Annotated in this window: 100 protein-coding genes and 2 tRNA genes (1 of these 102 only partly in view); 58 read left to right on the forward strand and 44 right to left on the reverse strand. The window is 64.6% G+C overall.

Annotation, left to right across the window (positions count from 1 at the left end; all coding sequences use genetic code 11):
• Positions 1-91: 91 nt before the first annotated feature.
• The 4 genes from C4E04_RS01855 to C4E04_RS01870 all read left to right on the forward strand — a co-directional run bounded on the left by C4E04_RS01855 (position 92) and on the right by C4E04_RS01870 (position 3,937).
• Positions 92-1,003, forward strand: a complete 912-nt coding sequence (locus C4E04_RS01855; RefSeq protein WP_109594414.1) for an ABC transporter substrate-binding protein — start codon at positions 92-94, stop codon at positions 1,001-1,003.
• A 146-nt stretch (positions 1,004-1,149) separates the two neighbouring features.
• Positions 1,150-2,256, forward strand: a complete 1,107-nt coding sequence (locus C4E04_RS01860; protein WP_109600665.1) for an ABC transporter permease — start codon at positions 1,150-1,152, stop codon at positions 2,254-2,256.
• On the forward strand, positions 2,253-3,191 hold the full coding sequence (locus C4E04_RS01865) for an ABC transporter ATP-binding protein (protein WP_109594416.1): 939 nt from the start codon (positions 2,253-2,255) through the stop codon (positions 3,189-3,191). Before C4E04_RS01860 ends, C4E04_RS01865 begins: the two co-directional genes overlap by 4 nt.
• Positions 3,188-3,937 carry an ABC transporter permease gene (locus C4E04_RS01870; RefSeq protein WP_109594418.1) on the forward strand — a complete coding sequence of 250 codons (750 nt, stop codon included), beginning with the start codon at positions 3,188-3,190 and terminating at the stop codon, positions 3,935-3,937. Before C4E04_RS01865 ends, C4E04_RS01870 begins: the two co-directional genes overlap by 4 nt.
• 49 nt (positions 3,938-3,986) lie before the next feature.
• Here the strand turns inward: C4E04_RS01870 and C4E04_RS01875 are convergent, their stop codons facing one another.
• From C4E04_RS01875 to C4E04_RS01905, 7 genes are all read right to left on the reverse strand, one after another.
• Positions 3,987-4,955, reverse strand: coding sequence for an isoaspartyl peptidase/L-asparaginase family protein (locus tag C4E04_RS01875; RefSeq protein WP_109600667.1), 969 nt, complete (start codon positions 4,953-4,955; stop codon positions 3,987-3,989).
• 5 nt (positions 4,956-4,960) lie between these two features.
• Positions 4,961-6,028, reverse strand: a complete 1,068-nt coding sequence (locus tag C4E04_RS01880; protein WP_109594420.1) for a P1 family peptidase — start codon at positions 6,026-6,028, stop codon at positions 4,961-4,963.
• Entirely contained in the window at positions 6,028-6,924 is an 897-nt protein-coding gene (locus C4E04_RS01885) for a polysaccharide deacetylase (RefSeq protein ID WP_109594422.1), read from the reverse strand. The genes C4E04_RS01880 and C4E04_RS01885 overlap by 1 nt, the downstream gene beginning before the upstream one ends.
• 75 nt (positions 6,925-6,999) lie before the next feature.
• Positions 7,000-7,755 (reverse strand): SDR family NAD(P)-dependent oxidoreductase, encoded by a 756-nt coding sequence (locus C4E04_RS01890; protein ID WP_109594424.1) that lies wholly within the window; start codon positions 7,753-7,755, stop codon positions 7,000-7,002.
• Positions 7,752-8,768 carry a ketopantoate reductase family protein gene (locus C4E04_RS01895; RefSeq protein ID WP_109594426.1) on the reverse strand — a complete coding sequence of 339 codons (1,017 nt, stop codon included), beginning with the start codon at positions 8,766-8,768 and terminating at the stop codon, positions 7,752-7,754. The genes C4E04_RS01890 and C4E04_RS01895 overlap by 4 nt, the downstream gene beginning before the upstream one ends.
• The gene (locus tag C4E04_RS01900) at positions 8,768-9,463 is read right to left on the reverse strand and encodes a creatininase family protein (protein WP_109594428.1); all 696 of its coding nucleotides are present in this window, start codon (positions 9,461-9,463) and stop codon (positions 8,768-8,770) included. The genes C4E04_RS01895 and C4E04_RS01900 overlap by 1 nt, the downstream gene beginning before the upstream one ends.
• A complete protein-coding gene (locus C4E04_RS01905) occupies positions 9,460-10,527 on the reverse strand; it encodes a GntR family transcriptional regulator (protein WP_109594430.1) in 1,068 nt (355 codons plus the stop codon). Before C4E04_RS01905 ends, C4E04_RS01900 begins: the two co-directional genes overlap by 4 nt.
• A gap of 103 nt (positions 10,528-10,630) precedes the next feature.
• On the opposite strand from C4E04_RS01905, the gene C4E04_RS01910 reads away from it, so the two are divergent.
• From C4E04_RS01910 to C4E04_RS01935, 6 genes are all read left to right on the forward strand, one after another.
• Positions 10,631-12,211, forward strand: a complete 1,581-nt coding sequence (locus C4E04_RS01910) for an ABC transporter substrate-binding protein (RefSeq protein WP_109594432.1) — start codon at positions 10,631-10,633, stop codon at positions 12,209-12,211.
• A gap of 132 nt (positions 12,212-12,343) precedes the next feature.
• Positions 12,344-13,318 (forward strand): ABC transporter permease, encoded by a 975-nt coding sequence (locus C4E04_RS01915; protein WP_109594434.1) that lies wholly within the window; start codon positions 12,344-12,346, stop codon positions 13,316-13,318.
• Positions 13,315-14,208, forward strand: a complete 894-nt coding sequence (locus C4E04_RS01920; RefSeq protein ID WP_109594436.1) for an ABC transporter permease — start codon at positions 13,315-13,317, stop codon at positions 14,206-14,208. The genes C4E04_RS01915 and C4E04_RS01920 overlap by 4 nt, the downstream gene beginning before the upstream one ends.
• Positions 14,205-15,224 carry an ABC transporter ATP-binding protein gene (locus C4E04_RS01925; protein ID WP_109594438.1) on the forward strand — a complete coding sequence of 340 codons (1,020 nt, stop codon included), beginning with the start codon at positions 14,205-14,207 and terminating at the stop codon, positions 15,222-15,224. The genes C4E04_RS01920 and C4E04_RS01925 overlap by 4 nt, the downstream gene beginning before the upstream one ends.
• Positions 15,176-16,180, forward strand: coding sequence for an ABC transporter ATP-binding protein (locus C4E04_RS01930; protein WP_109594440.1), 1,005 nt, complete (start codon positions 15,176-15,178; stop codon positions 16,178-16,180). The genes C4E04_RS01925 and C4E04_RS01930 overlap by 49 nt, the downstream gene beginning before the upstream one ends.
• Before the next feature lie 19 nt (positions 16,181-16,199).
• A complete protein-coding gene (locus C4E04_RS01935; RefSeq protein WP_109594442.1) occupies positions 16,200-17,723 on the forward strand; it encodes a carboxypeptidase M32 in 1,524 nt (507 codons plus the stop codon).
• Positions 17,724-17,729: 6 nt separating this feature from the next.
• Here C4E04_RS01935 and C4E04_RS01940 read toward each other — a convergent pair whose 3' ends face one another.
• Both C4E04_RS01940 and C4E04_RS01945 read right to left on the reverse strand, forming a co-directional pair.
• Entirely contained in the window at positions 17,730-18,491 is a 762-nt protein-coding gene (locus C4E04_RS01940; RefSeq protein WP_109594444.1) for a HugZ family protein, read from the reverse strand.
• Between the two features lie 105 nt (positions 18,492-18,596).
• Positions 18,597-19,706 carry a PLP-dependent cysteine synthase family protein gene (locus tag C4E04_RS01945; protein ID WP_109594446.1) on the reverse strand — a complete coding sequence of 370 codons (1,110 nt, stop codon included), beginning with the start codon at positions 19,704-19,706 and terminating at the stop codon, positions 18,597-18,599.
• 226 nt (positions 19,707-19,932) lie between these two features.
• Here C4E04_RS01945 and C4E04_RS01950 point away from each other — a divergent pair, with 226 nt between their 5' ends.
• From C4E04_RS01950 to C4E04_RS01960, 3 genes are all read left to right on the forward strand, one after another.
• Entirely contained in the window at positions 19,933-21,705 is a 1,773-nt protein-coding gene (locus C4E04_RS01950) for an adenylate/guanylate cyclase domain-containing protein (protein WP_109594449.1), read from the forward strand.
• A gap of 334 nt (positions 21,706-22,039) precedes the next feature.
• A complete protein-coding gene (locus C4E04_RS01955) occupies positions 22,040-23,323 on the forward strand; it encodes a M20 family metallopeptidase (protein ID WP_109594451.1) in 1,284 nt (427 codons plus the stop codon).
• A gap of 52 nt (positions 23,324-23,375) precedes the next feature.
• A complete protein-coding gene (locus tag C4E04_RS01960; protein ID WP_109594453.1) occupies positions 23,376-24,044 on the forward strand; it encodes a trimeric intracellular cation channel family protein in 669 nt (222 codons plus the stop codon).
• 5 nt (positions 24,045-24,049) lie between these two features.
• Here the strand turns inward: C4E04_RS01960 and mmsB are convergent, their stop codons facing one another.
• The 8 genes from mmsB to ytfQ all read right to left on the reverse strand — a co-directional run bounded on the left by mmsB (position 24,050) and on the right by ytfQ (position 33,520).
• Positions 24,050-25,195 (reverse strand): multiple monosaccharide ABC transporter permease, encoded by a 1,146-nt coding sequence (gene mmsB, locus C4E04_RS01965; RefSeq protein ID WP_371682072.1) that lies wholly within the window; start codon positions 25,193-25,195, stop codon positions 24,050-24,052.
• Between the two features lie 55 nt (positions 25,196-25,250).
• Positions 25,251-26,780 carry a multiple monosaccharide ABC transporter ATP-binding protein gene (gene mmsA / locus C4E04_RS01970; RefSeq protein ID WP_109594457.1) on the reverse strand — a complete coding sequence of 510 codons (1,530 nt, stop codon included), beginning with the start codon at positions 26,778-26,780 and terminating at the stop codon, positions 25,251-25,253.
• 92 nt (positions 26,781-26,872) lie between these two features.
• Entirely contained in the window at positions 26,873-27,937 is a 1,065-nt protein-coding gene (gene chvE / locus C4E04_RS01975; RefSeq protein WP_109594459.1) for a multiple monosaccharide ABC transporter substrate-binding protein, read from the reverse strand.
• Between the two features lie 276 nt (positions 27,938-28,213).
• A complete protein-coding gene (locus C4E04_RS01980) occupies positions 28,214-28,915 on the reverse strand; it encodes a FadR/GntR family transcriptional regulator (RefSeq protein WP_245416204.1) in 702 nt (233 codons plus the stop codon).
• Positions 28,916-29,017: 102 nt separating this feature from the next.
• Positions 29,018-29,977, reverse strand: a complete 960-nt coding sequence (yjfF, locus tag C4E04_RS01985) for a galactofuranose ABC transporter, permease protein YjfF (protein WP_109594463.1) — start codon at positions 29,975-29,977, stop codon at positions 29,018-29,020.
• Positions 29,974-30,978 (reverse strand): galactofuranose ABC transporter, ATP-binding protein YtfT, encoded by a 1,005-nt coding sequence (gene ytfT, locus C4E04_RS01990; protein WP_109594465.1) that lies wholly within the window; start codon positions 30,976-30,978, stop codon positions 29,974-29,976. Before ytfT ends, yjfF begins: the two co-directional genes overlap by 4 nt.
• Positions 30,979-32,487, reverse strand: coding sequence for a galactofuranose ABC transporter, ATP-binding protein YtfR (ytfR, locus tag C4E04_RS01995; RefSeq protein ID WP_109594467.1), 1,509 nt, complete (start codon positions 32,485-32,487; stop codon positions 30,979-30,981).
• Between the two features lie 70 nt (positions 32,488-32,557).
• Positions 32,558-33,520, reverse strand: a complete 963-nt coding sequence (gene ytfQ / locus C4E04_RS02000) for a galactofuranose ABC transporter, galactofuranose-binding protein YtfQ (RefSeq protein WP_162559237.1) — start codon at positions 33,518-33,520, stop codon at positions 32,558-32,560.
• A 156-nt stretch (positions 33,521-33,676) separates the two neighbouring features.
• On the opposite strand from ytfQ, the gene C4E04_RS02005 reads away from it, so the two are divergent.
• Both C4E04_RS02005 and C4E04_RS02010 read left to right on the forward strand, forming a co-directional pair.
• Positions 33,677-35,410, forward strand: coding sequence for an IlvD/Edd family dehydratase (locus C4E04_RS02005; RefSeq protein WP_109594469.1), 1,734 nt, complete (start codon positions 33,677-33,679; stop codon positions 35,408-35,410).
• A 35-nt stretch (positions 35,411-35,445) separates the two neighbouring features.
• The gene (locus C4E04_RS02010) at positions 35,446-36,384 is read left to right on the forward strand and encodes a dihydrodipicolinate synthase family protein (protein ID WP_109594471.1); all 939 of its coding nucleotides are present in this window, start codon (positions 35,446-35,448) and stop codon (positions 36,382-36,384) included.
• A 31-nt stretch (positions 36,385-36,415) separates the two neighbouring features.
• Here the strand turns inward: C4E04_RS02010 and C4E04_RS02015 are convergent, their stop codons facing one another.
• On the reverse strand, positions 36,416-36,889 hold the full coding sequence (locus tag C4E04_RS02015) for a VOC family protein (protein ID WP_109600671.1): 474 nt from the start codon (positions 36,887-36,889) through the stop codon (positions 36,416-36,418).
• Positions 36,890-37,389: 500 nt separating this feature from the next.
• A tRNA-Ala gene (locus C4E04_RS02020) sits at positions 37,390-37,465 on the reverse strand.
• Positions 37,466-37,638: 173 nt separating this feature from the next.
• Between C4E04_RS02020 and C4E04_RS02025 the strand changes: the two genes are divergently transcribed.
• From C4E04_RS02025 to folD, 3 genes are read left to right on the forward strand one after another with little or no spacing between them, the layout of a single operon-like run.
• Positions 37,639-37,941 (forward strand): YggT family protein, encoded by a 303-nt coding sequence (locus tag C4E04_RS02025; RefSeq protein ID WP_109594473.1) that lies wholly within the window; start codon positions 37,639-37,641, stop codon positions 37,939-37,941.
• An 8-nt stretch (positions 37,942-37,949) separates the two neighbouring features.
• The gene (locus C4E04_RS02030) at positions 37,950-38,264 is read left to right on the forward strand and encodes a DUF167 family protein (protein WP_109594475.1); all 315 of its coding nucleotides are present in this window, start codon (positions 37,950-37,952) and stop codon (positions 38,262-38,264) included.
• On the forward strand, positions 38,261-39,154 hold the full coding sequence (gene folD / locus C4E04_RS02035) for a bifunctional methylenetetrahydrofolate dehydrogenase/methenyltetrahydrofolate cyclohydrolase FolD (protein ID WP_109594477.1): 894 nt from the start codon (positions 38,261-38,263) through the stop codon (positions 39,152-39,154). Before C4E04_RS02030 ends, folD begins: the two co-directional genes overlap by 4 nt.
• A gap of 22 nt (positions 39,155-39,176) precedes the next feature.
• Here folD and C4E04_RS02040 read toward each other — a convergent pair whose 3' ends face one another.
• Together C4E04_RS02040 and C4E04_RS02045 are read right to left on the reverse strand one after the other, a co-directional pair.
• Positions 39,177-39,821: a hypothetical protein gene (locus C4E04_RS02040; protein WP_245416380.1), complete on the reverse strand. Its 645-nt coding sequence runs from the start codon at positions 39,819-39,821 to the stop codon at positions 39,177-39,179.
• Between the two features lie 268 nt (positions 39,822-40,089).
• On the reverse strand, positions 40,090-40,977 hold the full coding sequence (locus C4E04_RS02045; RefSeq protein WP_109594481.1) for a LysR family transcriptional regulator: 888 nt from the start codon (positions 40,975-40,977) through the stop codon (positions 40,090-40,092).
• A 196-nt stretch (positions 40,978-41,173) separates the two neighbouring features.
• Between C4E04_RS02045 and sdhC the strand changes: the two genes are divergently transcribed.
• The 15 genes from sdhC to C4E04_RS02120 all read left to right on the forward strand — a co-directional run bounded on the left by sdhC (position 41,174) and on the right by C4E04_RS02120 (position 57,653).
• The gene (gene sdhC / locus C4E04_RS02050; RefSeq protein ID WP_109594483.1) at positions 41,174-41,569 is read left to right on the forward strand and encodes a succinate dehydrogenase, cytochrome b556 subunit; all 396 of its coding nucleotides are present in this window, start codon (positions 41,174-41,176) and stop codon (positions 41,567-41,569) included.
• Positions 41,570-41,583: 14 nt separating this feature from the next.
• Positions 41,584-42,000 (forward strand): succinate dehydrogenase, hydrophobic membrane anchor protein, encoded by a 417-nt coding sequence (gene sdhD / locus C4E04_RS02055; RefSeq protein WP_109594485.1) that lies wholly within the window; start codon positions 41,584-41,586, stop codon positions 41,998-42,000.
• A 13-nt stretch (positions 42,001-42,013) separates the two neighbouring features.
• Complete coding sequence (gene sdhA, locus C4E04_RS02060) at positions 42,014-43,828, forward strand: succinate dehydrogenase flavoprotein subunit (protein WP_109594487.1); 1,815 nt, start codon at positions 42,014-42,016, stop codon at positions 43,826-43,828.
• A gap of 95 nt (positions 43,829-43,923) precedes the next feature.
• The gene (locus C4E04_RS02065) at positions 43,924-44,706 is read left to right on the forward strand and encodes a succinate dehydrogenase iron-sulfur subunit (RefSeq protein ID WP_109594489.1); all 783 of its coding nucleotides are present in this window, start codon (positions 43,924-43,926) and stop codon (positions 44,704-44,706) included.
• A gap of 171 nt (positions 44,707-44,877) precedes the next feature.
• Entirely contained in the window at positions 44,878-45,459 is a 582-nt protein-coding gene (locus C4E04_RS02070; protein ID WP_245416205.1) for an AprI/Inh family metalloprotease inhibitor, read from the forward strand.
• An 88-nt stretch (positions 45,460-45,547) separates the two neighbouring features.
• Positions 45,548-46,708, forward strand: coding sequence for a cell division protein ZapE (zapE, locus tag C4E04_RS02075; protein WP_109594494.1), 1,161 nt, complete (start codon positions 45,548-45,550; stop codon positions 46,706-46,708).
• Positions 46,705-47,337, forward strand: a complete 633-nt coding sequence (locus C4E04_RS02080; protein WP_109594496.1) for a TetR/AcrR family transcriptional regulator — start codon at positions 46,705-46,707, stop codon at positions 47,335-47,337. The genes zapE and C4E04_RS02080 overlap by 4 nt, the downstream gene beginning before the upstream one ends.
• Before the next feature lie 227 nt (positions 47,338-47,564).
• A complete protein-coding gene (gene mdh, locus C4E04_RS02085) occupies positions 47,565-48,527 on the forward strand; it encodes a malate dehydrogenase (protein ID WP_109594498.1) in 963 nt (320 codons plus the stop codon).
• A 99-nt stretch (positions 48,528-48,626) separates the two neighbouring features.
• Positions 48,627-49,826, forward strand: coding sequence for an ADP-forming succinate--CoA ligase subunit beta (gene sucC, locus C4E04_RS02090; protein WP_109594500.1), 1,200 nt, complete (start codon positions 48,627-48,629; stop codon positions 49,824-49,826).
• 11 nt (positions 49,827-49,837) lie between these two features.
• A complete protein-coding gene (gene sucD, locus C4E04_RS02095; RefSeq protein WP_109594502.1) occupies positions 49,838-50,725 on the forward strand; it encodes a succinate--CoA ligase subunit alpha in 888 nt (295 codons plus the stop codon).
• Positions 50,726-50,741: 16 nt separating this feature from the next.
• Entirely contained in the window at positions 50,742-51,236 is a 495-nt protein-coding gene (locus C4E04_RS02100) for a DUF1579 family protein (RefSeq protein WP_109594504.1), read from the forward strand.
• A 5-nt stretch (positions 51,237-51,241) separates the two neighbouring features.
• Positions 51,242-54,202: a 2-oxoglutarate dehydrogenase E1 component gene (locus C4E04_RS02105; protein WP_109594506.1), complete on the forward strand. Its 2,961-nt coding sequence runs from the start codon at positions 51,242-51,244 to the stop codon at positions 54,200-54,202.
• A 63-nt stretch (positions 54,203-54,265) separates the two neighbouring features.
• Positions 54,266-55,504: a 2-oxoglutarate dehydrogenase complex dihydrolipoyllysine-residue succinyltransferase gene (odhB, locus tag C4E04_RS02110; protein ID WP_109594508.1), complete on the forward strand. Its 1,239-nt coding sequence runs from the start codon at positions 54,266-54,268 to the stop codon at positions 55,502-55,504.
• Between the two features lie 120 nt (positions 55,505-55,624).
• Complete coding sequence (gene lpdA, locus C4E04_RS02115) at positions 55,625-57,025, forward strand: dihydrolipoyl dehydrogenase (RefSeq protein WP_109600674.1); 1,401 nt, start codon at positions 55,625-55,627, stop codon at positions 57,023-57,025.
• 7 nt (positions 57,026-57,032) lie between these two features.
• Entirely contained in the window at positions 57,033-57,653 is a 621-nt protein-coding gene (locus C4E04_RS02120; protein WP_109594510.1) for a thymidine kinase, read from the forward strand.
• 1,011 nt (positions 57,654-58,664) lie between these two features.
• Here C4E04_RS02120 and C4E04_RS02125 read toward each other — a convergent pair.
• A complete protein-coding gene (locus C4E04_RS02125) occupies positions 58,665-59,642 on the reverse strand; it encodes a tyrosine recombinase XerC (protein WP_109594512.1) in 978 nt (325 codons plus the stop codon).
• Positions 59,643-59,697: 55 nt separating this feature from the next.
• On the opposite strand from C4E04_RS02125, the gene C4E04_RS02130 reads away from it, so the two are divergent.
• From C4E04_RS02130 to C4E04_RS02160, 7 genes are all read left to right on the forward strand, one after another.
• A complete protein-coding gene (locus C4E04_RS02130; RefSeq protein ID WP_109594514.1) occupies positions 59,698-61,860 on the forward strand; it encodes a primosomal protein N' in 2,163 nt (720 codons plus the stop codon).
• A gap of 29 nt (positions 61,861-61,889) precedes the next feature.
• The gene (locus tag C4E04_RS02135) at positions 61,890-62,450 is read left to right on the forward strand and encodes a histidine phosphatase family protein (RefSeq protein WP_109594516.1); all 561 of its coding nucleotides are present in this window, start codon (positions 61,890-61,892) and stop codon (positions 62,448-62,450) included.
• Positions 62,451-62,657: 207 nt separating this feature from the next.
• A complete protein-coding gene (locus C4E04_RS02140; RefSeq protein ID WP_109594518.1) occupies positions 62,658-63,230 on the forward strand; it encodes a F0F1 ATP synthase subunit delta in 573 nt (190 codons plus the stop codon).
• The gene (gene atpA / locus C4E04_RS02145) at positions 63,230-64,759 is read left to right on the forward strand and encodes a F0F1 ATP synthase subunit alpha (protein ID WP_109594520.1); all 1,530 of its coding nucleotides are present in this window, start codon (positions 63,230-63,232) and stop codon (positions 64,757-64,759) included. Before C4E04_RS02140 ends, atpA begins: the two co-directional genes overlap by 1 nt.
• Before the next feature lie 37 nt (positions 64,760-64,796).
• Complete coding sequence (locus C4E04_RS02150; protein ID WP_109594522.1) at positions 64,797-65,669, forward strand: F0F1 ATP synthase subunit gamma; 873 nt, start codon at positions 64,797-64,799, stop codon at positions 65,667-65,669.
• 22 nt (positions 65,670-65,691) lie between these two features.
• Entirely contained in the window at positions 65,692-67,146 is a 1,455-nt protein-coding gene (gene atpD, locus C4E04_RS02155) for a F0F1 ATP synthase subunit beta (RefSeq protein WP_109594525.1), read from the forward strand.
• Between the two features lie 111 nt (positions 67,147-67,257).
• Positions 67,258-67,659 (forward strand): F0F1 ATP synthase subunit epsilon, encoded by a 402-nt coding sequence (locus tag C4E04_RS02160; protein WP_109594527.1) that lies wholly within the window; start codon positions 67,258-67,260, stop codon positions 67,657-67,659.
• Between the two features lie 433 nt (positions 67,660-68,092).
• On the opposite strand, the gene putA is transcribed toward C4E04_RS02160, so the two are convergent.
• Complete coding sequence (gene putA / locus C4E04_RS02165) at positions 68,093-71,191, reverse strand: bifunctional proline dehydrogenase/L-glutamate gamma-semialdehyde dehydrogenase PutA (protein ID WP_109594529.1); 3,099 nt, start codon at positions 71,189-71,191, stop codon at positions 68,093-68,095.
• Between the two features lie 111 nt (positions 71,192-71,302).
• On the opposite strand from putA, the gene C4E04_RS02170 reads away from it, so the two are divergent.
• Positions 71,303-71,764, forward strand: a complete 462-nt coding sequence (locus C4E04_RS02170; RefSeq protein WP_109594531.1) for an Lrp/AsnC ligand binding domain-containing protein — start codon at positions 71,303-71,305, stop codon at positions 71,762-71,764.
• An 86-nt stretch (positions 71,765-71,850) separates the two neighbouring features.
• Here the strand turns inward: C4E04_RS02170 and C4E04_RS02175 are convergent, their stop codons facing one another.
• The gene (locus C4E04_RS02175) at positions 71,851-72,840 is read right to left on the reverse strand and encodes a TerC family protein (RefSeq protein WP_109600676.1); all 990 of its coding nucleotides are present in this window, start codon (positions 72,838-72,840) and stop codon (positions 71,851-71,853) included.
• A 277-nt stretch (positions 72,841-73,117) separates the two neighbouring features.
• On the opposite strand from C4E04_RS02175, the gene C4E04_RS02180 reads away from it, so the two are divergent.
• Complete coding sequence (locus C4E04_RS02180; RefSeq protein ID WP_109594533.1) at positions 73,118-74,161, forward strand: ABC transporter substrate-binding protein; 1,044 nt, start codon at positions 73,118-73,120, stop codon at positions 74,159-74,161.
• Positions 74,162-74,228: 67 nt separating this feature from the next.
• Here C4E04_RS02180 and C4E04_RS02185 read toward each other — a convergent pair whose 3' ends face one another.
• The 3 genes from C4E04_RS02185 to C4E04_RS02195 all read right to left on the reverse strand — a co-directional run bounded on the left by C4E04_RS02185 (position 74,229) and on the right by C4E04_RS02195 (position 77,830).
• Positions 74,229-75,398, reverse strand: coding sequence for a GTP-binding protein (locus C4E04_RS02185; RefSeq protein WP_109594535.1), 1,170 nt, complete (start codon positions 75,396-75,398; stop codon positions 74,229-74,231).
• 3 nt (positions 75,399-75,401) lie between these two features.
• Positions 75,402-76,298, reverse strand: a complete 897-nt coding sequence (locus C4E04_RS02190; protein ID WP_109594537.1) for a DMT family transporter — start codon at positions 76,296-76,298, stop codon at positions 75,402-75,404.
• 131 nt (positions 76,299-76,429) lie between these two features.
• Positions 76,430-77,830, reverse strand: coding sequence for a D-alanyl-D-alanine carboxypeptidase family protein (locus tag C4E04_RS02195; RefSeq protein WP_245416206.1), 1,401 nt, complete (start codon positions 77,828-77,830; stop codon positions 76,430-76,432).
• A gap of 185 nt (positions 77,831-78,015) precedes the next feature.
• On the opposite strand from C4E04_RS02195, the gene C4E04_RS02200 reads away from it, so the two are divergent.
• The 3 genes from C4E04_RS02200 (at position 78,016) to C4E04_RS02210 (ending at position 81,362) form a co-directional block, all read left to right on the forward strand.
• A complete protein-coding gene (locus C4E04_RS02200) occupies positions 78,016-78,918 on the forward strand; it encodes a DMT family transporter (RefSeq protein ID WP_109594539.1) in 903 nt (300 codons plus the stop codon).
• Between the two features lie 60 nt (positions 78,919-78,978).
• Positions 78,979-80,115 carry a 2OG-Fe(II) oxygenase gene (locus C4E04_RS02205; protein ID WP_109594541.1) on the forward strand — a complete coding sequence of 379 codons (1,137 nt, stop codon included), beginning with the start codon at positions 78,979-78,981 and terminating at the stop codon, positions 80,113-80,115.
• Positions 80,116-80,195: 80 nt separating this feature from the next.
• A complete protein-coding gene (locus C4E04_RS02210; protein ID WP_109594543.1) occupies positions 80,196-81,362 on the forward strand; it encodes an acetyl-CoA acetyltransferase in 1,167 nt (388 codons plus the stop codon).
• Between the two features lie 6 nt (positions 81,363-81,368).
• Here the strand turns inward: C4E04_RS02210 and C4E04_RS02215 are convergent, their stop codons facing one another.
• Positions 81,369-81,650 (reverse strand): BolA family transcriptional regulator, encoded by a 282-nt coding sequence (locus tag C4E04_RS02215; protein ID WP_109594545.1) that lies wholly within the window; start codon positions 81,648-81,650, stop codon positions 81,369-81,371.
• An 88-nt stretch (positions 81,651-81,738) separates the two neighbouring features.
• On the opposite strand from C4E04_RS02215, the gene C4E04_RS02220 reads away from it, so the two are divergent.
• The 4 genes from C4E04_RS02220 to C4E04_RS02235 all read left to right on the forward strand — a co-directional run bounded on the left by C4E04_RS02220 (position 81,739) and on the right by C4E04_RS02235 (position 86,583).
• Entirely contained in the window at positions 81,739-82,353 is a 615-nt protein-coding gene (locus tag C4E04_RS02220) for a J domain-containing protein (protein ID WP_109594547.1), read from the forward strand.
• Positions 82,354-82,485: 132 nt separating this feature from the next.
• Positions 82,486-83,472 (forward strand): cobaltochelatase subunit CobS, encoded by a 987-nt coding sequence (gene cobS / locus C4E04_RS02225; RefSeq protein ID WP_109594549.1) that lies wholly within the window; start codon positions 82,486-82,488, stop codon positions 83,470-83,472.
• Between the two features lie 100 nt (positions 83,473-83,572).
• Entirely contained in the window at positions 83,573-85,468 is a 1,896-nt protein-coding gene (gene cobT, locus C4E04_RS02230) for a cobaltochelatase subunit CobT (protein WP_109594551.1), read from the forward strand.
• 83 nt (positions 85,469-85,551) lie between these two features.
• Positions 85,552-86,583: an esterase-like activity of phytase family protein gene (locus tag C4E04_RS02235; protein ID WP_109594553.1), complete on the forward strand. Its 1,032-nt coding sequence runs from the start codon at positions 85,552-85,554 to the stop codon at positions 86,581-86,583.
• An 11-nt stretch (positions 86,584-86,594) separates the two neighbouring features.
• Here the strand turns inward: C4E04_RS02235 and C4E04_RS02240 are convergent, their stop codons facing one another.
• Together C4E04_RS02240 and rpmB are read right to left on the reverse strand one after the other, a co-directional pair.
• Positions 86,595-87,224 carry a queuosine precursor transporter gene (locus C4E04_RS02240; RefSeq protein ID WP_109594555.1) on the reverse strand — a complete coding sequence of 210 codons (630 nt, stop codon included), beginning with the start codon at positions 87,222-87,224 and terminating at the stop codon, positions 86,595-86,597.
• A gap of 80 nt (positions 87,225-87,304) precedes the next feature.
• Positions 87,305-87,595, reverse strand: coding sequence for a 50S ribosomal protein L28 (rpmB, locus tag C4E04_RS02245; protein ID WP_109594557.1), 291 nt, complete (start codon positions 87,593-87,595; stop codon positions 87,305-87,307).
• 255 nt (positions 87,596-87,850) lie between these two features.
• Between rpmB and C4E04_RS02250 the strand changes: the two genes are divergently transcribed.
• From C4E04_RS02250 to C4E04_RS02275, 6 genes are all read left to right on the forward strand, one after another.
• Positions 87,851-88,675 (forward strand): DUF3108 domain-containing protein, encoded by an 825-nt coding sequence (locus C4E04_RS02250; RefSeq protein WP_109594559.1) that lies wholly within the window; start codon positions 87,851-87,853, stop codon positions 88,673-88,675.
• A gap of 176 nt (positions 88,676-88,851) precedes the next feature.
• The gene (locus C4E04_RS02255; RefSeq protein ID WP_109600680.1) at positions 88,852-92,001 is read left to right on the forward strand and encodes a helicase-related protein; all 3,150 of its coding nucleotides are present in this window, start codon (positions 88,852-88,854) and stop codon (positions 91,999-92,001) included.
• Positions 92,002-92,031: 30 nt separating this feature from the next.
• On the forward strand, positions 92,032-92,334 hold the full coding sequence (locus C4E04_RS02260) for an RNA-binding S4 domain-containing protein (RefSeq protein WP_109594561.1): 303 nt from the start codon (positions 92,032-92,034) through the stop codon (positions 92,332-92,334).
• A gap of 53 nt (positions 92,335-92,387) precedes the next feature.
• The gene (fdxA, locus tag C4E04_RS02265; protein ID WP_109594563.1) at positions 92,388-92,726 is read left to right on the forward strand and encodes a ferredoxin FdxA; all 339 of its coding nucleotides are present in this window, start codon (positions 92,388-92,390) and stop codon (positions 92,724-92,726) included.
• A 354-nt stretch (positions 92,727-93,080) separates the two neighbouring features.
• On the forward strand, positions 93,081-93,674 hold the full coding sequence (locus tag C4E04_RS02270) for a CarD family transcriptional regulator (RefSeq protein WP_109594565.1): 594 nt from the start codon (positions 93,081-93,083) through the stop codon (positions 93,672-93,674).
• Between the two features lie 170 nt (positions 93,675-93,844).
• Complete coding sequence (locus C4E04_RS02275) at positions 93,845-94,717, forward strand: RNA polymerase factor sigma-32 (protein WP_109594567.1); 873 nt, start codon at positions 93,845-93,847, stop codon at positions 94,715-94,717.
• 46 nt (positions 94,718-94,763) lie between these two features.
• Here the strand turns inward: C4E04_RS02275 and C4E04_RS02280 are convergent, their stop codons facing one another.
• Both C4E04_RS02280 and C4E04_RS02285 read right to left on the reverse strand, forming a co-directional pair.
• On the reverse strand, positions 94,764-96,197 hold the full coding sequence (locus C4E04_RS02280; RefSeq protein WP_109594569.1) for a M48 family metalloprotease: 1,434 nt from the start codon (positions 96,195-96,197) through the stop codon (positions 94,764-94,766).
• A gap of 6 nt (positions 96,198-96,203) precedes the next feature.
• Positions 96,204-97,022 carry a thermonuclease family protein gene (locus C4E04_RS02285; RefSeq protein WP_109594571.1) on the reverse strand — a complete coding sequence of 273 codons (819 nt, stop codon included), beginning with the start codon at positions 97,020-97,022 and terminating at the stop codon, positions 96,204-96,206.
• Between the two features lie 126 nt (positions 97,023-97,148).
• Here C4E04_RS02285 and C4E04_RS02290 point away from each other — a divergent pair.
• Positions 97,149-97,225, forward strand: a tRNA-Arg gene (locus C4E04_RS02290).
• Between the two features lie 344 nt (positions 97,226-97,569).
• Here the strand turns inward: C4E04_RS02290 and C4E04_RS02295 are convergent.
• Genes C4E04_RS02295 through C4E04_RS02305 form a run of 3 tightly spaced genes read right to left on the reverse strand, consistent with a single transcriptional unit; the run spans position 97,570 to position 101,411 of the window.
• A complete protein-coding gene (locus C4E04_RS02295) occupies positions 97,570-99,504 on the reverse strand; it encodes a DUF3604 domain-containing protein (RefSeq protein WP_109594573.1) in 1,935 nt (644 codons plus the stop codon).
• A 60-nt stretch (positions 99,505-99,564) separates the two neighbouring features.
• On the reverse strand, positions 99,565-100,548 hold the full coding sequence (locus tag C4E04_RS02300) for a HupE/UreJ family protein (RefSeq protein WP_109594575.1): 984 nt from the start codon (positions 100,546-100,548) through the stop codon (positions 99,565-99,567).
• Positions 100,545-101,411, reverse strand: coding sequence for a peptidyl-prolyl cis-trans isomerase (locus tag C4E04_RS02305; RefSeq protein ID WP_162559238.1), 867 nt, complete (start codon positions 101,409-101,411; stop codon positions 100,545-100,547). Before C4E04_RS02305 ends, C4E04_RS02300 begins: the two co-directional genes overlap by 4 nt.
• Before the next feature lie 733 nt (positions 101,412-102,144).
• Here C4E04_RS02305 and C4E04_RS02310 point away from each other — a divergent pair.
• Both C4E04_RS02310 and C4E04_RS02315 read left to right on the forward strand, forming a co-directional pair.
• Complete coding sequence (locus tag C4E04_RS02310; protein ID WP_109594579.1) at positions 102,145-102,993, forward strand: hypothetical protein; 849 nt, start codon at positions 102,145-102,147, stop codon at positions 102,991-102,993.
• Complete coding sequence (locus C4E04_RS02315) at positions 102,968-103,450, forward strand: hypothetical protein (protein ID WP_162559239.1); 483 nt, start codon at positions 102,968-102,970, stop codon at positions 103,448-103,450. The genes C4E04_RS02310 and C4E04_RS02315 overlap by 26 nt, the downstream gene beginning before the upstream one ends.
• Before the next feature lie 15 nt (positions 103,451-103,465).
• Here C4E04_RS02315 and C4E04_RS02320 read toward each other — a convergent pair whose 3' ends face one another.
• From C4E04_RS02320 to C4E04_RS02360, 9 genes are all read right to left on the reverse strand, one after another.
• Entirely contained in the window at positions 103,466-103,885 is a 420-nt protein-coding gene (locus C4E04_RS02320) for a VanZ family protein (RefSeq protein ID WP_109594584.1), read from the reverse strand.
• Positions 103,882-105,180 (reverse strand): hypothetical protein, encoded by a 1,299-nt coding sequence (locus C4E04_RS20745; protein ID WP_162559240.1) that lies wholly within the window; start codon positions 105,178-105,180, stop codon positions 103,882-103,884. The genes C4E04_RS02320 and C4E04_RS20745 overlap by 4 nt, the downstream gene beginning before the upstream one ends.
• Complete coding sequence (wecC, locus tag C4E04_RS02330; RefSeq protein ID WP_109594588.1) at positions 105,174-106,469, reverse strand: UDP-N-acetyl-D-mannosamine dehydrogenase; 1,296 nt, start codon at positions 106,467-106,469, stop codon at positions 105,174-105,176. Before wecC ends, C4E04_RS20745 begins: the two co-directional genes overlap by 7 nt.
• Positions 106,466-107,593 (reverse strand): non-hydrolyzing UDP-N-acetylglucosamine 2-epimerase, encoded by a 1,128-nt coding sequence (wecB, locus tag C4E04_RS02335; RefSeq protein WP_109594591.1) that lies wholly within the window; start codon positions 107,591-107,593, stop codon positions 106,466-106,468. Before wecB ends, wecC begins: the two co-directional genes overlap by 4 nt.
• 283 nt (positions 107,594-107,876) lie before the next feature.
• Positions 107,877-108,920, reverse strand: a complete 1,044-nt coding sequence (locus C4E04_RS02340; RefSeq protein ID WP_109594592.1) for a DUF354 domain-containing protein — start codon at positions 108,918-108,920, stop codon at positions 107,877-107,879.
• 82 nt (positions 108,921-109,002) lie between these two features.
• Positions 109,003-109,863 carry a hypothetical protein gene (locus C4E04_RS02345; protein WP_109594594.1) on the reverse strand — a complete coding sequence of 287 codons (861 nt, stop codon included), beginning with the start codon at positions 109,861-109,863 and terminating at the stop codon, positions 109,003-109,005.
• Positions 109,864-109,871: 8 nt separating this feature from the next.
• Positions 109,872-111,032, reverse strand: coding sequence for a Gfo/Idh/MocA family protein (locus C4E04_RS02350; protein ID WP_109594597.1), 1,161 nt, complete (start codon positions 111,030-111,032; stop codon positions 109,872-109,874).
• A 338-nt stretch (positions 111,033-111,370) separates the two neighbouring features.
• Positions 111,371-111,895 (reverse strand): sugar transferase, encoded by a 525-nt coding sequence (locus C4E04_RS02355; RefSeq protein ID WP_245416381.1) that lies wholly within the window; start codon positions 111,893-111,895, stop codon positions 111,371-111,373.
• A gap of 671 nt (positions 111,896-112,566) precedes the next feature.
• Positions 112,567-113,588: the 3' portion of an acyltransferase gene (locus C4E04_RS02360; protein ID WP_109594602.1), read on the reverse strand. 85 nt of this gene lie beyond the right edge of the window; 1,022 of the gene's 1,107 nt are visible here — the last part of the coding sequence; the start codon falls outside the window, past its right edge; its stop codon occupies positions 112,567-112,569.

Below are 113,588 nucleotides of genomic sequence, written 5' to 3' on the forward strand. Positions count from 1 at the left end.
ATTCCAGAATCTTGGCAGAAGATCTGTCGGAGAACGAAACAGGCCCTAAAACAGGTGTCCGGACTAAAGGAGTCTCCGAAGGGGTCGATCGATGAAAGCTGTTCTGCACTCTCTGGCCGTCGTTGCGGCCCTCGGCCTGTCTGCGGTCGCGGCCAAGGCCGACGTCGTGGTTTCCTCCAAGATCGACACGGAAGGGTCGGTTCTCGGCAACATCATCCTGCAGGTCCTGAGCGCCAATGGCATCAAGACCCAGGACCGGATCCAGCTCGGCGCGACCCCTGTGGTGCGCAAGGCGATCACGGCCGGCGAGATCGATATCTATCCCGAATATACGGGCAATGCGGGCTTCTTCTTCAACAAGGCCGACGACCCGGTCTGGAAGGATGCCGCGAAGGGCTACGAAACGGCCAAGAAGCTCGATTACGACGCCAACAAGATCGTCTGGCTGACGCCGTCTCCGGCCAACAACACCTGGGCCATCGCGGTGCGCAAGGACGTTGCCGGACCCAACAAGCTCGCCAGCATGTCGGATTTCGGCAAATGGGTGGCGGGCGGCGGCAACGTGGTGCTCGCGGCTTCGGCGGAGTTCGTAAACTCTGCCGCTGCGCTGCCGGCCTTCCAGAAGGCCTACGACTTCAAGATGAAGCCGGAGCAGCTCATCGTGCTCTCGGGCGGCGACACCGCCGCGACCATTAAGGCGGCGGCCGAGCAGACCAACAAGGCCAATGCCGCCATGGTCTACGGAACGGATGGAGGCATCGCGCCCTCCGGCCTCGTGGTGATGGCGGACGACAAGAGCGTCCAGCCTGTCTATGCGCCGGCGCCGATCATCCGCGAGGCGGTGCTGAAGGAGAATCCCAAGATCGCCGATCTCCTCAAGCCGGTCTTCGAATCCCTCGATCTCGAAACCCTGCAGAAGCTCAATGCCCGCGTGCAGGTCGGCGGTGAGGCCGCGAAGACGGTTGCGGCCGACTACCTGAAGTCCAAAGGCTTCGCCAAATAGCCGGCGCCGGGTCTCCGGCACCGGGCTTCGATGCGTAAAGGACCGAGCCCATCGTGAATGCGCCTTCCGCCCAGGCCGGCCCGCTCGGCGCCCTGTCGGCGCGCGCCCTCCCGCTTGATCGGCTCGGGGGCGTCGTTGCGCTTCTCATGGCGCTTGCGCTCCTCTGGCTGCCATTCGTGACCTATCGGGCGAACCGCATCGTCTCAGGCGAGCCGCGGCTGCTGCTGCAGGCCCTTCCGCTTGCGGTCGCGATGGCCGTCGCCGGAATCCTGGTGATCGTCGCCTGTATCGCGGTTTTAGGGCGGAGGCCGTGGGTCCGGCTAGCGGCCGCCGTGATCGGCCTTGTCGTCGTCGTGCCGGCGGTCGGCTTGTCGGCTGGCTACGTGACGCCGCCGGAAAACGACTTCGCGCGCGTCTCACCCGCATCGGGCTTCTGGCTCCTGGTCCTGTCCCTCGGCCTTCTGATCGCCGATTCGCTCACGCGCCTGCGCTTCGGGCCCTGGGCGCGCCTCGGCGCCCTGGCGATTGCGGCCGGAGCCGTGGCGCTCCTGCTCGTCTCCGGCGCCTGGCACGACCTGTCACTGCTGAAGGAATATGCGACCCGCGCCGACAGCTTCTGGCGCGAGGCCGAGCGGCATGTCTTCCTGGCCCTGGGCTCCGTCGCGGCCGCAGTCGCGATTGGCCTGCCGGTGGGGGTTCTCTGCCACAGGAGGCCCGCCCTGCGCGGGCCCCTGCTCCAGGGGCTCAACATCGTGCAGACGATCCCGAGCATCGCCCTCTTCGGCATGCTCATGGTGCCCCTCGGCTTCCTGGCCGCGCAGGTGCCGCTTGCAGCCGCCTTGGGGATCCGCGGCATCGGTGCGGCGCCTGCCGCCCTGGCGCTTTTCCTCTATGCGCTCCTGCCCATCGTGGCCAACACGGTCATCGGCCTCGACCAAGTGCCCGCGACAGTGGTCGATGCGGCGCGCGGCATGGGGATGTCGCGGCGCCAGCGGTTGATGCAGGTGAAGCTGCCGCTCGCCCTGCCCATCATCCTGACAGGCATCCGGATCGTGCTTGTCCAGAATCTGGGCCTCGCGACCATCGCGGCGCTCATCGGCGGCGGCGGCCTCGGCACCTTCGTGTTCCAAGGCGTAGGGCAGACCGCTATGGACCTCGTGCTGCTCGGCGCGATCCCGACCGTGGCCCTGTCCTTTGCGGCTGCCGTGATCCTCGACGCAATCATCGATCTGACCGGGAGAACACGCTCGTGATCGAGATCGAGCACCTCACCAAGCATTACGGCGAGACCGTCGTCGTCGATGACGTCAGCATGCAGATGCGGGAGGGCACCATCACGGCCATCGTCGGCACCTCGGGGGCCGGCAAGTCGACCCTGCTGCGCATGATCAACCGCCTGGTCGAGCCGACATCCGGGCGCGTGCTCATCGACGGGCAGGACACCATGTCGATTCCCGAGGATGCGCTCCGGCACCGCATCGGTTACGTGATTCAGGGGCATGGACTCTTTCCCCACCGCACGGTCGCGGGCAACATCGCCACGGTGCCGCGCCTGCTGGGCTGGGACACCAAGCGGATCGCCGGGCGCGTCGATGAACTCCTGAACCTTTTCCAGCTCGATCCGGCGGAGTTCGCCGGAAAATACCCTCACGAGCTGTCAGGCGGACAGCAGCAGCGCGTCGGCGTCGCGCGGGCGCTCGCGGCGCGGCCTGCGCTCCTTCTCATGGACGAGCCCTTCGGCGCCCTCGATCCGGTGATCCGCAGCAAGGCGCAGGACGATCTCCTGGCGATCCAGCGGCGGCTCGGCACCACCGTCGTTCTGGTGACGCACGACATGGAGGAGGCCTTCCGCCTGGGCTACAGGATCGCCGTGATGGACGGCGCGCGCCTCCTGCAGGACGGCACCGCCGCCGAGCTGCTCGCGCACCCGGCGGAGGGCTTCGTCGAACGCCTCGTGGGCACGGCCGACCGGCCCTTCAGGCTCCTGTCCCTGGCGAGCGTGCGGGATGCGCTCGAGCCGGGCTTCGCCGAGGGCGAGCCGGTCGAGGCCTCGACCAACCTGCGCGATGCCCTGTCGAACCTTGTCTGGACGGGCCGCGATGCCCTTCCGGTGGTCGACGAGACCGGGGTCATCCTCGGGCGGGTCGGCATCGACGGCATCCTGGCTCACGGGCGGCGCCCTGAATGAGAACGCGGGCTATCGCCCTGCGCCTTGCGGCGCTCGCTCTGCTCGTCGTCTTCGTGGCGGCGCCGCAGCTCTTCGCCTTCGCGTTCGAGCCCCTGACCGAGAACGGCGCGCCCGCGATCTACAACCAGGGCAGCCTTCTCTTCCTGACCTTCTCGCATCTGCGCACGGTGTTCGCGGCCGTGGCGGCCAGCACAATCGTGGCGGTGCTGCTCGGGATCTTCGTTACGCGGCCGTCCGGCATGGAGTTCCTGCCCCTGTCGCGGAGCATCGTGAATATCGGGCAGACCTTTCCGCCCGTCGCGGTGCTGGCCGTAGCCGTGCCCCTCGTGGGTTTCGGCGAGGCGCCGACCCTCATCGCCCTGTTCCTCTACGGATTGCTGCCGATCTTCGAGAACACCCTCGGCGGGCTGACCCAGGTGTCGCCGACGGTTCTCGATGCCGCCAAGGGCATGGGCCTGTCGCCGCGCCAGCGGCTCCTTCAGGTGGAGCTGCCGCTGGCCCTGCCGGTCATCCTCGCGGGCATCCGGCTCTCCGCCATCATCAATCTCGGAACCGCCACCATCGGCTCCACGGTTGCCGCGAAGGGCCTCGGCGAGGTTATCATCGCCGGCCTGCAATCGGACAACATGGCGTTCATCCTCCAGGGCGGCCTCGTGGTGGCGGTGCTGGCGGCCCTCATCCACGACGCGTTCACGCTGGCCGAACGGGCGATTGCCCGCAGGCTCGGATCGCCGAGCCGCGCATAGGCCCGAGCCCGGGCGCCCGGGCTCGGGATTGGCATGCCGACCCGTTGCTTCAGCGGGTTTCCCGGAAGGGCTCGTCGTAGATCGCCGTGCGCAGGACATTGTCGCCCCGCACATAGCCCCGGTACATGCCGGAGCAGTTGAAGGGCAGCGAGACAGAGCCGTCGCGGCCGACCGCGATCACGCCGCCCGAGCCTCCGGCCGGCGCCAGCATGTCCATCACGACCGTGCGGGCGGACTCCTCGAGGCTGCGACCCGCATAGCGCATGAGCGACGCGATCTCGTGACCGGCCGCATAGCGGATGAAGATCTCTCCGTGTCCCGTGCCGGAGACCGCGCAGGTCTCGTTGTCGGCCCAGGTCCCGGCGCCGATCACGGGGCTGTCGCCGACGCGCCCGGGCATCTTCGCGGTCATGCCGCCGGTCGAAGTCGCGGCGGCCAGGTTGCCGTGCCGGTCCTTCGCGACGGCGCCGACCGTGCCGTGCTTGCGGGATTCGTCCTGATCGTCGGCACCGGACTTGCGCATCGCCAGGGTTTCCTGAAGAGCGTCCCAGCGCTGCTGGGTAAAGAAATAATCAGGCTCTGCGAAATCCAGGCCCTGCGCCCGGCAGAAGGCCAGGGCGCTCTCGCCGATGAGGAACACGTGATCGGATTTCTCCATCACGGCCCGGGCGGCCAGGATGGGATTGCGCGGCCCGCACACGCCCGCGACGGCGCCCGCGGCCCGGTCCCGCCCGTCCATGACGGCCGCGTCCATCTCCTGCTTTCCGGCCGAGGTGTAGACCGCGCCGCGGCCTGCGTTGAAGAGAGGCTCGTTCTCCAGGGCCATCACGGCGGCCGTGACGGCATCGAGCGCCGCGCCACCTTCGGCCAGCACGGCGCGCCCGGCCTCGAGTGCGCGTTGCAGGCCGGCGTGATAGGCGGCCTCGCGCTCCGGTGTCATCTTGCTGCGCAGGATGGTGCCGGCGCCGCCATGAATGGCAAGGACGAAATCGTTGTCGGGGGATGCAGAACCGGACATGAGAATCACACTTTTCCTGAGAGGTGTTTGAGGGCGTCGCTCAGCCCGGGGCGGTGGTGGCCGTCCCGGCCTGTCATCGGGCCGGCGGCGACGAGCGCATCAAGGATCGCTTCCTGCGTGACGTCGGCCATGGCCTCGAACAGAAGGTCGATCCGGTTCTCGTTGAGCATGCATTGCTCGACCAGCGCGGCCTCCTCGTCGTGATGCACGATGTTCCCCGTCGTGAAGCCGAGCGCGATGTCGCCGCTGCCGTGGCCCCAGAAGGAGCCGAGGCGCGCGAGACCGACGCCCGAGCGGCGGATGACCCGCTTGAGCTGCCGGTCGTTCAGGGGAATGTCCGTCGCCGCGATGATGATGATGGAGCCCTTCTCGGTCTCCAGGGCCGGGTCCTTGGCCGGATCTCGGGCCATTTCGGGCGAGACCCTGGTTCCGTCGGGTAGGCGCAAATCTCCGGCGCGGCCGAAATTCGAAAGAACGAGCACGCCGAGATGGAAATCCCGGCCGTCGAGGTTCACGCGACGCGAGGATGTGCCGATGCCGCCCTTGAAGCCGAAGGTGCTCATGCCGCAGCCCGCGCCCACGGCGCCGACCGCGAAATCAGGGGAGGCGGCATCGAGGGCGGCGCGTGCGTCCTCCTCGGTCACCGCGAGCGCCTGGATGTCGTTGAGCCAGCCATCGTTGCACTCGAAGACCAGTGGATTCACGGTCGCGGTCTCGCGGCCGATATCGGGGTTGGCCGCGACCGCATGGCGGACCAGCGCCGTCGCGCAGGTGCCGACCGAGAGCGTGTTGGTGAGCAGGATCGGGGTCTCGAGTGTGCCGAGCTCCTCCACCTGCACGAGACCCGCGCTCTTGCCGAAGCCGTTCAGCACGTGGACGGCCGCGACGGGCTTCTCCCGATAGACATTGCCCGCATGGGGCAGGATGGCGGTGACGCCCGTGCGGAGGTCGCCGTCATGGAGCGTGCGATGGCCGATCGTCACTCCGGGGACGTCGCTCAGGCTGTTGCGCGGCCCGGTCGGAAGGGATCCACAGGCAAGGCCCATGTCGCGGGCGCGGAGTGATGTGCTCATCACGGGCACTCTGCCTTCACATAGGCGGCGATGTCCGCATGGGTGGCGACCCACACGTCCGGACGCTGGGTGATCTCGGCCAGGAGCTTTTCGAGGATCCAGATGCGCGAGCGATAGCCCGTCACGTGCGGATGCATGGTGAGCAGGAAGAGGCCTCCCTCTTCATAGGCGCGCTCGAATTCCCGGAAGAAGATGTCGTAGACGGCGGTGGGCGGCGTGTGCGGACGCAGGCCGTTGAACCGGTGCATGTTGAAATAGACCGCGTCGTCGCGGATCCATTCCACGGGCAATTCCACGATTCCGGTCGGCTCGCCCTTTTCGAGGAGCTCGTAAGGATCATCGTCGGCCATCAAGGACGAATCATAGAGAAGCCCGAGCTCGCGCTCGATGCGCAGCGTATCGGGGCTGAAATCCCAGGACGGCGTGCGAAGTCCGACGGGGCGCACGCCCGTGATGCGCTCCAGGGTGTCAGTGGCGCGGAACATGAGGTCGCGTTCGATCTCATAAGGCAGCTGGCTGTTGAGCTCGTGGATCCAGCCGTGGATCCCGATCTCGTGCCCTTCGGCGACCACTCGGCGCTGCTCGTCCTCGTAGAGCAGGGCCGCGACGGCCGGCACGAAGAAGGTGGCCTTCGCGTCATACTTTTTCAGCGCGTCGAGGATGCGCGGCACGCCCTGGCGGTTGCCGTACTGTCCCTGTGACATGCGGCCGATGGACTTTCCGCCGTCGCGCAGCTCGTTGGTCTCGTGATCGGAATCGAACGAGAAGGCCACGGCGCAGCGCGCGCCGTTCTTCCAGCGGGCAGGCTTCATCGGCCGGCCGGCGCGAACGTGGTCCACCTTCCGGCGCCACGTCTCTTCCGTCCAGGTCCATGGCTGGGTGCCGATATCGTCCATGCGCTTTCCTCGCTGATTCATGTGAAGCTGCGGCCGGTTTACCGGCCGCATATGTTTACGGAACTTCGGCCGGCTTCAAGAGCGTCCGCCGTCCACCGACAGGATTTGTCCGGAGATCCACCCGGCCGCGTCGGAGGCCAGGAACATCACCGTCTCGGCGATGTCCTGCGGCCGTCCGAGACGGCGGGTGTGGATGCCCTCCACCAGGCGCGCCTGGCCTTCCGGGCCGTAGCTCTCCCATTGCCGCTGGGTCGCAGGGTTGGAGAGGACGAAGCCGGGCGCGACGCTGTTCACCGTGATGCCGAAGGGGCCGAGCTCGAAGCTCAGCTGCTTCGTCAGGCCCACGAGCGCGTGTTTCGCGGCCGTGTAGCCCTGGATCCCGGTCAGGCTGGGGCGCAGGCCCGCTCCCGACGAGATGTTGACGATGCGCCCGAACCCGCCGCGCTTCATGTGCGGCGCCACCCCCTGCGAGCACCAGAAGGCCCCATGCACATTGGCCTCGAAGAGAACCAGCCATTCCGGCTCGCTCACCTCCTCGATGGGCTTCGCCACCTGGCCGCGGACACCGCCCGCGCAATTGACGAGGATGTCGATGCCGCCGAGCGTCTCGGCCATCTCGGCCATGACGTCGGCGACGGCCGAGCGCTCTGAGAGGTCGAGGACGCGCGTGGCGTTCGCTCCCGCATCCGCCGCAACCTTCAGGCCCTCCCGGTCGAGGTCGAGCGCCCAGACCTTGGCACCCTCCTGCGCAAAGGATTGCACGATGGCCCGGCCGATGCCCTGGGCGGCGCCGGTGACGACGATGCGACGGTCGGTGAAGTCGAGTTTCATGCTTCCAACAATTGGTCGAGAGTGGCCCAGGATTGCTCGCGACGGTTCTCCTCGATGTCGTGGATCAGCGTGACGAGCTTGTCGATGGTCGGCGTCGCGATGCCGGCTTCCCTGCCGAGCTGCGAGATGATGGCGATCTGCGCATCCACCTCGGTCTTGCGCTTGCGCACGGCCAGATCCCGCCAGATCCCCGAATGGGTCTTGGCGGTGTGCCGGTTGAACTCCGCCATGGCGGCGACGGAGCGGCGCGCCGCAGTCTCGTCCGCGCCGGGCATGAAGGCGGCCGGATCGAACCCGTTGAAGCCGAGCGGCGACACGCCGCGCGCCAGCGCCACAGCCATCACTTCACGGCCGAGGCGGTCGAAGACCGGAAAGTGCTTCTCGGATGCGAGGTTCTCGGACATGGAGGCCGGCGTGAGCGCGGTGGCGAAGAGCATGGCGCCGTAGCCGAGCTTGCCCCACAGATAACCCCAGATGTTGTCCGTGAGCACGGCATTCGGCTCGAGGATCGACAGGAGCCGATGGTAGTCCTGCGTCCGCGGCGTCGTGCTGCCGTCGATCTCGCCGACCGCGACCGTCGCGCGATTGCCGAACAGGATGCGCCCCGGCTCCAGCCAGTCCGCGCCGAAATTCACGAAGCAGCCGACCGTGCGCTCGGGACCGATCTCCTCGGCGATGACAAGCTCGTTGAGCCCATTCTGTGCCGACAGCACCGAGCCGTCCGGCGCCAGGTGAGGCATGAGGGCGCGCACGGCATCCCGGGTATGGTGCGCCTTCACGGCCAGGATGATGCGCTTGAACTGCCCCGTGACGGTATCCGGCGTCACGGCCTTCACGGCCTGCCGGAACGTCTCGACCGGTCCCTCGATGGACAGGCCGTCGCGGTTCATCGCCTCGACATGGGGCGCCACGATGTCGACGAGGAGCACGTCCTCGCCCGCACGGGCGAGATAGGCGCCGAGGGTGCCGCCGATGGCGCCGGCCCCCCAGATCAGAATCGTATCGGAGCTCATTACCAGGTCTCGATCAGTGCACGGGTTTCGGCGATGGCGACGGACCAGATGGCATTCATGTCCTCGTCGGAGCGCTGATAGCGCCCGCCGAAATTGCCGTCGCCCAGGATCTCGCGGACGCCCTCGGGCCCGAAGGTGCGCATCCGCTCGAGGTCCGCCATCGGCTTCTGGTGGTCGGGCTGGACGATGCCTTCAAGCCGCGTCCACGGGAAGTTTTCCATCCAGGAGGCATGAGACGCGACCGGATCGATCGCCTTGACCTTCTCGAAGGTCTTGGGAGCGTTCCACCAGTTGTGGAAGCGCACGCGGCAATCCAGATTCTGGTTCATCCACTCGATGCAGGCGGTCTGGCCCGGGCTGTTGCCGCCATGGCCGTTGACGAACAGGATGCGACGGAAGCCCGTGCGGCGCAGGGAATCGAGAATGTCGGTGATCAGCCGGAGATAGGTTTCGGCCTTCAGCGAAACCGTGCCTGGATAGGCCATGAAATAGGGTGTGATGCCGTAAGCCTGCACGGGAAAGACCGGCACGCCGAGAGGCTCCGCGGCCTCCAGGGCCACGCGCTCGGCCAGGATGCTGTCGACGGACAGGCTCAGATAAGCATGCTGCTCGGTACAGCCGAGCGGAACCACGGCGCGGTCGTCCGTCTTCAGGTATTCTTCGACCTGAAGCCAGTTCATCTCGCAAATTTTCATTCAATCTCTTCCTTTGTCGCAAGGGGGGCCGAACGCAGGCGTTCGATTTCGGGGACCAGAACCTGCCGCACTGCGTGGGGATCGGGCACGTAGCGGAATTCGATGGCCTGGCGGCCCGCCGGCAGATCCTTCAGGAGCGGCTCGGCGCCACTGGCATAAACGAGAACATCGAGGGATTGCAGGAACTCGGTCAGGTCCGGATCTGTGATGAGGCGAACCTCCACATCCGAGACATGCGGCGTGAAGCGCAGCACGCCGGGCCTCATGAACGCCATGAATTCGGGAAAGATCGACACGACGCCGATGCGGGCCATGGGATCGATCACGGCGAGCTGCGCCCGCGTTTCCTCGGCGGGAATGAAGTTCAGATTGACGATCGGCGTGCCGGGCGGAATCAGGCTTTCCACGTCGCTCCGGCGATGCGGAAATGTCGCGCAGAGGTCGCAAGGTTGCGGCAGCGGCTTTCCGGCCTGCAGGGCCGAGAGGGTCGTGACCGCGATGGAATCGTTGGGTCCCAGATACTCGCGGATCCGGTCCGCATATTGCTGCGTCGTGTCGAGGAAATGTCCGACGATGACGAGATGCATCGGGCGGGACGGGGATCGCCCCCGGGCCGCGCGCGCATTCACGAGCGAGGAGACGACGGTCGGCGACAGGCCCATTTCCTCCGCCTCGTTGAACAGCGCGTCGATCCGGCGCTGGATCTTGCGCATGGAGGTGGAGCGCAGGCCGTCGCGGGTGTGTCCATCGTTCACATAGGTGCCGGCGCCCGGCTTCGCCTTGATCAGTCCCGACTTGCGAAGATCCTGATAGACCGTCGCCACGGTCATCGGCGCGATCCCGGCCCGCTCCGCCAGTTCCCGGACGGAGGGGAGCTTCTGACCCGGAACGAGCTCTCCGAACCCGATGCCGAATTCGATCAAGCCCCGGAGCTGGACGCCGAGCGGCACCGGCAGCGTCCGGTCGAGAGTGGCCGCGAGATTGGCCAGGATACGCTCCTGGGCGTCTTGTTCTATCTGGCTGGTACGGTCGCCCAACGCAACATTGGAACTATTCTTATTCATATCTAGGTTCTAGTTGACTTGGGGCAGGAAGGCGACCTACCGTTATATTCGACAAGTACACATTGGACGCAAAGTCTGGTTCTTAGCAAGAGGGGGACTTCAGGTGAAACTTAATTTCAAGCTTGGCGGTGCGCTTGCCGCAGCGCTTCTGGCCGGAACTGTGCTGAGCGGCGCAGCTTCCGCGCAGACGCTCACGATGGGTCTGCGCGCCGGGCCCGACTCCATCGACCCGCATTGGTCGACCCTGGGCAGCCAGGCCGAAGCCCTGCGCCACATCTTCGATACGCTCGTGATGGCGGACGAGAACCTGCAGCTGAAGCCGGGTCTTGCTACGTCCTGGAAGCCCGTCGACGACACGACCTGGGAATTCAAGATCCGCGAGGGCGTGAAATTCCACGACGGGTCCGAGCTCACAGCCGAGGACGTGAAGTTCTCCATCGACCGCATCCCCGTGGTGACCGGTCCGATGAGCATGACGATCTACACTAAGCAGGTGAAGGAGACGAAGGTCGTCGACAAGAACACCCTGCACGTCATCACCAAGGCCCCGGCCCCGACCCTGCCGAACGACTTCATCCGCCTCTTCGTGGTGTCGAAGTCCGTTGGCATGGATGCTCGCAACGAGCAGTTCAACTCCGGCAAGGCCGCCATCGGCACGGGCCCGTACAAGTTCGTCTCCTGGGAGCCGAAGGGCGACCTGGTGCTCGAGCGCTTCGACGGCTACTGGGGTGAGAAGCCCCATTGGCAGAAGGTGATCCGCAAGGAGATCCCGAACGATCCGGCCCGCATGGCGGCGCTCAAGTCCGGCCAGGTGGACCTCGTCAACTACGTCCCGGCGACGGACTACGCGTCCATGCAGAAGGACAAGTCGGTCGACACCTTCGTGGCCGACACCGTCTACTACTTCAACCTTACGCCGAACGTGAAGGAAACCCTGCCGAAGCCCGTGAAGGTCGACGGCAAGGAAATCGCCGCGAACCCGCTGCGCGATCCCAAGGTGCGCGAGGCGCTCGATCTCGCCATCGACCGCAAGACCCTGGTGCGCGTCGTTCTGGAAGGCCTCGGCAAGCCGGCCAACCAGCTGATGCCGACCAGCTTCTTCGGCGGCAACAAGAACCTGCCCGAGCGTCCCTACAACGTCGCCAAGGCTAAGGAACTGCTCGCAGCGGCCGGCTATCCCAAGGGCTTCGAGATCGACTTCTTCTGCACAAACAACCGCCTGCCGGGTGACGGCGCCGTCTGCGAAGCGCTGTCCCAGATGTGGGCCCGCGCGGGCCTGAAGGTGAACGCCAACGCCCTCAACGGCACGGTGTTCTTCCCGGCGCAGCAGAAGGGCGAGTTCCCCCTGTGGATGAGCGGATGGGGCACCCTGACGGGCGAGGCGAGCTACACCTACGGCTCGCTGGTGCACACCGCGGATCCGAAGACGGGTCTCGGCGCGTTCAACAAGCAGGGTTACTCCAACCCTGAGGTCGACGCTCTCCTCCAAGAGGGTGCGCGCACCATGGACGACACCAAGCGCCGTGCGCTGTTCGAGAAGGTGACGGAGGTCTCCATGAACGACCGCGCCTTGATCCCCACCGTGCAGCTCCAGACCGTCTGGGCCGCGAAGAAGGGCACGATGGTCATTCCGCCCCGTGTCGACCAGGAGACGCTCGCTTACGAGATCAAGCCGAAGAGCTGATCTCACAGCGTTCCGGCCGGGCAAGCCCGGCCGGCTCACCTTCTGGAGCGGCTTCGGGGTGCTGAGGCCGCTTCGCTTTTCAGGTCACGGAACGATTTCCAGTATCCTCTTCCAACCCATGCACGAGCAAGCATGATCGGTTTTCTCATCCAGCGTATTCTGCAGGCGCTCCTGGTCGTCGTCGCCATGTCGATCATCGTGTTCCTCGGCGTCTATGCCATCGGGAACCCCATCGACGTGATGATCGACCCGGCGTCCGACCAGGCCCTGCGCGAGGCATTGATCCAGCGCTACGGCCTCGATCTGCCGCTGTACCAGCAATACTTCGTGTTCATGAACAACATGCTCCACGGGGATCTGGGCGAGTCCTTCATCTACCGGCTGCCGGTGCTCGGCCTGATCTTCTCGCGCTTTCCGGCGACCCTGGAGCTGGCGCTGACCGCGGTGCTGATCGCCACCTGCCTGGGCATCCCCCTAGGGCTCTGGGCCGGCTACAAACCCGATGCGCTCTCGTCCAAGGCGATCATGGCCTTCTCGGTGCTGGGCTTCAGCGTTCCGACCTTCTGGGTCGGGCTCCTGCTGATCATGACCTTCGCGGTCGAGCTCGGATGGCTGCCCTCGGGCGGCCGCGGGCCGACGACCGAAATCCTGGGCATGAACCTCTCGGTCACCTCCCTCGAGGGGCTGAGCTACATCATCCTTCCGGCCCTCAACCTGGCGCTGTTCAAGCTCGGGCTCCTCATCCGTCTCACCCGCGCGGGCACCGCAGAGGTCATGAGCTCGGACTATGTGCGCTTCGCCCGGGCTCAAGGACTGTCCGAGGGCAAGGTCGTCGGGCTGCACGTTCTCAAGAACATCTCGATCCCCATCGTGACGGTCTTCGGCCTCGAGCTCGGCTCCACGCTCGCCTTCGCGGTCGTCACCGAGACGGTGTTCAACTGGCCCGGCATGGGCAAGCTCATCATCGATTCCATTACGGTGCTCGATCGTCCCGTGATGGTCGCCTACCTCATCCTCGTGGTGTTCATGTTCGTCCTGATCAACCTCGTCGTCGATCTCATCTACGGACAGCTCGATCCCCGCATTCGCGTGAAGGCTTCCTCATGAGCGCTCCCGTCGAAACACGCTGGGGCCGGCTTTCCAACTTCTGGTCGGACTTCCGGCAGAGCCCGGTCGCGGTGGCGGCGCTCATCGTCATCGTGTCGGTCGTGCTCATGGCCGTTCTGGCGCCTCTCGTGGCGCCGCAGAACCCCTATAACCAGGAGACGCTCGACCTGTTCGATGCGCGGCTGGAGCCTGGAGAGATCGGGTCCGGCGGCTATGTCCACTGGCTCGGCACGGATGCGGCCGGGCGCGACGTGTACTCGGCCATCCTCTATGGCCTGCGCACCAGTCTCATCGTCGGCGTATTGGCCGGTGCCTTCGCGCTGGTGCTGGGCGCCACAGTAGGGCTTCTGGCCGCCTATTACGGTGGTCGCGTCGAAGCGCTCATCATGCGCGTCATCGACCTGCAGCTCTCGCTCCCGGCCATTCTCCTCGCCCTCGTGCTGGTGGCGATGCTGGGGCAGGGGCTTCCACAGCTCGTGGCCGCCCTGGTGGCGGCGCAATATGCCTATTTCGCGCGCACCACTCATGGCGCCGCGAGTGCCGAGCGGCGCAAGGACTATATTGAGGCCGCCCTCTCGACGCCGATCCCGGCCCGGCAGGTCCTGTTCCGACACCTGCTCCCCAACGCCCTGCCGCCGCTGATCGTGGTGGCGACCGTGCAGGTGGCCAATTCCATCGCGCTCGAGGCGACCCTGTCGTTCCTCGGCCTCGGCCTGCCGATCACCCAGCCTTCCCTCGGCTCCCTGATTTCCAACGGCTTCCAGTTCCTGCTCTCGGGCCGCTACTGGATCTCGATCTATCCGGGCATCGCCCTGATGCTGACCGTGGTGGCGATCAACCTGGTGGGGGATCAGGTCCGTAACGTTCTGAATCCGAGGCGCAGCCGATGAGCGAACCCGTTCTCAGCGTCCGGGGACTCCGGACGCAGTTCAAGACCCGTGCCGGAACGCTCAATGCGGTCGACGGCGTCAGCTTCGAGGTCGGACGCGGCCGCATTCTGGGCCTGGTCGGTGAATCAGGCTCGGGCAAGAGCGTCACCGGCTATTCGATCCTCGGTCTGATCGAGCCGCCGGGCATGATTGCGGGCGGTGAGGTGGTCCTTAACGGCCGCGACATCACGCGCCTGAAGGGAGACGAGCTGCGCCGCATCCGCGGGGCGCAGATCGCCATGGTCTTCCAGGACCCGATGATGACCCTGAATCCGGTCCTCAAGATCGGCACTCAGATGATCGCTGCGGTCCGTGCCCACGACAACGTGTCCCGGCAGGTGGCCTGGACCCGTGCGCGGGATGCGCTCGGCAAGGTCGGGATTCCGAGCCCAGAGGAGCGGCTCGATGCCTATCCGCATCAGCTCTCCGGCGGCATGCGCCAGCGCGTGGCCATCGCCACCGCGCTCCTGCACCGGCCAGCCGTGATCATCGCCGACGAGCCGACCACCGCTCTCGACGTGTCGATCCAGGGCCAGATCCTGGCCGAGGTGCGCCGCCTGGCTGACGAGACCGGCACTGCCTTCGTGTGGGTGACGCACGACCTTGCGGTGGTGTCGAGCCTCGCGGACGATATCTGCGTCATGTATGCGGGACGCATCGTCGAGACGGGTCCCGCCGCCCAGGTGATCGCGGCGCCGCGCCATCCCTATACGGCGGGCCTCCTCGCGTCGGTTCCGGCCGAGCACGAGCCGGGCGAGAGGCTGCCGCAAGTCCCGGGATCGACGCCGTCCCTGGCCAATCTCCCGCCGGGTTGCGCCTTCGCGCCGCGTTGTTTCAAAGCCGGGCCCGCCTGCACGACCACGCCGCCCGTTCAGCATTTCGCGGATGGGCGTACTGCCCTTTGCCATTATCCGATCGAGTCCGATTCATGTCAGCCGCCCTCCTCGACGTCGACCACGTATCGAAGCGTTTTGTAAAGCAGCCGAGCCTCGGCGAGCGCATCGCGGGCGCCCTCGGTGCCGGCCGCGGGACCGAGGTCGTGCGGGCGGTGAATGATGTCAGCCTGTCCGTGCGCAAGGGCGAAGTGATCGGCCTCGTGGGTGAGTCAGGCTGCGGGAAGTCCACCCTCGGGCGGATCATCGCCGGCATCTATGCGCCCAGCGACGGCAAGGTGCTGTTCGACGACAAGCCCGTCGCCAAGCAGCAGGGACGCCGGACCAGCAAGCTGACGACGCGCATCCAGATGGTGCATCAGGACCCCTTCGCCAGCCTCAACCCGCGCATGCGCATCGGTGACACGGTAGCTGAGGGTCCCGTGGCCCATCGCATCGTGAAGGGGCGCGACGCGGATTCGTACGTGGCGGATCTCCTGGGGCGCGTCGGTCTCGACCCGAGCTATCGCCGGCGGTTTCCGCACCAGTTCTCGGGCGGTCAGCGCCAGCGCATCGCCATTGCTCGTGCATTGGCCATGAAGCCGGAGCTGCTCGTCCTCGACGAGCCCGTCGCGTCGCTTGACGTGTCGATCCAGGCGCAGGTGCTCAACCTGTTCATGGACCTGCGGCAGGATCTCGACCTGACGGCGATCTTCATCAGCCACGATCTCGGCGTCGTGCGCCATGTCTCCGAGCGCGTCGCGATCATGTATCTCGGCCGGATCGTCGAGCTTGCTCCCACATCGGAGCTCTATGCTTCGCCGAACCATCCCTACACGAAGGCGCTCTTCGAGAGCGTTCCGCGTGTCGGCGTCGGACGCAAGAGCTTCCATCCTATCGCGGGCGAGATCCCGTCCCCGCTCAACCCGCCGAGCGGGTGCCATTTCCATCCGCGCTGCCCCCTGGCCGGGCCGCGCTGCAAGACCGAGGCACCGGCGCTCGCCGCCATCGGCCCCGGTCGCTTCTCGGCCTGTCACCTCAATACCGGCGGAACCGCCTGAACCTGCAACGCGTGATCCCATGACCCGTGACGCCTCCCTCGCTGCGCTCGACGAGCGCATTGCCGCTGTCAATGACGTTCTGAACGCCGCCTCCGTGCTCACCTGGGATTCGCGCACCATGATGCCTTCGGGCGGGGCCGAAACCCGTGGGCACCAAATCGCGACGCTGACACGCCTCGCCCGCGATCTTCTGCTTGCGCCCGAGACCGCGCAGGCCCTCGAGGCGGCCGAGAAGGCCGTCGAAAGCCTGCCAGAGGATTCCCCCGAGCGGCGCAAGGTGGCGCAGACGCGCCATGCCGTGACTCATCACGGCCGCGTGCCCGCATCCCTGATTCAGGAGCGCGCGGCCCTGCGCACTGTCGCCCAGGCGGCGTGGATCGAGGCCCGGGCCAAGAGCGACTTCTCGATCTTCGCGCCGTATCTCGAGAAGACCCTCGGCCTGTCGCGCGCCTATGCGGATTGCATCGGCTGGAGCGAGCACCCCTACGACGCGATGGTGTCGATCTACGAGCCGGGCGAGACGGCGCGCAGCCTGAAGGCCCTGTTCGCCACGCTCCGCGCCGGCCTTTTGCCGATCCTCGACGCGGCCCGCGCCCGCCCGGCGCCCCGCTCGGACTTCCTGTTCCGGGACTTCCCGGAGGAGGGACAGCGGGCCTTCGGCCTGAGCATGGCGCAGAAGCTGGGCTATGACCTCAATCGCGGGCGCCTCGACACGACGGTGCACCCGTTCGAGGTGTCCTTCACGCGCAACGACGTTCGCATCACCACCCGGTATAACCGCAATTATCTGCCTGCCTCCCTCTTCGGCACGGCGCACGAGACGGGCCACGGCCTCTACGAGCAGGGCGTCGATCCGTCCTATACGCGTACGACTCTTGCGACGGATCTCGTCGGCCTTTACGCGGTTGGCGGCACGAGCTTCGGGGCGCACGAATCCCAGTCGCGCCTGTGGGAGAACCATGTGGTGCGCAGCCGGACCTTCTGGCACCTCCACTTCTCGGAACTTCAGAGCCATTTCCCGCAGCAGCTCGGCGACGTGAGCGCTGAGGAATTCTATCGGTCCGTCACCCGCGTCGAGCCGGGCTTCATCCGGGTCGAGGCGGACGAGCTGACTTACGACTTTCACATCATGCTGCGCGTCGAGATCGAGACGGCGCTCATGGACGGCTCGCTCCCGGTGGCCGACCTGCCGGCCGCATGGAACGCCATCATCGCGCGCGATCTCGGCCTGACGGTGCCGAACGACGCGAAAGGCGTCCTCCAGGACGTCCATTGGTCCACGGGCTACATGGGCTCGTTCCCCACCTACACCATCGGCAACATCATGGCCGCGCAGCTCATGGAAAGCCTGCGCCGGAACGATCCGGGTCTCGATACGGCCATCGAGGCCGGCGAGTACACGGGTCTGGCGGAGGCGCTGCGCACGAAGGTGTGGCAGCACGGCCGCCGCTTCCAGCGCGAGGAACTGCTCGTGCGCGAGACCGGGCGTGGTCTCGATCCGGCGCCTTATCTGGCCTACCTCACGGCGAAATACGCCGCCTGACCGGCCTCACTCCGGCGCGGACTCGCCTCGGGCCTGCTGCGCCAGGGCGACCAGCATGGGGCGCAGGTCGGCGGCACGCGAAAGGCGCTGCGGAAAGGAAAGGCGCACGATCTCGTCCCCCAGGGCGAGCTGTGCGCCCTCCGGGTCGAGGCCCGTCATCCGCCAGATGCCTGGGCGGGCGCCGCACAGCCTCTCGGCATAGAGCGCCACCACATCCGCATGATCGGCGTTCATATGCGCCAGGGCCTCTTCCTCCAGGGGCTCGAAGTCCTCGAGCCCCGTCATGTCGGTCAGTATGTCCGTCGCCTCCATGTGGTAGGCACGCCCGAAGCCTCCATTGAGGCTCGCCCGCTGGACCGACAGGCGCCAGAACGAGAAGTCCGGAAAATCCGCATAGAGCGCGGCCTTGGGATGGTGGGCGAGGTAGCGGCGCCGGAGCGCGTCATGCATGTCCGAGGGGCGCTCCACCCGCCGCGCCAGGGCCTGAAGCGTCAAGCGCGGATGGGCCAGGGGATCTCCTTTACGGATGTCGGACAGGAGAAGGGAGCAGCGGGGCTCCTGCTCCATCAGCCGGGTATGGACCGAAAGCTGCGACGTGAGGATGACGGGCGTGCCGTCGCAGGCGGTGGCAAGCCCAACGAGGCTTGCGAACGGAAATCCGCTTTCGCGCTCGAGTGTCGCCAGCGTGCCCGAGCGCGCGGTGCGCAGCAGCCGCTTGGCGGTCCCGCGGGCTTCCTGGTCGACCGGCAGAAAGGGATCGTTGGGCATCGCATGACCTCGGATTCGAAGGGCTCGCCTATCCTAAAGCATCGGCCTCGAAAGGCGACCGACCCTTTTAGTTCCAATTCGATGCGCTCCCGCGCGGCCAGGACTTCAGCGACGCCGTAGGGTACTGTCCGTCGGCGCGCCTTCGAAGCGGCCGGTTTCGAAGAAGCGTTCCATGACGTCTTCCTGCGGGCGGATGTCGACCCCCCGCTGCTTCAGCCAATCGTCGTCCAGATGGGTGCTACGGTAGCGTTCCCCTGAATCGCATAGGAGCGTCGTCACCGATCCTTCTTCCTTACGCGCGACCATCTCGCTGACGATGCGGGCCACAACCCACATATTGGTGCCGGTGGAGCCCCCGCACGAGCGGCCGATGCGCCGGGACAGGACCCGCGCGGCCGCGAGGCTTGCGGCATCCGGCACCGCATAGGCGCGATCGATCAGCTCCGGTATGAACGAGGGCTCGCAGCGCGGGCGCCCGATCCCCTCGATCATCGAGGGTGGTTCGGAGGAGGTGCAGACCTGCCGGTCGGCCACGTGGCGGTGGAACACGGAGGCTTCGGGGTCTGCAAGGCACAGGCGGGTCGGCAGGCGGCGGTAGCGGATATAGCGCCCCAGAGTCGCCGAGGTGCCGCCGGTTCCGGCCCCGACCACGATCCAGCGCGGGATCGGATGCTCCTCATGGGCCATCTGGCTGAAGATGGATTCGGCGATGTTGTTGTTGCCGCGCCAGTCCGTCGCCCGCTCCGCGTAGGTGAACTGGTCCATGTAGTGGCCGCCCAGCTCCGCCGCGAGCCGCGCGCTCTCGTGGTACATCTCGGCGGGGCTGTCCACGAAATGGCTCTCGCCGCCATAGAAGGCGATCTGCGCGATCTTCTCGGCCGAGGTAGAGCGCGGCATCACGGCGATGAAGCGCAGCCCCAGCATCCGGGCGAAATAGGCCTCCGAGACGGCCGTGGACCCGCTCGAGGCCTCGACGATAGTCGTGTCCGGCCCGATCCAGCCATTGCAGAGGCCATACAGGAACAGTGACCGCGCCAGCCTGTGCTTGAGGCTGCCGGTCGGGTGGGTGGATTCATCCTTGAGGTAGAGCGCGATCCCGGGCGCCGCCGGCAGGGGCACACGCAGCAGATGAGTGTCCGACGAGCGGTTGAAATCGGCCTCGATGATTCTGATCGCGGTGGAGGTCCAGCTCCGAAATTCCGTCTCGTCCCGCATATGGATCCTCCTCCTGAGAACTGGGCCGCGGGAGCTTATAGCGGCATCCACGCCGCCCACAAAGCGGTGGGAGGATGCCGCAAGAGGCGAAGCGCTTTCTCCCTCTTCAGCGGCCATTGGCAGCAGCCTGACCCTTTCGGCGAGGCCCAGCTGCCCGCCCCGTATGCGGACTGGACACCCGGCCCGACCGGCCACAGAATCGACCTCGTACGGCACAGAGGCCCCTATGGGACAAAAGGATCACAGGGTCGAGCGGCGTTTGGCGGCCGTCTTTGCGGCTGACGTGGCGGGCTATTCGCGTCTCATGGACCAGGACGAGGTCGACACCCTTCGCACCCTGACCACAGGTCGTGACATCATGGACCGGCTTATTGCCGAGCATGGAGGCCGGATCGCCAATACGGCCGGCGACAGCATCCTGGCCGAGTTCCCCAGCGCCGTGAATGCCGTGCAATGTGCCATGGCCGTGCAGGAGATCCTTGCACACGCGAACCGCGACATCCCCGAGGAGCGATGCATCCGGTTCCGGATCGGCGTTCATGTGAGCGACGTCATGGTCCGAGGCGGCGACTTGCTGGGCGGTGGGGTGAACATTGCGGCGCGCCTGGAGAGCCTCGCCGAGCCAGGAAGCGTGTACATCTCCGCGGCCACACACGCTTATGTGCACCGGGTCCTCGACCTCGGCTTTGATGATCTCGGGCCGATGGAGATCAAGAACATTGCCGAGCCGGTCCATGTCTACCGCGTTCGTAATCCTGGATCGTCCGACCCGGCAAAGGGAAAAGGCGGCGCCGTATCCCTGCCAATTCCGAGCAAGCCCTCCATCGCTGTGCTGCCGTTCACCAATATGAGCGGCGATCCGGAGCAGGACTACTTTGCCGACAGTATGGCCGAGGAGGTCATTGCAGCGCTCTCGCGGTTCCGCTCCCTGTTCGTCATCGCCCGCAACTCGACCTTCACGTACAAAGGCAAAGCCGTGGATGTCCGCCAGGTCAGCCGCGAGCTTGGCGTGCGCTATGTTCTGGAGGGCAGCGTACGCCGAGGGGGAAACCGGCTGCGCATCATCGCCCAATTGATCGATGCCACGACGGGCAGCCACATCTGGACCGACCGGTACGATGGCGAACTTTCCGACATTTTCGATCTTCAGGACCGTGTGACGGAGGCCATCATCGGCGCTGTCGAGCCTTCCATCACGCTGAGCGAGATCGAGCGCGCCAAGCGCAAGCGGCCGGACAACCTCGATGCCTATGATTGCGTGATGCGGGCGTGGCCGGCTGTCTGGTCACAGGATGCAGAGACCACGGCAGAGGCGCTGCGGCTCCTTGAGCGGGCCATTGCGCTCGACCCCTCCTATGCGCTTCCAAAGGCGCTCGCCGCATGGTGCCATGCGCAGCGTGTGAGCTACATGCGGACACCCGATCCCGCCGATGATCGGGCGAAGGCCGTCAAGCTGGCGCAGGAGGCGGCCTCCCTCGATAGCGACGACCCCCTGGTCCTGACGGTGCTGAGCGCCGCATACGCCATGGCCGGTAAGTTCGACCTCGGACTTTCCGCGATCGAGAGGGCTCTCATCCTGGATCCGAACTCCGCCTGGGCATGGCTTCGCAGCGGCTGGGCGAACCATTATGTCGGCAATTCCGACAGGGCTATCGAGCATTTCCAGCGATCCATGCGCCTCAACCCGCTCGACCCGATGCATTTCAATGCCCTGGTCGGGATCGGAGGTGCGCATTTTGGCAAGGGTTCTTATGACGAGGCCGCGCGCTGGGTCGAGCAGGCCCTTCGTGAGAAGCCGAGCGCCACGTGGGTCTATCGGCTCCTGACAACCACCTACGCCAATGCCGGGCGCTTGGAGGAGGCCAGGCAGACAGCGGCCAAGCTCCTTGAAGCGTATCCTGACCTGACGGTCACGAGGGCTGTCGAAGCCGCCCCGGGCAACCCGGATATCCTTGCCCGCTATGCTCAAGGCTTAAGAGAGGCGGGCCTGCCTGAATGACGGGACCGTTGGATGGACAGGTTTCGGGATATGTCGAAGCCTGCAAGCCGTCTCCGATGAAGTCTCGCCATTGTTTCCTGGTTCGCCGGCCTGTCAGGTGCCGCTGTCCCGTCGGGGTGCGGGATCCTCGCTGGGCCGGCGAAATAAAGCCGTAGTTTTGAAACAGACTGACCACCAGCCGCGTGAACTGTCACGCTGCAATGACGAGCGGGCGAAGGAGCCACGAGGCACGGATCGCGCCTCTTACTTCTCTAACGTCGGGCCGGTTCGGATCTTCCTTATCAGGTACGCGCCCATGAGGAGCGCGACGCCGTAGTATGACCAGGAGAAGGTCATGAAGGCTGAACAAACCACTCCCGAGGGCGCATCGTTGGTGCTGGCCAACATGGGCAAGCTGCTGCCCGATCTGGAGGCGCTCTACAAGGACATCCATTCCCATCCCGAACTGTCGATGCAGGAAGCCCGCACGGCAGGCATCGCCGCCGACCGGCTCAAGAAAGCCGGCTATGACGTGACGACCGGCGTCGGCAAAACGGGTGTCGTGGGCCTGCTCCGCAACGGCGATGGGCCGACCGTGATGCTGCGGGCGGACATGGATGCGCTTCCGATCGCCGAGAATACAGGCCTTCCCTATGCGAGCAGCGTCACCACGACGGATGCAGAAGGGAAGACCGTGCCGGTCGGGCACATGTGCGGCCACGACATGCATGTCACCTGGCTGGTCGGCGCGGCGACCCTTATGTCGCAGGTGCGCGATGCCTGGAAGGGTACGCTGATGGCTGTCTTCCAGCCTGGGGAGGAAACCGCCCAAGGCGCGCAGGCGATGATCGACGATGGCCTGCTCAAGCGCTTCCCCACCCCGGAGGTCGTGCTTGGCCAGCACGTCATGGTCGGTCCCGCGGGTTTCGTGGCGGGGAGTTCCGGCCCCATCACGTCAGCGGCGGACAGTCTGCAGATCCGCCTGTTCGGCCGGGGTGCGCACGGATCGATGCCGCAGGCGAGCATCGATCCCGTCGTCATGGCTGCCTCCGTCGTCATGCGACTGCAGACCATCGTGTCCCGCGAGGTCGCCGCCACCGAGGCGGCCGTGGTGACGATCGGCGTTCTGCAGGCCGGAACGAAGGAGAACGTCATCCCCGACGACGCGCTTATCAAACTCAATGTACGGACCTTCGATGACGGGGTGCGCAAGCGTGTGCTCAAGGCGATCGATCGGATTGTCCATGCAGAGGCCGAAGCCTCGGGCGCACCGCGCAAGCCGGAAATCGCCCCGCTCGATCGCTACCCGCTGAATGTGAACGACGAAACGGCGAGCAATCGCATTGCAGAGGCATTCCGCCGCTATTTCTCGCCCGAGCGCGTGAAGCATACCGGCCCCGCGCCGGCCAGCGAGGATTTCGGCTGCTTCGGCACCGCGTGGCAGGTGCCGTCAGTGTTCTGGTTCGTCGGTGGTACGGATCCGGCGATCTACGCCAAGGCGAAGGCCGAGGGCAAACTGAATGATCTGCCGGTCAATCACAGCCCACAATTCGCGCCGGTCCTGCACCCAACCCTGGAAACGGGCATCGAGGCTCTGGTCGTCGGCGCCCTGGCCTGGCTTGGCCCTGGTGGACGCTGAAGGCTGAGAGTCGGGAAAGGCGTGATTTCCACACTATCGATAACGGGCCGGCATGATCACCATTGACGTCTTCGTACGCATTCTCGACCTTGCCGGCACCTTCGTCTTTGCGATCAGCGGAGCGGTCGCGGCGGTCAATCGTCGCCTCGATGTTTTCGGCATCCTGGTCCTGTCCTTCGTTGCAGGGAACTTCGGCGGGATCACCCGCGACGTGCTGATTGGCGCAGTGCCGCCGGCAGCCCTCACGGACGGGTACTATCTCCTGGTGTCGGTTCTCGCCGGGTTGATCACCTTTTTCTGGTACGCGGGCGTCGACAGGTTGCGCAGCCCTGTTCTGCTGTTCGATGCGGTCGGCCTGTCGCTCTTTGCGGTCACGGGCGCTCAGAAGGCTATCGGACTTGGGCTGAACCCCGTCATGGCTGCCCTTCTCGGCATGCTGACCGGGATCGGCGGCGGGATGATGCGCGATATTCTTCTTGCCGAGATTCCACAGGTGCTGCGTTCGGATCTTTACGCCGTTGCGGCCCTCGCCGGCGCGTCCGTGGTTGTCATGGGAGACAGGCTCGGATTCCCCTATGGCGTCTCGGCTCCGGCTGGAGCGGCTCTGTGTTTCGGTCTCCGCTTCATGGCCATCAAGCATGGCTGGCACCTGCCGGTCGCCCGTCTTTCTGCCCAGAAGCGCGCCGAATCCGACGCTTCGGATGACGAGAAGAGCTCCTGAAGTGCTCACTTCTTCCTGTTGTAGACATCAAGGGAGACGGCCGCGAGAAGCACGAGCCCCTTGATGACCTGCTGGTAGTCGATGCCGATGCCTAGGATCGACATCCCGTTGTTCATTACGCCCATCACGAAGGCGCCGATGACCGCCCCTGTCACCTTGCCGACCCCGCCGGTGGCCGAGGCGCCGCCAATGAAGACTGCCGCGATCACATCGAGCTCGAAGCCGAGACCCGCCTTCGGCGTGGCCGTGTTGAGGCGGGCGGCAAAGATCAATCCGGCAAGGCCTGCGAGGACGCCCATATTGACGAAAGTGAGGAAGGTCAGGCGTTCGGTCTTGATACCCGACAACTTGGCGGCCTTCTCGTTCCCGCCGAGCGCATAGATGCGCCGGCCGATGGTGGTGCGGTTGGTCACGAAGGCGTAGAGAGCGACCAGCACGGCCATGATGACGAGCACGTTCGGCAATCCGCGATAGGTCGCCATGAGGGTGCAGAACGCAATCACAAGGATCGCCAGAAGGCCGTTCTTGAAGAGAAAAAGCCCGAAGGGCGCGGTCTCGACGGCGTGTTTGAGCTGATTGGCACGGGTGCGGACACTGAAATAAATCATCGCCGCGACGCTCGCGGCGCCCAGGAACAGGGCCGTGTAGTTGAAACCCAGGCCGCCGAAGATGTCGGGGATGAAGCCGGAGCTCAGGCGCTGGAAGGCCACCGGAAAGGGACCGACGGACATGCCGCCGAGGAGCGCGAGGGTCAGCCCCTTGAAGACGAGCATGCCGGCGAGCGTGACGATGAAGGATGGCACCTTGAAGTAAGCCACCCAATAGCCCTGTGCCGCGCCGATGAGGCCGCCCACGATAAGGCACGCGATGGTGGTCGTGACTGGATCGAAGCCCCAGCGGACCATCATCATGGCCGCAAGGCCTCCGACGAAGCCGACGATGGATCCGACCGAAAGGTCGATGTGCCCGGCCACGATGACGAGCAGCATGCCAAGCGCCATGATGACGATATAGCTGTTCTGCAGCACCAGATTGGTGAGATTGAGCGGCCGCAGCAACGTGCCGTTGGTCACCACCTGGAAGAACAGCATGATGGCCAGGAGTGAGAGCAGCATGCCATAGTCACGGAAATGGGCCTTGATGAACTCCATCCACGAGGTCTTCGACGGGGGAGCCTGAAGCTCGTCGGCGGTTCTCGTGTCCATCTCAGCGTCTCCCGGTCTTGACGATTGCATGCATGATTTTCTCCTGCGACGCCTCGGCACTGGCGAACTCGGCAACCAGAGAGCCCTCGTTCATCACATAGATCCGATCGCACATGCCGAGGAGCTCCGGCATCTCCGAGGATATCATCAGAACGCCCTTGCCGGCATCGGCCAGCCTGTTGATGATCGTATAGATCTCGTATTTCGCTCCGACGTCGATGCCGCGGGTGGGCTCGTCCAGGATGAGGATCTCCGGGTCGGAGAACAGCCACTTGCTCAAAACGACCTTCTGCTGGTTGCCGCCCGACAGGTTCACGGCCTCCTGGAACACGCTGGAACTGCGGATCCGCATCTTGGCGCGGTAGTCGTTAGCGACAGAGAGTTCTCGGATATCGTCAATGACGAGGTTCGTGGAAACGCCCTCGAGATTGGCGATGGTGACGTTCTTCCGAATGTCGTCGGCCAGAATGAGGCCGTAGGTCTTGCGGTCCTCCGTGGCATAGGCGATGCCATTGGCGACGGCCTTTTCGACCGTGCTCACATCGATCGGCTTCCCATGCAACGTTACGCGACCGGAGATATTCTGCCCGTAGCTGCGGCCGAACAGGCTCATGGCGAATTCGGTCCGGCCCGCTCCCATCAGCCCGGCAATGCCGACGATCTCGCCGCGGTGGATCTTCAGGCCGACATTCTTGACGACCTGTATATTGCTGTGGAGCGGATGGTAGGCGCACCAGTTCTCGACCTGGAAGATCGTCTCGCCGATTTTCGGCTCCCGTTTCGGGTACCGGTCCTCCATGGTGCGGCCGACCATGCCGCGAATGATGCGGTCCTCGCTTACGGTCTCCGCGCGGCAGTCCAGGGTCTCGACCGTGCTGCCGTCCCGAAGGACCGTGATGGCGTCGGCCACCTTGGAGATCTCGTTCAGCTTGTGCGAGATCAGAATCGACGAGATGCCCTGTGCCTTGAACTGGAGCAGGAGCCTCAAGAGCGCATCGCTGTCCCGTTCGTTGAGGCTCGCTGTCGGCTCGTCGAGGATGAGAAGCTTCACCTTCTTCGAGAGCGCCTTGGCGATTTCGACGAGCTGCTGCTTGCCGACGCCGAGATTGGTGACCAGCGTCTCGGGCGATTCATCGAGCCCGACGACCTTGAGCAATTCCTTGGTCTTGGCGAAGGCCAAGGACCAGTCGATGACGCCGTACGTCGCGGGCTCATTGCCGAGAAAGATATTCTCGGCGATCGACAGGAGCGGCACGAGGGCCAGCTCTTGGTGAATGATGATGATGCCGAGCGCCTCGCTGTCGGAGATTCCCGAGAAGCGCCTCTCCCGGCCCTCGTAGTGAATCTCTCCGGAATAAGAGCCGTACGGATAGACCCCACTCAGCACCTTCATGAGTGTAGACTTGCCGGCGCCGTTCTCGCCGACGAGCGCGTGGATCTCGCCGGCCTTGACGGTGATGTTGACGTTGTCGAGCGCCTTCACGCCCGGAAATGACTTGGTAATGCCCCGCATCTCAAGGATCGCGTTCATCGCATGACCTCAGGCCGCTCTGATGCGGCAAGCATTCCGGAAACGCGTATGGACCCTGCGCGGCTGCACAGGGTCCATACGCCATCGGCCCATTACTTGAATTGGTCTGCCTTGTAATAACCGCTGTCGACCAGGACTTCCTTCCAGTTCGAAGCGTCGACATTCACGGGCTTCAGAAGATAGGACGGAACCACCTTCACGCCGTTCTCATAGGTCTTGGTGTCGTTCACCTCAGGCTGCTTGCCCGAGAGCACGGCATCGACCATGCCGGCCGCAACCTTGGCGAGTTCCCGCGTGTCCTTGAACACGGTCTGCGTCTGCTCCTTGGCGAGGATCGACTTGATGGATGGGACTTCGGCATCTTGGCCGGTGATGACCGGCATGGGCTGCTGAGCCGAGCCGTACCCGACACCCTTTAGGGAAGAGATGATGCCGATGCTGAGGCCGTCATAGGGGGAGAGCACCGCATCGACACGCTTGTCGGTGTAATAGGCCGACAGCAGGTTATCCATGCGGGCCTGGGCAACTGCGCCGTCCCAGCGCAAGGTCGAGACCTTGTCCATTCCCATCTGGCCGCTCTGAACCTTGAGCTTGCCGCTCTTGATGTAGGGCTCGAGCACGGACATCGCGCCATTGTAGAAGAAGTAGGCGTTGTTGTCGTCAGGCGATCCGCCGAACAGCTCGATGTTGAACGGGCCCTTTCCCTCCTTCAGGCCGAGCGCCTTCTCGATATAGCCACCCTGCAGCACGCCGACCTGGAAATTGTCGAAGGTGGCATAGTAGTCGACATTCTTGGAGTTGCGGATCAGCCGGTCATAGGCGATGACCTTGATGCCCTTGTCGGCAGCCTGCTGCAGCGCATCGGAGAGGGTCGTTCCGTCGATGGCCGCGATCACGAGCACCTTGGACCCCTTGGTGATCATGTTTTCGATCTGCGACAGCTGGTTTGGAATGTCGTCTTCTGCATATTGCAGGTCGACGTTGTAGCCCTTCTCCTTAAGGGCTTTGACCATGTTGTTGCCGTCGTCGATCCAGCGTGCGGACGACTTCGTGGGCATGGCCACGCCAACGGTTCCCTTGTCCTGCGCCTGGGCCGCTCCGAGTACGCCGAAAGCTCCGATGGCCACAGCCGCTAATGTGGTTGCAAAAGTCCTCAATGTCGTTCTCCCTCTTATCCGTGCCCCGGATTTCGCCATTGCGTCTGGCGTATTTTGGTTTGTTGCTTGAGAGCTTCTCCGTCAGTGGTCTGCTTTGGTTTATGCCGCGGCAGTCATCCTGATCTTGTCGTTAGGGCAGCTCATCTCGTGAGCGGCGCTTCCTCCCTCTCGCGTGAGGCGAGTGTCACTTCGATCCTAGCAATAATAAATCATACTATACTACTATTTTGGGCGGCGTACACTTGCTGATCATGCTCCACGCCAGCCAAGGCCGGTCTATCGAGGCCGATCTGCCTCCGAGAAGGCATGAACCTGGATCTCGGCCAGGGAACCCTCGGCGCGCTTGATCTGGACCCGCTCTGCCGCCCGAAGGATCAGCGTGGCCATGGCATCGCTCGCGGCGGACGGTTGGCGCTGCTCGATCGCGTCGAACACTTCCTGATGCTGCCGCATGACCTCACGGAAGCGCTCGTCGCTCGATACAGGCGAGCTGATCGTGAAGGATGTGGCCAGGGCTGCTCCGATGACGGAGCCGATCGATTGCAGGAAGGGATTGCCGGACGCCTCAAGGATCGCCTGATGGAAGGCAAGATCGGCCTTTGTGAAACCCTGTCGGTTGCTTTCGCAGCCATACATCGCCTGAAGGGCTCTGCGCATCCGTTCGAGCTGTTCCGGCGTCCGCCGCAGGGCCGCCGTGGCGCAGGCGAGCGGCTCGAGGGTCTGCCTGATCTCGAAGAGCCATCCGAGGAAGCGGGCGTCCACGCCCATCTCCAGGTGCCACTCGAGGATGTCGGCATCGAACATGTTCCAGCTGTTGCGATCCAGAACCTTGGTGCCGACCTTCGTCTTGGATTCGATCAGCCCTTTCGCCGCCAGGGTCTTCAACGCCTCCCGGAGCGCCGTTCGGGATACGCCGAAGAGCTCCATCAGCTCGGCATCCCCCGGCAGGATGCTGCCGACCGGGAAGCGCCCCTGCATGATATTCTGGCCGATCCCGTGGGCAACGAGATCATGAGCTGATCGCGTTCTTGAGGGCCTCTGGAACTCGCGCGCCAACACCATAGTCTTCTTCTTCCATCTCTATCGCGTTCGAAGCGATGCCGCCGCCAGCCCCCGCTGAAGGACGATGAACGCGAACAGCAGGGCGCCGATGGCAATCTTCGTCCACCAGGAACTCAGGGTCCCGTCGAAGGTGATATATGTCTGGATCAACCCCTGGATCAGCACACCGACAAACGTGCCGAGAATTGTTCCATAGCCTCCCGTCAGCAAGGTCCCGCCGATGACGACAGCAGCGATTGCGTCAAGCTCGACGCCGGTGGCAGCCAGGGAATAGCCGGCAGAGGTATAGAAGGAAAAGACGATGCCCGCCAGGGCGGCCAGGAAGCTAGAGAGCATATAGATCCGGATCGTCGTCTTCCCGACCGGCACACCCATCAGCTCGGCCGACGTCTTGTTGCCGCCAAGAGCATACACATTGGCGCCGAACCGGGTGAAATGAGCCAGGAGGATGCCCGCGGCGAAGATCAGGAGCATGACCATGGCGATGAAGGTCAGCCGTCCCCCGCCCGGCAGGGCAACGGCGATGTCCGTGATCTGTCCATAGGCGGGCGAATTGATGGGGATCGAGTCCGTCGTGAGCACGAAGCATAGACCCCGCGCCAGAAACATGCCGGCGAGCGTCACGATGAAGGCCGGGATCTGGAAGGTATGGATCAGGAAGCCCATCCCGGCCCCGAACAGGGATGCGAGGATCAGGATGAGGGCGAAAGCCAGATAGGAATTGAGCCCATACCGCTCGATGGCGACGGCCAGGAACACGCCCGTGAAGGCGATCACGGACCCTACCGACAGGTCGATTCCGCCCGACAGGATCACGAAGGTCATGCCCACCGCAACGATTCCCAGGAAGGCATTGTCGGTGAAAAGATTGCCGATCACGCGGGTGGACGCGAAGCTCGGGAACTGGGCGAGGCAGATCAGATAACCGGCGATGAATACCGCCAGGGTGATGAGCACGGGGAGGTGGCGCCGGATCATGCCTTGGCTCTCCAGATTGCGCGGAGGGCCGTCAGGACGGGCGACTGCGCCAGAAGCACCGCGAGAACGACGATCGCCTTCACGATCAGATTGTATTCAGGCGGGTAGCCGCTCAGCAGGATCCCGGTGTTCATGGCCTGGATGATAAGGGCGCCGATGACCGAGAGCCCGAGGCTGAAGCGCCCGCCAAAAAGAGAGGTTCCGCCGATGACCACCGCGAGGATGGCATCGAGCTCGAGCCAGAGACCGGCATTGTTAGCATCGGCGCCGCGGATGTCCGCCGTCACGATCAGCCCCGCAATGGCCGCGCAGAGACTGCACCACATATAGACCGCGATCGTGACGGCCTTGGTGCCGATGCCCGCATAGGCGCTGGAGCGGACATTGGCGCCGATCGCCTCGATGAAGAGACCGAGCGCCGTGTACCGTACCACCAGATGCGTGACGAGTAGCATCACAAGGGCGATCCCTACCGGCATCGGCAGCATCAGGAAGGAGCCTCCGCCGATGGCCGCAAAACCCTCGCTCACGAAGGTGATGATCTGTCCCTCCGTGATCAGCTGCGCGAAGCCGCGGCCGGCCACCATCAGGATCAGGGTGGCCACAAAAGGCTGAATTTCCAGAACGGCGACGAGGATGCCGTTCCACAGGCCGCAGGCCAAACCGACACCGACTGCTGCCACGAGTGCGACCGGCAACGGATAACCCTGCGCCGTCATGGTGGCCGCCGCCGCCCCTGCAATCGCCATGACCGCGCCGACCGACAGATCGATGCCGCGGGTGGCGATGACGAGGGTCATGCCCAGGGCCAGAATGGCGACCGGCGCCCCCCGGTTCAGCACATCGATGAGGCTGCCGAAGAGACGCCCGTCCTGAAGGCGCAGGGCAAAGAAGTCGCGAAAGACGAGCCAGTTGATGAGAAAGACGATCAGGAGCGCAGCGAGCTGCGGAAACCCCTTGGGCAAGGTGCGCGGAGCAGCAGCCTGGATTGCGCCTCTCATTCAAAAGCTCGCGATGGTTGTCATGATGGTATCGGCATTCACCTCGTCGCCCGAGAGCTCCCGCACATGCCGACGGTCGCGGAGCACGACCACGCGATCGCTGTAGGACGCGATCTCTTCGAGCTCAGAGGAGATGACGAGAAGAGCAAGTCCGTCCTCGCAAAGCTGCTCGATCAGGCGGATGATCTCCGCATGTGCACCCACGTCGATCCCGCGTGTGGGTTCGTCAAGGATCAGGAACCGTGGTTCGGTGGCGAGCCAGCGGGCAAGGAGTGCCTTCTGCTGGTTGCCTCCCGACAGCAGCCCAATAGGCTTTTCCGCATCGGGGGTGCGGATATCGAGAAGCTTGATGAAGCGCTCGGCAATGTCCTCCTGCCTGCGTCTTGGGATCAGACGCAGCCAACCGCGCTGTGCCTGGAGCGCCAGGATGATGTTTTCGCGAACTGACAGCTCAGCCACGATTCCTTCCGTCTTGCGGTCTTCGGGCGTGAACCCGAACCGCAGCCGGGCTGCCTCGCGGGGCGTGGCGATGCGCACGGGCTTGCCGTCCACGAAGGCTTGGCCACTGTCCGCACGCTCGATGCCGAACATCAATCTCGCCGTTTCCGTACGACCGGAGCCGAGGAGGCCCGCAAGACCCACCACCTCGCCGGGACGCACCGCCAGATCGAACGGCTCGACGAGCCGGCGCTTGCCGTAATCCTTGAATGCGACCAGCGGCTCACCCATGACGGCGCTCCGCTGATTACGATGAAGGGCCTCCGCCGCGAGTTCGCGCCCGAGCATCATGGAGACAAGCTCGATCCGTGGCAGGTCGGCGATCGGGCGGGAGCCCACGAGGCGTCCATTGCGCAACACCGTGATCCGGTCGCAGATCGCATAGACCTGGTCGAGAAAGTGCGTGACGAACACGATGCCGATGCCACGGCTCTTGAGATCCCTCAGGATCTTGAAAAGGATTTCGACCTCATGCGCATCGAGGCTCGCCGTCGGCTCGTCAAGGATCAGCACCTTGGCCGAGAGATCGACCGCACGGGCGATGGCAACGATCTGCTGGACGGCCACCGAATAGGTGCTCAGAGGATTGGCAACATTGATGTCGAGCCCGTAGCTTGCGAGCAACTCCTCCGAGAGGCGCCGCATCTCGCCTGTGCGGACGAGGCCGAAACGGTGCGGCTGGCGGCCGATGTAGAGATTGTCCGCGACCGACAGGTTCGGCAGAAGATTGACTTCCTGATAGACGGTTCCGATACCCAGTGAGAGCGCATCCGCAGGATCCCGCGCTTCGAATTCCTGCCCGTCGAGGCGAATGGTTCCGGCATCGCGTCTGAAGACACCGGTCAACACTTTGATCAGCGTCGACTTGCCGGCGCCGTTCTCGCCGAGCAGTCCGTGGATCTCGCCCGCATCCAGCGCGAAATCCACGTGGTCCAGCGCCTGCACGCCCGGAAAACCCTTCGTGAGGCCCCGGATCTCAAGGAGCTTGGGCTGCTCTGTCAATTCCGGCATTGCGTCCCCGAATACCCAGATGCGAGGCAGCAGGCGGTTGCCCGCCTGCTGCTCTGGTCACGTAACGATCTCAGTAGAGATCCTTGCGCTTCTCGTATTCGGCCTTGGCGGTCTCGGGCGTGAAGACCTTGGATTCCGTCTGAATCCACTTCTTCGGCATCGTCCCGTCCTTCTTGAAGGCGACCAGCGCGTCGAGGGCCGGGCCCGCCATGTTTGGCGTCAGCTCCACCGTGACATTGGCCTCGCCATCGGCCATGGCCTTGAAAATGTCCGGAACGCCGTCGATGGAGACGATCTTGATGTCCGTTCCGGGCTTCAGGCCCGCTTCCTTGATGGCCTGAATGGCGCCGATCGCCATGTCGTCGTTGTGCGCGTAGACGGCGCAGATGTTCTTGCCGCCGCCTTCGGCCTTGATGAAGCTCTCCATCACTTCCTTACCCTTGGTGCGGGTAAAGTCGCCGGACTGGGTGCGGATGATCTTCATGCCGGGATTGGCGGCGACGACCTGATCAAAACCCTTCTTGCGGTTGATCGCCGGGCTCGAGCCGACCGTGCCCTGGAGTTCCACCACGTTGCACTTGCCGCCGGTTTCCTTGGCGAGCCACTCGCCGGCCACCTTGCCTTCATAGACCGTGTCCGAGGTCACGGCCGTGAGGTAGAGGGACTCGTCCTTCGTGTCGATGGAACGGTCGAGCAGCACGACCGGGATCTTGGCGTCCTTGGCCTCTTTCAGGACCGCATCCCACCCGGTCGATACGACCGGCGCGATGAAGATCGCATCGACGCCCTGGGCGATGAAGGAGCGGACAGCGCGGATCTGGTTTTCCTGCTTCTGCTGCGCGTCTGAGATCTTCAGATCGACGCCGCGCTTTTCGGCCTCGCTTTTCGAGACCTTCGTCTCGGCAGCCCGCCAGCCGGATTCGGATCCGACCTGGGAAAAGCCGATGGTCATCTTGGTCTGAGCGTAGGCGACGCCTGAGGACAGCATCAGAGCGGCCATGCCGATTGTCGTCAGAAGGTGACGGGCCTTCATGCGTTCTCTCCCTGAATTTCTCGTTGCTCTTCGACTTTAGCAGCCTTAACAGCCGCCTATTAGTACTATTATATGAACCGAAGTGAACGCCTATACAACCAAAGTCGCGGTCTTTGGGCTCCTTGGGGCGACACATTGTTTCGAAGGCGAGAGCGGATGAGCGACAACGACAGGCGCCCTCTACGCAGCCAGGCGTGGTTCGGGCGGCAGGACAAGATGGGCTTCTATTACCGCTCGTTTCTGAAGAACAGCGGCTTTCCCCAGGACCAGTTCGACGGACGCCCGGTGATCGGCATCTGCAATACCTGGTCCGAGCTCACCCCCTGCAACGCCCATTTCCGCACCATTGCCGAGCACGTGAGGTACGGCGTGCTCGATGCCGGGGGCTTCCCGCTCGAATTCCCCGTCTCGTCCCTCGGCGAGGTGACGATGCGCCCCACGGCCATGCTCTTTCGCAATCTCGCGGCCATGGACGTCGAGGAGGCGATCCGCGCCCACCCCCTCGATGGCGTCGTGCTCCTCATGGGCTGCGACAAGACCACCCCTGCCTTGCTCATGGGCGCGGCCTCCGCGGATCTGCCCACCATCGGCGTCTCCGGCGGACCGCAGCTGCGCGGGGTCTATCGCGGCAAGATCATCGGCTCCGGCACCAACATCATCTCCATGAGCGAGCAGCTGCGCGCCGGAGAAGTGACACTGGAGGAGTTTCACGAGGCGGAGAGCGCCATGAATCGCTCCGCCGGCCACTGCATGACCATGGGCACCGGCTCCACCATGGCGTCCATGGTCGAGGCGCTCGGCGTCGGCTTGCCCGAGAATGCCGCGATCCCGGCAAGCGATGCCCGTCGCAACCATCTCGCCCGCATGGCCGGTCGGCGCATCGTCGAGATGGTGCACGAGGATCTCCTGCTCTCGAAAATCATGACGCGGCAGGCATTCGAGAACGCAATCCTCACGCTGGCGGCCATTGGGGGCTCGACCAACGCGGTGGTGCACCTTCTGGCGATGGCCGGCCGCGCGGGCGTCGACCTGACGCTGGACGACTTCGATCGCCTGGGGCGCGACGTTCACTGCCTCGTCGACCTCATGCCTTCCGGCCGCTTCCTGATGGAGGATTTCTATTATGCCGGCGGATTGCCGGTCGTGCTCCGCACTCTGGGCGAGCGTGGATTGCTACATAAGGAGGCGCTGACCGCGAACGGCAAGCCGATCTGGGACAATGTCAAGGATGCGCAGTGCTGGAACCGGGAGGTCATCACCACCTTCGAGGAGCCGTTCAAGCCACAGGCCGGCATCGCGGTGCTGAAGGGAAATCTTGCGCCGAACGGCGCCGTCATCAAGCCATCCGCGGCCTCGCCCGAGCTGATGCGGCATACCGGCCGCGCCGTCGTGTTCGAGTCCATCGAGGAGCTTCATCATCGCATCGACGACGATACGCTCGATATCGACGAGACCTGCATCATGGTCCTCAAGAACTGCGGCCCCAAAGGCTATCCGGGCATGGCCGAGGTGGGCAACATGCCGTTGCCGCGGAAGCTGCTCAAGAAGGGCGTTCGCGACATGATCCGCATCTCGGATGCGCGCATGTCCGGCACCGCCTATGGCACGGTGGTGCTCCATGTGGCGCCCGAGGCCGCGGCCGGCGGTCCGCTGGCCCTGGTGCAGAGCGGCGACCTGATCACCCTGGATGTCGCCGCCCGCAGCCTGCATCTGCACGTCGAGGCGGACGAGCTCGAGCGCCGGCGCGCCGCTTGGGCGCCACCGCTTGCGCATGCCACGCGTGGCTACGCCAAGCTCTACATCGATCACGTGATGCAGGCCGACAAGGGCGCCGACCTGGACTTCCTCGTCGGCCGAACCGGGGCGCCCGTACCACGCGACAACCATTGACAACGGATTGAGATTACGAACCGAAGGAGAAAGGCATGGCCTTGTCTGGAAGAAGCTCCACGCGCCCCTATCGCGGTGTCTATCCCGTGGTGCCGACCATCTTCGACGAGGATGGCCGCCTCGACCTCGAAGGGCAGAAGCGGGCGGTCGATTTCATGATCGACGCGGGCTCCGACGGCCTGTGCATCCTGGCGAATTTCTCCGAGCAGTTCGCCCTGAGCGATGCGGAGCGCGAGCTGGTGATGCGAGCCATGCTCGACCATGTCGCCGGCCGGGTGCCCGTCATCGTCACCACGAGCCACTTCTCGTCAGACCTCTGCGTCGAGCGCAGCCGCCGCGCCGAGGAGGCGGGCGCCGCGATGGTGATGGTCATGCCGCCGTTCTTCGGCGCGACGCTGCGGGTCTCCGAGACGGGCATCTACGATTTCTTCCGCCGGGTGTCGGACGCTATCGGCATACCGATCATGATCCAGGATGCGCCCATGGCCGGGACCCCGCTCTCGGCCGGCTTCCTGGCGAAGATGGCGCGGGACATTGCCCAGGTGTCCTATTTCAAGATCGAGGTGCCCGGCACCGCCGCGAAGCTGCGCGAGCTGATCGCCCTGGGCGAGGATGCCATCGAGGGGCCCTGGAACGGCGAGGAGGCGATCACACTGATGGCGGACCTGGATGCGGGCGCCACGGGTGCCATGACGGGCGGCGGGTTTCCTGACGGTATCCGGCAGATCATCGATCCCTATGGGGCAGGCGACCGTGAGGCGGCCTTGGCCGCCTACGAGCGCTGGCTTCCCCTGATCAACTACGAGAACCGGCAATGCGGGCTTCTGGCCGCCAAAGTGCTCATGAAGGAGGGCGGCGTCATCCGCTCCGACTGCGTCCGCCATCCGCTGCAGCCCCTGCACCCGCAAACGCGCAAGGGCCTGATCGAGATCGCGAGCCGCCTCGATCCGGTCGTTTTGCGCTGGGGGCGATAGGGATAGGCGGAGCGGAGCCAACCGGCGGGCATCAACCGCGCCGTGCCGCGTCGATGGCGGCCACGTCGATCTTCGTCATGTTCATCATCGCGTCAAATGCGCGCTTGGCTTCGCCGCCGCCTGCCGCCAGGGCCTCCATCAAGGTCCGCGGCGTGATCTGCCAGGACACGCCCCACTTGTCCTTGCACCAACCGCATGCGCTCTCCTGGCCGCCATTGCCGACGATGGCGTTCCAGTAGCGGTCGGTCTCGGCCTGATCCTCGGTGGAGATCTGGAACGAGAAGGCCTCGTTGTGCTGGAAAGCCGGGCCCCCGTTGAGACCGAGACAGGGGATGCCCGCAACCGTGAATTCAACGGTCAGGACGTCGCCCTCCTTGCCGGACGGGTAGTCTCCGGGTGCCCGGTGCACGCCATGCACTGCGCTGTCGGGAAAGGTCTCGCAATAGAAGCGGGCAGCCGCCTCGGCGTCCTTGTCGTACCAGAGGCAGATCGTGTTCTTTGCCATGACGGTTCCTTTCCCCTTGAAGGCAACGCCCGCCATTCTCGGCCCAAGCTCTTCCGAAATGGTTAGCGAGTAACCTTCCGTCGATGCGGCCACCCTGACCGCACGGAATCAGGCGAAGGCTGAGCCGAACCAGACAACCAGGAAGGTCACGAGAACCGCAATGGCTCCCCATTCGGAAGGGTTCAGGCTGCGGGAGAAGGCGGAGGGGTGTGGGCTCTTGCTCATCGTCGGTACCGGTCAGTCAGGACGTCCGCCATGTGCCGTTGCGGGCCGAGGCGGGTTCGGGCTCATACGGAACCGTTACGATGTCCTGGGCCTTCCGGCTGTGCCCGAGAGCACATGCCCCCTCACGCCCCTCGGAAGACGGGCGAGCGATGCACCTGCATCCCTGCAGGGTTGGCTTACCAGCGGAGCGCTCAGCGCGGCGTCATAGGCCGCCACAAGGCTGCGCGCCAGGGGCCCGACGTTGGAAAGGCTCGACGTAGGTTATGGGGAAGACTTGGTGGAGCTGAGGGGATTCGAACCCCTGACCTCTGCAGTGCGATTGCAGCGCTCTCCCATCTGAGCTACAGCCCCGGTCTGGCATGAAGACCAAGCGGCGGACTTTTAGGCCTGAGCGCTTCCGTCTGTCAATCGGGATCCAAGGGGCTCTGCCCACTTTCGTGACCCGGGGCGGGCAGGGCGCGTCCGGGTTGTTCCGCCGGGCCAGGAACGCTACATGACGAACGCCCGATCCTGACGAGTTTCCCATGCGATCCCTGCTCGAAGTCATCCTCCTGGCCCTCCAGCTCTACACCTACCTCATCATCGCCTCGGCGATCCTGAGCTGGCTGGTGGCCTTCAACGTGATCAACACCCGCAACGACGTCGTCCGGTCCATCCTGAGCTTCCTGGATGCGGTCACAGAGCCGGCCCTGCGGCCGATCCGGCGCATCCTGCCGAATCTCGGCGGCATCGACATCTCGCCCGTGATCCTGATCCTCCTCATCATCTTCCTGCAGAACCTGCTGATCCGGCTGATGCAGCAATACATTCCGGCGAACCTCCTCTAGGCCGCTCCATGCCGTGCCGGCCCCGCAGCGGCGGGATCGAGATCCGGGTCCGGGCGACCCCGCGCGGCGGGCGTGATGCCGTGGAGGGCATCGAGGCCCTGGCCGACGGGAGCCGGGTCCTGAAGGTCCGGGTCCGGGTGGCGCCGGAGGACGGGGCCGCCAACGAGGCCGTCCGGCGGCTCCTGGCCAAGGCGCTCGGCGTGCCGGCCTCGGCCGTGACCCTGGCGACCGGCGCAACCGCCCGGCTGAAGACGTTTTTCATCGAAGGCGATGCCGCCGCCCTCGCGGCCCGCTTCGCCGCCCTGACAGGACAGGATTCATGAGCGCGACCATCATCGACGGAAAAGCCTATGCGGCCGGCCTGCGGAGCCGGATTGCCGGGGCAGTGGCGGATCTCGGCCGGCAAGGCATCCGCCCCGGCCTGGCAGTAGTCCTGGTGGGCGAGGATCCGGCGAGCCAGATCTATGTGCGCAGCAAGGCGAAGCTCACGGTCGAGGCCGGCATGGCCTCCTTCGAGCATGTGCTGCCTGCCTCCACCAGCGAGGCGGAGCTCCTCGCCCTTGTGGCCCGGCTCAATGCGGATCCGGCCGTCGATGGCATTCTCGTGCAGCTGCCCCTGCCGAAGCAGATCGACGCCCAGAAGGTGATCGAGGCCATCGATCCGGCCAAGGACGTGGACGGGTTCCACCCGGTCAATGCCGGGCGCCTGATGACCGGGGTACCGGGCTTCGTGTCCTGCACGCCCCTGGGCTGCCTGCTCCTGATCCGCTCCATCCGGCCGGACCTCGCCGGGCTCGATGCGGTCGTGATCGGGCGGTCCAATATCGTCGGCAAGCCGATGGCGCAGCTCCTACTCTCCCAGAGCTGCACGGTCACGGTTGCCCATTCCCGGACCCGCGATCTGCCGGAGGTCTGCCGCCGGGCCGACATCCTGGTCGCGGCGGTCGGCCGCCCCGAGATGGTGCGGGGCGACTGGGTGAAGCCCGGCGCCATCGTCATCGATGTGGGCATCAACCGGGTGCCGAACCCGGCCGCCGGAGAGGGCAAGACCCGGGTCGTGGGCGATGTGGCCTACGAGGAGGCCGCCCGGGTGGCGTCCGCCATCACGCCCGTGCCGGGCGGCGTCGGGCCGATGACCATCGCGTGCCTGCTGCGCAATACCCTGGAGGCCGCCTGCCTGCGGCGGGGCCTCCCGATGCCGGCACTCGACTGATCCGGCCCTCCGGGCGCTCCGGTCAGTTCGTCGCGAAGCAGTAGAACAGGCCCGCGCCGCCGGTGCTCTTCAGGGCGTCCTGGCTGCAGCCGCCCCGGGAGGGATGGGACGTGTTCCAGGACTTGGCCGGGGGCGTTTCGTCCAGGCCCATGCGGTCGTGGTGGCCCAGCATGACGGCGCCGTCCGTTCCGCTCTTCGTCCAGTTGCCGCAGGTCCGGTCTTCGCCGGGCGGGAAGGCGGTGCCGTCCGCCTGGGTCCCGGTGAGCATGTCGTGCGTGTTCGGCGTGTCGCCCCGGCCTTTCACGGTCTCGCCCTTTTCGGTCAGGGCCGTTTCCTTCGTCAGGTTGTTGGCGCCGTGCAGCTCGGCGACGTCCTTGGCGATGACGACGCCCTTGGCGTTCTGCCAGGGGCCGCGGCCGATCCGGTCGCGGGCATTGATCGCAGGCGTGCCGCCGGCCGCCTGGGTCGAGAGATAGGCGTGCCAGGTCTTCTGGCCGGCGCCGGCGGCTTGCGCGAGGGACTGGCAGTGCCGGTCCGCGCCCTCGAGGCCGCCGAGATCCGCGCCTTTCCCTGAGCCGACGCTGGTGACGAAGAACGTCATATCGGCCGCGCCGCCGGCGCTCTGGGCCCGTGCCGAATGGACTGGGGCCAGGACGAGAACGGCCATGGAGGCCGCGAGCCAAAGGCTGCCTGTTCCGCGCATATGTCTTCCTCCGGTGCGCCCTTGTCATGCGGGCGATGACAGGAGGCTAACACGGGGCCGGCAGCGGCCTGATTGAAAACTCCGTGATGGCCAAGCCTTGGTAGGGCAGGGGGAGCCCACCGGCTGCGCTTAAAGCCACGGGCGTGAGCCAGAGCTCAAGTCCGTGGCTTTAAGTTTCTGTTATTGAACATCTTTTCACGCAAAGCCGGCTCCCACTTTTGCGCCCGATGCTCTAAGATCGGCTGCGCAGATGCTCCACGAGCTGCCGGGCCGAGGGCGCGAGGGTGTCCATGGAGCGGATGCAGAGGGTGAGGTCGCGGGCGGCCCAGGAATCCTCCAGGGCCACGATGGCGATATCCATGGTGCGGGTGGCGCGCTGGGCCGTGGTCTCAGGCACGATGCCGAGGCCCACCCCGGCTTCCACCATGCGGCACACCGCATCGAAGCTGCGCAGCTGGACCCTCAGGCGCAGGGGCTTGCCGATGCGCCCCGCCTTGTCGGCCAGGAAACGCTGCAGGGCGCTCGCCCGGTCCAGGCCCACGAAGTCGTGCCCCAGCACCTCCGCGAAGGCGACGGAGCGGCTGGCCGCGAGGGGGTGGTTCCGGCCCACCACCAGGACGAAGCGGTCGCTCCGGAACGGGAAGGTCTGGAGTCGGCCCGTATCGACCGTTCCGGCCACGATGCCGATATCGCCCACCCCTTCGGCGATCATCCCGACGATCTCGTCGGAAAGACGTTCCTCCAGATCGATGGAGACCTGCGGGTGCCCGGCCAGGAAGGCGCCGAGCGCCTCCGGCAGGAACTCGGTCAGCGCATTGGTGTTGGACAGGATCCTGATCTGTCCCGCGAGCCCGCCCATGTACGCGCCCAGATCCTCCCTCAGCCGCTCGGCCTGGGCCAGCATGGCCCGGGCATGCTGGAGCAGGGTCCGGCCGGCCGGGGTCGGCACCACCCCCTGCCGGTTGCGCAGGAGCAGCGGCGCGCCGAGGGATTTTTCCATGTTGCGGATGCGGGTGCTGGCGGCGGCGAGCGCCAGATGGGCGCGCTCCGCCCCGTGGGTGATGCTGCCCGCCTCGACCACGTGGCGGAAGAGGCTCAGGTCGGTCAGGTCGAATTGCATGGCATCCTTCGTGTTTCGCGAAGGTAGATTAGAATAATGACAGATTGCGCAAGAGGCGAGCTTAAAGCAAACTTCGCGGCTGACGAAGTGTGCACCTGTCATCGGTTGTGCGGAAGATGCATTGCGATGGTCCCGCGCTTCAGTTACGAACCATTCCAAATCGTGTGCGACATTTTCGTCGATCAGGAGCGAACGCATGGCTGAGGTGAAGGTGGCCCCCAGGCCCTTGTCCCCGCATCTGCAGATCTACCGCTGGACCTGGACCATGGCCATGTCGGTCGTCCATCGGGCAGCCGGCATCGCCCTCTACGGGGGCATTGCGCTCTTCGCGATCTGGCTCGTGGCCCTCGCGTCCGGGCCCCGCGCCTTCGAGACGGTGCACTGGTTCTTCGGCTCGCCGCTCGGGCTCCTGATCCTGTTCGGCTATACCTGGGTGCTCCTCCACCACATGCTCGGCGGCGTCCGCCATCTGGTGTGGGATTTCGGGCACGGGATGGAGCCGGGCGTTCGCATCAACATGGCCCGCTTCACCCTCATCGGGTCGGTCGTCCTGACGGTCCTGATCTGGGCCGTCGCCCTGCTGCTGTTCTGACGGAGACGAGTTCCATGGCCGACAACAGGGTCGATACCCGCGTTTCCATGCGCACCCCGCTCTCCCGCGTGAAGGGCCTCGGCGCCTCCGGGCACGGGGTGGAGCATTGGTGGATCCACCGCGTCACGGCGGTGTCGAACATCCCGCTCATCATCGCGTTCGTCATCATCGTGGCGGCCCTCGCGGGCTCCTCCTACGAGCAAGCGATCGCCATCGTGTCTCATCCGCTCGTCGCGATCATCCTCCTCCTGGCCGTCATCTCGGTGACGAACCACATGCGGCTGGGCATGCAGATCGTCATCGAGGACTATGTCCACGACAAGGGTCTGAAGATCGCCGCGGTGATCGCCAACAATTTCTATGCCGTGATCATCGCCGTCGCGTGCCTCTACGCGATCCTGAAGGTCAGCCTCGGCCGGATCCTGATCTAAAGGAGTTCACCCCATGGCCCAAGCAACCAACATCAACGGCAAGGCCTACACGATCATCGACCACACCTTCGACGTGGTCATCGTGGGCGCCGGCGGCGCAGGCCTTCGCGCCACCGTCGGCTGTTCCCAGGCCGGCCTGCGCACCGCCTGCATCACCAAGGTCTTCCCGACCCGCTCGCACACCGTGGCGGCGCAGGGCGGCATCTCGGCCTCCCTCGGCAATATGGGGCCGGATGACTGGCGCTGGCACATGTACGACACCGTGAAGGGGTCGGATTGGCTCGGCGACCAGGACGCCATCGAGTATCTCTGCCGCCACGCGCCGGCCGCCGTCTACGAGCTGGAGCACTGGGGTGTGCCCTTCTCCCGCACGGAAGAAGGCAAGATCTACCAGCGCCCCTTCGGCGGCATGACCACGGAATACGGCAAGGGCACGGCCCAGCGCACCTGCGCGGCTGCGGACCGGACCGGCCACGCGATCCTGCACACCCTCTACGGGCAGGCGGTTCGCAACCAGACGAACTTCTTCATCGAGTATTTCGCCCTCGACCTGATGATGAACGACGAAGGCCGCTGCATCGGCGTCGTCGCGCTCGACCAGTCGACCGGCGAGATCCACCGCTTCCGCGCCCACATGACCATCCTGGCCACGGGCGGCTACGGACGCGCCTATTTCTCGGCCACCTCCGCCCATACCTGCACGGGTGACGGCAACGCCATGGTGCTGCGCGCCGGCCTGCCGCTGCAGGACATGGAGTTCGTCCAGTTCCATCCGACCGGCATCTACGGCGCGGGCTGCCTCATCACCGAGGGCGCGCGCGGCGAGGGCGGCTATCTGACCAATTCCGAGGGCGAGCGCTTCATGGAGCGCTATGCGCCCTCCGCGAAGGACCTCGCGTCCCGCGACGTGGTCTCCCGCGCCATGACCATGGAGATCCGGGCCGGCCGCGGCGTCGGCAAGAATAAGGACCACATCTATCTCCACCTCGACCACCTCGATCCGAAGATCCTGCATGAGCGCCTTCCGGGCATTTCCGAGAGCGCCAAGATCTTCGCGGGCGTCGACGTGACGAAGGAGCCGATCCCGGTCCTCCCGACCGTCCACTACAACATGGGCGGCATCCCGACGAACTACCACGGCGAGGTGCTGACCCTGAAGAACGGCAACCCGGATACGGTCGTGCCGGGCCTCATGGCGCTGGGCGAGGCGGCCTGCGTGTCGGTTCACGGGGCGAACCGCCTCGGCTCCAACTCGCTCATCGACCTCGTGGTGTTCGGCCGCGCGGCCGGCCTGCGCTGCGCCGAGATCCTGACCCCCAACGAGAAGCATGCGGACCTGCCGAAGGACGCGGATGCCCTCGCGCTCTCCCGCCTCGACCGCTTCCGTCACGCCAACGGCTCGACCCCGACGGCGGAACTGCGCCTCGAGATGCAGAAGACCATGCAGAACAACTGCGCGGTGTTCCGCACCGGCGAGGTCCTGGCTGAGGGCAAGAACCTCATCCACAAGGTCTGGAGCGCCGCCGCAGACATCAAGGTCACGGACCGCTCGCTGATCTGGAACACGGATCTCTACGAGACCCTTGAGTTCGACAACCTCATCGGCCAGGCGGTCGTGACCATGGAAGGCGCGCTCAACCGCCAGGAATCCCGCGGCGCCCATGCCCGCGAGGACTTCCCGGACCGCAACGACAAGGACTGGATGAAGCACACCCTCGCCTGGCTCGACGACACCTCCCACAAGGTGACGCTCGATTACCGGCCGGTGCACACCTACACCATGTCGAACGAGATCCAGTACATCGAGCCGAAGGCTCGCGTGTATTGACGGCAGACATCCCGGCCGGGTCCGCCCGGCCGGCCATGCCCACCCGGGCCAGGATATGGCCGGGGCATGATGCAGCAGAGGCAAGGTAAGACCGAATGGCCCAGTTCACCCTCCCCAAGAACTCCCAATACACCGAAGGCAAGAAGTGGCCGAAGCCGGCCAATTCGAACCACGTGCAGGAGTTCCGCATCTATCGCTGGAACCCGGACGACGGCGCGAATCCGAAGATCGACACCTATTACGTTGACCGGGACGATTGCGGCCCGATGGTTCTCGACGCCCTGCTGTGGATCAAGAACAAGGTCGACCCGACCCTGACCTTCCGCCGCTCCTGCCGTGAGGGCATCTGCGGCTCCTGCGCCATGAACATCATGGGGCAGAACACGCTGGCCTGCACGCTCGGCATGGACGATTGCAAGACCGACAGCATCAAGATCTATCCCCTGCCGCACATGCCGGTGATGAAGGATCTGGTGCCGGACCTCACAAGCTTCTTCGCCCAGCACGCCGCCATCGAGCCCTGGCTGCAGACCGAGACGCCCGAGCCCGAGACCGAATGGCGCCAGACGCCGGAGGAGCGCTCGAAGCTCGATGGCCTCTATGAGTGCATCCTGTGCGCCTGCTGCACCACCTCGTGCCCGAGCTACTGGTGGAACGGCGACCGCTTCCTAGGGCCGGCCGCCCTGCTCCAGGCCTATCGCTGGCTCATCGACAGCCGCGACGAGCATACGGGCGAGCGCCTCGACAACCTGCATGATCCGTTCCGGCTCTATCGCTGCCACACGATCATGAACTGCGCCAATACCTGCCCCAAGGGCCTCAACCCGGCCAAGGCCATCGCCGAGATCAAGAAGATGATGGTCGCGCGGACCGTGTGACGCTTGTATGCAACACTTTGACAAAAGGCGCCTCGGGCGCCTTTTTTTGTCGCGGGCGACGCCATACTCTTCGGACGAGTTTCAAGGTCGAGCCTGCACGACCGGATCCGGCGGAACGGGTCGCGGCCATGCGCATTGGTGTCGGGCATACGGCCAAGCATGATGAGGACGATGATGAAAAGCCCCTTCTGGATCGTGACGGCGACGATCTGCTCCGCGCTGACCCTCGGCGCCTGCTCTTCGGCGCGCCTCGGTGGGGCTCCGATCCGCAGCGCGTCGGCCGCGCCCGCGAGCCCCGCCCCTGTGGAGGCGGTGCCGTCCGGGCCCGTGATGTCCGCTCCCCTGCCGCCGCTCGAAGGCCAGCCCCTCCCGCCTGTTGCGGGCGCGCCCATGTCGGGCATGCCGGGCGCCGAGCAGGAGGTCGCAGGGCTTCCGCCGCCGGCTGCTCCCGCGCCGGCCGCGGCGCCTGCGCCGTCCAGCCGCACCGCCATGGTGGGCAACTGGACCGCGACAGTCGCCGGCGGCAGTTGCCGGGTGCAGCTCACCAGCTCCCCGTCGCTCGACCTCTACCGGGCCTCCGCCTCGGGCTGCCCGAGCCAGGACCTGTCGAAGATCTATGCCTGGGATTACCGGGACGGCGAGGTATATCTCTACCAGACGGGCGGCGCCGTCGCGGCTCGCCTGCGCGGCTCGTCCGGCTCCCTGAACGGCGTCCTCGCCAAGTCGGGCGCGCCCCTCACGCTCTCGCGATAGGCCGTTTGCGCTCGGAGCGGGAGAAGAGTATCGGTCTCGCGTGCCCCACGATCCTTCCCTTCCGTCACAATCCCTGTCGTCGAAATCCATGGCCGCCCGCTACGACGCGCTCGTGCGGGCCGGCGCCATCGAACACGACCCGGCTCAGATCAAGCTCGTCGCACGTCTCGACGCCCTTGCCGAAAGCCTGAGCGGCTTCCGCCTGGCGCGGAAGAACAGCGCCCTCGGCTGGCTGTTCGGCAAGCGCAACCCCGCGCCGCCCAAGGGCCTTTACGTCTGGGGATCGGTCGGGCGCGGCAAGACCATGCTCATGGACCTCTTCTACGAGGGGCTGTCCGTCCGGCGGAAGCGCCGGGTGCATTTCCATGCCTTCATGGCCGACGTGCACGGGCGCATCCACGCCTTCCGCCAGAAGCTGAAGACCGGGCAGGTGAGGGGAGACGATCCCATCGCGCCCGTGGCGGAGGAACTGGCGCAGGAAGCCTGGGTCCTCTGTTTCGACGAGTTCACGGTCACGGACATCGCGGACGCGATGATCCTCGGGCGGCTCTTCACGGCCCTGTTCGCCCATGGGGTCGTGGTGGTGGCCACGTCCAACGTGGAGCCGGACCGGCTCTATGAGGGCGGGCTGAACCGCACCCTCTTTCTGCCTTTCATTTCGCTGCTGCGGGAGCGGATGGACGTCCTCAAGCTCGAGGCCCGCACGGATTTCCGCCTGGAGAAGCTCGCCGGGAGCCCCGTCTATCATACGCCCGCCGATGCGCGAGCCCATGAGGCCCTGACCCGGGCATTCCGGAGCCTGTCGGGCCGCAGCCATGGGGAGCCGGTCACGCTCACGGTAAAGGGCCATCCGGTCGAGATCCCCGAGGCTGCTGGCGGGGTCGCGCGCGCCACCTTCGCGCAGCTCTGCTCGGTCCCCCTGGGGGCGGCCGATTACCTTGCCATCGCCGAGGAGTTCCATACGCTCATCCTGGAGGACATTCCCCGGATGGACTTCGATCGCCGCAACGAGGCCAAGCGCTTCATCATGCTGATCGACGCGCTCTACGATTCCCACGTGAAGCTCCTGGCCTCCGCCGAGGCCGAGGCGCCCGAGCTCTACCAGGCCGATACGGGCCGCGAAGCCTTCGAGTTCGACCGGACCGTGTCGCGCCTCATCGAGATGCGCTCGGGGGACTACCTGTCCCTGCCGCACGGACCGGTGGATTCGGCCGATTCCGGCCAGAGCACGGGCCTGGTCGAGACATGAAGCGGCCCCGCGGCGGCTCCCTTCGCTTCGCGGGGGCATCCGCTCCGGCCGATACCCGTCTCCTCGCCATCGCGGCCGATCACCTGAAGCGCCTGGGGCCACGTCAGGTCACGGTGATCGGCATCGCCGAGGCGGCGGGCATGACCCACGCCAATGTCTACCGGTACTTCCCGTCCAAGGCGGCCCTCATCGACGCGGTGGCCGGGCAGTGGCTCAGGTCCCTCGAGGCGCTCATCGCCGACATCGCCGATGCGCCGGACCCGGCCGACGACAAGCTGGAGCGGCTGATCCAGGCCTCGGCCCGGACCCATCGCGAGCTGCTCAAGGAGAATCGGCATCTCTTCGACGTCTATTGCGCCGCTACGGAGACCTCCCGCCCCCTGGTGCGCAAGCATCGGGCCCGCATGCGCCAGCTCACGGAGCGTGTTCTCGACGAAGGGATCGCGACGGCGAAGTTCGACCCCCGGGACCGGGAGCGGGCGCTTGCCCTCGTGACGGACATGTCCCACCGGTTCATCAATCCCTTGACCGTGCGGCTCGACGCCGACATGCCCCAGGAGGTTCTCGACCAGCGCCTCGCGGCCGTGATCCGGGTCATGCTCCGGGCTCTATCAACCGGTATGGTGTAACGGCGGTTACAAAATCGGAAATTTGTAACGACTTATTGTCCGATCCGGCAATCGACCTAAAGCCTTGGGTCCCAAGGGCTTTCATGAAAAGGCCTATGACTTAGCCGGCAAATTAACTCCTAAGTCCTTGTGCTTTAACCTTTCGATGGCTTGAAGGCGCCCCATTTCTGAGTCAAACAGCCCCACCCCTAAAGGCTCGCGCCTCCATACCATCCAAGGATATCTCCATGGCTCGTTCCAAGATCGCGCTCATCGGCGCCGGCCAGATCGGCGGCACGCTCGCTCATCTGGCAGGCTTGAAGGAACTCGGCGACATCGTCCTCTTCGACATCGCCGACGGCGTTCCTCAGGGCAAGGGTCTCGACATCGCCGAGTCCGCCCCGGTCGATGGGTTCGACGCCAAGTATGCAGGCGCCAGCGACTATGCGGCCATCGAAGGCGCCGACGTGATCATCGTCACGGCCGGCGTGCCGCGCAAGCCCGGCATGAGCCGCGACGACCTTCTCAGCATCAACCTGAAGGTCATGGAAGCCGTCGGCAACGGCATCAAGCAATATGCCCCGAACGCCTTCGTGATCTGCATCACCAACCCGCTCGACGCGATGGTCTGGGCGCTGCAGAAGTTCTCCGGCCTGAAGCCCGAGAAGATCGTCGGCATGGCCGGCGTGCTCGACTCGGCCCGCTTCCGTCACTTCCTGGCTGAAGAGTTCGACGTGTCGGTCAAGGACGTCACGGCCTTCGTGCTCGGCGGCCACGGTGACGACATGGTGCCGCTCGTGCGCTACTCCACGGTCGCAGGCGTTCCGCTTCCCGATCTCGTGAAGATGGGCTGGACCACGCAGGCCAAGCTCGACGCCATGGTCGAGCGGACCCGTAAAGGCGGCGGCGAGATCGTCAACCTGCTCAAGACCGGCTCCGCCTTCTACGCCCCGGCGGCTTCGGCCATCGCCATGGCCGAGAGCTACCTCAAGGACAAGAAGCGCGTCCTGCCCTGCGCCGCCTACCTGACGGGCCAGTACGGCGTGAAGGACATGTTCGTCGGCGTTCCGATCGTGATCGGCGCCAAGGGCGTCGAGCGCATCCTCGAGGTCGAGTTCTCGGGCGACGAGAAGGCGATGTTCGAGAAGTCCGTCGCCTCCGTGCAGGGTCTGGTCGACGCCTGCAAGCAGATCAATCCGGCTCTGGCCTAAGGGCGAGGGTGAGCGGCGAGCGAACTTTCCAAACGCTCTCGCCGCTCACTTGGACTCGCTGCTCGCCATTCGCCATCCGCTAATTGAAAGCGCGAACACATGAATATCCATGAATACCAGGGCAAGGCCATCCTCAAGGAGTTCGGCCTGCCCGTGTCCCGGGGCAAGGCCATCTTCTCCCCGGACGAGGCCGAGGCTGCTGCCAAAGAGCTCGGTGGCCCGCTCTGGGTCGTGAAGTCCCAGATCCATGCGGGCGGCCGCGGCAAGGGCAAGTTCAAGGAAGCCGCTGCCGGCGAGAAGGGCGGCGTGCGCCTCGCCAAGTCGGTCGACGAGGTGAAGGAATTCGCCAAGCAGATGCTCGGCAACACCCTCGTGACCGTGCAGACGGGCGAGGCCGGCAAGCAGGTCAACCGCCTCTATATCGAGGACGGCTCGGACATCGAGACCGAGTTCTACCTCTCCATGCTGGTCGACCGCGCCACGGGCCGCGTCGCTTTCGTCGTCTCGACGGAAGGCGGCATGGATATCGAGCAGGTGGCGCACGACACCCCTGAGAAGATCCTGACCTTCTCGGTCGATCCGGCAACCGGCGTTCAGCCCTTCCACGGCCGCAAGGTCGCCAAGGCCCTCGGCCTCACGGGCGCCCTCTCCAAGGAAGCGGGCGACCTCGTGACGAAGCTCTACGCGGCCTTCGTTTCGAAGGACATGTCGATGCTCGAGATCAACCCGCTGATCGTCACCAAGGACGGTCACCTGAAGTGCCTCGATGCGAAGATCTCCTTCGACTCGAACGCCCTCTATCGGCACCCCGAGCTCATGGAGCTCCGGGACCTGACGGAGGAGGACGAGAAGGAAATCGAGGCGTCCAAGTACGACCTCGCCTATATCGCCCTCGACGGCACCATCGGCTGCATGGTCAACGGCGCCGGCCTCGCCATGGCGACGCTGGACATCATCAAGCTCTACGGCGAGGAGCCGGCGAACTTCCTCGATGTCGGCGGCGGCGCGTCCGAGGAGAAGGTCACGGCGGCCTTCAAGATCATCACGGCCGATCCGAACGTGCAGGGCATCCTGGTCAACATCTTCGGCGGCATCATGAAGTGCGACGTCATCGCCCGCGGCGTGATCGCGGCCGTGAAGACCGTCGGCCTGCAGGTTCCGCTGGTGGTCCGCCTCGAAGGCACCAATGTCGAGGAAGGCAAGCAGATCATCCGCGAGTCCGGCCTCAACGTCATCCCGGCCGACGACCTGGACGATGCCGCCCAGAAGATCGTGAACGCCGTCCGCGGCGGGAAGTAAGGTACGCGCTGATGTCCATCCTCATCGACAAGAACACCAAGGTCATCTGCCAGGGCTTCACCGGCAAGAACGGGACCTTCCATTCCGAGCAGGCCATCGCCTACGGCACCAAGATGGTCGGCGGCACCTCGCCCGGCAAAGGCGGCTCGACGCACCTGAACCTGCCCGTGTTCGACACGGTCATGGAAGCGCGCGAGGCCACCGGCGCCAATGCTTCGGTCGTCTATGTGCCGCCTCCGGGCGCGGCCGATGCGATCTGCGAAGCCATCGACGCCGAGATCCCGCTCATCGTCTGCATCACGGAAGGCATTCCGGTGCTCGACATGGTGCGCGTGAAGCGGGCGCTGGAAGGCTCCAAGTCGCGCCTCATCGGCCCGAACTGCCCCGGCATCGTGACGGCGGGCGAATCGAAGATCGGCATCATGCCGGCTAACATCTTCAAGCCCGGCTCGGTCGGCATCGTGTCCCGCTCCGGCACGCTCACCTACGAGGCCGTGTTCCAGACCACCAACGAAGGCCTCGGCCAGACGACGGCGGTGGGCATCGGCGGCGACCCGGTGAAGGGCACCGAGTTCATCGAGATGCTCGACATGTTCCTCTCCGACCCGAAGACCGAGTCGATCGTCATGATCGGCGAGATCGGCGGCTCGGCCGAGGAAGAGGCGGCTGAGTTCATCGCCCGTGAGGCCAAGAAGGGCCGCAAGAAGCCGATGGTCGGCTTCATCGCCGGCCGCACGGCTCCTCCCGGACGCCGCATGGGCCATGCGGGCGCGATCATCTCGGGCGGCAAGGGCGGTGCCGAGGACAAGATCGCCGCCATGGAGGCCGCGGGCATCCGCGTGTCGCCGTCCCCGGCGCGCCTCGGCAAGACCCTCGTCGACGTGCTCAAGGGCCGCTGAGGCGAGGGGACGTCTCATGGCGCCGCAACCGGGAGCAGAACATCTTCGCCTCCAGGCCCTCGCCGGGCTCTGGACCGGGGAGGAAGTGCTCTCGGACACCCCCTGGATGGAGGGTGGTCCTGCGGCGAGCCATGTGGACAATCGGATTGCGCTTGGCGGTTTCCTGCTGGAGCAGGATTACCGCCAGGAGCGGGACGGCCGCGAGACCGTCCAGGCGAAGGGTCTGTTTACGTACGATTCAGATCGGAACGAATACAGGCTCTTCTGGTTCGACAATCTTGGGTTCCCGCCGGCCGATCCGGCAGGCGGATCCTGGGAGGGCGATACGCTCACGGTTCTGCGCCGGTCGCCGCGCGCAATCGCCCGTCACACCTTCGCCATCCGCAACGCTCACGAGTACGAGCTTGCCATCGAGAATTCATGGGACGGCGGCGCCAGCTGGATGCCTGTCATGACAGGCCTCTACCGGCGCCGTCCCGAGGACCCCCATCCTCTGTCGCTTAAGGAATAACGATCATGTCCCGCCAGGACGCCAACGAAGCTTTCCTCAACACCGCTTTCCTCTACGGGGCGAATGCGCCCTATATCGAGGAGCTCTATGCCCGCTACCAGAACGACCCGTCCTCGGTCGATGCGGAGTGGCAGGCCTTCTTCGGGGCGCTCAAGGACGACAAGCAATCCGTCGTCGAGAACGCCCGCGGCGCCTCCTGGAAGAAGCCGAACTGGCCCGTTGCGGCCAACGGGGAGCTGATCTCGGCCCTCGACGGCAACTGGGCCCAGGTCGAGAAGGCGGTCGGCGACAAGATCAAGGCGAAGGCGACCGAGAAGGGTTCCGAGATCAGCCAGGAGCAGGTGCTCCAGGCGACCCGGGATTCGGTGCGGGCCATCATGCTGATCCGCGCCTACCGGGTGCGCGGCCACCTCCATGCCAAGCTCGACCCGCTCGGCATCAATCCGCGCCCGAACGACCAGGAACTGCATCCCTCCCATTACGGCTTCACGGATGCCGATTGGGACCGCCGGATCTTCCTCGACAACGTGCTCGGGCTCGAATTCGCGACCATCCGCGAGATCGTCACGATCCTGGAGCGCACCTACTGCCAGACCCTCGGCGTGGAATTCATGCACATCTCCGATCCGGCCGAGAAGGCCTGGATCCAGGAGCGCATCGAAGGCCCCGACAAGGAGATCACCTTCACGCGCGAGGGCAAGCGGGCGATCCTCAACAAGCTCGTCGAGGCGGAAGGCTTCGAGAAGTTCCTCGACCTGAAATACACCGGCACCAAGCGCTTCGGTCTCGACGGCGGCGAGTCGCTGATCCCGGCCCTTGAGCAGATCATCAAGCGCGGCGGCAATCTCGGCGTGCAGGAGATCGTTCTCGGCATGGCCCATCGTGGCCGCCTGAACGTGCTCACCCAGGTCATGGGCAAGCCGCACCGGGCGCTCTTCCATGAGTTCAAGGGCGGCTCCTTCGCGCCCGACGACGTGGAGGGCTCGGGCGACGTGAAGTACCATCTCGGCGCTTCCTCGGACCGCACCTTCGACGGCAACAACGTCCACCTGTCGCTGACCGCGAACCCCTCGCACCTGGAGATCGTCGATCCGGTGGTGCTCGGCAAGGTCCGCGCCAAGCAGGACCAGCACGGCTGCTCGCCGGACAACCGCACGGCCGTAATGCCGCTCCTCATCCACGGCGACGCGGCCTTCGCGGGCCAGGGCGTGGTGGCGGAGTGCCTGGGCCTGTCGGGCCTGCGCGGCCACCGCACCGGCGGCTCGATCCATTTCATCATCAACAACCAGATCGGCTTCACGACCGATCCGCGCTTCTCGCGCTCGTCTCCCTATCCGTCGGATGTGGCGAAGATGGTGGAGGCGCCGATCTTCCACGTGAACGGGGACGACCCGGAGGCCGTGGTCTTCGCCGCGAAGGTCGCGACCGAGTACCGCCAGAAGTTCCAGAAGCCGGTCGTGGTCGACATGTTCTGCTACCGTCGCTTCGGTCACAACGAGGGCGACGAGCCGTCCTTCACCCAGCCGCTGATGTACCGCAAGATCCGGTCGCACCCGACGATCCTGGAGCTCTATTCCAAGAAGCTCCTGGCTGAAGGCGCCGTGACGGAGGCGGATATCGACGAGATGCGGAGCGCCTGGCGCTCGAAGCTCGAGGCCGAGTTCGACATCGCCCAGAACTACAAGCCCAACAAGGCCGACTGGCTCGACGGGCGCTGGGCCGGCCTCAAGGCCGTCCGCGAGGACCAGGACGATCCGCGCCGCGGCCAGACGGGCGTTCCGGTCGAGACCCTGAAGAACATCGCCAAGGCGCTGACCACGGTTCCGGAGGGCTTCCACGTCCACCGCACGATCCAGCGCTTCCTCGACAACCGCAAGAAGATGATCGAGACCGGCGAGGGCATCGACTGGGCCATGGGCGAGGCGCTCGCCTTCGGCTCGCTCCTGCTCGAAGGCCATCGCGTGCGCCTGTCCGGCCAGGACGTGGAGCGCGGCACCTTCTCGCAGCGTCACTCGGTGCTGGTCGACCAGGAGAACGAGGAGCGCTACACGCCCCTCAACCACATCCGCGAGGAACAGGCCCGCTACGAGGTCATCAACTCGATGCTCTCGGAGGAGGCGGTCCTCGGCTTCGAGTACGGCTATACCCTCTCGGAGCCGAACGCCCTGACCCTGTGGGAGGCCCAGTTCGGCGACTTCGCCAACGGCGCCCAGGTGGTGTTCGACCAGTTCATCTCGTCGGGCGAGCGCAAGTGGCTGCGCATGTCGGGCCTCGTCTGCCTGCTGCCGCACGGCTATGAGGGCCAGGGCCCCGAGCACTCCTCGGCCCGCCTCGAGCGCTGGCTGCAGATGTGCGCCGAGGACAACATGCAGGTGGCGTATTGCTCGACCCCGTCGAACTACTTCCACATCCTGCGGCGCCAGCTGAAGCGGGAGTTCCGCAAGCCCCTGATCCTGATGACGCCGAAGTCGCTGCTGCGCCACAAGCGCGCCGTGTCGCCCTTGAGCGCGATCTCGGAGGGCACGTACTTCCATCGTGTCCTGGCGGATGATGCGCAGCGGCTCTCCGACGGCATCAAGCTCGTCAAGGACGACAAGATCCGTCGCGTGGTGATCTGCACCGGCAAGGTCTATTACGACCTCTACGAGGAGCGGGAGAAGCGCGGGATCGACGACGTCTACCTGATGCGCGTCGAGCAGCTCTATCCGTTCCCGGCCAAGTCGCTCGCGGCGGAGCTCGCCCGGTTCAAGAAGGCCGACGTGGTGTGGTGCCAGGAGGAGCCCAAGAACATGGGATCCTGGACCTTCGTCGAGCCCTATCTGGAATGGGTGCTCAAGACCGCCGGCTCGAAGGTGGACCGTCCCCGCTATGTGGGCCGCGCAGCCTCCGCGGCCACGGCCACGGGTCTGATGTCCAAGCACCTGGCGCAGCTGCAGGCTTTCCTCGACGAGGCTTTCGCGGCTTAAATGCCGCGAAGGATCTCAACCCCTTTCCCACGGGCCCCCGGGCCCTGAAACGACAAGACGAACATGGCAACCGAAATCCGCGTACCCACCCTCGGTGAATCCGTTTCAGAGGCCACCATCGGCCGCTGGTTCAAGAAGCCCGGCGACCCGGTGAAGGCCGACGAGCCCGTCGTGGAACTCGAGACCGACAAGGTTACCCTCGAGGTCAATGCTCCGGCGAGCGGCACTCTGGGCGACATCCTGGCCAAGGACGGCGAGACGGTGACGCCCGGCGCGGTGCTCGGCTCCGTCGTCGAAGGCGGCGCCGCTGCGGCTGCACCCGCCGCCAAGGCAGAGGCCCCGAAGGCAGAGGCTCCCAAGGCCGCTCCGGCTGCGCCCGCCGCTCCGGCTCCCGCAGCCCCCGGCGCCGCTAAGGACCATGGCCCCGCGGTCGCCCGCATCGCGGCAGAAAGCGGCGTGAGCCCGGCCGGTGTCGCCGGCACCGGCAAGGACGGCCGCGTCACGAAGGGCGACATGCTCGCCGCCGTCGCGACCGGCGCCGCCGCGCCCGCTGCGGCTCCGGCCCCGGTTCAGGTGCGTGCACCTTCGGCTCCGGTGGATGCCGAGCGCGAAGAGCGCGTGAAGATGACCAAGCTGCGCCAGACCATCGCGCGCCGCCTGAAGGATGCCCAGAACACCGCCGCCATGCTGACCACGTTCAACGACGTGGATATGAGCGCCGTCATGGCCCTGCGCAGCCAGTACAAGGACGTGTTCGAGAAGAAGCACGGCACGAAGCTCGGCTTCATGGGCTTCTTCACCAAGGCGGTGATCCAGGCCCTCAAGGACGTCCCGGCCGTGAACGCCGAGATCGACGGGCAGGACATCGTCTACAAGAACTACTATCACATCGGCATCGCGGTCGGCACCGAGAAGGGCCTCGTGGTGCCGGTGGTGCGCGACGCCGACCAGCTGTCGATCGCCGGCATCGAGAAGACGATCTCCGATTTCGGCCGCCGCGCCCGCGACGGCAAGCTCTCCATCGACGAGATGCAGGGCGGCACCTTCACGATCACCAATGGCGGCATCTACGGCTCGCTCATGTCGACGCCGATCCTCAACGCGCCGCAATCGGGCATTCTCGGCATGCACCGCATCGAGGAGCGCCCCGTGGTGCGTAACGGCCAGATCGTGGCCCGCCCGATGATGTATCTGGCGCTGTCCTACGATCACCGCATCGTCGACGGCAAGGAAGCCGTGACCTTCCTGGTGCGCGTGAAGGACGCCCTCGAGGATCCGGCGCGCCTCGTCCTCGACCTGTAAGAAACACCTCGTCATGCCCGGCCTCATGGCCGGGCATCCACGCCTTCCGAGCCGGGCGGCCGTCCCAAGACGTGGGTGGCCGGGACAAGCCCGGCCATGACGTCCAAGGGGATGACTCCCATGTCCTACGATCTCATCGTCATCGGTACCGGCCCGGGCGGCTATGTCTGCGCCATCCGCGCCGCGCAGCTCGGTCTCAAGACCGCGGTCGTCGAGAAGCGCAAGACCCACGGCGGCACCTGCCTCAATGTGGGCTGCATTCCCTCGAAGGCGCTGCTCCATGCTTCCCACATGTTCGAGGACGCGCGGGACCACTTCGCCCATCTCGGCATCGGCGTGAACGCGCCGAAGCTCGACCTCAAGCAGATGCAGGCCTTCAAGCAGGAAGGCGTCGACGGCAACACCAAGGGCGTGGAGTTCCTCCTCAAGAAGAACAAGATCGACGCTTTCCACGGCACCGCGCGCATCGCGGCTGCGGGCCAGGTGGAGGTAACGGGCGAGGACGGGTCCAACCAGATCCTCCAGACCCGGAACATCGTCATCGCGACGGGCTCCGACGTCACGCGTCTGCCCGGCATCGAGATTGACGAGAAGACGATCGTGTCCTCGACCGGGGCGCTCGAACTCGCAACCGTGCCGAAGCGCCTCGTGGTCATCGGCGCAGGCGTCATCGGCCTCGAGCTCGGTTCGGTGTGGCGCCGCCTCGGCTCCGAAGTGACGGTGGTGGAATATCTCGACCGCATCCTGCCCGGCATGGACGGCGAGGTCGCCAAGAACTTCCAGCGCATCCTCTCCAAGCAGGGCTTCCAGTTCAAGCTCGGCGCCAAGGTCACGAAGGTCGAGAAGGGCGCCAAGGGCGCGACGCTCACCTTCGAGCCGGCCGCCGGTGGCGCTGCCGAGACCCTCGAGGCTGACGTGGTGCTCGTCGCCATCGGCCGCGTGCCCTACACGCAGGGGCTGGGCCTCGACGAGCTCGGCGTGCAGAAGGACAATCGCGGCCGCATCCACACGGACGCGCATTTCTCCACCAATGTCACGGGCATCTATGCCATCGGCGACGTGATCGCCGGCCCCATGCTGGCCCACAAGGCGGAGGATGAGGGCGTGGCCGTGGCCGAGATCCTGGCCGGCAAGGCGGGCCACGTGAACTACGACGTGATCCCGAGCGTCGTCTACACCTCCCCGGAAGTTGCTTCCGTCGGCAAGACCGAGGAGGAATTGAAGGCGGCCGGCATCGCCTACAACGTGGGCAAGTTCCCGTTCACGGCCAATGGCCGCGCCAAGGTGAACCGCACCACGGACGGCTTCGTGAAGATCCTGGCGGACGCCAAGACCGACAAGGTGCTCGGCGTTCACATCATCGGCGCGGAAGCGGGCAACCTCATCCACGAGGCGGTGATCGCTATGGAGTTCGGCGGTTCGTCCGAGGACATCGCCCGCTCCTGCCATGCGCATCCGACCCTTGCGGAGGCCGTGAAGGAAGCGGCGCTCGCCGTCGAGAAGCGCGCGATCCACATGTAAGCCGCCGATGGCGAAGCTTCACTTCCTCTACTCGGTGATGAATGCAGGCAAGACCACCCATCTCCTGCAGGTTCGCTACAACTACATCGAGAACGGCGGCCATGTGCTGCTGTTCACGAGCCTCATCGACGACCGGTTCGGCATCGGCCAGGTTCGGTCCCGCATCGGGATCGAGGCGGACGCAATCCCGCTGAAGAGCACGGACGATATCGGCGCGCTGGTCGCTGCGGAACATGCGCAGCGGCCGGTCACGGCCGTCCTCATCGACGAGGTCCAGTTCATGACCGCCGACCAGGCGCGCCAGCTCGCCTGGATCGTGGACGAGCTGAACGTGCCGGTCATGGCCTACGGGCTCAAGAACAATGTCTACGGCACCCTGTTCAGCGAGGCGATCGCCGTCATCATGGCGCTCGCGGACGATTTCCAGGAAATCAAGCAGCTCTGCCATTGCGGCCGCAAGGCCACGATGATCCTCAAATACGACCGCAACGGCGAGGCCGTTCGCTCCGGCGAGGTGATCGAGATCGGCGGCGAGGGCCGCTACGTCTCTGTCTGCCGCTCCCACTGGACCAAAGGCGACATCGGCCCCGCGGCCCGGCAATTGCTGACCGCCACGGCGGCGGAATAGCGGGACACGCAACTCTTCCGCCCACGGATCTCAAGTTCACGCGGGAAGCGCAGTCCTGCTCTCCTCTCCACAGGGGAGGGGAAACCGGTTGTGCGCGACCGCTCCACCGCTTCTCCCTCTCCCGGATGGGAGAGGGGGTGTTGGCGCAGGACTTTCAGACCGTAGCGCTCACACCCCCACCCTGGCCCTCCCCACAAGGGGGAGGGAAAGCCGTCGCGCCCGCTTGTTCTTTGTTTGTTCTTGACAGGCTGGTCAAGCTAAGCTATATCCTTGCACACCTGCTCCCGCCGAGGGGCGCGCTCGCGAGGCGTCGCCGAATGCGGGGAGCGGAACGGTCCTGTGGTCCCACCCGACGCAAGGTGGGGCGCAGGTGGCCCCGGCAGAGCCGGAGGTCCGGGCTGGCCCGGCGCCGCGTGCGGTTCTCACCGCAAGGCCGCGTCCGGGCAGTACGTGGACCTTCCGCGGCCGGTCCGCCGAAACAAACCGTGCGCGCTGACGCTTCGGCTCACCGCATTATCCCTCATCCCCTCAGAGCCGGAGCGATCCTCTCGTCCCCCTCGATCCTGCTGTCTCCTCCGGGCTTCACCGCCCGGAGGACGCAGCGGCATGCCTTCAGGGCGCCATCGTCATTCCCAAGCGCTTTCCGTCATTCCGGGGCGCCGCAGGCGAGCCCGGAACCCATAACCCCCAGCGTCTCAGAATGAAGAGCTGTCAGAACCGCTGCGCTTTGTCCTGCATCGCCAGCGTTTATGGGTTCCGGGCCCAGCGCTTCGCGCTGTCCCGGAATGACGGAGGAAGCGCGACACTTCCCCTCCCCTTTGTGGGAAGGGTCAGGGTGGGGGTGTGAGGACTACGGTCTGAAAGTCCTGCGCCAACACCCCCCTCTCCAACTCTTCCCCACAAGGGGGGAGAGGGCGGCATAGCGCCTCCCGCGAACACCCGAAATCCACAGGGGAAGGAGAGTAGGACAGGGCGTGGCACTGGGCCCTTTGGGTCGGATCCGCCTCGCGACTATTTCCTCCGCGCCCGGGGATGGGCCGAATCGAAAGCGTCCATGAGGCGGGTGGCATCGACCTTGGTGTAGAGCTGGGTCGTCGAGAGCGAGGCGTGGCCCAGGAGTTCCTGGATGCCGCGCAGGTCGCCGCCCCGGGCCAGGAGATGGGTCGCAAAGGAGTGGCGCAGGGCGTGGGGTGTCGCGCTGGCCGGCAGGCCGAGGGCGCCGCGCAGCTCCTCCACGGCGAGCTGGATGATTCGCGGCGAGAGCGGGCCGCCTCTCGCGCCGACGAAGAGCGGGCCCTCCGGCGGCAGCGCATAGGGGCACAGGTGGAGATAATCCTCCACGGCCCGCTGGATCGGCGAGATCACGGGGACGCTGCGCATCTTGCCGCCCTTGCCCGTGACCGTGATCGAATCGATGCCGTTGACGGGGGCATCCCGGCGCTGGAGCCCGAGCGCCTCGGAGATGCGCAGACCCGCCCCGTAGAGCAGGGACAGGACCGCCGCGTCCCGCGCCAGGATCCAGGGTTTCCGGTTCTCCCCCGCCCGCAGCTCCGTGTCCGTCACGGCGACGGCGGAGGCGGCCGAGAGGGGGCGGGGCAGGTTCCTGTCGACCTTCGGAGTGCGAATCGCCGCGAAGGCCGAGGCCGTGCCGTGGCCCTCCCGCTCCAGATGGCGCGCAAAGGAGCGAAGCGCCGCGAGCTGGCGCATGAGCGAGCGGCTCTGCACCGATCCCATGCGCCTCGCCGCCAGGAAGGAGCGGATGTCGAGGGGCTTGAGCTCCAGGATCGCCCTCACGGAGGGCGGCTCGCCGAGATGCCCGGTGAGAAAGGTCAGGAACTGCCGCAGGTCGCGGGCATAGGCCTCCACGGTCTTGGGCGAAAGCCGCCGCTCCTTGGCCAGGGAGGCGAGCCACTGCATCGCCTCCTGGCGCGTATCGGCCGCGCCGGGCAGGACGAGATCGAGGGCGGACGGGGAATCGCTGCTTGACATGGTCCCGCTTTATGCAAGGCAGACAGGGTAGAAGGGACAGGTTAATCCGATCCGAATGACGAACCAGGTCGCCGATGTCCTCATTCCGCTCGCGCTGGACACGGCCTACAGCTACGCGGTGCCCGATGGGCTGACCCTCCAGGAGGGGGACGTGGTGCAGGTGCCCCTCGGCACCCGCGAGGTGGCGGGTGTTGTCTGGAGCCTCCGGCCCGGCTCGGGTGCCAATTTCAAGGCCGTGACGGGGCGAATCGAGGCGCCGTCCCTGTCGCCGAACATGCGCAAATTCCTCGATTGGGTCGCCTGGTACACCCTCGCGCCCAAGGGCTCCGCCCTCGCCATGGGGCTCAAGCTCGTGGACGGGGAGCGGCCAGAGGCGGTCCGGGTCGGCGTGCGCCTTGTCGGGACGCTCCCGAAACGGATGACGCCTGCCCGGCAGAGGGTCGTGGATGTGGCCCGGGACGGCCTCGTGCGCCTGAAGCGGGACCTCGCCCAGGAGGCCGGCGTCAGCGCCGGGGTCCTCGACGGCCTGATCGACGAGGGCACCCTGGAGACCGTGACCCTGCTGGCTGAGCCTGCGGCCGACATCCCGGATCCGGATTTCCGCCATAACGATCTCTCGGAGGACCAGCGCGCCGCCGCCGACACTCTGGTGGCGACCCTGGCCGAGGACCATGCGCCCGTGACCCTCCTCGAGGGCGTCACTGGCTCCGGCAAGACAGAGGTTTACTTCGAGGCCGTGGCCGAGGCGATCCGGCAGGGGCGGCAGGCACTGATCCTGATGCCCGAGATCGCCCTCACGGCCCAGTTCCTCGACCGGTTCGCGGCCCGATTCAGCGTCAAGCCCGCCACGTGGCATTCGGGCGTGACGGGCCGCAAGCGCGAGAGGCTCTATGCGGGCATCGCGTCCGGGGACGTGAAGGTGGTGGCGGGCGCCCGCTCGGCCCTGTTCCTGCCCTATGCCGCGCTCGGCCTCATCGTGGTCGATGAGGAGCACGAGACCGCCTACAAGCAGGAGGACGGGGTCCATTACCACGCCCGGGACATGGCGGTGGTGCGCGGGCGGATCGAGAACGCCGCCGTCGTCCTGGCCTCCGCAACTCCCTCCATCGAGAGCCGGGTGAACGTGGAGCGCGGCCGTTACCGCCATGTGCAGCTGCCCGAGCGCTTCGGCGGGCGGCAGCTGCCCCATATCCGGGCCGTCGATCTGCGGCGGGAGCAGGTGCCCAAGGGGCGCTGGTTGTCGCCGGCCCTGGTCGCAGCCATGGAGGAAAATCTGGGCCGGGGCGAGCAGGTGCTCCTGTTCCTCAACCGCCGGGGCTACGCGCCGCTCACCCTCTGCCGGGCCTGCGCCCACCGCTACGAATGCCCCAATTGCTCCGCCTGGCTGGTGGAGCACCGCTTCCGGCGGGCCCTCGTCTGCCACCATTGCGGCCATGTGGAGCGCACGCCCCAGGCCTGCATCGCCTGCGGCAGCATCGATTCCCTGGTCTCCTGCGGACCGGGCGTGGAGCGGATCGCCGAGGAGGTGGCGGAGCTGTTCCCGGACCGGCGCGGCATCGTGCTCTCCAGCGATTTTCCGGGCGGGACCGAGCGCCTGCGCCGGGAGCTCGCGGCCATCGCGGCGGGCGAGTTCGACATCGTGATCGGGACCCAGCTGGTCGCCAAGGGGCACAACTTCCCGCTCATGACCCTGGTCGGCGTGCTCGATGCGGATATCGGCCTGACCTCCGGCGACCCCCGGGCGGCGGAGCGCACCTTCCAGCTCCTCCAGCAGGTCACGGGCCGTGCGGGACGCGGCGAGAAGCCGGGCCGGGCCCTGGTCCAGACCTGGCAGCCGGACCACCCGGTCATCGCGGCCCTGGTCTCGGGCGATGCCGAGCGATTCTACCGGGAGGAGACCCGGGTGCGCGAGTTGGCGGGCCTGCCGCCCTTCGGGCGCCTGGCCTCCCTCATCGTGTCGGCGGCCGAGCGCGAGGCCGCAGAGGCCCATGCCCGGGCCATGGCCCGAATCGCCGAGCCGCCGCCCGGAGTCGCGGTTCTGGGGCCCGCAGAGGCGCCCCTCGCGCTGATCCGAGGCCGCTACCGCTTCCGCCTCCTGGTGAAGACCGAGCGGGAGGTGGACCTCCAGGGCTACCTGCGCGCCTGGATGGCGCGCTGCCCCAAGGCCAAAGGCAATACCCGCGTCACCATCGACGTGGACCCCCAGAGCTTTTTGTGATTCACCGGGTCCGACCCACGAGAGAGAGCATGCCGAAGATCGTCCACTGCATCCGCCACGGCCAGTCCACCTTCAACGCCCATTTCGCCGAGACCGGCTGCGACCCGATGCATCCGGACGCGCCGCTGACGGAGCTGGGCCGCAGGCAGGCGGCCGAGCGGGCCCTGGAGCTGCGGCAGCATTCCTACGAACTCGTGGTGACCTCGCCCCTGACCCGGGCGATCCAGACGACCCTCGGGATCTTCGGAGAGCACCCGGCGACGCCGCCGATCCTCGTCGAGTGCCTGCACAGGGAATCTCTGGAGAGCAGCTGTGACGTGGGCCGGGCCCCGGCCCTCCTGTCGCAGGACTTCCCCCATCTTGCCTTCGACCACCTGGAGGAAATCTGGTGGCACAACGTGGGCGAGCCCGACGAGCGCGGCTTCGTCTGCGAGCCGGCCGAGACCCTCGCGGAGCGGGTCCGGCGGTTCCGCGGCTGGCTTGCGGACCGGCCCGAGAGCTTCATCGCGGTGGTCGGCCATGGAACGTTCTTCTATCACCTGACGGGGCGGCAATTGCAGAACTGCGAGGTCGCAACCCTCGCCCTGTAGGGCCGGCGTCATTCGCCTGCGGCGGAACAGCCTCGGCTCTTGTTCCGCCTCGCCTTGCGCCTGCCGGAAACCCATGCTAGTGCACCGCTGCCTGACGGGCGGAGCGACTTCCCCTCTGGCTCATTTCCACCGACCTGACGGGTTTCCCGAGAGAGCCTTCGCGGCTCGCCCGGTTCGAAGCCCTTAAGACTTGAGAGAGACGATTAAGTGGCGCAAAGCGGTTCGCAAGAAGGACCCCTCCTGTCGGGCGTAGCGATGCGCTACGCCTCGGCGCTGTTCGAACTCGCTCAGGAAGCGAATGCCGTGGACGCCGTCGCGGGCGATCTCGGCCGCTTCGGACGGCTGATTCAGGAAAGCGCGGATCTGCAGCGTCTGATCCGCAACCCGGTCTTCACGGCCGAGGAGCAGGCAGGCGCCATCAGCGCCATCCTCGATCGGGCGGGCGTTTCCGGCCTCGCCGGCAACTTCATCCGGCTCGTGGCGTCCAAGCGCCGCCTGTTCGCCCTGCCGGATATGATCCGGGCCTATGGCGATCTCGTGGCAGACGCCAAGGGCATCGTCCGTGCCCAGGTGACCCTGGCCGAGGCGCCTTCCGACAAGGTGATGAACGATATCAAGGCGGCGCTGCGCGACGTCGCCAAGGCTGACGTCGCCCTCGACGTCAAAATCGACCCGAGCCTCATCGGCGGGCTGATCGTGAAGATCGGCTCCCGCATGGTGGATGCCTCGGTGCGCACCAAACTCAATTCCATTCGTCTAGCGATGAAAGAGGTCCGCTGATGGACATTCGAGCCGCTGAGATCTCCGCGATCCTCAAAGAGCAGATCAAGAACTTCGGCACCGAGGCCGAGGTCACTGAAGTCGGTCAGGTCCTGTCCGTCGGCGACGGCATCGCCCGCTGCTACGGCCTGGACAAGGTTCAGGCCGGCGAGATGGTCGAATTCGAGAGCGGCGTGCGCGGCATGGCCCTCAACCTCGAAACCGACAATGTCGGCGTCGTGATCTTCGGCTCCGACCGCGAGATCGCCGAAGGCCAGACCGTGAAGCGCACCGGCGCCATCGTGGACGTGCCGGTCGGCAAGGGCCTCCTCGGCCGCGTCGTCGACGCCCTCGGCAACCCGATCGACGGCAAGGGCCCGATCCAGGCCACCGAGCGTCGCCGCGTGGACGTGAAGGCCCCGGGCATCATTCCGCGCAAGTCCGTGCACGAGCCCATGGCGACGGGCCTCAAGGCGATCGACGCCCTGATCCCGGTCGGCCGCGGCCAGCGCGAGCTCATCATCGGCGACCGCCAGACCGGCAAGACCGCCGTTGCTCTCGACACGATCCTGAACCAGAAGCCCCTGAACCAGGGCAACGACGAGTCGCAGAAGCTCTACTGCGTCTACGTGGCCATCGGCCAGAAGCGCTCGACCGTCGCTCAGTTCGTGAAGGTCCTGGAAGAGAACGGCGCACTGGAATACTCCATCGTCGTGGCGGCCACGGCCTCCGATCCGGCTCCGATGCAGTTCCTGGCGCCCTTCTCCGGCTGCGCCATGGGCGAGTTCTTCCGCGACAACGGCATGCACGCCGTGATCACCTATGACGACCTGTCCAAGCAGGCCGTCGCCTATCGCCAGATGTCGCTCCTGCTCCGCCGCCCGCCGGGCCGCGAGGCCTATCCGGGCGACGTGTTCTACCTGCACTCCCGCCTTCTGGAGCGCGCCGCGAAGCTCAACGATTCGCAGGGTGCCGGCTCGCTGACCGCTCTGCCGATCATCGAGACGCAGGCGAACGACGTGTCGGCCTATATCCCGACCAACGTGATCTCGATCACCGACGGTCAGATCTTCCTTGAGACGGACCTGTTCTACCAGGGCATCCGCCCGGCCGTGAACGTCGGCCTCTCGGTGTCGCGCGTGGGCTCCTCGGCCCAGACGAAGGCGATGAAGAAGGTCGCGGGCAAGATCAAGGGCGAGCTGGCCCAGTACCGTGAGATGGCGGCCTTCGCCCAGTTCGGCTCCGACCTCGACGCCACGACCCAGCGCCTGCTGAACCGCGGTTCGCGCCTGACCGAGCTCCTGAAGCAGCCGCAATTCTCGCCGCTGAAGATGGAAGAGCAGGTGGCGGTGATCTATGCCGGCGTGAACGGCTATCTCGATGCGCTGCCGCTGAACCGTGTCCGCGCCTTCGAGGACGGTCTGCTCGGCACGCTGCGCAGCAAGCATGCCGACATCCTGGAATCGATCCGCGCGAGCAAGGATCTGTCGAGCGACACCGAAGCGAAGCTCAAGGACGTCGTTCAGGCCTTCGCCAAGTCGTTCTCGTAAGCTTCAACCGGGTCACCGGAGAGGATAGGGCCGCTCGATGCCGAGCTTGAAAGACCTTCGTAACCGCATCGCCTCGGTCAAGGCGACGCAGAAGATCACCAAGGCCATGCAGATGGTGGCCGCCGCGAAGCTGCGCCGTGCGCAGAGTGCGGCGGAAGCCGCGCGTCCCTATGCGGAGCGCATGGCTGTGGTTCTCGGCAACCTCGCGTCCGGCATCACTGTCGGGCCCGAGACGCCGCGGCTCCTGGCCGGAACCGGTTCCGACCAGGTGCATCTCCTGATCGTCTGCACGGCCGAGCGCGGCCTGTGCGGCGCCTTCAACTCCTCCATCGCCCGGCTGGCGCGCGACCACGCCAACCGGCTCATGGCGGAGGGCAAGACCGTCAAGATCATCTGCGTCGGCAAGAAGGGCTACGACATTCTCCGTCGCCAGTTCGGCCAGCAGATCATCGACCTCATCGACCTCCGCTCCGTGCGCCAGATCGGGTTCGAGCAGGGCGAGCAGATCGCCCAGAAGGTGCTCGGCCTGTTCGAGCAGGGCGAGTTCGACGTGGCGACCCTGTTCTACTCGCAGTTCCGTTCGGTGATCTCCCAGATCCCCACGGCGCAGCAGATCGTTCCGGCGCAGATCGAGGCCGGCGCCGGCTCCTCCGACGCCGTCTACGATTACGAGCCCGACGAGGGCGAGATCCTGACGACGCTCCTGCCGCGGAATCTCACGGTGCAGATCTTCCGCGCGCTCCTGGAGAACGCCGCCTCCGAGCAGGGCGCCCGCATGAGCGCCATGGACAATGCGACCCGCAACGCGGGCGAGATGATCAAGAAGCAGACGATGACCTACAACCGGTCGCGTCAGGCGATGATCACCAAGGAACTGATCGAAATCATTTCGGGCGCCGAGGCGCTCTGACGACATCCGAGAGGAGCCAAACATGGCCAATACCGCCAACACTGCCGGCAAGCCGACCGGACGCATCACCCAGGTCATCGGCGCCGTCGTCGACGTGCAGTTCGACGGTCACCTGCCCGAGATCCTGAACGCCCTCGAGACCGACAACCAGGGCAACCGCCTCGTGCTCGAAGTGGCGCAGCAGCTCGGCGAGAACACCGTCCGCTGCATCGCCATGGACACCTCCGAGGGTCTCGTGCGCGGCCAGCCGGTTCTCGACACGGGCGCCCCGATTTCGGTGCCGGTCGGCGCCGCTACCCTCGGCCGCATCATGAACGTGATCGGCGAGCCGGTGGACGAAGCCGGCCCGATCGTCGGCGAAGGCACTCGCGCCATCCACCAGCCCGCTCCTACCTATGCCGAGCAGGCGACCGAGGCGCAGATCCTCGTCACGGGCATCAAGGTCGTCGACCTTCTGGCTCCCTACGCCAAGGGCGGCAAGATCGGCCTCTTCGGCGGCGCCGGCGTCGGCAAGACCGTGCTGATCATGGAGCTCATCAACAACGTCGCGAAGGCGCACGGCGGCTATTCCGTGTTCGCCGGCGTCGGTGAGCGCACTCGTGAGGGCAACGACCTCTATCACGAGATGATCGAGTCGAAGGTGAACGTGGATCCGCGCGAGGCTGGTTCGGCCGCCGGTTCCAAGTGCGCCCTCGTCTACGGTCAGATGAACGAGCCTCCGGGCGCCCGCGCCCGCGTCGCGCTCACCGGCCTGACGGTTGCCGAGAATTTCCGCGACCAGGGCCAGGACGTGCTGTTCTTCGTGGACAACATCTTCCGCTTCACCCAGGCGGGCTCTGAGGTGTCGGCGCTTCTCGGCCGCATCCCCTCGGCGGTGGGCTATCAGCCGACGCTGGCCACCGACATGGGCGCCCTGCAGGAGCGCATCACCACCACGACCAAGGGCTCGATCACCTCGGTGCAGGCCATTTACGTGCCGGCCGACGACCTGACCGACCCGGCGCCCGCGACCTCGTTCGCCCACCTCGACGCCACGACCGTGCTGTCCCGCTCGATCGCCGAAAAGGGCATCTACCCGGCCGTGGACCCGCTCGACTCGACCTCGCGCATGCTCTCGGCCGCCATCGTCGGCGAGGAGCACTACAGCGTCGCCCGTCAGGTTCAGCAGGTTCTCCAGCGCTACAAGTCGCTGCAGGACATCATCGCGATCCTGGGCATGGACGAGCTCTCCGAAGAGGACAAGCTGACGGTGGCCCGCGCCCGCAAGATCGAGCGCTTCCTCTCGCAGCCCTTCCACGTGGCCGAAGTGTTCACCGGCTCGCCCGGCAAGCTCGTTGCCCTCGAAGACACCATCAAGGGCTTCAAGGGCCTGGTGAACGGCGACTACGACCACCTGCCCGAGGCTGCCTTCTACATGGTCGGCACCATCGATGAAGCCATCGAGAAGGCGCAGCGCCTCGCGGCCGAAGCGGCCTAATTCATTCGACACGAGCCGCTCCGGGCCCTCCCGGCCTGGAGCGGTATCCTGATTCAACACCAGAACGTTCCCGGACTTCCGCTTGCTGCGGCCGGATGACGAGGGGCTGATATGGCGACCTTCACCTTCGAACTCGTCTCTCCCGAGCGCGTGCTGTTCTCCGGCGCCGTCGACGCGGTCGTGCTGCCGGCGGTCGAGGGCGACATGACGGTTCTCGCCGGGCACGCGCCGATGATGACCGCTCTCAAGACCGGCTTCCTCGTCGTCACGGATACGCCCGGCAACGGCAAGCGCATCCTCATCCGCGGCGGCTTTGCGGATATCAATCAGAACGGCCTCACCGTCCTGGCCGAAAAGGCTCTTCCGGCCGAGGAGCTGACGCAGGACGTGCTCGACCGTGAGATCCTGCAGGCCGAGATGCAATACGATGCCACCAACGACCTTGCGGCGAAGCACGCGGCGGAAGCAGCCGTGGCCCAGCTTCGAGAGGCCAAGGCGGCTCTCAACTTCTGATCCGAAAACAACCCGGCCCGGCGCCGGGTTTTTTCTTGCTCAAAGGCCCCTGTAGAGCGCCGACGGAACTCTCTCGTCACGGATCTCGGGTGTTCGCAAGAAGCGCTGCGCTGCTCTCCTCCCCACGGATCTCGGGTGTCCCCGAGATCCGCTCCCTCAAGACGCAAGTCGGGAACACCCGACTTGCGGTGGGGAGGAGCTGGAGGTGGGGGTGTGAGCACCAGCCTGGATTCAGTCCTGCGCCGACACCCCCACCCTGGCCCTCCCCACAAGGGGGAGGGAATTCCGTCGCGCTTCGTCCTGATCTCACTGCCCTCACTGCCGGATGCACCCCCGGCGAATCACGTCCCGGACGGTACAGCCCTGCAGCAACAAAAATCCCCGGGGGTGAGCCCGGGGATGATGAAACAGACACGTAAAGCCGTAACCCTGCCTATTCGCCCATAGCGATCAGGTTCGCGTTGCCGCCGGCTGCGGCCGTGTTGACGGTGAGGGTCTGCTCGGTCGCGAAGCGCAGGAGGTAGTGCGGGCCACCCGCCTTCGGGCCCGTGCCCGAAAGTCCATGCCCGCCGAAGGGCTGCACGCCCACCACGGCACCGATCATGTTTCGGTTCACATAAACGTTGCCGACCGAGAGACGGTCGGCGATCTGTGCCACGGTCGCGTCAATGCGCGAATGGACCCCCAGCGTCAGGCCGTATCCCGTGGACTCGATCGCATGAAGCATCTCGTCGAGACGGTTCGCCCGATAGCGGACTACGTGCAGGATCGGGCCGAACACCTCCTCGGCCAGGGCCTGCGGGCGGTCGAGCTCGAAGATATGCGGAGCCACATAGGTGCCGGCCGAAGGCGCCTCGCCCGCGTAATGTACCTTGGCGGACTTCGTCATGGCCCGCACATGGGCCTCGAGCCGCTCCTTCGCCTCGCTGTCGATCACCGGACCGACCTGGGTCGGGACGTCGCGCGGGTCGCCGAGCTTCAGCTCACGGGCGCTGCCGGCGATCATCTCGATCATCCGATCCGCCACATCGTCCTGAACCATCAGGAGGCGCAGGGCCGAGCAGCGCTGGCCGGCGGATCGGAAGGCCGACATGACCACGTCGTCGGCCACCTGCTCCGGCAGGGCCGTGGCGTCAACGATCATGGCGTTGATGCCGCCGGTCTCGGCGATCAGCGGAACGATGGCGCTGTCCTTCGCCGCGAGGGTCCGGTTGATGAGGCGCGCCACCTCCGTCGAACCCGTGAACACGACGCCGGCCACATGGGGGCTCTCAACAAGGCGGGCACCGACGCGCCCGTCGCCCGGAACGAGCTGGAGGGCCGAGACTGGGACGCCGGCCTCATGGAGAATTTTCACGGCGAAGGCCGCAATCAGGGGCGTCTGCTCGGCGGGCTTCGCCACGACCGCATTGCCCGCCATGAGGGCGGCCGTCACCTGGCCGAGGAAGATGGCGAGCGGGAAGTTCCAGGGCGAAATGGCCACGAAGACGCCGCGCCCCCGCAGGCGCAGCACGTTGCTCTCGCCCGTGGGGCCGGGCATCTGCTCCCCAGTGCCGAAGAGCGTCTTGCCCTGCACCGCATAGTAGCGACAGAAATCCACCGCCTCGCGTACCTCGGACACTGCGTCGTCGAGGGTCTTGCCGGCTTCAACCTGGAGGAGATGGAGCAGGGCGCCGCGCCGCTCCTCGAGGAGGTCCGCCGCCCGCTGCAGGGCTCTGGACCGTGTCTCGGCGGCGGTGCGGCTCCAGGGTGTAAAGCCCGCAAGAGCTGCCATCATAGCCTTGTCGGCGGTCTCAGGGGAGGCTTCCGTCACCTCTCCGACCACGCTCGTCCTGTCGATGGGGCTGATGACGGGCCGCTTCTCCCCTGTTGCGGGCTTCCCGTCGATCAGCGGTTCCGCGCGGAAAGCCTGCTTCGAGCCTCTTGCGATCTCGGCCAGAAGCCCTTCGAGGGCGGCACGATGGCCGAATTCCACGCCCCGGGAATTGGCACGGTCCGGCCCGTAGAGGTCCCGGGGCAGGGGCAGCCTCGGGTGCCGCGCCTTGTCGGGCGAGACGATGATGTCGGCGGGGCGCTTGAGGAGCGCCTCCACGGGCGTGTTCTCGTCGGCCGCCACAGATACGAAGGAGGAGTTCGCGCCGTTCTCGAGAAGCCGTCGCACAAGATAAGCCAGGAGGTCCCGGTGGCCGCCGACCGGCGCATAGGTGCGGCAGGCGAGGCCCGGCTCGTCGTCGAGAAGACGCCCATAAAGCGCCTCGCCCATGCCGTGCAGGCGCTGGAACTCGTAGCCCTCCGTCCCGTCGGCGCGCTCGATGATGGAAGCGACGGTCAGGGCGTTATGGGTCGCGAACTGGGGATAGATGCGGGGGCGCAAGGCCAGCAGCTTCTCGGCGCAGGCCATGTAGTTGAGGTCGGTCATCGCCTTGCGGGTGAAGACCGGGTAGTCGTCGAGCCCGCGCTCCTGGGCGCGCTTCACCTCCGTGTCCCAATAGGCGCCCTTGACGAGGCGCACCATCAGGCGCCGGTCGTGGCGCTCCGCCATGGCGGCAATCGCGTCGATCACCGCGCCGGCGCGCTTCTGATAGCCCTGGATGGCGAGGCCGAACCCGCTCCAGTCGGCGAGCGACGGATCGGCCACAACCGCCTCGATCACGTCGAGCGAGAGTTCCAGCCTGTCGGCCTCCTCGGCATCCACGGTGAAGTTGAGCTCATGGGCCTTGGCCTTCTGCGCCAGCTCGACCACGAGAGGCACGAGCTCACGCATGACGCGCTCCCGGCTCGTCGCCTCGTAGCGCGGGTGCAGGGCCGAGAGCTTGACCGAGATGCCGGGGCGGTTCGGCAGGGGCTCGTTGCCGGCCGAGCGGCCGATGGCCTCGATGGCGGCCGCATAGGATTCGAAATAGCGCCGGGCGTCATCGGCCGTGCGGGCGCCTTCGCCCAGCATGTCGAAGGAATAGCGGTAGAGCCGGCCCTTGCTGGAGCCCGCCCGCTTCAGGGCCTCGTCGATGGTCTGGCCCAGCACGAAATGGTTGCCCATCACGCGCATGGCCTGACGCGTCGCGGTGCGCACGGCCGGAAGGCCGAGGCGCTTGGTGAGCTGGCGCAGAATGCCCTCCGGGGTCTCGCCCGGCTGGATGATGCGGGCCGTGATTCCGAGAGCCCAGGCCGAGGCGGAGACCAGGAAGGCGTCGGACTTGGCCTCGTGCCCGGCAAAATCCGCCTGTCCCAGCTTGTCTTCAATGAGACGGTCGGCGGTCGCCGCATCGGGAACCCGCAGCAGCGCTTCCGCCAGGACCATCAGGGCAAGGCCCTCCTTCGTGGACAGCGCATATTCCCGCAGCATCTCCTCGACGCCACCCAGGCCGCCGCCCTTGGCGCGGATCGCCTCGATCAGGCGCGTGGCCCGCTCGTCGATCCGCCGCTCCCGCTCCGAGGACAGGCGCGCGCCGGCCAGAAGCCGGGCGGCGATGGCCTTGTCGTCCTCCGCATAAGGCGGATCGAAGGGCAAAGGGGCGGTCGTGGCGTGGTTCATGGCGTTCTCCCTGAGGTGGGCGGATCATAGGAGAGAGAATGCCGCGCTTCGATGGCAATTTGCGGGAGCTTGCCTTAAGAAAAACGGCGAAACAGCTTCAAGGACGCGAAAATGACGGAGATCGACCGGATCGATCGAAAGATCCTGAAGTGCCTCCAGAGCGAGGGGCGGATCGCCACCGTTGAGCTTGCCGAAAAGGTCGGGCTTTCGCCCACCTCCACGAGCGAGCGCATGAAGCGGCTGCAGCGGGAGGGCTACATCGCGGGGTTCGGGGCCCGGCTCGATCCGCACCGGCTCGGGCTCGAACTTCTGGTCTTCGTGGAAGTGTCCCTGGACAAGACCACGCCCGACGTCTTCGAGAAATTCGCCGCCGCAGTCCGCCGGGCGCCCGAGGTCCTGGAATGCCACATGGTAGCCGGCGGCTTCGACTATCTGGTCAAGACCCGCGTCGCCGACATGGCCGCCTATCGCCACTTCCTGGGCGAGATCCTCCTCGCGCTGCCGGGCGTCAAGGAGACCCGCACCTATGCGGTGATGGAGGAGGTAAAGAGCGACGGGCTGCTGCCGGTTTAGGGCGATCCAAAGAGCAGGTGTCATTCCGGGCCCGCACGTGAAGGCGCGTCCCGGAATGACGAAGGTGATGTCGCTATCGTACGATGTCAGTGGGCATCCAGCTTGGCCGGCTCGTTGCGCGTCTTCCACAGGCTCCAGGCCACGCCTCCGCCGAGAAGGCCGAAGGTCACGCCAAGCGAAACCAGGGCCGGAATCTTGTCGAGGCCGAGGGCATCGGCCAGGAAGATCTTGGTGCCGATGAAAATCAACACCAGCGCGAGGGCGTATTTCAGGTAGTGGAAGCGGTGGACCATGGCCGCGAGGGCGAAGTAGAGCGCGCGCAGGCCGAGGATCGCGAAGATATTCGACGTATAGACGATGAACGGATCCGTCGTGATGGCGAAGATGGCCGGCACCGAATCCACCGCGAAGACCACGTCGGCGATCTCGATGAGAACGAGAGCCAGGAACAGCGGCGTCATGAACCGGGCCGGCCTGCCGGTGGAGGGATGAGGCTTCCTCACGAAGAAATGTTCGCCGTGATGCTCGTCCGTCACGTTGAAGTGCCGACGCATGAAGCGCAGCACGGGATTTCGGGCGATGTCGTAGTCCTTGTCGGAGAAGACCAGCATCTTGATGCCGGTGGCGATCAGGAATGCGGCAAAGACGTAGAGCACCCATGAGAACTGCGCGATAACGGCCGCGCCAAAGCCGATCATGATCGCGCGCAGGACGATGACGCCGAGGATGCCCCAGAACAGCACCCGGTGCTGATAGACCCGCGGCACCGCGAAGAAGCCGAAGATCATCGCGATGACGAAGACGTTGTCCATCGCCAGCGCTTTTTCGAGGGCGAAGCCCGTCAGGTAGTTCAGGCCCGATTCAGGCCCGAGCGTCCACCAGACGAAACCGCCGAAGAGCAGGCCGAGCGTGATGTAGAACGCGCTGAGGAGAAGGCTCTCGCGCACGCCGATTTCCCGGTTCGTGCGGTGGAACACGCCGAGATCGAGGGCGAGGAGAGAAATGACGATGCCGAGAAACGCAAGCCACATCCAGAGAGGCTTGCCGAGCCAGCCGGCGAGGAGAACTTCGAGCATGACCGAACCCATGTGTTGAACCCGTCGGTTCCGACATCACGAATGCGTCCCGCATCCGCCAGAGGGGCCCGGTCACCGACCGTTCCTAAGTGGGAAGGGCTGTCGCCAGGATCAAGGCCCCGTCCGATAAGCCTCTTGAAACCAATGGGCACCATGGCGCTTGACGAGGCGAGCCGATCTGCTTGCATGGGCGGATAACGAATAACGACAGGCCGGAACCGGCAGGGCAGAGGAAGGCCCGCCATCCAGGACCGAAACCAGAGGAGGAAGTGACGTGATGTCCCGGAAGGGTGCAGCCAAGCTGAGAGGGTGGATCGCGGGAATTGCCGCAGGGCTCGCCGCGCTTTGCGCCTCCGCTGCCGTGCAGGCGCAGACGCCCATCCGGTTCAGCCTGGACGGGCGCTGGGAGGGCACGGCCGCTCCCTTCGCGGTGGCGATGGAGAAAGGCTACTTCAAGGCCGAAGGTCTCGACGTCACCATCGAGCCCTCCGCCGGCTCGCGCGAGGCCTTGATGCGGGTAACGGCGGAGAATTTCGAGGCTGCCGTCGCCGACGTGAACGGCTTGGCGCGCCTTTTGCACGACAAGCCCGAAACCGGCGCGATCGCCGTCATGATAATCCAGGACCGCCCGGCCTACGCCATCGTCGGGCGAAAGAGCCGGGGTATTTCGACGGATCTTGCGAGCCTCCAGGACAAGAAGTTCGGCGCTCCGCAGGCGGATGCCGCCTATGCCATGTGGCCGGTGTTCAAGATGGCGAACGCCATCGACGATTCGAGCATGACGTTCGAGAATGTCGGTATGGCCGTCCGCGAGCCGATGCTGGCACAGGGGGAGGTCGATGCGGTCTTCGGCGCGGCGACCACGTCCTACATCAATCTCAAGTCCCGGGGCGTGCCCGTGGAGGATATCGTCACGCTTCTCATGAGCGAGCACGGAGTCGAGGCCTATGGCAGCGCCGTCGTTGTCTCGGAGAAGTTCGCGAAGGACAATCCCGAGGCCGTAAAGGGCCTGCTGCGGGCGATCCTGCGGGGCTTCAAGGATACGGCGAAGGATCCCGAGGGAACCGTCGAGACCGTTCTCGTCCGCAACGACCTCGCGCGGAAGGATGTCGAACTCGAGCGACTGCGCATGGCGCTCGATCAGAACATCCTCACGCCGTGGGTCAAGGAGAACGGGATTGGCGGCATCGACCAAGAGCGCTTCGCGAAGGCCCTCGATCAGATGTCGGCTGCGCTGGAGTACAAGACGAAGCCGAAGGCCGAAGACCTGTTCACGGATGCCTTCCTGCCTCCCGCCGAGGAGCGCAAGATCGCTCCATGAGCCTTTATGGTTCTGGTCTTGTCGGTCCTTTCACGCAAGAGCGGTCCCCGCTTTTGCGCCCGATGATCTAGCGCCTCAGGGAGAGCGGATTGTCCGCAAGGGCCGCGGCATCGGGGGCGTCGACCTGCGGCTTGCCGAGAAAGGCGTTCCAGAGCGTCTCGACGGTTTCCTTCTCCAGGCCGTCGACGATGAAGACCAGCCGGCTGCGCCGGTCCTCGCTCGGCCAGCGCGGAAGGACGGCCGGGACATGGATCACATGCTGCACCCCATGGATGACCACCGGGTGCTCGGGATCCTCGGCCAGGGCGACGAGACCCTTCACGCGCAGGAGCTTCGCGCCCTGCGTCGAGCGCAACAGGTCGAGAAACATGTCGAGGGTGCCCTGCCGGATCGGCTGGTCGCTGGCGAGGCAGAAGGCGCGGATCTGCTCATCATGCCGGTTCACGTCGTGATGGTGTGCGTGCCCATGTCCATGCCCATGCCCAAGCTCGCGTCCATGATGGTGCTCATGCCCGTGCTGATGGTCGTGGCTGCGCCGCTCGGCCTCCTCGATGGCCTCGGTCTTCAGCCATTCGGCTACGTCCGCGATCTTGCCGCCCAGGTCGAACAGGCCGCCTGACACGATGGCCTCGGCCCGTGCATCCGCCGGGAGGATCGTCGCGCCGGGATTGAGCCGGTGGAGACGGTCCTGCAGGTGCGCGAGGCTCTGCGCATCCGACACGAGATCCGCCTTCGTCAGGACGATCCGCTCCGCGACGGCGACCTGCCGCACAGCTTCTGCATGAGCATCAAGAGTGGCTTCCCCGTTCACCGCATCGACGACCGTGACCACGCCCTCGACCGCGTAACGCATCGAGAGATAGGGGTGATAGAGAACCGCATGCAGGATCGGGGCCGGATCCGCGAGGCCGGTCGTCTCGATGACGACCCGGCGGAACGGGGCGATTCGCCCATTGTCGCGCTTGCGTAAAAGATCCTCAAGGGTTGCGATGAGATCGCCCCGCACCGTGCAGCACAGGCAGCCGGCGGAGAGAAGCACCATGTTGTCATCTACCTTCTCGACCAGGAGATGGTCGAGGCCGATCTCGCCGAACTCGTTGATGATGACGACGCTGTCGCGGAGCGACTCATGCTGGAGCAGCCGATTCAGGAGCGTCGTCTTGCCGGCTCCGAGGAAGCCGGTGAGGACGGTCAGCGGGATCGGCGGCACCGGGCCGGTGGGGCGTGAATCCGACATGGGTCAATCCGTGGGTACGACGGGCGCGGTGCGGGACCGCTCGAGGAGAATATTGGTGACGATGGCAGCAAGCACCAGACCGCCGCCGAGGGCCTGGACCGGGCCGATGCTCTCACCGAGGACGAGTGTAGACGCCACGGTCGAGACGACCGGCTCGATGCAGTAGATGATCCCGGCCGCCACCGCGGAGATCCGGCCGAGGGCGACGATCTGGAACAGGAAGCCGATCACGTAGCCGGCGATCGTCATCGCGACCGCGAAGGGCGCAAGGGCGAGGGCGGCGGGCGAGGCCATCTGGCCGGTCAGGGCGCCGGCGATGATCGCGGCCGGCAGGACGATCAGATGGATCCAGAACATCTTGGCGGTCAGGCTCGTCTTCCGGCAGCGGGCCGCCGCGAAAAACTGCGTGGCCGTGGCAGCTGCCGCTCCGAGGGCCAGGACGAGGCCCCGCCAGTCGAGCCCTCCGAAGGCGGGACCGACCACGAGGACGATCCCGAACAGCGCCACGGCCACCACGCCGGACAGGGCCGGCGTCAGCCGCGTGCCCTCGACGAACGGGGAGGCGAGCACGATGAAGGTGGGATAGGCATAGAACAGGACCGCCGCCACCGTGACCGGGATGAAGGCGACTGAGGAAACGTAGCAAAGGCCGACGAAGGCGGTGGATATGCCTAAGACCGCCATCGTGGCCCGCTCCTCCCGGGCGACCGCAAGCGAGTGCCGCAGCGCGACGGCCGCCGCTCCGACCAGCGCCAGCATCAGCAGCACGCGATAGACCACGACGGTCGGGCCGGAGACGCCGCCGAGGGCCGCGACACGGGCATAGACGATGTTGAGGCCGTAGAGGCCGGCCGAGCCCAGGGCGAAAACAAGGCCGCTGGCAGGGGAGGGGACGGACATGGGGGCAATCACGATGGACGGACATCGTTTGCCCGGTTCCCGCGCGATTGCAAGAGCGTGCCGGAGGGCGCCCCCATATACTGCCGGTCAGGCGGCCCGCGCTGCCTGCGCAGGTCCGGTCAATGTGCCGATCAGTTCTTGGCGTTCTTCGCCTTCGCAGGCGCTTCGGCCGCGGCCTGGCTCTTGCCTTTCTCGGGCTTCGCCTTGCCTTTCTGGTCGCTGACAGGCTTCACGCTGATGCTGTCGCGGGCCTTGGTCTTTGGCGTGTCCTTGCCCTTGTCCTTTGAGGCGCTCGCCGTGTCGGCACTTTTGGTCGCCTTGCCCTTGGCGTCCTTGGATTCCTTGGTCGAATCCGAATCCTTGGTGGCCTTCGAGGCTGCCTTCTTGGTGCTCTTCTTGCTTGCTGCCTTCTTGGCCTTCTCGGCGGCTTCCTCCTTGGCGGCCTGGGCCGCAAGCTCGGCCTCGGACGGCGGAGTAAGCCCAACCCAGACCCGCTCCGGCTCAACGGCCGAGCGTGGACCGAGGGTCGTGCGGGTGGGCTGCGCCGTGCCCGCAAAGGCCATCACGTCGGACGAGAAGAGGTTGGGAATGCCCGGGTGGCCGCCATTGGCGACGGTGGTCTGGCTGTCCTCTTCTTCAGGCATGGGCCCGCGGCGGTCGCAAATGACGGAGCGCATGTCCGGAGGCGTGTGGACGGAGGAGGCCGGGAGGGCCGTGAGCGTCGGGTTGGACGATCCGGCGAGGCTGTTGAAGCCCCGGTCGAACAGCTCCGCGGCCTTCATGGTGCGCTCGTTGGCCGAAGGTGCGCCGAGCACCACGGTGATCAGGTGCCGTCCGTTGCGCGTCGCGCTCGCCACCACGTTGAACCCTGCCGAGCAGATGAAGCCAGTCTTCATGCCGTCGGCGCCTGGATAGCGGCCGATGAGGCCGTTGGTGTTGCGCATGATCCGGCGGCCGTACTGGATGGCGCCGATATCGAACAGGCCCTGGTATTCGGGAAAATCGTTGAACAGGGCACGGGCCAGGATTGCCATGTCGCGGGCCGAGGTCTGGTTGCGCTCGTCGGGCAGGCCGTGCGGATTGGCGAAATGGCTCTCGTGCATGCCGAGGGCCTGAGCCTTCTGGTTCATGACCTCGGCAAAGCTCTCGATCGAGCCGCCGAGATTTTCTGCGATAGTCGCCGCGACGTCGTTCGCGGATTTGACCATGATGATCTTCAGGGCGTTGTCGAGGCGGATCTGAGTGCCCGGCTTGAAGCCCATCTTCGAGGGCGGGAGAGCTGCGGCTTCCGGCGAGACGGTGAGCAGCGTGTCCATCTTCGCCTGGCCGGAGCGCACCGCGTCGAGCGCCACATAGGTGGTCATCAGCTTGGTGATGGAAGCCGGGAACCAGGGATCCGTCGCCCGCTCGGCGTGAAGGACGCGGCCCGTCTCGGCCTCGACGACGAGCGCCGGACTGGCCGCCAGGGCCGATCCGCCCATGAGAGCCGCCAGGCTGAAGGCTGTCATACGGAGGGCACGGCTGACGTTCATCAGGAACGACTCCACGAGAGAAACTGGCATGGGGAGGGCTTGCGACGGCCCTGATTGCAGTGGACTATTTTTATGCCTCAAGCCTGGCTTTGGCTAGGCGCAGGCAATAAGTCCTTTCATAGCCACCCTTCATAAGGGATTCCATGGCAAGAGCATGGCAAGAGCCGTGCGGATTCAAGATCGGTATGACCTCCTCCTATCTCTGGATACCCGTGACACTGGCCGCCGCGGCGGCCCAAACCGGCCGGAACGCGACCCAGCGCCGGCTGACGCAGACCATCGGGACCGTGGGCGCGACCCAGGTGCGGTTCCTTTATGGTTTTCCCTTTGCGCTTCTGGCCCTCGGTGCGGTCCGGGTCCTGCTCGGCGAGCCGATCCCGACCCCGACCGGAACCTTCCTGCTGTTCGTCCTGGCCGGCGCGACGGCCCAGATTCTCGCCACGGCGCTGATGCTGGCCGCCATGCGCGAGCGCTCCTTCTCGGTCGTGACGGCCTATATGAAGACCGAGCCGGTACAGGTCGCGCTTTTCGGAATTGTGATCCTGGGCGATGTCCTGTCGGCTGGCGCAGGCCTCGGAATCGCGATCGCGACGCTCGGCGTCGTGCTCATGTCCTTGAAGCCCGGCACGGAATTGAGCGCGGCGGGCCTGCGTCCGACCGTCTACGGCATCGCCTCCGGCGCCTTCTTTGCCCTGGCGGCAATCGGTTTCAGGGGCGCGATCCTGGCCCTGCCGGAGGGATCCTTCGTCATGCGCTCCACCGCCACCCTGGCCTGGGCGCTCGGCACGCAGACTTTCCTTCTCCTGATCTGGCTCGGTCTCTTCGACCGCAAGGCCCTCGTCGAAAGCTTCAAGGCCTGGCGCCCATCCCTCGGTGCAGGCTTCCTTGGCGCACTCGCCTCCCAGTTCTGGTTCATCGGCTTTTCGCTGACCACGGCCGCGAATGTGCGGACCCTGGCCCTCGTGGAGGTGCTGATGGCTCAGGCAGTCTCCCACCGCCTGCTGTCCCAGGCGACGACACGGCGCGAGATTCTCGGCATGGTGCTGATCCTGGCCGGAGTCGGGATGCTTCTCATCGCCCAGCATTGACATAGGGTCCGGCTTGATCCGATAACCAAACGATATATTGGATCAAAGAGAACATTCCCGATGTCCGAGGCGGCCGAAGCCCCCCGCTACCGCAACGTCCAGGTTGGCGACCCGGCCCCCTGGTTCCGCCAGAAGTCGACGAGCAATCCCGATTATGCCTTCGATACGGCGGCCGGCCGGTACATCGTGCTCTGCTTCTACGGAACGGCCTCCGACGAAGCGGGGCGGCGGGCGCTGGCTGCGGCCGAGGGGCCATGTCGCGACCTCTTCGACGACGACAGGATCGCGTTCTTCGGCGTGAGCATGGATCCGGGCGATGCAGCGGAGGGACGAGCCCGCGAGAGCATGCCCGGAATCCGCCATTTCTGGGATTTCGACGGCACCGTTGGGCGCCTTTACGGGGCTCTTCCTGAAGGGGGTCAGACAGCGCCCATATCCATGCGCCGATTCTGGATCGTGCTTAACCCGACTCTGCGCGTGCGGGCCGTATTCCCATTCAGGCCGGATGGCAGCGATTGCGAGGAGGTCGCGGCCTATCTGAGGAATCTCCCGCCGGTGCAATTCTTCGGCGGCTTCGAGATCCCCGCGCCCGTACTGGTGATCCCGGATGTCTTCGAGCCGGCGCTCTGCCGCCACCTGATCGGCCTGTACGAAGCGCATGGCGGCGAGGAATCCGGCTATATGCGGGAGATCGAGGGCAAGACCGTGCCGGTCCACAATCATAGCCACAAGCGGCGCAGGGACTACATCATCGAGGATGACGCCCTGATCCGGCAGCTGCAGGAACGGGTAATCCGCCGCGTCAATCCCGAGATCGCGAAGGTGCATTGCTTCCGCCCGACCCGGATGGAGCGGTACATCGTGTCCTGCTACGCGGCCGAGGAAGGGGGCCATTTTCGGGCGCACCGGGACAACACCACCCGCGGCACCGCCCATCGGCGCTTTGCCCTGTCCATCAATCTCAATTCGGGGTTCGAAGGCGGGGAGGTCCATTTTCCGGAATACGGCCCTCGCGGCTACAAGGCGCCGGCCGGCGGGGCGGTGGTGTTTTCCTGCGCGCTTCTCCATGCCGTGTCCCGGGTCACGGAAGGGCGGCGCTTCGCCTTTCTGCCCTTCCTCTATGACGAGGCTGCGGCCAAGGTCCGGGAGGCCAACAATGCCCATCTCGGCGAGGAGGTCGGGGCCTACAAGGCATAGCTCTCTGCTCACAACGATCTTGCCGACGGGGCGCTTGCGGCCCATTCTCAAGGCCAGCCAATCTTGAGGAGAACCGCTCCATGACAGCCTGCATCGTCGGCTGGGCCCATACCCCCTTCGGCAAGCTCGATGCCGAGACAGTCGAGAGCCTGATCGTCCGCGTCGTGAACGAGGCGCTCGACCATGCCGGAATCGGCCCCGAGGACGTGGACGAGGTCGTGCTCGGCCATTTCAACGGCGGCTTCTCCCCCCAGGAATTCACGGCCTCCCTGGTGTTCCAGGCGAGCGACCGGTTCCGCTTCAAGCCGGCGACCCGGGTCGAGAACGCCTGCGCCACGGGGTCGGCCGCCGTGCATCAGGCCATCAAGACTATCGAGGCGAAGCGTGCCCGGACGGTTCTGGTGGTCGGCGTCGAGCAGATGACGACCACTCCGGGGCCGGAGATCGGCAACATTCTGCTCAAGGCCTCGTATCTGCCGGAGGACGGCGACACCAAAGGCGGCTTCGCGGGCGTATTCGGGCAGATCGCCGGGCTGTACTTCCAGCGCTACGGCGACCAGTCGGACGCCTTGGCGATGATTGCCGCGAAGAATCACCGGAACGGGGTCGATAACCCTTACGCCCAGATGCGCAAGGACCTGGGCTTCGAGTTCTGCCGCACCGAGAGCGACAAGAACCCCTTCGTGGCGGGCCCGCTGAAGCGGACGGACTGCTCCCTGGTGTCGGACGGCGCGGCCGCCCTCGTCATCGCCGATACGGAGACGGCCCTGCGCATGAAGCGCGCGGTCGCCTTCCGGGCGACGGCCCATGCGCAGGACTTCCTGCCCATGTCGAAGCGGGACATCGTCCAGTTCGAAGGCTGCGCCGAAGCCTGGCGGCGGGCCCTCGATCAGGCCGGAATCGCGCTGACCGATCTGTCTTTCGTCGAGACCCACGATTGCTTCACCATCGCAGAGCTCATCGAATACGAGGCCATGGGCCTGACGCCTCCGGGCCAGGGCGCCATTGCGGTCAAGGAGGGTTGGACCGCTCGGGACGGCAAGCTGCCGGTCAACCCCTCGGGCGGCCTGAAGTCCAAGGGGCACCCCATCGGGGCCACCGGGGTCTCCATGCATGCTCTCTCGGCAATGCAGCTTTGCGGCGAGGCCGGCGGGATCCAGGTCAAGGACCCGGTCCTCGGCGGCATCTTCAACATGGGCGGCGCCGCAGTCGCAAACTACGTGAGTGTGCTCGAGCGGATCAAATAAGGCCGCTCAGGCACGCCGATCCGGCTCTCCCGGAGCCCTCGCGTCAATCGCGAGGGCATGCAGGCCCCTGGCGAATGCGCCTTTGAGGGCCTCGTTCACGAGACGGTGGCGTTCGACCCGGCTCTTGCCCGAGAAGGCCTCCGACACGATATGAAGACGGAAATGGGTCTCGCCGCCCTCGCGCCAGCCGGCGTGGCCGCGATGCTGTTCCGACTCGTCCGTGACAGTCAGATGAGTCGGGTGCAGGCGCTCCTGCAATTCCTGCGTGATCCAATCGGCGAGGGTCATGCGTATGGTAAACCTTTTTGAACGGGTCTGCGGCGAAAAGCGTCGAGGCCTTGGCTCCGGGCCGGAAGCCACTCATAATCCCTGCGTCATGGATCTCAACTCACCTCTTTTCGATCGCATCCGCATCAAAGCTGCCTGCGACGAGCCGCGCGAAACGGAAGGGCCCGTCTGCGATCATCCGGATTGCAAGGCGGCGGGCGAATACCGGGCCCCGAAGGGCCGGGAGCACGAAGGTCAGTACTGGCGGTTCTGCCTCGCCCATGTGCGCGAATACAACGCCTCGTACAATTACTTCGCCGGCATGTCGGACAATGCGGTGGCGGCCTATCAGAAGGACTCGGTCGTCGGCCACCGGCCGACCTGGGCCATGGGGGTGAATTCCAAGGCCGACAACAAGAAACAGGAGCGCGAGTGGGCCTATGTGGATCCCTTGGGGATCCTGCGCGGCGAGGATTTCCGGCAGGGACGCCGAAGCCGGGCGCCGGCCGAGCCGAAGCCGCCGCGCCATACGGGTCCGGTGCGCCGCGCCCTAGACGTGCTCGGCCTGGACGAGAACGCGGATGGCCCCGCCATCAAGGCCCAGTACAAGGCCCTGGTGAAGCGCTTCCATCCGGATGCGAATGGCGGCGACCGTTCCTACGAGGAGCGGCTGCGCGACATCATCAAGGCCCACGACACCCTCAAGAGCGCGGGAATGTGCTGAGGGAAATCCGGCTGCGCAGCTTCGACATGCGACGATCCCGTTTGCGCCTGGGATGCATGATTGTTAAGTAACCCTCTTGTGATCACTGGCGCTTGTGACAATTCGAACAAATCCGACCGAAAGGCCCTGACGATGGCGACTACCGAGACAACGCCCCTCCTGCCGGACATGAAGGTTTCCGTCCGTCAGGTTTTCGGCATCGATTCGGATCTGGAGGTCCCGGCCTTTTCCCAGAGCGAGGAGCATGTGCCGGATCTCGATCCGGATTATCTCTTCGACCGGGAGACGACCCTGGCCATTCTGGCGGGCTTTGCGCGCAACCGCCGCGTGATGATCACGGGCTATCACGGCACCGGTAAGTCCACCCATATCGAGCAGGTGGCGGCCCGGCTCAACTGGCCCTGCGTGCGCGTGAACCTCGACAGCCACGTGTCCCGTATCGATCTTGTCGGCAAGGACGCTATCGTTCTCCAGGAAGGCAAGCAGGTCACCGCCTTCCAGGACGGTATCCTGCCCTGGGCCCTGCAGCACAACGTGGCGCTCGTCTTCGACGAGTACGACGCGGGTCGGCCCGACGTCATGTTCGTGATCCAGCGCGTGCTGGAGCAGTCGGGCAAGCTCACGCTTCTCGACCAGAAGCGGGTCATCCGGCCTCACCCGGCCTTCCGCCTCTTCGCCACCGCCAACACGGTGGGCCTCGGCGACACCTCCGGGCTCTATCACGGCACGCAGCAGATCAACCAGGGTCAGATGGATCGCTGGTCCATTGTCACAACCCTGAACTACCTGCCGCACGACAAGGAGGTGGACATCGTCCTCTCCAAGGCGAAGCATTATCAGGAAAGCCCCGAGGGCCGCGATATCGTCAACAAGATGGTGCGCGTGGCGGATCTCACCCGCAGCGCCTTCATGAACGGCGATCTCTCCACCGTCATGAGCCCGCGTACGGTCATCACCTGGGCCGAGAACGCCGACATCTTCGGCGATACGGGCTTCGCGTTCCGCGTCACCTTCCTCAATAAGTGCGACGAGCTCGAGCGGCCCCTGGTGGCGGAGTTCTATCAGCGCTCCTTCGGCAAGGAACTGCCGGAAAGCGCCGTGAACGTGGCGCTGTCGTAAGCCGCTGCCCCGGACCGTCCGGGCGCGCGGCGTATTTGATGGTTCTGGCGATCCCGGCCTTTCGCGATGCTCCGGCCGGGATGACGAGCAAGGGAATCCGATGTCCATCTCGAACCGCAAGCCCGGAGACAAGAAGGAAGCGCCGACGGAGCCGTTGAAGCGCTCCATCGCGGGCTGCATGAAGGCCATCGCGCGCAAGCAGGATCTGGAGGTGACCTTCGCGTCCGACCGCCCGGCCATGATGGGCGACAAGGTGCGCCTGCCGGAGCCGCCCCGTCGGCTGACCGCGCACGACGCCGCCATCCTGCGCGGCTATTCCGATTCCATGGCGCTGCGGCTCGCCTGCCACGACACGGCCTTGCACCGGAGGCTGGCGCCCGATGGCCAGGCGGCCCGCGCGGTCTTCGACGCGGTCGAGCAGGCCCGGGTCGAGTCCATCGGCTCCCGCCGCATGTCCGGTGTCGCCTCGAACATCACGGCGATGCTGGAGGACCGCTATCACCGCGGCGGCAAGTACGAGGAGATTACGGATCGGGCCGATGCGCCGATCGAGGATGCAGTGGCGCTGATGGTCCGGGAGCGCCTGACGGGCCAGCGGCCTCCGGCCGCGGCCGCGAAGATCGTCGATCTATGGCGCGACTTCATCGAGGATCGGGCCGGCGACGACCTGGACGCTCTTCTCAAGAACATCGAGAGCCAGCGCGACTTTGCCCGCTCGGTCCGCGACCTGCTCTCCTCCCTCGATATGGCCGACGAGGCCTCCCTCGATTCCGAGGACGAGGATAACGAGGAGGAGAACGAGTCCGAGCAGGAGCAGCAGCAGGGCGAGGGCGAAAGCGAGCAGGAATCGCAGGGCGACCGAGCCGAGACCGAAATCAGCGAGGATTCCAGCGACGAGATGGAGGAGGGCGCGAGCGAGGACGCTGACGGCCCTTCCGGGGAGCTGCCGGACGAGGCCGATGAGGCGGATTCCGAGAACGCTTCCGAATCCTGGCGTCCGCCGTCCCGGCACAACGAGGGGCGCGGGCCGGATTACAAGGCTTTCAGTACGCGGTTCGACGAGGTGGTCCATGCGGAGGACCTCTGCGATTCGGACGAGCTGACGCGCCTGCGCGCCTATCTCGACAAGCAATTGGCCCATCTCCAGGGCGTGGTCGGCCGTCTGGCCAACCGCCTGCAGCGCCGCCTTCTGGCCCAGCAGAACCGGGCCTGGGAGTTCGATCTGGAGGAGGGCACTCTCGACCCGGCGCGGCTTCCGCGTGTGGTCATGGACCCATTCCAGCCCCTGACCTTCAAGCAGGAGCAGGACACCAATTTCCGCGACACGGTCGTGACCCTGCTCCTCGACAATTCGGGCTCCATGCGCGGGCGGCCGATCACGGTTGCGGCCACCTGCGCGGACATCCTGGCGCGCACCCTGGAGCGCTGCGGCGTCAAGGTCGAGATCCTGGGCTTCACCACCCGCGCCTGGAAGGGCGGGCAATCCCGGGAAGCCTGGCTGCAGAGCGGAAAGCCTGCCAATCCGGGGCGGCTCAACGACCTGCGCCATATCATCTACAAGCCCGCCGACGCCCCATGGCGCCGGGCCCGCAAGAATCTCGGGCTGATGATGCGGGAAGGGCTCCTCAAGGAGAACATCGACGGCGAGGCGCTGGATTGGGCGCACAAGCGCCTGCTCGGGCGCCCCGAGCAGCGCCGGATCCTGATGGTGATCTCGGACGGCGCTCCGGTCGACGATTCCACTCTCTCGGTCAATCCGGGCAATTACCTCGAGCGGCACCTCCGGCACATCATCGAGGAAATCGAGACCCGCTCGCCCGTGGAGCTGATCGCCATCGGCATCGGCCACGACGTAACCCGCTATTATCGCCGCGCCGTCACCATCGTCGACGCGGAGGAGCTCGGCGGTGTCATGACCGAGAAGTTGGCGGAACTCTTCGAGGAGAACCCTCCTTCGGCCACGCGGGCGGCGCCCCGGCGCCGAGCCTTCGCCTGAGTGCCTGCGGCTTGACCGGGGCGGCCTTCTCGTCGAGGAGCCCGGCAGGTAACGTCGATTTCCCCGCAACAGGGTCATGAGGCATGAGGCTGAACCGCCGTCTGTTCCTGCTCGGCGGCGGCGTGGCCGCTGCCGGGGTTCTTGCCGGGCGCAGCTTCGCCCGTCCCCGGGCCCCTGATGCCGCCCTTCCGGTCGAGGTGTCGGCTCGGCCCATCGATCACCTGTCCGTGACGGATCAGGGCCGTAGCCGGTTCGGGGACCTGCAGTTCCGGGGCGGTCTCGACCTGCGCTCGTCAGAGAGCCGCTTCGGCGGCTTTTCGGGTCTCTGGCGCTCAGCCGATGGTCGCCGCCTCGTCTCGGTCGCCGACAATGCCCAGTGGCTGACGGCCCGGGCGCTGAATGCCGACGGGAGATTGGCCGGGCTGGCCGACGCAAAACTCGCGCCGCTGCTCTCCTGGGATGGGCGTCCCCTCGGCCGGACCCGCTACTACGATACGGAAAGTCTGACCATCTCGGGCGGCGTAGCCTATGTGGGAATCGAACGCCGGCATGCGATCGTCCGATTCGAGTGGGATGCCGACGGCGTGGCGGCCCGCGCCAGACCCGTGAAACTGCCGGATGCATTCCGGGGGACCATCGAGGCGCTGGGGAGCAACCAGGGCCTGGAGGCCATTGGAGTCGCGCCGCCGCGCTCTCCCCTGGCCGGGGCTCTCGTGGCCGTTGCCGAGAGCCCGCCCAGGCATGGTGAACCGATCCCAGGCTTCATCCTGACAGGGGCGCACAGGGGTGAGTTCTCGATCCGCCGCTCGAACGGCTACGATGTCAGCGACCTCGCATTCCTGCCCTCGGGCGATATGCTTCTTCTGGAGCGGCAGTTCTCGATCTTCGGAGGGTTCCGCAGCCGCCTGCGCCGGGTTGCCGCCGATGCTGTAAAGTCCGGGGCGGAGGTCGACGGAGCCGTCATCTACGAGAGCGACGCATCCCACGAGATCGACAACATGGAAGGGCTCGCGGTCCATCAGGAAGACGGCAGCACCGTCCTCACCCTGATCTCGGACAATAATTTCAGCCCGCTGCAGCGAACCCTGCTGCTCGAATTCTCCCTGGAGCCGTGAAACCCGACGCTTCAGGCCGGGCTTCTCTGCATCAGGGCCGGGCGCATCAGCCGCAGGACGAGGCCATAGGGCAGGATCGAGAAGATCGAGAGCGCCAGCTTGACCCCGTAATCGGCGATGGCCAGGGTCGTCCAGGGCAGGGCGATGCACTGGTCCACGATGCCGACCTTCGCCAGAAGGCCGTCGATGGTCTGGGAGGTGCCGGGCAGGGTGCCGCAATAGAATGCGAGCGAGAAGAAGATCATCGTGTCGACGGCGGCCGAGATGGTCGAGGACGCGAAGGGCGGTAGCCACCAGGCCCGGTTGCGCAGCCGCGAGAAGATCGAGATATCGAGGAGCTGGGCCGTCAGGAAGGCGCTTCCCGACGCGATGGCGATCCGGGGTGTCGCCAGGATGACCGAGAGAACGACCGCCAGGGCAAAGCCTACATAGACGATTCGCCGGGCCCCTTTAGGGCCGAAGCGCCGGTTGGCGAGTTCTGTCACCAGGAACGAGAACGGATACGTGAAGGCGCCCCAGGTGAAATAATCCTGAAGGCCCCAGGCATGGAAGGGGTACTGGACAAGGATGTTCGAGGACAGCACCACCACGGTCATGGCCGCGAGGGCGATCGTGAAGTCACGGCGGTCGAGTCCGATCATGACGTCCCTTCCGGTCTTGAAACAACGCAAAACGGGCGGCTTGACGGCCGCCCGCTGCACAATCCGTCGAACGGTCGAGATTAGCTCGCGGCGGCGAGCTTCTTCTCGATCTCGCGCTTGATCGCAAGGGCGCCCGTGGACAGCTCGTCGGCCTTGGCCTTGGCCAGGAAGGCGTCCAGGCCGCCGCGGTGCTCGACCGAGCGGAGAGCATGGGCGGACACGCGCAGGCGCACGGAGCGCTGAAGCGTGTCAGATTGCAGCGTGACGTTGCAGAGGTTCGGCAGGAACTTCCGCTTCGTCTTGCGGTTCGAGTGGCTCACCAGGTGGCCACTCAGCACGGCCTTGCCGGTCAGTTCGCAACGGCGCGACATGGGTTCAATCCTATCATTCACGAGGGTCACGGCTTCGTCCGCTGCGGGTTTGCCTGAACGCAGATCCCGCGGCTGCCGGACGCCAAAAGTCCTTGGAAGATGCGAGCCTATAGGCCGAAACGGTTCCCCGCGTCAAGAATAGCGCGCTGTCGCACCGCGAATTTTGTAATATCGTGGTCACGATTTATTCTGATTCTCGTGAGAGGGGACCTCAGACCTCCGGGAATCGCCGGAAAACGCCCAGGGAAACGCCCCATGCGCATGATCGCTCCAGCTGCTCTGGCGCTGGCCCTCGTCGGATTCGGCGCTCCCGGGAGGGCGCAGACCCTTCAGGTCGAGTATGACGTCACCTTGGCCGGGCTGACCCTCGGCAAGGCCGACCTGACCTCGACCTTCGAGGGCCCGAAATACAAGATGCAGGCGGGCGTGAAGCTGATGGGCCTTGCCAAGCTTCTCACGGGCGGCAAGGGCGCGGCCACCGCGGCCGGCACCATCGTCGGCCCTCAGCCCCAGCCGGCAAGCTTCGCGATCACGTCCCGCTCCTCCGACGACCAGCGCACCGTCCGGATGGGCCTCGCGTCCGGCAACGTGGAAGCCGTCGAGATCGTCCCGCCTATCGAGGAGAAGCCTGACCGGGTCCCCGTGAAGGAGACCGACACGAAGGGCGTCGTGGATCCGATCAGCGCACTCCTCATGCCGACGGTCTCGGCCGGAACGCTGATGGACTCCAACAATTGCAACCGGACCATCCCGGTCTTCGACGGCGCGGCCCGGTTCAACGTGGTCCTGAGCTACAAGGAGACCCGGCGGGCGGAGGTGCCCGGCTATAGGGGCCCGGTGCTCGTCTGCACGGCCCGCTACGTTCCGGTCTCGGGCCACAGGGCGCTGCGCCCCTCCACCAAGTTCATGGAGGAGAACAAGGACATGTCCGTGTGGCTCGCCCCGCTGGACCGGCAGAAGCTCCTGGTCCCCTTGCGGGTCTCGGTCCGGACGATGATCGGCGTCAGCGTGGTCGAGGCCTCGAAATGGGCCTTCGACGACACGGCCGGAGCCGTGCCGGTCTCCGGCTCGACTCAGTAAGAGCCGGTTTTCTGTGGCAGAATTGACCGGCCATCCCCATATGACGAGGTGAACCCGCTCCGGGATGGAACCCGGATGCTTTGCGAAAGGCCCCGCAGGACGCCACCCGTGTGGATGGCTCACCGAGGCTCCCCCCATTCCAACCGGGATTGCAGCCCATCGTCTCCCTTTCTGGCATGACCCGCCGTTCCCTCCCCCCGCAGGTGCGCGCGCGCGGCGTTACGGCCGTGCTCGGCCCGACTAATACCGGCAAGACCCACCTGGCCATCGAGCGGATGCTCGGCCACGAGACGGGCATGATCGGCCTTCCGCTTCGGCTTCTGGCCCGGGAGGTTTATCAGCGCGTCGTCGAGAAGGCGGGCGCCCACAACGTCGCCCTGGTGACGGGCGAGGAGAAGATCAAGCCGGACCGACCCCGCTACTGGATCTCGACCGTCGAGGCGATGCCGCGAGACCTCGACCTTGCCTTCGTGGCCGTGGACGAGATCCAGCTCGCGGCCGATCTCGACCGGGGCCACGTCTTCACGGACCGGCTCCTGAACCAGCGGGGGCGGGAGGAGACCCTTCTCATCGGCTCCAACACCATGCGCCCCCTGATCGAGGCGTTGATCCCGGGCGTCCATGTGGTCACTAGGCCCCGCCTGTCGCAGCTCACCTTCGCGGGCGAGAAAAAGGTGTCGCGCCTGCCCCGGCGGACGGCGATCGTCGCCTTCTCGGCCGAGGAGGTCTATGCGATCGCGGAGCTGATCCGTCGCCAGCGCGGCGGGGCCGCGGTGGTGCTCGGCGCCCTGTCGCCCCGCACCCGCAATGCCCAGGTGGAACTCTACCAGTCCGGCGACGTGGAATATCTCGTCGCCACCGACGCGGTCGGCATGGGGCTCAATCTCGACGTGGATCACGTGGCCTTCGCGGCAGACCGGAAATACGACGGCTTCCGTTTCCGCAAGCTCTATCCGGCCGAACTGGCCCAGATCGCCGGCCGGGCCGGGCGCCATATGCGGGACGGCACCTTCGGCACGGCGGGACGCTGCCCGCCTTTCGATGCCGAAACCGTCGAAGCGCTGGAGAATCATACCTTCGACCCGGTCCGGATCGTGCAATGGCGGAATCCGGACCTCGATTTCTCGTCCCTCGGCCGGCTGCGGGACAGCCTGTCCGAGCAGCCTCGGGAATACGGTCTGGTGCGGGCCCCCATGGGCGAGGACGTGGCGGCCCTCGAGGTTTTGGCCCGCGAGGACGATATCCAGGCCTTCGGACGGTCGAAAGTTGCTGTGGAACGCCTCTGGCAGGTATGCCAAGTTCCCGATTACCGGAAAGTATCTCCGCAGACCCATGCGGATCTCGTGGGGCAGCTTTACCGGTTCCTGATGAAGGAAGGGTCCGTGCCGGCGGATTGGTTTTCCCGCCATCTTCTGGCAATGGATCGGACGGATGGCGACATCGACACCCTGTCGAACCGCATCGCTCAGGTCCGGACCTGGTCCTTCGTCGCCAACCGTCCGGACTGGTTGAAGGATCCGGAGCATTGGCAGGGTGTTGCGCGTCAGGTAGAGGACAAGCTATCGGATGCGCTCCATGAACGTCTCGCCCAGCGCTTTATCGACAGGCGCACGAGCGTTCTCATGCGGCGCTTGAGAGAGAACACGATGCTCGACGCGGAAATCACGACCACCGGCGATGTCACCGTCGAGGGTCAGCACATCGGCCACCTGCACGGCTTTCATTTCGTGCCCGACCCTCAGGCCGACACGGCGGAGGCCAAGACCCTGCGTAATGCGGCCAGCAAGGCGCTGGCGGGCGAGATCGAAGCCCGGGCCGACCGGTTTGCCGAAACGCCGGACACCATGCTCGTGCTGTCGAACGATGGAACGATCCGCTGGATGGGCGATCCGGTCGCCAAGCTGGAGCCCGGCGACAAGCTGTTCGAGCCGCGCCTGCGCATCCTCTCCGACGAGCAACTGACCGGTCCGGCCCGCGACAAAGTCGACGGCCGCCTGCGGGCCTGGCTCAAGGCCTATGTGGTGCGCCTGCTCGGGCCGCTGATGGAGCTTGAACATTCCCAGGAGCTGACGGGCCTTGCCCGCGGCATTGCCTTCCAGATCGTCGAGGCGCTCGGCGTCCTGGAGCGCGCGAAGGTCCTGAACGACGTGCGCAGCCTCGACCAGGAGGCCCGCGGCGCCCTGCGCAAGGCCGGAATCCGGTTCGGCGCCTATCACCTCTACCTGCCTGCCCTTCTCAAGCCCGCACCGCGCATTCTCTCGGCGCAGCTTTGGGCGCTCCAGAACGGGGGCCTCGACCAGAAGGGCATCGACGAGATCGCTCATCTGGCCCAGTCGGGCCGGACTTCGATTCCGGTCGATAAGGAGATCGCGGCAGGGCTCTATCGCGCGGCAGGCTTCCGTGTCTGCGGCGACCGGGCCGTGCGCGTCGACATCCTGGAGCGTCTGGCCGACCTCATCCGTCCCGCCATCGCCTATCGCCCAGGTGTGACGCCCGGTGAGCCGCCCGCGGGCGCTGCCGATGGCGAGACCTTCGTGCCGACCGTCGCCATGACCTCACTGGTCGGGTGTGCGGGCGACGATTTCGCCACGATCCTCAAATCCTTGGGCTACGTGATGGAGCGGCGCCCCGGCCCGGCCATCACGGTGCCGCTGGTTCCCGCGCCTCAAGCTGTCGTTGCGGTACCGGCGACCGCAGAGGGCGGGCCCGTTGCCGAGATGCCCGCGGAGGCATCCGCCGAAGTGGGTCGTCCCACCGAGGCCGCTCTCGAGAGCGTCGAGGCGTCCGCCTTCGTTCCGCCGGAGGCCCCGGTGGCCGTGGAGGCGCCAGCCGCCGCTCCCGACGCAGCACCCACCGTCGAGGTTTCGGCGGAAGTGCCCGCCGAGGCAGCTTCGGAGACGCCGGTGGAGACTCCCGCCGAACCCGAGATGGTCGAGGTCTGGCGCCAGCACCGGCGCCACCACGAGGGCGGCCATGCCCGCCAGGGCCGCGGACGCCAGGAACGGGGCGAACGCCGTCCCCGCCAGGGCGACCAGCGGCAAGGTGAACAGCGTCATGGCGAGCAGCCCTCCGGCGAGCGCCCGCCGCGCCCGGACCGTCGGCCCGAGCGTCGGGAAGCGTCGGGAGAAGGCGGCAGGCCGCAGCAGGGCCGTCATTCGCGTGGCCCCGGCCGTCCCGACGAGCGCCGCGGACCTCCGCGGCACGGCAAGGGCTTTGAGCCGCGCCGGGATGCGGGGCACGAGCGCCGGGAGCGGCAGCCGGATCCGGATTCGCCTTTCGCGAAGCTCATGGCTCTCAAGGCCCAGCTCGAGGACAGCAAGAAGTGACCACCCGGCGTCCGGCCCCTGCCGCCTGCGATGCGTGAGGACCGGCAGCGGCTCGACAAATGGCTGTGGTTCGCGCGCTTCGCGAAGACCAGGACGCTCGCCGCGAAGCTCGTGACGAGCGGTTTTGTCCGGATCAACGGCCAGAGAGTCGAGAATGCCGCCAAGGCCCTGGCGATCGGGGACGTGATCACTCTGGCCCTGGCACGGACCACTCTCGTCCTCAGGGTCGAGGGTCTCGGCCAGCGCCGCGGCCCTGCACCAGAAGCAAGGCAGCTTTACGCAGAGCTGGGCCGTGACGTTGGGACGCTTGTCAGCGAACGCGACAGCGAGTAGAGCGGCATGAGCTTGGCGCATCCTGACCCGAACCGACCCTCAGAGGACCGTTCATGACCTACGTCGTCACTGAAAATTGCATCAAATGCAAATACATGGACTGCGTGGAGGTGTGTCCGGTCGATTGTTTCTACGAGGGCGAGAACATGCTCGTCATCCATCCGGACGAATGCATCGATTGCGGCGTCTGTGAGCCGGAATGCCCTGCCGAGGCCATCAAGCCGGACGCGGAGCCGGGCTTGGAGCAATGGCTCAAGCTGAATGCCGATCTGGCGAAGTCCTGGCCGAACATCACCCAGAAGAAGGAACCGCCTGCGGACGCAAAGGAGTTCGACGGCGTTCCGGGCAAGTATGAGAAATTTTTCACGCCCAATCCCGGCGAAGGGGACTGAGCGACCTCGGCTATATCCGAATCCTTTTAACGCTTTTTGTGAAATATTTTTGCTTTTTCGGGGGGGCTGTGATAGGGTTCTCACGAATGCAGTCGCTTGCGCCCGATATGTGCCAAATCCGCAGTTCGGCGGCCCACTATATGAAGCAGTGATGGAGACACGCCCTGTGACTTGAGGAAGTCCGCTGCCTCAGGTCGGGGGTTCGGGTGCGTTCTGACTACTGACTACTTCAGGGAGACGGGCGGAATAGTCAAGTTCCGCATTCGTCGATTTTTGTTCCGCCGGAGCCCTGTCCGACGAAACGACAGCCCCTCGCCTTGGTGGCGAGGAAGCATGCAAGGAGGCCTCTCTCGCATGACGACCGCCAAGAAGTCCGCCCAGCGTCTCGGTTTCAAGACCGGCGAAGCGATCGTTTATCCTGCCCACGGCGTCGGCCGCATCACGGCCGTCGAGGAGCAAGAAATCGCGGGGTTCAAGCTGGAGCTGTTCGTGGTCTCCTTCGACAAGGACAAGATGGTCCTGCGGGTCCCGACCGCGAAGGCCGCGAGCGTCGGCATGCGTAAGCTCGCCGAGCCTGCCCTAGTCCAGAAGGCTCTGGACGTACTGACCGGCCGGGCTCGCGTCAAGCGCACCATGTGGTCGCGCCGGGCTCAGGAATATGAGGCCAAGATCAATTCCGGCGACCTGATCGCCGTGACCGAGGTCGTCCGGGACCTTTACCGTTCGGAGGCCCAGCCGGAGCAGTCCTACAGCGAGCGCCAGCTTTATGAATCGGCTCTCGACCGCGTCGTGCGCGAGATCGCTGCCGTGAACAAGATTACCGATACGGAAGCCCTCAAGCTCATCGAGCAGAGCCTGGCCAAGTCGCCCCGCCGCCTCGCCAAGGGCGCCGAGGGAGATGCCGAGGCCGAAGGCGAGAGCGACGACCTGCAGGAAGAGGCCGCCTGATCGGCTTTTTCCCATCTCGACATGGAACAAAAGGCCCGGGCGAAAGTCCGGGCCTTTTCTTGTCCGAGCGCTTGTCTTTGCAGGGTCGATCCCTATTTCTGCAAACCCGACAGAATTAAGCTGAACTTTTTCCCGCTTCGCTCGTTGTGTCCTTGCCAAGGGAGGACACAATGGGAGAAATCTCTGGGGTTCGTCGTCGGTTCGTCCGTGCGGCCATGAATGCTCCATTCCTCGAACGCCAGGAGGAGCATCTTCTTGCCGTGCGCTGGAAGGAGCAGCGGGACGAAACGGCCCTCCATCAGTTGACCGCCGCACATATGCGCCTCGTCATCGCGCTGGCGGCCCGCTTCCGCCATTACGGTCTGCCCATGGCGGATCTGGTTCAGGAGGGGCATGTAGGCCTCCTCGAAGCGGCTGCCAGGTTCGAGCCGGAGCGTGAGGTGCGGTTCTCCACCTATGCGACCTGGTGGATCCGCGCCTCGATCCAGGATTACATCCTCCGCAACTGGTCCATCGTCCGTGGCGGAACCAGCTCGGCCCAGAAGGCGCTTTTCTTCAATCTTCGTCGGCTCCGCGCACGGCTCACCCGCGGCGGTGAGGAGCGTATCGCATCGGAAGTTCACGAGAAGATCGCCGAGGCCATTGGCGTTTCACGGGCCGACGTGGCCCTGATGGATGCCCGGCTGTCGGCTCCGGACACCTCCCTCAACGCGCCCGTGCTCGACGCCGACTCTTCCAATTCCGCAGAGCGGGTCGAATTCCTGGTCGATGGCAGCCCCCTTCCAGATGAGAGCGTCAGCGATGTGATCGACAGCGAGCGCCGTGTCCGCTGGCTGCGGCAGGCCCTGGAGGTCCTCAATGAGCGCGAACTGCGCATCCTGCGGGCCCGCCGGCTCGATGACGAGCAGGTGACGCTGGAGTTTCTTGGAAACCGCCTCGGCATATCCAAGGAGCGCGTGCGCCAGATCGAAAACAGGGCCCTGGAAAAGCTGAAGCGCGCCCTGATGGAAAAATATCCCCAGGCCTCGGGCGCGTTCGTCTGACGGCCTCGTCCGATATTCAGAAGCCGGATGGCCGGTCGAGACCCGGCTATTCGACTGCGATCTTATAGCGTTCCCCGACCTTCAGGCTGTCGCTGCGATCGAGGCCGTTCATCTGCATGAAGCGGTCGAGCGGCCGATCGACCGGCATCCGTTCCGCGAGGCTCTGAATGGTGTCCCCCGGCTGGGCCGTCACGATCCTCAGGCGCAGCGGACGGATCGCGCGGGCCTCGTCCGGTTGGACCTGCCGCACGCTCTCCAATGTCCGCCGGAACAGGCTGTCCAGATTGCCGGCCCCACTGCGGGACGCCAATATCAACCGATAGGTCGTGTTCCCGATCCGGATCGCTGACAGGCGGAAAGACCATTCCTTGCCGACCGAGAGGGCAGTCGCGACCGGCAGGCCGTTGACTGTCGTGGTCGTCATGCTTCCAGGCTCGATCGTGTCGTTCCAGGTGGAACGCAGCACTTCCTCCAGGCTCTGCCCGGCGGGCGTATCCGCCGCATCGAACAGAAGCCGCCGGCTGCCGTCGGCCGAGGCGCCGAGGACGGCCTGGGAGGTGTTCTCGAGGGTGAAGCCCTCCGGAGCCTCGAACGCCACCCCAAGGCGGGAATGGATGAAGCGGCGGCCCCTGACCACGCCATCCGCCGGATCGTCCCCATAGGCGATGCCGTCGATGACAGAGAGGTATTCGGATCGGCCGGCGGCCCCGATCCCGGGTGCGCCGCTGGCCCGCCGGGCTGCCTGCAGCGCGAGATTGATCCGATCCCGGGTGTTCGGGTGGCTCGCCATCATGTCGGCGCTGTTATCGGATCCGCCCGTCGCGGAGCGGCCGAGGGCGGTCAGGAAACGGGGCGCGCCATAAGGGTCGAACCCCGCCCTTGCCAGCACCTTGACGCCGGCTTGGTCGGCTTCGAGTTCCTGGGAACGGGAGAAGCTTGCCAGATTCGAGCGTGCCTGGCTCTGCACCAGCGCAGCCTCCTCGGCATTGTTCAGCACGTTCTCGGTGACGCGCTTGATGAGGGTGGACCGGGCCTGCAGCTCATTGCGCTGCGAGGCATGGCGCAGCGTGACGTGGGCGATCTCGTGAGCCAGGACCGCGGCAATCTCGGCTGTATCGTTCGCAAGGGCAAGCAGGCCGCGGGTCACGTAGAGGTGCCCGTTGGGCAGCGCGAAGGCATTGACCACCGGGGAGTTCAGAATCGTAACCTGATAGGCTTCATCCGGCCGGTCGCTCGCATCCACCAGATGCTTGGTGACCTCGGACAGGAGTCGCTGCGCCTCCGGAGCCTTCGCTTCGCCCCCGAAAGCCGCGACCAGGCGCTCGTGATCGCGATCCCGCGGGCGCTCCGCACCCACGACGCGCGGCGCATCGGCCGGAAGCGACACGTTGCTGTCGAAGCCGGCGCAACCCGCAAGCCAGGCCACGAGAAAGACGCCTCCGGCAACCCGGATTCCTTTAGTTTGACGTGTACGGCTCATGCTCGCTCAATGTGACGGGTGCGTGCCATCGAGGCGTTGGATCATCTCGGGTACTACAACGGTAAGAGCGGCTCCTTGCCAAGGCTCCAAAATGCCTCGGACCCTGATCCGCCGCCCCTTGAGATTCGCGGCCGACAGGCCGCGGGCCGTCATAGTCCTCCAAGTCCGTTGGGGAATGATGATCGTGAAATCCTCCGCCCAATGCCTCCCGAAATTCAAATAGACCCGTTGCTTGCGCTCGCCGATGCTGTTCACCCGCCCCTCGACGAGGGTGAATGTTCCGAATCGGTCCTGCAGGCGGCTGATCTGGTCTGCGTCGATGGGTTTATAGAGAGCATCTGCCCAGAGGCCAAGGTTCCGCTCGCGCGCTGTTTCCTCCAGTGCCAGAAGCTCCGGCCGGCAAAGGGTCTCGGATGGCCCAGGGTCGACGAGGGCAAGCCCCGCCTCGACGAGGGCCTCGGCGATGTCGACGCCGGCGGCCGCATCATCGGCCGGGCGAATACGGATCGGAAGGCGCCCCCACCGGTCGTGACGGGGGCCCGCCCCGACGAGGACTTGTCGACCGATAAGGGCCTTGAGCCTGGCTTCGGCCTGAGACCGGGCCGGAGTCGTCTCGGGGAGCCGAATCTCCGCAAGCTTCGCGGGCCCGCCCGAGGCGAGCACGAGATCGCCGGCGGGCGTCACCTCCGAGAGACGGTCCGAAGTCGTCTCGGTCGCGCAAGTGGGGTTTTGAGGCCGGGCCGTGGCGCCGGCTGCTTGCCCCTGAGAGGCCAGGAGCGCGCAGGGCAGAAGGACTGCCAAGCCCCTAAAGACGGAAAGCCCCATGATCGCCCCCGCTGATCCGAGAGGATCTTAATCCTCCCGGAAGGACCCGGCACCCCAAGCTTTCGTGATCGCGCGCAACTCCCCGGTTTACCTGTGGGCGAATTGTGCTACTCATCCGGCTTGTGCGGTCCCGTAGCTCAGCAGGACAGAGCAGCGGTTTCCTAAACCGAAGGTCGGAAGTTCGAGTCTTCCCGGGATCGCCAGATAAACCATTGCAGCAATTGTAGTTTTTGCCGTATTCCCGCAGGCGCAGCAACGGGGTTTGACACCTCTAAGCGCGTCGCTCGTTCAATTTGAGACCGAATCCCAGGGCGAGTCCTCTAGACTTTGAGTGGAAACAGGCGCGTTGAGCGTACGCTTGCGCTGTCTCTCGATTGTCCTTCGCCGAACCTTGCCCAAGGGCTCAGGTTGACCCGATTCAGACCTTCAACGTCTGCCCCCATTTCCCGTATCAGTAAGCGGGATTGGAGCGATCAGGACCGCAACCGTGCGTAATGCGACCCTGTTCTCACCCGCGAACCGCCCGAATCCACCAAGCGCCGTCGTGTCATTGCGGCGTGTACCAGATGGGGGAAGTATAGGCGCGCTCCGTGACGGTCATGGGCGTCCCAGGCAAGGGCTGCACGCCGAACCGTTTTGCGTCGTACGCGGTCCAGCGCGGCGTCGGGATCTCGATCACCCGGCCGTAGTAGAAGGCCGGCTGGCTCGGGTCGAAGTCCGGATCGGTCCAGACCGTCGCCAGCTCCGGCGCGCCAATCGTGTTCGTCCAGGTGGCGTTTGTCACGTCGACGGTGTCGCCGACCGGCGGCAGCTTGCCGTCCGCGCCGGGCTTGCGCCGCTCGGCATCGGCCCAGGCAACATCGTAAACCTTCTCCTGGAGGGTCCCGTCCTTCGCCAGCCAGCCCTTCACGATCTGGTAGCGGTCGAGGTTCGCGCCGAGCGGATCCTTCAGCGCAGCTACCAGGAAGGTGGGCGACTTGCCCTGCGGCGCGGCCCGCAGCTCACCGCCCATCGGCACGCCCTTTGTGTAGCCGGTGTAGGCGGGCAAGCGGCTCTCCGCATCCTGCGGGACGAAGTCCCAGCCGCCGAAGAACCGCACGATCATCCGCGGCCCGGTCGTGCCGTAGGTCTCCCGGCGCTGCATCGCGTCCCATAGGGCGGCGCGGGTGTTCTCCTTCGCCCACACGGCGGCATAGCCTGAGGCGGAGACCTGCCAGTCCATCACCTTGATGTGGGTCTGCGGGTTGTCGAAGAAGGTGGCGCGCATGCGCTCGGGGCTGGGTTCCTGCGGCGTTGTCTTGCCGAAGAAGTTGTCCTCCTCCATGGCGGTGAGGCCCGTATGCGCGTCGCTGCTGCCGATGAGGCCGAACTTGTATGGGTTGACGCCGAGCGTCTGCCCGAGCCTGAGGCCGTTCTTCAGCGCCGCGCGGGCATACTCGAATTCCAGCATCTCCTTGGTCTTCGCCACGCTGCCGTCGAGATTGCCGAAGTCCCAGCGCTCGAAGTTGGCGAACTCGTCGTTTGGCGACAGGAAGGGATGGGTCTCGCCGTCGCCCTTGGTCTGCGTGGCCTCGTAAAGCCGCTCCCATCTGGCCCGGGTCTCGGCATAGTCGCGGTCGAGTTTCTTGCCGAAGGCCTCGACGGTGGGGAACATCAGGCCGTTCGAGAGATTGCCGTTGTGGGCAATCGCCAGCACGCTGCCGCCGGTCTTGTCCTGGTAGGCTTCCATCCATTTCCACAGTTCCGTCGGGTTGTCGCTCCCGGGCGGATACACCGTGAACGGCTCGACCTGGCCTGCTTTGTCACCGTTGTCGCGGAAGATGACGTTGCGGTGCAGGTTGTTGCCGCCTGTGTTGGACGTCCACTCGTAGCCGATAAAGGCGGTGAAGCGGCCGGGCTCGTTGTACTGCTCGGCGGCCGCGATCGTCTCCTGCCAGGCCCCACGATACGGCCGCGTGCCGGGCAGATACATGAGATCCTTCGGGAAGGTGCCATGGGAGAAGGCTGTGATGATCTCGACAGCCGCGTCCGCGCCCTTGCCGGACTGGAGCATATCGTACCAGCGCCGGCCTGTCGGGTCGGCCAGCACCTCGGGCTTGCCGGCGAACAGGTCGGGGAAGAAGCCCATGTTGTCGGAATGGTCCGAGACGACGAGGAAGTCGAGCGGGCGGGAAAGCTTCACCGGCTGGCCGGAGGAGGCCGTGACCTGCTCGCCTCGGGCGAAGCGGTAGGCGTCCCGCGGCGTCAACCGCGCCCCGAAGGCGCCGGCGTCGAAGGAGAACGCTGTGTGGAGGTGGGTGTCACCGAAGAATGGCCGCGTGGGGAAGTCGCGGTTGGCGTAAGGAGAGTAAGGCGGTTTCGGCAGGGCCTTCTCGATCTGCTCCCGGGACGGGGTACCGGCATCCTGGGCCCCAGCCGGCGCGATCAAGCCGAGCGTCATCAGGACTGGCAGAACCGAACGCTCGAATGTCATCCTCACCATGTCGTCCTCCCTTGCTCAGCTCCAACGACCTGATCTCTGCGGCACGCCGCAGCATCAAGCTCAGAACAATGCCACGCGCTGGATCACCCAGAACATCGCTACGCTGCCGATGGCGTAGGGCGGCACCAGCTCCGCCCAGGCGGGCCACGTCACCCGGATGCGCTTCGCGATAGCCATGAGGGCGAGCATGCCTGCAATGAACAGCAACTGGCCGGCCTCGACGCCGAGATTGAAAAACAGGAGCGCCACCGGGATCTGCCCCTCCGGCAAGCCCACCTCGCTTAGCGCCCCGGCGAAGCCGAACCCGTGCAGCAGGCCGAAGGTGAAGGCGACGATCCACGGCATACGCGCCGCCAGTCCGATCTGCCCCCGGCGGGCGTGCAGGATCTCGGCTGCCACGAACACGATGCTGAGCGCGATCATCGCCTCCACGGGCTTGGGCGGCACGTGGACGACGCCAAGCGTCGCCAGCCCGAGCGTGATGCTGTGCGCCACCGTGAAGGCCGTCACGGTCTTCACCAGGCGCCAGGTTCCGATCGTGAGCAGCAGCAGGGTCAGCACGAACACCAGGTGGTCGATGCCCATGAGGATGTGCTCGACTCCGAGGCCGAGATAGGTGCCCGCCACGCTCCAGGCGCTCGGATGGGCCGGGATCATGGCCTCCGGCCGCTGCGGCGTGAGACGCTCGACCCAGATGCTGCCATCGGCAAAGGAGACTCGAACCAATACGTCCGTGAGCGTGCCCTCCAGGCCCTTGATGCGCAGAGTCTGGCCGCGCAGGCTGTCCGCTCGCAGGCGCCACGTCTGCACGGCGGCATCGCCCGTTCTGCGGCCCGCAACTGGGGTCAGGGCCTCCACCGGGTCCGAGAAGGCGGGATCCAGGGCCAGGCGCATCTCGCCCACCATCGGCGTCTTCCACAGCACGCTGAACTCGCCGGGCCGATCCTCGCTCAAGTCGAGGTAGGCAGGCCGGACCTCGTGAGCATGGCTAGAGAGCGGCGACAGAAGCGCAACCAGGGCGGCGAGGATCGGAAGCCATTTCATGGCCGGACCTCCACCTGATCGGCGAGAGGTCCCAGGAACGGACGCACGGTCGGCTCGACAGTGACCCGGTACTTCTCCATCAGTCCTCGGAGGAGCTGCGCCTGGGCCGCTTCCTGCCGCTCGCGGCGCCACTCCTCGGCGAGCTGCTCGCGAACTTCGGCAAAGGGGCGCGCTTCGGGCGGTGACATCGCGGTGACCTTGACCAGGTGCAGCCCGTAGCTGGACTCGACAGGCCCCGACCAGCGCCCCACCGGGAGGCCGAAGACGGCTTGTGCGAAGGAAAGACCGAACAGGTTGCTGAGTGTCTGCTCGTCCTGGTCCGCGAAACTTTCGCCGAGCAGAAGGCCGTCTCCCTGGTCCTCCGGAACCGTGGACCCCTCTGACAGGGCGACGAGAGTGGTGCCGACGCGGTCGCCGCCGTGCTCACGGCGGAAGAAGACCTGTGTGAACGACACCAGCGGCGAGGTGCGGACGAGGTCTGGACGTCTGTCGTAGAGGGCGTGCAGCTCCACTTCCGGAGGTTCGGCAATGTGGACGGTGCCGTCGAGCAAAAAGGCCATCTTCTGCGCCAGCCGGCGACGGATCACGGTATCGCCGACGTCGAGATCGAGCGCCTTTGCTTCGCGGGCGAGCACCTCCTCCCGAAGGTGATCCACGACGAGGCGCGCGAGCTCCTCGTCCGTCGGCGGGCGGCGCCATTGGCGTGTCCACATCTCCTTCAGCCAGTCTGCATCAGCCCCGGTGATCCTGACGGCCGGGGTCGATGCGGCCTTGTCCTCGCCTGGGCCGACAGCGGCGTGGACGGCGAACAGCAATCCGCCGAGGACAAGGAAATGCAGCAGCGGTTCCTTCAGCAGCCTCATGGCTTCCCTCAAGGCCATGAGTCTTGGCGCGAATTGTGGGCTGTTGCTTGACCGGTTCGGCCACCTGCTTGGCAATTAGGGATAGGCGTGATGCGCCGCAGCCCTGTTCGAGCCGCCCATGCAGCCTACATGCCCTGGGTACACGCGGCGGCAGTCCCATAAGTCCGGGTCACTGATCTGAGAAATTGCGTAAAGTTCTGGAGCTGACACGCCTGAGACCTAAGCTGGAAGGCAGCAATTCTCATCGAACCGGACGTTCCGAAAGTGCAAGTGATCTCGGTTCCTGACCCCATGCAGACTCTAGCCTGCCACTCTACTCCATGCGCCAATCGACGATTGGACCAGGGATCGGCTGGTGAGATCGATCATCTGACAAAACCGGAGGCTGAGGGCGCTGGCCATAAAGGCTCTCCAGATGGGTAGCCCTGTCAGCTAAGGGCTGCGCATTAGGATGAAAACTGGCCTTGCAGCTTGAGTTCGGGGTCAGACAGGTTTGAAGTTGGCCAATTGGGAAGGTCCATATGTACCTTTGGCGAGCATCATCGTCTGTCATGGCTCTGTCTTCCATCAAGCGGCGGAACGCATGCCGGGTTGAGCCTTTCAGCTTTGGTGGACATCAACGGGCCTTTTCCGATGCGCCGCCACCGCAGCAAGGCGGGTTCACTTGACCGCGAAACCGGCCAGCAGACAGCCCTTCGCTCCTATCTCGGCTACCGTAGGAGCGCGGCCCCGTTTGGATCTGCGCGTCTTCAGCCGCTGGCTCGACGTGAGTGGCCCTGTCTCCCGCAACGAGTTGTTCGTGGCCGTGACAGCGATCGGCTTTATGAACGGAATTTCCGAAAGGGTCGCAAGTACCGTACGGGATAACGGCGTCGTGCCCGCCTTCCTGGATACCTTCAATATCAGCATCGTCGTCTGGATAGCCTGGGCCATCGGCACTGTGTTCCTGCTGCGAGAGTCAAGACAACCGATTGAACGTCGCGACTGGATCGTGGTGGCGGTCGCATGTGCGGCATTCCTAATACCGGTCGTTCCTCTCAGCTGGCTGGCTCTCTCGGGTCTCGCCTTTCATCTCCTGCGGACATCGCAGCGCTCGAGTTCTCTCAATCGAGGGGCATGGATCCTTCTGGGCATTACCGTTCCGATGTTCTGGTCGCGGATCGTCTTTGAAATGCTGAGTGGTTTCATTCTAGAAGGAGACGCCATTTTGGTCGGGTGGCTTGTTGGAACGCCACGCTCCGGAAATGCAATCCAGTTTGCCGATGGGTCTGGGTATCTCTGGATTGCGCCAAACTGCTCTTCCCTGGCCAATGTCTCACTCGCGATCCTGTGTTGGATGACCTTCATCAAGGTTTGGGATCGCCCGGCGACGAGATGGAACATTGCCTGGGCCGCATTAGCGTGCATGGCGGTTATCGCCATCAACGTGGCGCGGATAAGCCTCATGGGGCTTTATCCGGAGTATTTCGACCTGATCCACGGCCCTATCGGCGCGACGATTGCGAGCTGGATCATTCTCGGGGTCATGGTTGGGACCTCTTTGATCGGGGTGCAGTATGATCATCGCAAGGCCTTCGTTTAGCCTCGCCTGCATGGTTGTGTTGGCGATGAGCCTGACGCTGAAGGTTCCACGCCTTACGGGCGTGATTAGTGCCCCTACCGACGTGAGCCTTGCAGAAATCGGCAATTTGCTCGAGCTACGAGGATTCAAGGCAAGCCAGTTTACACCCGAGAACGACATGGCATGGGTAATGGGAGCTGCAGGAGATTGCGATATCCGAATTGCCGAGGTCGCGCTCCAGGGATGGCAGCAGTCGCTGATCGAGCAAATCGCAGCGGGCCATCAGCTGCTTTATGCCTTCGGTGGCGAGGTCTATTCCAGGCAGCCGGTCCTGAAAACGCGCACGCACTACTACTGGCACAAACTCCTGCGCTATCTAGGCATGAAGTCGGTGGCCAGTCCCATTCTTGCCGTTATCGCGGCGCCGACCTGCAAGAACATTCCCATGGCCGATCTCGCCAAGCTGACAATACGCTGAAGAGTTTCTGTCATGTCAGCTACTTATGCGGCTGCTCGTGAATATTCCTGAAGCACGTCTTAGAACGCTACGGATCGAAAGATCCAGCCGCCTGGCAAGGAGCGAGCTCGCAAGAAGGGCCGTCGCCTTTACGGCAAAGTCGAGAATATGCCCGTGGCGGCTTGGGATAAGGTTTTGCATGGCCTCAAGGAGGCCCGTCAGTGCGATCAGGAAAAGCAGAACGGGAAGCCACTGTCTCGGATAGGCAAAGTAGAAAATCCCGCCAATCGCCGCGAAGGCTGCCAAGCGTTCCAGGCTTGCCGGCGCTCCCGTGACAGGTCGCCACGCGATAGGGGCCAGCGTAAAGATCGAGACCGCAACAATGAGGGACCAGGCAAGAAGGCGCAGGGAACTCTTCTGCATGATGATCGGCTGCAGCTTGTGCCAGAAACTCATGACGAGAGTGATGTTCCCACAGCGGGTGCGATCCCGCCAGAATATCGGAAGATCACGGTGCTCGTCTCATATTCCGAGACGTTGACGGACCTCCGGGAGCGAAGCAAGCCTCCGCCGACAGCCTCGTCATGAGTCGAATAGTCGACGTGGCCCATGATGAACTTGGCCTGTCCCTGAGTCCTGAGCCAGGCACGATGCAACATGAGCTTCTGCAGATACCAGGCAACGCCATTGTTGGCTGATTGTGAGCCACCGGCAACATAATACGTATGAGCGCCGAATTCGTAGCCAACGAAGCCGGCCTGGGGGCTGCGCCCATCCATCGCAATCACCGTCAGACGGTACTGGGGCGCTATGACATGACCGCCGACATAGCTTGCCAGAGCAGTCAGCCTCTGGAACTTAAGTCCCTTTCGTTCATACATGACTGAGCGCAGGCGAGCGATTGCTCCTGCCTGCAGCAGGCCGCCAAGACCGGTTCTTATCACAATTCTCAAGCCGGATTGCTCACCACGTTTGGCATTCCGCCGCGTGTTGTTGCTGGTGCTCTTCCAATATTCATCCCAATCGCGCCAGCGGCGGAAATCAACCGCATGAACTGTGATAGGATGGACGCTCTCGACAGCGACACCAGGGATGCTCCGGAGATCCTCTTCTCGGGATGGCTCGAGATTGAGATGCCAACCATAGCGATATTTCCCAGGGCCAAGCCTGCATAGAACGGCTTCCATGCAACTGGCCCAAAGGGAGTGATAGTCCGGTCGAATAGCGAGCCCGTCGAGAAAGGTCCGTTCGTCTCGGCCGACCCCAATAGCGCATTGGCCGATCTTGCAGCCGGATACATAGAACTCGAAAAGCTGAAGTTTCTGGTGGGGCCATGCCTTGACCGACCAGCCCCTGAGCCAGTTATGCGCCGATCGGAACGATGCTCCGCACGATTGTGCAAAGGCATCCCATTCACCAGCCTGTCGATCTTGGAGGCGTACCGACGCGGCTTCGACGACACTTGTACGATGAGGAAAGACATAGACGTTGGTACGACCGGCAGGCATCTTCAGCTCGGGTTGATGTGTTTCCGAAGCGCGAGAGGACAGCCGCTGCGGAAGAAGTGGCATATCCTTGAAGCGTGCTCTGAGCAGGAAAGCTGCCGTCAAGATCGAGGCAAGCGTTGTCGGTAAAATGATGTTTAGAGAGGGGGCCTTCGGCACTATCCCGCCGACGTCCGAAAGAGGTGAGGGCGTGTTCACCCCTGGCGTCGCGAAAGAGGCCAGGGTCGTAAGGAGCGAGCTCACCATGGTTCCTTCCGTGGGCTGGCAAAGGTACTGTCCACAAGCCCATTCGGCTTGGACATAAGGCCAGTCGCGTCTACGACGACCTTGTGCAGGAAACGGTTGAACTCCAGGCGCTTGAACTGCTTGTGCGCGACTAGAAAGGCGACGATATCGGACTCACGTCTTGCCGTATCCGCATCGACAAGGCTCACGTCCGGGCAACCGGAGAATTCCGGCGGCAGAGCCTTAACGAGTGGATCGCAAACAAGGACCCGGACCCCACCGTGTTGAAGCAGCTTCATTACGATCTTAAGCGATGGGCTTTCGCGCAGGTCGCCGACGTCAGCCTTATAAGTGACCCCGAAACACGAAACCACCGGGCTCTTGAAGCGGTCCGCCAAGTCAAGAATGCGATGAAAAATATACTCCGGCTTGCGATCGTTGACCTCACGCGCCATTCGAATAAGGCGAGCTTCCTCGGGGGCCGAGTCGACGATGAACCAGGGGTCGACAGCAATGCAGTGCCCCCCAACCCCGGTACCGGGTTGGAGGATCGAGACACGTGGATGTTTGTTGGCAAGTTCCACCGCATGCCAGACATCCACGCCGATCCGGTCACAGATGACGGACAGCTCGTTGGCGAAAGCAATGTTGACGTCGCGGGAAGCGTTCTCGATCAACTTCACGAACTCGGCAGTTCGACAGTCGGTAACGTAGATGTGGCCCGTCACAAAGCTCTCATAGAGAGCACGGGCGCGCTGAGAGCAGGTCTCCGTCATACCGCCGATGATGCGATCGTTCGCAACGAGCTCAGGCAGCATGTTCCCGGGCAGAATCCGTTCAGGGCAGTGTGCAACGGCAATCTGGGCATCGCCTGATTCCTTGTAGTCGGGCAAGGTAAGATCAGGGCGCGCTGCCGCGAGTCTCCCGGCAACCATTTCGGTGCTGCCGACAGGCGATGTCGACTCGAGAATGACCGTAGAGCCGGGCTGTAGATACGGCGCTACGGCGTCGCAGGCTTTCTCGACATGCGACATATCCGGCTTCTTGCCGTCCCGAAAAGGTGTGGGCACTGCGATAATGAAATAGTCGGCTTCTGCCGGCTGGTTCTGTGCTTTGAGACGGCCCGTGTTCAGAGCCGCAGACAGAAGCATCTGCAGGTCTGGTTCATGAAAATGCGCTTTCCCCGCATTGATAGATGCGACGGCTGCCTCGTTCACGTCATAGCCAATCACCTCAAAACCGCGGCTTGCCATCATGGCGGCCGTAGGAAGACCAATGTAACCTAAACCGACGACACAGACTGTGGTCATACTGAGAACGACTCCGCTATGATTTTGGCGATCTGGGCAGAGGCTGTCCCATCCCCATATGGAAAGACGGCCTTCGCACGCTGTTGGTAGGAAACGTCATCGTCGAGAAGCTCAGAGACTTCTCGATAAATGCGCGAAGGGTCGGTTCCGATAAGACGCACCGTTCCCGTTGCGATGGCTTCCGGCCTTTCGGTGGTGTCCCTCATCACGAGAACTGGGCGACCTAAGGCTGGGCCTTCTTCCTGAATGCCTCCCGAATCGGTCAGGATCACCTTGGCGCATTTCATAAGCCTGATCATATCGACATATGAAACGGGATCGATGAGGTGAATATTCTCTAGCTTTCCTAAGCGTGCTCGCACGACATTACAGACCGCCGGATTAAGATGAACGGGATAGACGATCTGGACGTCATCTCGCGTCGCCAGCTTGGCTAGTCCTGTGCAGATGTCATCAAAGCCGGCTCCAAAGCTTTCCCGGCGATGGCCGGTGACAAGGATTAGGGAGCGATCAGGATCCAGCTCTACAGGCGCTTTTAGGGTATTGGACCCGTCGGACATCTCGGCATCGATCTGACGTGCGACATGCAGGAGAGCGTCAATGCCGGTGTTCCCGGTAACATAAATACGACCGCGGCGGTTGTATTCCCGATCAAGATTCCCTGCCGCAACAGAAGTCGGCGCGAAGAGGTAATCGGCAATGGAATCGATCGCAACCCGGTTGAACTCTTCGGGCCAGGGATGCGCGAGATCAAACGACCGAAGACCAGCTTCTACATGCCCAATGGGAATCCTGTTGTAGAATGCAGCGACGGCTGTCGCCATAGCTGTCGTCGTGTCGCCATGGACAAGCACTAAGTTGGGACGCATTGTCTCCAAAACGTCTGCCATCCGCCCAATGAAGAGTCCTGTGATATCGGACAGCTTTTGATTGTGCGTCATGAGGTTTAAATCGATGTCCGGCTTCTCCCCGAAAACCTCAAAGACTTGATCGAGCATCTGCCGATGCTGTCCTGTGATTGCAACGCTAACCTGAAGGTCACGGCATTCACGTAGGGCCCTCACGACCGGAAGCATTTTGATTGCTTCGGGCCGGGTCCCAAAGGCTAACAGGACGTGCTGCATGCCCTCAATCCAAAAACTGGCGTCAGTTTCTACGTTGATCGTCGGAAGGTACGTGCTGAGAATACACGATATCCGCGAACATCATTTTGCTCTTCTGGATTAGCCTTCCAGAATAGACTGCTGTGCGGGAGTTAATGGTCAAAGCGGTAATCAAGAGCTACAAAATATATACATCAAGTTATCGATGAAGAACTCAGCTTGTCTGGATCCTAAGGCCTTGTCTGCCCTGAGTCATGGCTACGAAAGCGCATCTTTACACAGGTGATGATATTGCGCTTACGCATCATCCATCGGACTTTGCAGGGGCGGCGAGGCTCAGAAGCTCGTCCTTGAGAAGGCCATAGGCAAGCTGCCCCTTCTCAAGCAATTCTCGGCGCCTTCCTTGTCGCGCGGCGGCATCCAAATAACGTAAGGCTGATTTCGGCGTTAAGCTTGGCTCGTGGATGAAGGACCCAATGTGAAGGAGATGCTGATCAACATCGAGCAATGCGTCCTGATAGACCGATATTGTGGGAATTCCCAATACGGCCATCTCGCGCGTCATCGTCCCGCCTGCGCCGATGAAAAGATCGCAGTCCCGAGCGATGTGGTGGATATTGAGCGCGCCATCGACGATTGTCGCATCCTTGAACCGGTCGTCTCGGTAATGGGCCCCTTGTTCATTTCCCCGAGGCAAGACAGTCACGTTCGCGGACTTGCTCAACGCGATGATAACATCATCCAGGAAGTTTATGCTCCCATTGTAATACTGGGCCGTCCATGGTTCGGGACGGATATAAACGGAGGGCCTGGCTTTCGCTTGCTCTTCCGATACAAGGTCAAGCTCCTCAGCAAGTTTCCAGAGATAAATGCCCTCTTTGACGCCGGGATACTGCCGGACCTTTTTCGAACTGCCTCCCTGTCGGGTCACTTTATCCAGAGACAGGTATTCCGGTATCAGAATTCGCTTCGCGGCCAGAAAGGCGGGGATGTTTCCGAGGGCGTGTTCATTATCGTTCATATAGATCGCAGGTACTCTCAGAAGCTGTGACGTAACCGGTGAATGAAACGAGCTTTGGGAGATCGCAATATCGATGCCGCTGTCAGCGAGGTGTTTGTATAGCTGGATCACTCTCACCGGGAAGCCAAACAGCTTACGAGCTATGTTCTTGCCATAGTGATCCCCGACGATGGTGAAGTCGAGGTTCTCAAGTCGCAACAGGTCGACCGTGTTTGCCAGCGGGCGGCATGTGATCACCGGTTGGTGCCCTGATTGTTTCAGATCACTCAGCAGACCGGCAAACATGTTGACGTGGGGTGAATTCGATATGTCGAACCAAATCTTCATGCCCTGAACCTGTGAGTTCGACGAGAGTGAGCTCGATATGCGTGCTCGCGGCTGCGCATAGTCCAAGCGCGACGTGCGTCCATCAGGCGCTGAGCTCATCGATCAGGCGCTTCGTTTCGACTATATTTTGCCGTGACGAGGCACCGAAAACGATCGACTCGACTTTAGGCAGCTTGCAAACGTACTCGATCGCCTCTTTGGGTTGAATGGCACCGGACGCGAGAACCGACATGGCTACCGGCCGAAATTGACGATTTTTCAGGGCGCTCTCGTACGCTGCCAGCCCGCCCGGCATCCTAAAGCCTGCCTTGTTGACCGTTGCGCATACGATTGGGTTCTCAATGCCGACTTGTTCAAGTGCGTCAAGCAGCGCTGGCAGGTTCATGGTGATGAAACCGGGCTCGGCTCCATATCGTGACTTCACATGCCTCGCGAATATGTTGAAAGCTTCATAGAAGCCTATCCCAAGCAGAAGGTCTGTCACCACATTCTGAAGGAAGATAACCGGCGTATTCAGGCCGCGGAACATTTTCATCTCCGCGTCGATCAACAGCTGGGCTAGGCCCTCCACATTCATACTGGCGAGAGACATGCCGCCTTTCATAAGAGCCGCCATCGCACCAGTTGGAGGCAGCATTTCCTTCAGCGCGTCCAGAGGTCCGTGCTCCGCCATTGCATTTGCGTATTTATGTGCATACGGCATGCACGGGTAAAAAGAGAAGTCGCTATACCGTGAAGGATGCGCGCGGACATGATCCGTGATCTCCGCGACCTTGGCATGGGTCGTGCACATGAAGACTTTGATTCCTGCGTCATGCGCTGAGTCCAGAACCTCGATCATGGTTTCGGCATTGCGGAAGCGCATAGCTTGCGCTCTGGCCTTTTCCTCGGATGCGTGATTGATGCCGAAAAATTGGTTGTCTCCGAAAAGAATGCGTTCCACGGCGGTTATCAACCTCTGGAAGTGACGCGGCTTTTGAGGGATGCAAAAAATGTCGGGCGAACATTGGCGTGTTCAGCCTCGTGACGCTGCCGAATGCGACCGCCGGCCTCAGCATCGTCATGAAGCATTTGGATCACATTGTCCGTTTGTGCGGCAGTGTCGAAGGAAGACCGGCATTCATCTCTCCCTTCCATACAGCGGACAAAATGATCGAACTGGGCGGTGTATTCCTCGCCTCGCAGGTAGTATGAGATGGGCTCAGTGAGTTGCGTTATGTTCTCAAGATGCCAACCCTCGCGATAGCCATCGACCGCTTGCCTGATATAGATCTGCAGCTCTTGCCGATCGACTGATATTTTGCCGTTGCTGCCCCATACCGTGACTTTCACGGACATCTTGCGTTGACTTTCATCACTCCAGTTTACGGCGAGCTGTCCAGTTGCACCCGAGTCATAGATGAGCGTCGCATAGGCTTCGTCCTCTACATCACGGGAGAACACTGATCGTGCTATGGTTCCTGAAACCGCGTCGGGCGCGTCATAGATGAAGTTGACGGCATCGATTGCATGAGAGGCATAGTCATAAAGGCACCCGCCTCCCTCGGAGCGGTGTCCCCGCCAAGTCGTGCCCCGGGATCGAAGCACGACGGGTCCATAGGCTTCTGCACGAATATGATGAATGCGCCCGATGCAGCCGGACTGAACCAATTGGCGGGCCTTTAGGAAGGTGCCGACGAACCGCAGATGATAACCAACCTGACCGACCAAAGCGCGTTGTCTCGCCTCCGCCGCCAAAAGCTTCCCCTGCTGTGGATCTAGACAGAACGGCTTTTCACAGAAGATATGGAGATTATGGTCGATCGCGGTTCGAACAAGATCTGCATGAAAACGTGATGGAGTGGAAACGATGACTGCATCGAGTTTCTCAGTCTCGATCATCTCAACAGGATTTTGATAGCAGTGGAATTTTGTATTCTTCCGAAGGGCCGAGAGTAGGACCGGGTTGCTGTCACAGACGCCCAGAACGTCGACGTCGGGATGGCTGTTCGCTATCGCGAGATGAGAAACTCCCATCTTACCGAGGCCGACGAGGCCAAGACGAATTCCCATGGATGTCGCTTTCATCGCTTTTGCAGTTTGATAGGGGCGTTTCGCCGAGAACTGCACCATTTACAGGATCATATCGATACCAATGAGGCCCACAAGACACATCACGCATGGCTGACAAGGACAAACGGAGTAGAGGTATTTTTAAAGCGCGCCCGGGGGGAGTATCTCGGATGCCGTTAGTTGATGATGTTCTGAATGATTACTTGCAGGATAGGCTCGGGGGCGATGGAGTTCCGAGGCATTCGTTCTTGGTCGTCTCAGTCGGCCGTACGCGCAGGGCACTTTTGTCTACGGTCACTGTGTCAGCGTGCCCAGGTCAGTTTGCATTGTAGCCCTCTGCAGTGACACCCACCTGCGTCGTCAGCTTACTCGGTGCAGAATTGAGCGCTCGGCATGTGTCAGTAGACGTGAGCGTGGCGCAGGGTAACGACGATGGTCGTACGGGCAAGGATCCTCAGGTCAAGCATGAGGGAGGCGGTGCGGATGTACTCGAGATCGTATTGAAGGCGCCTTTGCATATGAGCCAGCGTCGGCGTCTCCCCCCGGGCCCCATTTATCTGGGCAAGGCCCGTGATGCCCGGAACCGCGAAGAACCGTGACGCATAGGCTGGGAGTTCTCGCAGGTACTTCTCATCGTGAACGAGAGCATGTGGACGCGGTCCGACAAGGGACATCTCGCCACGTAACACGTTGATGAGTTGCGGAAGCTCGTCGATGCTGGTTTTCCGCAATAGGCGACCCAGAGGAGTCACCCGCGGATCGGACAAGGTCGCTTGTGGGACCTTAGGATCAGCTCCGCATTGCGCATGCATGGAGCGAAACTTGAAGATGTCGAATGGGGTCTGCCTTAGTCCGTGGCGCTTTTGTCGGAAGACGATACATCCCGGACTAGACCATTTGACCGCAGCCGCGACCACGAGCATGACCGGAAGCAAAATACAGATGAGGATTGCCGCCAAGCTAAAGTCGAGAAGCCGCTTCGTCGAAGAGGTCAGGTATGGGCTAACGTCTGCATCGATCCTCGGGGGCTCTTACTTCTTGACTGATCGGCGTATATAGCTGTCTGGCTGACGAACTGTACGCTGGCTCCGCTTGTTGGGACGTCCCGTACCGACATAGGCGACCTCATTCCAACCCAAAACAGGCATGTTGGATGATGGTCGGGCTCCCGTGCTGCGATCAACGATGCATATAGGTTAGTACTCGAATTGGATATCACCGGCTCTTGTTCGAGATAAGGATTATTCCGGATTAACGGGCTTTGCCTGGGCCGAGCGGAATCGCGCTTTGGGGTAGCACTTATGGGCAGGATCATTGATCGGCAAATGGACTAGCCTGATATGGGCACTTCCTTAGTGCGAGCACGCATGAGTCTCATCGCCGTCCATCATCGTTAGTCCATTGCTGGTCGTTCTTGCGAGCAACGCCCTTGCCAGCGGGGGATTGCTGGGCTCCAATCCGGAGTTTGGCGCACTCCAACCGTTACGGTCGACCGCAGCCGCATGAGGCTGCTATCAGAATGTCCTATCGATTGATGAGAGCCGTAGCATGCGGTTTGCCCTGCAACGGTGATAAATTGCTTCGCTAGGTACTATTATGACACGCTATTTTTCTTCACGAGGAAATAGCCGAGTTGCCTGCGAGCAATCTCAGAGATGCGGGTCTTCAGGTGTAGAGATGGCGATTCGATGAAGCGCCAAGACAGGGCGGCAATTACGAATGCGGACACCGTCACAACCGTCAAGACAGCGAGGAAATTCGTGAACGTTGGAAGAAGAACCATAAGGACAGTTATGACTAAGGCATGGTTGAGATAAATACCGTAAGAGTAGTCAGTTTTGAAAGGTCTCTTCCCTAAAATGTCGGAATAGCCGACATAGACTGCAATATACGATACAGAAATCGGAAGGATCAATATCCCGAGTCCTAAAGGTAGGGCCACGGTAGTCATGATGAGTAATAAAGATGCTATTCTGTAATCGTATGGAATTTCCTTTGAGAAGATGGACAGAGTGACGCCCGTAAAAAAATATACAAAGAGGCTTGTGAATACGGCAATTCGTTCCAAGCCCAATTTTTCTATGTCTGGTTGGAGCCAGAAGATCACGTTGGCTATATAAACCGCCAGAAGTATGCCGATGCAGGCCTTTCTATTAGTGAGAATGCCTAGAATGAAAAGTGCGACTAGAGTAATGTATGACAAGGCTTCGAAGTAAAGCGTCCATAGAGGGCCGTTGATGGTTGGAGAAGTGCCGTCGTCGAGCTGTACGCCGGGAAGCATAGTCGTTGTTCTGAAAACGAGATTATTGAGATATCGATAGGTCTGCTGATCCAAATAATATTCTTTTAGCGGAAGAGTCGTTAGTAAGGGGCCAACTACCAGCACTGTTATGATGACGTTGACGACCAGTGCCGGCATGATCCTCAAAAACCGGTGGACCGCAAAGGCAGTGATGTCGCCCCTATAGCTAAGGCCCGGCGTAACCAAAAAACCGCTGACTGAGAAGAAGATAGATACTGCAAGAAGACCAAACTGAATGGTGCCTCGGCTAAAAGAAAACAGAACATCGTGTGCTATGTTTGGCGTGATATACGCCGTGCAATGATGAACGAGCA

It is taken from the genome of Microvirga sp. 17 mud 1-3 (genome assembly GCF_003151255.1).
Lineage (GTDB): Bacteria > Pseudomonadota > Alphaproteobacteria > Rhizobiales > Beijerinckiaceae > Microvirga.

Coding starts and splice junctions, on each gene's coding strand:
- lpdA (WP_109600674.1), top strand. CDS start 55,625: ATGTCCTACGATCTCATCGTCATCGGTACCGGCCCGGGCGGCTATGTC.
- C4E04_RS02320 (WP_109594584.1), bottom strand. CDS start 103,885: ATGAGTTTCTGGCACAAGCTGCAGCCGATCATCATGCAGAAGAGTTCC.
- C4E04_RS01895 (WP_109594426.1), bottom strand. CDS start 8,768: ATGAGCTCCGATACGATTCTGATCTGGGGGGCCGGCGCCATCGGCGGC.
- C4E04_RS01925 (WP_109594438.1), top strand. CDS start 14,205: ATGAGCGAACCCGTTCTCAGCGTCCGGGGACTCCGGACGCAGTTCAAG.
- C4E04_RS02295 (WP_109594573.1), bottom strand. CDS start 99,504: ATGGTGAGGATGACATTCGAGCGTTCGGTTCTGCCAGTCCTGATGACG.
- C4E04_RS02315 (WP_162559239.1), top strand. CDS start 102,968: ATGATCATCGCAAGGCCTTCGTTTAGCCTCGCCTGCATGGTTGTGTTG.
- C4E04_RS02200 (WP_109594539.1), top strand. CDS start 78,016: ATGACCTCCTCCTATCTCTGGATACCCGTGACACTGGCCGCCGCGGCG.
- sdhC (WP_109594483.1), top strand. CDS start 41,174: ATGGCTGAGGTGAAGGTGGCCCCCAGGCCCTTGTCCCCGCATCTGCAG.
- C4E04_RS02070 (WP_245416205.1), top strand. CDS start 44,878: ATGATGAAAAGCCCCTTCTGGATCGTGACGGCGACGATCTGCTCCGCG.
- mmsB (WP_371682072.1), bottom strand. CDS start 25,195: ATGGAGTTCATCAAGGCCCATTTCCGTGACTATGGCATGCTGCTCTCA.
- C4E04_RS02350 (WP_109594597.1), bottom strand. CDS start 111,032: ATGGTGCAGTTCTCGGCGAAACGCCCCTATCAAACTGCAAAAGCGATG.
- C4E04_RS20745 (WP_162559240.1), bottom strand. CDS start 105,180: ATGGTGAGCTCGCTCCTTACGACCCTGGCCTCTTTCGCGACGCCAGGG.
- C4E04_RS02030 (WP_109594475.1), top strand. CDS start 37,950: ATGCCGTGCCGGCCCCGCAGCGGCGGGATCGAGATCCGGGTCCGGGCG.
- C4E04_RS02170 (WP_109594531.1), top strand. CDS start 71,303: ATGACGGAGATCGACCGGATCGATCGAAAGATCCTGAAGTGCCTCCAG.
- C4E04_RS02015 (WP_109600671.1), bottom strand. CDS start 36,889: ATGGCAAAGAACACGATCTGCCTCTGGTACGACAAGGACGCCGAGGCG.
- C4E04_RS02255 (WP_109600680.1), top strand. CDS start 88,852: ATGACCCGCCGTTCCCTCCCCCCGCAGGTGCGCGCGCGCGGCGTTACG.
- C4E04_RS02235 (WP_109594553.1), top strand. CDS start 85,552: ATGAGGCTGAACCGCCGTCTGTTCCTGCTCGGCGGCGGCGTGGCCGCT.
- C4E04_RS01950 (WP_109594449.1), top strand. CDS start 19,933: ATGGGACAAAAGGATCACAGGGTCGAGCGGCGTTTGGCGGCCGTCTTT.
- C4E04_RS02135 (WP_109594516.1), top strand. CDS start 61,890: ATGCCGAAGATCGTCCACTGCATCCGCCACGGCCAGTCCACCTTCAAC.
- C4E04_RS01940 (WP_109594444.1), bottom strand. CDS start 18,491: ATGCCCAACGATCCCTTTCTGCCGGTCGACCAGGAAGCCCGCGGGACC.
- C4E04_RS02220 (WP_109594547.1), top strand. CDS start 81,739: ATGGATCTCAACTCACCTCTTTTCGATCGCATCCGCATCAAAGCTGCC.
- C4E04_RS02160 (WP_109594527.1), top strand. CDS start 67,258: ATGGCGACCTTCACCTTCGAACTCGTCTCTCCCGAGCGCGTGCTGTTC.
- fdxA (WP_109594563.1), top strand. CDS start 92,388: ATGACCTACGTCGTCACTGAAAATTGCATCAAATGCAAATACATGGAC.
- C4E04_RS02205 (WP_109594541.1), top strand. CDS start 78,979: ATGTCCGAGGCGGCCGAAGCCCCCCGCTACCGCAACGTCCAGGTTGGC.
- C4E04_RS02010 (WP_109594471.1), top strand. CDS start 35,446: ATGGCCTTGTCTGGAAGAAGCTCCACGCGCCCCTATCGCGGTGTCTAT.
- rpmB (WP_109594557.1), bottom strand. CDS start 87,595: ATGTCGCGCCGTTGCGAACTGACCGGCAAGGCCGTGCTGAGTGGCCAC.
- C4E04_RS02355 (WP_245416381.1), bottom strand. CDS start 111,895: ATGCTCGTGGTCGCGGCTGCGGTCAAATGGTCTAGTCCGGGATGTATC.
- C4E04_RS01900 (WP_109594428.1), bottom strand. CDS start 9,463: ATGAAAATTTGCGAGATGAACTGGCTTCAGGTCGAAGAATACCTGAAG.
- cobT (WP_109594551.1), top strand. CDS start 83,573: ATGTCCATCTCGAACCGCAAGCCCGGAGACAAGAAGGAAGCGCCGACG.
- sucD (WP_109594502.1), top strand. CDS start 49,838: ATGTCCATCCTCATCGACAAGAACACCAAGGTCATCTGCCAGGGCTTC.
- mmsA (WP_109594457.1), bottom strand. CDS start 26,780: ATGAACGCGATCCTTGAGATGCGGGGCATTACCAAGTCATTTCCGGGC.
- folD (WP_109594477.1), top strand. CDS start 38,261: ATGAGCGCGACCATCATCGACGGAAAAGCCTATGCGGCCGGCCTGCGG.
- C4E04_RS02040 (WP_245416380.1), bottom strand. CDS start 39,821: ATGGCCGTTCTCGTCCTGGCCCCAGTCCATTCGGCACGGGCCCAGAGC.
- C4E04_RS01945 (WP_109594446.1), bottom strand. CDS start 19,706: ATGCGGGACGAGACGGAATTTCGGAGCTGGACCTCCACCGCGATCAGA.
- ytfR (WP_109594467.1), bottom strand. CDS start 32,487: ATGCCGGAATTGACAGAGCAGCCCAAGCTCCTTGAGATCCGGGGCCTC.
- C4E04_RS02080 (WP_109594496.1), top strand. CDS start 46,705: ATGAAGCGGCCCCGCGGCGGCTCCCTTCGCTTCGCGGGGGCATCCGCT.
- C4E04_RS01980 (WP_245416204.1), bottom strand. CDS start 28,915: ATGCAGGGGCGCTTCCCGGTCGGCAGCATCCTGCCGGGGGATGCCGAG.
- C4E04_RS02005 (WP_109594469.1), top strand. CDS start 33,677: ATGAGCGACAACGACAGGCGCCCTCTACGCAGCCAGGCGTGGTTCGGG.
- C4E04_RS02190 (WP_109594537.1), bottom strand. CDS start 76,298: ATGTCCGTCCCCTCCCCTGCCAGCGGCCTTGTTTTCGCCCTGGGCTCG.
- C4E04_RS01930 (WP_109594440.1), top strand. CDS start 15,176: ATGTCAGCCGCCCTCCTCGACGTCGACCACGTATCGAAGCGTTTTGTA.
- zapE (WP_109594494.1), top strand. CDS start 45,548: ATGGCCGCCCGCTACGACGCGCTCGTGCGGGCCGGCGCCATCGAACAC.
- ytfQ (WP_162559237.1), bottom strand. CDS start 33,520: ATGAAGGCCCGTCACCTTCTGACGACAATCGGCATGGCCGCTCTGATG.
- C4E04_RS02215 (WP_109594545.1), bottom strand. CDS start 81,650: ATGACCCTCGCCGATTGGATCACGCAGGAATTGCAGGAGCGCCTGCAC.
- atpD (WP_109594525.1), top strand. CDS start 65,692: ATGGCCAATACCGCCAACACTGCCGGCAAGCCGACCGGACGCATCACC.
- C4E04_RS02130 (WP_109594514.1), top strand. CDS start 59,698: ATGACGAACCAGGTCGCCGATGTCCTCATTCCGCTCGCGCTGGACACG.
- odhB (WP_109594508.1), top strand. CDS start 54,266: ATGGCAACCGAAATCCGCGTACCCACCCTCGGTGAATCCGTTTCAGAG.
- sucC (WP_109594500.1), top strand. CDS start 48,627: ATGAATATCCATGAATACCAGGGCAAGGCCATCCTCAAGGAGTTCGGC.
- C4E04_RS02300 (WP_109594575.1), bottom strand. CDS start 100,548: ATGAAATGGCTTCCGATCCTCGCCGCCCTGGTTGCGCTTCTGTCGCCG.
- C4E04_RS01905 (WP_109594430.1), bottom strand. CDS start 10,527: ATGAATAAGAATAGTTCCAATGTTGCGTTGGGCGACCGTACCAGCCAG.
- C4E04_RS01955 (WP_109594451.1), top strand. CDS start 22,040: ATGAAGGCTGAACAAACCACTCCCGAGGGCGCATCGTTGGTGCTGGCC.
- atpA (WP_109594520.1), top strand. CDS start 63,230: ATGGACATTCGAGCCGCTGAGATCTCCGCGATCCTCAAAGAGCAGATC.
- C4E04_RS02120 (WP_109594510.1), top strand. CDS start 57,033: ATGGCGAAGCTTCACTTCCTCTACTCGGTGATGAATGCAGGCAAGACC.
- C4E04_RS01875 (WP_109600667.1), bottom strand. CDS start 4,955: ATGTCCGGTTCTGCATCCCCCGACAACGATTTCGTCCTTGCCATTCAT.
- yjfF (WP_109594463.1), bottom strand. CDS start 29,977: ATGATCCGGCGCCACCTCCCCGTGCTCATCACCCTGGCGGTATTCATC.
- sdhA (WP_109594487.1), top strand. CDS start 42,014: ATGGCCCAAGCAACCAACATCAACGGCAAGGCCTACACGATCATCGAC.
- C4E04_RS02065 (WP_109594489.1), top strand. CDS start 43,924: ATGGCCCAGTTCACCCTCCCCAAGAACTCCCAATACACCGAAGGCAAG.
- mdh (WP_109594498.1), top strand. CDS start 47,565: ATGGCTCGTTCCAAGATCGCGCTCATCGGCGCCGGCCAGATCGGCGGC.
- C4E04_RS02285 (WP_109594571.1), bottom strand. CDS start 97,022: ATGGGGCTTTCCGTCTTTAGGGGCTTGGCAGTCCTTCTGCCCTGCGCG.
- C4E04_RS02180 (WP_109594533.1), top strand. CDS start 73,118: ATGTCCCGGAAGGGTGCAGCCAAGCTGAGAGGGTGGATCGCGGGAATT.
- C4E04_RS02260 (WP_109594561.1), top strand. CDS start 92,032: ATGCGTGAGGACCGGCAGCGGCTCGACAAATGGCTGTGGTTCGCGCGC.
- C4E04_RS02240 (WP_109594555.1), bottom strand. CDS start 87,224: ATGATCGGACTCGACCGCCGTGACTTCACGATCGCCCTCGCGGCCATG.
- cobS (WP_109594549.1), top strand. CDS start 82,486: ATGGCGACTACCGAGACAACGCCCCTCCTGCCGGACATGAAGGTTTCC.
- C4E04_RS01915 (WP_109594434.1), top strand. CDS start 12,344: ATGATCGGTTTTCTCATCCAGCGTATTCTGCAGGCGCTCCTGGTCGTC.
- C4E04_RS01855 (WP_109594414.1), top strand. CDS start 92: ATGAAAGCTGTTCTGCACTCTCTGGCCGTCGTTGCGGCCCTCGGCCTG.
- C4E04_RS02150 (WP_109594522.1), top strand. CDS start 64,797: ATGCCGAGCTTGAAAGACCTTCGTAACCGCATCGCCTCGGTCAAGGCG.
- C4E04_RS01880 (WP_109594420.1), bottom strand. CDS start 6,028: ATGAGCACATCACTCCGCGCCCGCGACATGGGCCTTGCCTGTGGATCC.
- C4E04_RS02045 (WP_109594481.1), bottom strand. CDS start 40,977: ATGCAATTCGACCTGACCGACCTGAGCCTCTTCCGCCACGTGGTCGAG.
- wecB (WP_109594591.1), bottom strand. CDS start 107,593: ATGCAGCACGTCCTGTTAGCCTTTGGGACCCGGCCCGAAGCAATCAAA.
- C4E04_RS02105 (WP_109594506.1), top strand. CDS start 51,242: ATGTCCCGCCAGGACGCCAACGAAGCTTTCCTCAACACCGCTTTCCTC.
- C4E04_RS01890 (WP_109594424.1), bottom strand. CDS start 7,755: ATGAAACTCGACTTCACCGACCGTCGCATCGTCGTCACCGGCGCCGCC.
- C4E04_RS02305 (WP_162559238.1), bottom strand. CDS start 101,411: ATGAGGCTGCTGAAGGAACCGCTGCTGCATTTCCTTGTCCTCGGCGGA.
- ytfT (WP_109594465.1), bottom strand. CDS start 30,978: ATGAGAGGCGCAATCCAGGCTGCTGCTCCGCGCACCTTGCCCAAGGGG.
- C4E04_RS02280 (WP_109594569.1), bottom strand. CDS start 96,197: ATGAGCCGTACACGTCAAACTAAAGGAATCCGGGTTGCCGGAGGCGTC.
- C4E04_RS02175 (WP_109600676.1), bottom strand. CDS start 72,840: ATGCTCGAAGTTCTCCTCGCCGGCTGGCTCGGCAAGCCTCTCTGGATG.
- wecC (WP_109594588.1), bottom strand. CDS start 106,469: ATGACCACAGTCTGTGTCGTCGGTTTAGGTTACATTGGTCTTCCTACG.
- C4E04_RS01885 (WP_109594422.1), bottom strand. CDS start 6,924: ATGGACGATATCGGCACCCAGCCATGGACCTGGACGGAAGAGACGTGG.
- C4E04_RS01860 (WP_109600665.1), top strand. CDS start 1,150: ATGGCGCTTGCGCTCCTCTGGCTGCCATTCGTGACCTATCGGGCGAAC.
- putA (WP_109594529.1), bottom strand. CDS start 71,191: ATGAACCACGCCACGACCGCCCCTTTGCCCTTCGATCCGCCTTATGCG.
- sdhD (WP_109594485.1), top strand. CDS start 41,584: ATGGCCGACAACAGGGTCGATACCCGCGTTTCCATGCGCACCCCGCTC.
- C4E04_RS01935 (WP_109594442.1), top strand. CDS start 16,200: ATGACCCGTGACGCCTCCCTCGCTGCGCTCGACGAGCGCATTGCCGCT.
- C4E04_RS02275 (WP_109594567.1), top strand. CDS start 93,845: ATGGGAGAAATCTCTGGGGTTCGTCGTCGGTTCGTCCGTGCGGCCATG.
- C4E04_RS01920 (WP_109594436.1), top strand. CDS start 13,315: ATGAGCGCTCCCGTCGAAACACGCTGGGGCCGGCTTTCCAACTTCTGG.
- C4E04_RS02340 (WP_109594592.1), bottom strand. CDS start 108,920: ATGAAGATTTGGTTCGACATATCGAATTCACCCCACGTCAACATGTTT.
- C4E04_RS02210 (WP_109594543.1), top strand. CDS start 80,196: ATGACAGCCTGCATCGTCGGCTGGGCCCATACCCCCTTCGGCAAGCTC.
- C4E04_RS02270 (WP_109594565.1), top strand. CDS start 93,081: ATGACGACCGCCAAGAAGTCCGCCCAGCGTCTCGGTTTCAAGACCGGC.
- C4E04_RS01870 (WP_109594418.1), top strand. CDS start 3,188: ATGAGAACGCGGGCTATCGCCCTGCGCCTTGCGGCGCTCGCTCTGCTC.
- C4E04_RS02125 (WP_109594512.1), bottom strand. CDS start 59,642: ATGTCAAGCAGCGATTCCCCGTCCGCCCTCGATCTCGTCCTGCCCGGC.
- C4E04_RS01960 (WP_109594453.1), top strand. CDS start 23,376: ATGATCACCATTGACGTCTTCGTACGCATTCTCGACCTTGCCGGCACC.
- C4E04_RS02195 (WP_245416206.1), bottom strand. CDS start 77,830: ATGAACGTCAGCCGTGCCCTCCGTATGACAGCCTTCAGCCTGGCGGCT.
- C4E04_RS02100 (WP_109594504.1), top strand. CDS start 50,742: ATGGCGCCGCAACCGGGAGCAGAACATCTTCGCCTCCAGGCCCTCGCC.
- C4E04_RS02185 (WP_109594535.1), bottom strand. CDS start 75,398: ATGTCGGATTCACGCCCCACCGGCCCGGTGCCGCCGATCCCGCTGACC.
- C4E04_RS02250 (WP_109594559.1), top strand. CDS start 87,851: ATGCGCATGATCGCTCCAGCTGCTCTGGCGCTGGCCCTCGTCGGATTC.
- C4E04_RS02025 (WP_109594473.1), top strand. CDS start 37,639: ATGCGATCCCTGCTCGAAGTCATCCTCCTGGCCCTCCAGCTCTACACC.